Source organism: Pseudoxanthomonas putridarboris, from assembly GCF_038321125.1.
Taxonomy (GTDB): domain Bacteria; phylum Pseudomonadota; class Gammaproteobacteria; order Xanthomonadales; family Xanthomonadaceae; genus Pseudoxanthomonas_A; species Pseudoxanthomonas_A putridarboris.
The window spans coordinates 109,365-218,798 of record NZ_JBBWWT010000005.1 but is presented as its reverse complement, the minus strand read 5'-3'; the positions used below and the strand labels follow the sequence as shown (position 1 = coordinate 218,798).

General features: G+C 67.3%; 112 protein-coding genes and 4 pseudogenes (2 of these 116 running past the window's edge). 34 read left to right on the top strand and 82 right to left on the bottom strand.

Features of this window, described 5'->3' with window-relative positions; genetic code table 11:
• On the bottom strand, positions 1-170 hold the 5' end (the start) of the coding sequence (locus AAD027_RS12765; RefSeq protein WP_341726393.1) for a response regulator transcription factor. Its footprint begins 274 nt before the window's first position; only the first 170 of its 444 coding nucleotides appear in the window; the start codon lies at positions 168-170; its stop codon lies off the left edge, out of view.
• A 137-nt stretch (positions 171-307) separates the two neighbouring features.
• On the opposite strand from AAD027_RS12765, the gene AAD027_RS12760 reads away from it, so the two are divergent.
• Together AAD027_RS12760 and AAD027_RS12755 are read left to right on the top strand one after the other, a co-directional pair.
• Positions 308-529, top strand: coding sequence for an AbrB/MazE/SpoVT family DNA-binding domain-containing protein (locus AAD027_RS12760; RefSeq protein WP_341726392.1), 222 nt, complete (start codon positions 308-310; stop codon positions 527-529).
• A 7-nt stretch (positions 530-536) separates the two neighbouring features.
• Positions 537-1,004, top strand: a complete 468-nt coding sequence (locus AAD027_RS12755; protein WP_341726391.1) for a type II toxin-antitoxin system death-on-curing family toxin — start codon at positions 537-539, stop codon at positions 1,002-1,004.
• A gap of 81 nt (positions 1,005-1,085) precedes the next feature.
• Here AAD027_RS12755 and AAD027_RS12750 read toward each other — a convergent pair whose 3' ends face one another.
• From AAD027_RS12750 to miaA, 12 genes are all read right to left on the bottom strand, one after another.
• Positions 1,086-1,466, bottom strand: a complete 381-nt coding sequence (locus AAD027_RS12750; RefSeq protein ID WP_341726390.1) for a hypothetical protein — start codon at positions 1,464-1,466, stop codon at positions 1,086-1,088.
• Positions 1,467-2,134: 668 nt separating this feature from the next.
• Positions 2,135-2,827 carry a hypothetical protein gene (locus AAD027_RS12745; protein WP_341726389.1) on the bottom strand — a complete coding sequence of 231 codons (693 nt, stop codon included), beginning with the start codon at positions 2,825-2,827 and terminating at the stop codon, positions 2,135-2,137.
• On the bottom strand, positions 2,814-3,347 hold the full coding sequence (locus AAD027_RS12740) for a MarR family transcriptional regulator (RefSeq protein WP_341726388.1): 534 nt from the start codon (positions 3,345-3,347) through the stop codon (positions 2,814-2,816). The genes AAD027_RS12745 and AAD027_RS12740 overlap by 14 nt, the downstream gene beginning before the upstream one ends.
• Before the next feature lie 201 nt (positions 3,348-3,548).
• Entirely contained in the window at positions 3,549-4,235 is a 687-nt protein-coding gene (locus AAD027_RS12735; protein WP_341726387.1) for a class I SAM-dependent methyltransferase, read from the bottom strand.
• Positions 4,236-4,598: 363 nt separating this feature from the next.
• Positions 4,599-4,913, bottom strand: coding sequence for a hypothetical protein (locus AAD027_RS12730; protein WP_341726386.1), 315 nt, complete (start codon positions 4,911-4,913; stop codon positions 4,599-4,601).
• Positions 4,914-5,115: 202 nt separating this feature from the next.
• Positions 5,116-6,408 (bottom strand): adenylosuccinate synthase, encoded by a 1,293-nt coding sequence (locus AAD027_RS12725; RefSeq protein ID WP_341726385.1) that lies wholly within the window; start codon positions 6,406-6,408, stop codon positions 5,116-5,118.
• A 349-nt stretch (positions 6,409-6,757) separates the two neighbouring features.
• Positions 6,758-6,943, bottom strand: coding sequence for a DUF2065 domain-containing protein (locus tag AAD027_RS12720; protein ID WP_341726384.1), 186 nt, complete (start codon positions 6,941-6,943; stop codon positions 6,758-6,760).
• 306 nt (positions 6,944-7,249) lie between these two features.
• A complete protein-coding gene (hflC, locus tag AAD027_RS12715; protein ID WP_341726383.1) occupies positions 7,250-8,113 on the bottom strand; it encodes a protease modulator HflC in 864 nt (287 codons plus the stop codon).
• Complete coding sequence (hflK, locus tag AAD027_RS12710) at positions 8,110-9,225, bottom strand: FtsH protease activity modulator HflK (RefSeq protein WP_341726382.1); 1,116 nt, start codon at positions 9,223-9,225, stop codon at positions 8,110-8,112. The genes hflC and hflK overlap by 4 nt, the downstream gene beginning before the upstream one ends.
• Before the next feature lie 191 nt (positions 9,226-9,416).
• Positions 9,417-10,757: a ribosome rescue GTPase HflX gene (gene hflX / locus AAD027_RS12705; protein WP_341726381.1), complete on the bottom strand. Its 1,341-nt coding sequence runs from the start codon at positions 10,755-10,757 to the stop codon at positions 9,417-9,419.
• 35 nt (positions 10,758-10,792) lie between these two features.
• Positions 10,793-11,071 (bottom strand): RNA chaperone Hfq, encoded by a 279-nt coding sequence (hfq, locus tag AAD027_RS12700; protein WP_341726380.1) that lies wholly within the window; start codon positions 11,069-11,071, stop codon positions 10,793-10,795.
• Positions 11,072-11,186: 115 nt separating this feature from the next.
• Positions 11,187-12,143, bottom strand: coding sequence for a tRNA (adenosine(37)-N6)-dimethylallyltransferase MiaA (miaA, locus tag AAD027_RS12695; RefSeq protein ID WP_341726379.1), 957 nt, complete (start codon positions 12,141-12,143; stop codon positions 11,187-11,189).
• Between the two features lie 822 nt (positions 12,144-12,965).
• Between miaA and AAD027_RS12690 the strand changes: the two genes are divergently transcribed.
• On the top strand, positions 12,966-15,410 hold the full coding sequence (locus AAD027_RS12690; protein WP_341726378.1) for an HzsA-related protein: 2,445 nt from the start codon (positions 12,966-12,968) through the stop codon (positions 15,408-15,410).
• A gap of 306 nt (positions 15,411-15,716) precedes the next feature.
• Here AAD027_RS12690 and folP read toward each other — a convergent pair whose 3' ends face one another.
• The 4 genes from folP to rlmE all read right to left on the bottom strand — a co-directional run bounded on the left by folP (position 15,717) and on the right by rlmE (position 19,684).
• The gene (gene folP, locus AAD027_RS12685; RefSeq protein WP_341726377.1) at positions 15,717-16,619 is read right to left on the bottom strand and encodes a dihydropteroate synthase; all 903 of its coding nucleotides are present in this window, start codon (positions 16,617-16,619) and stop codon (positions 15,717-15,719) included.
• A gap of 231 nt (positions 16,620-16,850) precedes the next feature.
• A complete protein-coding gene (locus AAD027_RS12680) occupies positions 16,851-17,039 on the bottom strand; it encodes a hypothetical protein (protein ID WP_341726376.1) in 189 nt (62 codons plus the stop codon).
• A gap of 34 nt (positions 17,040-17,073) precedes the next feature.
• Positions 17,074-19,002, bottom strand: coding sequence for an ATP-dependent zinc metalloprotease FtsH (ftsH, locus tag AAD027_RS12675; protein ID WP_341726375.1), 1,929 nt, complete (start codon positions 19,000-19,002; stop codon positions 17,074-17,076).
• Between the two features lie 49 nt (positions 19,003-19,051).
• Entirely contained in the window at positions 19,052-19,684 is a 633-nt protein-coding gene (gene rlmE, locus AAD027_RS12670; RefSeq protein WP_341726486.1) for a 23S rRNA (uridine(2552)-2'-O)-methyltransferase RlmE, read from the bottom strand.
• A gap of 104 nt (positions 19,685-19,788) precedes the next feature.
• On the opposite strand from rlmE, the gene yhbY reads away from it, so the two are divergent.
• Both yhbY and AAD027_RS12660 read left to right on the top strand, forming a co-directional pair.
• The gene (gene yhbY, locus AAD027_RS12665) at positions 19,789-20,094 is read left to right on the top strand and encodes a ribosome assembly RNA-binding protein YhbY (RefSeq protein ID WP_341726374.1); all 306 of its coding nucleotides are present in this window, start codon (positions 19,789-19,791) and stop codon (positions 20,092-20,094) included.
• 85 nt (positions 20,095-20,179) lie between these two features.
• The gene (locus AAD027_RS12660; RefSeq protein ID WP_341726373.1) at positions 20,180-20,554 is read left to right on the top strand and encodes an Mth938-like domain-containing protein; all 375 of its coding nucleotides are present in this window, start codon (positions 20,180-20,182) and stop codon (positions 20,552-20,554) included.
• A 380-nt stretch (positions 20,555-20,934) separates the two neighbouring features.
• Here the strand turns inward: AAD027_RS12660 and AAD027_RS12655 are convergent, their stop codons facing one another.
• From AAD027_RS12655 to surE, 4 genes are read right to left on the bottom strand one after another with little or no spacing between them, the layout of a single operon-like run.
• Positions 20,935-21,723, bottom strand: a complete 789-nt coding sequence (locus AAD027_RS12655) for a peptidoglycan DD-metalloendopeptidase family protein (RefSeq protein WP_341726372.1) — start codon at positions 21,721-21,723, stop codon at positions 20,935-20,937.
• A gap of 41 nt (positions 21,724-21,764) precedes the next feature.
• Entirely contained in the window at positions 21,765-22,427 is a 663-nt protein-coding gene (locus tag AAD027_RS12650; protein WP_341726371.1) for an exopolysaccharide biosynthesis protein, read from the bottom strand.
• A 5-nt stretch (positions 22,428-22,432) separates the two neighbouring features.
• On the bottom strand, positions 22,433-23,110 hold the full coding sequence (locus AAD027_RS12645; protein WP_341726370.1) for a protein-L-isoaspartate(D-aspartate) O-methyltransferase: 678 nt from the start codon (positions 23,108-23,110) through the stop codon (positions 22,433-22,435).
• On the bottom strand, positions 23,107-23,886 hold the full coding sequence (gene surE / locus AAD027_RS12640; protein WP_341726369.1) for a 5'/3'-nucleotidase SurE: 780 nt from the start codon (positions 23,884-23,886) through the stop codon (positions 23,107-23,109). Before surE ends, AAD027_RS12645 begins: the two co-directional genes overlap by 4 nt.
• 90 nt (positions 23,887-23,976) lie before the next feature.
• On the opposite strand from surE, the gene AAD027_RS12635 reads away from it, so the two are divergent.
• A complete protein-coding gene (locus AAD027_RS12635) occupies positions 23,977-24,525 on the top strand; it encodes a Smr/MutS family protein (RefSeq protein WP_341726368.1) in 549 nt (182 codons plus the stop codon).
• A 74-nt stretch (positions 24,526-24,599) separates the two neighbouring features.
• On the opposite strand, the gene AAD027_RS12630 is transcribed toward AAD027_RS12635, so the two are convergent.
• From AAD027_RS12630 to AAD027_RS12585, 10 genes are all read right to left on the bottom strand, one after another.
• Complete coding sequence (locus AAD027_RS12630) at positions 24,600-24,818, bottom strand: hypothetical protein (protein WP_341726367.1); 219 nt, start codon at positions 24,816-24,818, stop codon at positions 24,600-24,602.
• 114 nt (positions 24,819-24,932) lie between these two features.
• Complete coding sequence (truD, locus tag AAD027_RS12625; protein ID WP_341726366.1) at positions 24,933-25,991, bottom strand: tRNA pseudouridine(13) synthase TruD; 1,059 nt, start codon at positions 25,989-25,991, stop codon at positions 24,933-24,935.
• Positions 25,988-26,479, bottom strand: a complete 492-nt coding sequence (gene ispF, locus AAD027_RS12620; RefSeq protein WP_341726365.1) for a 2-C-methyl-D-erythritol 2,4-cyclodiphosphate synthase — start codon at positions 26,477-26,479, stop codon at positions 25,988-25,990. The genes truD and ispF overlap by 4 nt, the downstream gene beginning before the upstream one ends.
• 109 nt (positions 26,480-26,588) lie before the next feature.
• Positions 26,589-27,284, bottom strand: a complete 696-nt coding sequence (ispD, locus tag AAD027_RS12615; RefSeq protein WP_425605456.1) for a 2-C-methyl-D-erythritol 4-phosphate cytidylyltransferase — start codon at positions 27,282-27,284, stop codon at positions 26,589-26,591.
• A complete protein-coding gene (gene ftsB / locus AAD027_RS12610) occupies positions 27,284-27,631 on the bottom strand; it encodes a cell division protein FtsB (RefSeq protein ID WP_341726364.1) in 348 nt (115 codons plus the stop codon). The genes ispD and ftsB overlap by 1 nt, the downstream gene beginning before the upstream one ends.
• 3 nt (positions 27,632-27,634) lie before the next feature.
• Positions 27,635-28,927: a phosphopyruvate hydratase gene (eno, locus tag AAD027_RS12605; RefSeq protein ID WP_341726363.1), complete on the bottom strand. Its 1,293-nt coding sequence runs from the start codon at positions 28,925-28,927 to the stop codon at positions 27,635-27,637.
• Positions 28,928-29,028: 101 nt separating this feature from the next.
• On the bottom strand, positions 29,029-29,517 hold the full coding sequence (locus AAD027_RS12600; protein WP_341726362.1) for a hypothetical protein: 489 nt from the start codon (positions 29,515-29,517) through the stop codon (positions 29,029-29,031).
• Between the two features lie 37 nt (positions 29,518-29,554).
• Positions 29,555-30,388 carry a 3-deoxy-8-phosphooctulonate synthase gene (kdsA, locus tag AAD027_RS12595; protein WP_341726361.1) on the bottom strand — a complete coding sequence of 278 codons (834 nt, stop codon included), beginning with the start codon at positions 30,386-30,388 and terminating at the stop codon, positions 29,555-29,557.
• A 152-nt stretch (positions 30,389-30,540) separates the two neighbouring features.
• On the bottom strand, positions 30,541-32,202 hold the full coding sequence (pyrG, locus tag AAD027_RS12590) for a CTP synthase (RefSeq protein WP_341726360.1): 1,662 nt from the start codon (positions 32,200-32,202) through the stop codon (positions 30,541-30,543).
• 130 nt (positions 32,203-32,332) lie between these two features.
• Entirely contained in the window at positions 32,333-32,593 is a 261-nt protein-coding gene (locus AAD027_RS12585; RefSeq protein ID WP_341726359.1) for a hypothetical protein, read from the bottom strand.
• A gap of 306 nt (positions 32,594-32,899) precedes the next feature.
• Here AAD027_RS12585 and parE point away from each other — a divergent pair, with 306 nt between their 5' ends.
• Complete coding sequence (gene parE, locus AAD027_RS12580) at positions 32,900-34,789, top strand: DNA topoisomerase IV subunit B (RefSeq protein ID WP_341726358.1); 1,890 nt, start codon at positions 32,900-32,902, stop codon at positions 34,787-34,789.
• A gap of 246 nt (positions 34,790-35,035) precedes the next feature.
• Entirely contained in the window at positions 35,036-36,160 is a 1,125-nt protein-coding gene (locus AAD027_RS12575; protein ID WP_341726357.1) for a carboxylate-amine ligase, read from the top strand.
• A gap of 18 nt (positions 36,161-36,178) precedes the next feature.
• Here the strand turns inward: AAD027_RS12575 and mdtD are convergent, their stop codons facing one another.
• From mdtD to AAD027_RS12540, 7 genes are all read right to left on the bottom strand, one after another.
• Positions 36,179-37,594, bottom strand: a complete 1,416-nt coding sequence (mdtD, locus tag AAD027_RS12570) for a multidrug transporter subunit MdtD (protein WP_425605455.1) — start codon at positions 37,592-37,594, stop codon at positions 36,179-36,181.
• Between the two features lie 129 nt (positions 37,595-37,723).
• On the bottom strand, positions 37,724-38,698 hold the full coding sequence (locus AAD027_RS12565) for a DMT family transporter (RefSeq protein ID WP_341726356.1): 975 nt from the start codon (positions 38,696-38,698) through the stop codon (positions 37,724-37,726).
• A 10-nt stretch (positions 38,699-38,708) separates the two neighbouring features.
• On the bottom strand, positions 38,709-39,485 hold the full coding sequence (gene hutG, locus AAD027_RS12560; protein WP_341726355.1) for an N-formylglutamate deformylase: 777 nt from the start codon (positions 39,483-39,485) through the stop codon (positions 38,709-38,711).
• Between the two features lie 31 nt (positions 39,486-39,516).
• Positions 39,517-40,872 (bottom strand): glutathione-disulfide reductase, encoded by a 1,356-nt coding sequence (gene gorA / locus AAD027_RS12555; protein WP_341726354.1) that lies wholly within the window; start codon positions 40,870-40,872, stop codon positions 39,517-39,519.
• Positions 40,869-42,119, bottom strand: coding sequence for an NAD(P)/FAD-dependent oxidoreductase (locus AAD027_RS12550; protein ID WP_341726353.1), 1,251 nt, complete (start codon positions 42,117-42,119; stop codon positions 40,869-40,871). Before AAD027_RS12550 ends, gorA begins: the two co-directional genes overlap by 4 nt.
• A gap of 9 nt (positions 42,120-42,128) precedes the next feature.
• Positions 42,129-43,376 (bottom strand): DUF418 domain-containing protein, encoded by a 1,248-nt coding sequence (locus tag AAD027_RS12545; RefSeq protein WP_341726352.1) that lies wholly within the window; start codon positions 43,374-43,376, stop codon positions 42,129-42,131.
• A 105-nt stretch (positions 43,377-43,481) separates the two neighbouring features.
• On the bottom strand, positions 43,482-43,961 hold the full coding sequence (locus AAD027_RS12540) for an FKBP-type peptidyl-prolyl cis-trans isomerase (protein WP_341726351.1): 480 nt from the start codon (positions 43,959-43,961) through the stop codon (positions 43,482-43,484).
• A 112-nt stretch (positions 43,962-44,073) separates the two neighbouring features.
• On the opposite strand from AAD027_RS12540, the gene AAD027_RS12535 reads away from it, so the two are divergent.
• The 3 genes from AAD027_RS12535 to AAD027_RS12525 all read left to right on the top strand — a co-directional run bounded on the left by AAD027_RS12535 (position 44,074) and on the right by AAD027_RS12525 (position 46,615).
• Positions 44,074-44,601, top strand: coding sequence for a C40 family peptidase (locus tag AAD027_RS12535; RefSeq protein WP_341726350.1), 528 nt, complete (start codon positions 44,074-44,076; stop codon positions 44,599-44,601).
• Between the two features lie 119 nt (positions 44,602-44,720).
• Positions 44,721-45,503, top strand: coding sequence for a C40 family peptidase (locus AAD027_RS12530; protein ID WP_425605454.1), 783 nt, complete (start codon positions 44,721-44,723; stop codon positions 45,501-45,503).
• A 254-nt stretch (positions 45,504-45,757) separates the two neighbouring features.
• Positions 45,758-46,615: a bile acid:sodium symporter family protein gene (locus tag AAD027_RS12525; RefSeq protein WP_341726349.1), complete on the top strand. Its 858-nt coding sequence runs from the start codon at positions 45,758-45,760 to the stop codon at positions 46,613-46,615.
• A gap of 105 nt (positions 46,616-46,720) precedes the next feature.
• Here the strand turns inward: AAD027_RS12525 and AAD027_RS12520 are convergent, their stop codons facing one another.
• Positions 46,721-47,995: a dicarboxylate/amino acid:cation symporter gene (locus tag AAD027_RS12520; protein WP_341726348.1), complete on the bottom strand. Its 1,275-nt coding sequence runs from the start codon at positions 47,993-47,995 to the stop codon at positions 46,721-46,723.
• Positions 47,996-48,136: 141 nt separating this feature from the next.
• Between AAD027_RS12520 and AAD027_RS12515 the strand changes: the two genes are divergently transcribed.
• On the top strand, positions 48,137-49,837 hold the full coding sequence (locus AAD027_RS12515; protein ID WP_341726347.1) for an alkaline phosphatase family protein: 1,701 nt from the start codon (positions 48,137-48,139) through the stop codon (positions 49,835-49,837).
• 209 nt (positions 49,838-50,046) lie between these two features.
• Here the strand turns inward: AAD027_RS12515 and AAD027_RS12510 are convergent, their stop codons facing one another.
• The 7 genes and pseudogenes from AAD027_RS12510 to AAD027_RS12480 form a co-directional block, all read right to left on the bottom strand.
• Positions 50,047-52,149 (bottom strand): peptidase domain-containing ABC transporter, encoded by a 2,103-nt coding sequence (locus AAD027_RS12510; RefSeq protein WP_341726346.1) that lies wholly within the window; start codon positions 52,147-52,149, stop codon positions 50,047-50,049.
• Between the two features lie 160 nt (positions 52,150-52,309).
• The gene (locus AAD027_RS12505) at positions 52,310-53,026 is read right to left on the bottom strand and encodes a hypothetical protein (protein WP_341726345.1); all 717 of its coding nucleotides are present in this window, start codon (positions 53,024-53,026) and stop codon (positions 52,310-52,312) included.
• Between the two features lie 88 nt (positions 53,027-53,114).
• Complete coding sequence (locus tag AAD027_RS12500; protein WP_341726344.1) at positions 53,115-53,267, bottom strand: class IIb bacteriocin, lactobin A/cerein 7B family; 153 nt, start codon at positions 53,265-53,267, stop codon at positions 53,115-53,117.
• Positions 53,268-53,348: 81 nt separating this feature from the next.
• Positions 53,349-53,873 (bottom strand): annotated as a pseudogene (locus AAD027_RS12495) (beta-barrel domain-containing protein); the annotation flags it as partial.
• Positions 53,874-53,980: 107 nt separating this feature from the next.
• Positions 53,981-54,607, bottom strand: a complete 627-nt coding sequence (locus tag AAD027_RS12490; protein ID WP_341726343.1) for a CPBP family glutamic-type intramembrane protease — start codon at positions 54,605-54,607, stop codon at positions 53,981-53,983.
• A 58-nt stretch (positions 54,608-54,665) separates the two neighbouring features.
• Positions 54,666-54,866 carry a hypothetical protein gene (locus AAD027_RS12485; protein ID WP_341726342.1) on the bottom strand — a complete coding sequence of 67 codons (201 nt, stop codon included), beginning with the start codon at positions 54,864-54,866 and terminating at the stop codon, positions 54,666-54,668.
• A gap of 94 nt (positions 54,867-54,960) precedes the next feature.
• The gene (locus AAD027_RS12480; RefSeq protein ID WP_341726341.1) at positions 54,961-56,226 is read right to left on the bottom strand and encodes an HlyD family secretion protein; all 1,266 of its coding nucleotides are present in this window, start codon (positions 56,224-56,226) and stop codon (positions 54,961-54,963) included.
• Between the two features lie 319 nt (positions 56,227-56,545).
• On the opposite strand from AAD027_RS12480, the gene AAD027_RS12475 reads away from it, so the two are divergent.
• A complete protein-coding gene (locus tag AAD027_RS12475; RefSeq protein WP_341726340.1) occupies positions 56,546-56,926 on the top strand; it encodes a helix-turn-helix transcriptional regulator in 381 nt (126 codons plus the stop codon).
• A 326-nt stretch (positions 56,927-57,252) separates the two neighbouring features.
• Here AAD027_RS12475 and AAD027_RS12470 read toward each other — a convergent pair whose 3' ends face one another.
• Positions 57,253-57,684, bottom strand: a complete 432-nt coding sequence (locus AAD027_RS12470) for a CopD family protein (RefSeq protein ID WP_341726339.1) — start codon at positions 57,682-57,684, stop codon at positions 57,253-57,255.
• Positions 57,685-57,834: 150 nt separating this feature from the next.
• Between AAD027_RS12470 and AAD027_RS12465 the strand changes: the two genes are divergently transcribed.
• A complete protein-coding gene (locus AAD027_RS12465; RefSeq protein ID WP_341726338.1) occupies positions 57,835-58,428 on the top strand; it encodes a class I SAM-dependent DNA methyltransferase in 594 nt (197 codons plus the stop codon).
• Between the two features lie 104 nt (positions 58,429-58,532).
• Positions 58,533-59,780, top strand: a complete 1,248-nt coding sequence (locus tag AAD027_RS12460) for a polyhydroxyalkanoate depolymerase (protein WP_341726337.1) — start codon at positions 58,533-58,535, stop codon at positions 59,778-59,780.
• Between the two features lie 131 nt (positions 59,781-59,911).
• On the opposite strand, the gene AAD027_RS12455 is transcribed toward AAD027_RS12460, so the two are convergent.
• From AAD027_RS12455 to AAD027_RS12425, 7 genes are all read right to left on the bottom strand, one after another.
• Entirely contained in the window at positions 59,912-60,838 is a 927-nt protein-coding gene (locus AAD027_RS12455; RefSeq protein ID WP_341726336.1) for a sensor domain-containing protein, read from the bottom strand.
• Positions 60,835-61,200: a PadR family transcriptional regulator gene (locus AAD027_RS12450; protein WP_341726335.1), complete on the bottom strand. Its 366-nt coding sequence runs from the start codon at positions 61,198-61,200 to the stop codon at positions 60,835-60,837. Before AAD027_RS12450 ends, AAD027_RS12455 begins: the two co-directional genes overlap by 4 nt.
• A 104-nt stretch (positions 61,201-61,304) precedes the next feature.
• On the bottom strand, positions 61,305-62,546 hold the full coding sequence (locus AAD027_RS12445; protein ID WP_341726334.1) for an MBL fold metallo-hydrolase: 1,242 nt from the start codon (positions 62,544-62,546) through the stop codon (positions 61,305-61,307).
• Entirely contained in the window at positions 62,539-63,210 is a 672-nt protein-coding gene (locus AAD027_RS12440) for an NAD(P)H-binding protein (RefSeq protein ID WP_341726333.1), read from the bottom strand. The genes AAD027_RS12445 and AAD027_RS12440 overlap by 8 nt, the downstream gene beginning before the upstream one ends.
• A complete protein-coding gene (locus AAD027_RS12435; RefSeq protein WP_341726332.1) occupies positions 63,207-64,166 on the bottom strand; it encodes an SDR family oxidoreductase in 960 nt (319 codons plus the stop codon). The genes AAD027_RS12440 and AAD027_RS12435 overlap by 4 nt, the downstream gene beginning before the upstream one ends.
• Positions 64,163-65,038: an SDR family NAD(P)-dependent oxidoreductase gene (locus AAD027_RS12430; protein ID WP_341726331.1), complete on the bottom strand. Its 876-nt coding sequence runs from the start codon at positions 65,036-65,038 to the stop codon at positions 64,163-64,165. The genes AAD027_RS12435 and AAD027_RS12430 overlap by 4 nt, the downstream gene beginning before the upstream one ends.
• A gap of 77 nt (positions 65,039-65,115) precedes the next feature.
• On the bottom strand, positions 65,116-65,682 hold the full coding sequence (locus AAD027_RS12425) for a TetR/AcrR family transcriptional regulator (protein ID WP_341726330.1): 567 nt from the start codon (positions 65,680-65,682) through the stop codon (positions 65,116-65,118).
• Between the two features lie 128 nt (positions 65,683-65,810).
• On the opposite strand from AAD027_RS12425, the gene AAD027_RS12420 reads away from it, so the two are divergent.
• Entirely contained in the window at positions 65,811-66,728 is a 918-nt protein-coding gene (locus AAD027_RS12420) for a peptidylprolyl isomerase (RefSeq protein WP_425605453.1), read from the top strand.
• Between the two features lie 196 nt (positions 66,729-66,924).
• Here AAD027_RS12420 and AAD027_RS12415 read toward each other — a convergent pair whose 3' ends face one another.
• Positions 66,925-67,137: a cyclase gene (locus tag AAD027_RS12415; RefSeq protein ID WP_341726329.1), complete on the bottom strand. Its 213-nt coding sequence runs from the start codon at positions 67,135-67,137 to the stop codon at positions 66,925-66,927.
• A 189-nt stretch (positions 67,138-67,326) separates the two neighbouring features.
• A complete protein-coding gene (locus AAD027_RS12410) occupies positions 67,327-68,205 on the bottom strand; it encodes a DMT family transporter (protein WP_341726481.1) in 879 nt (292 codons plus the stop codon).
• A 129-nt stretch (positions 68,206-68,334) separates the two neighbouring features.
• Between AAD027_RS12410 and AAD027_RS12405 the strand changes: the two genes are divergently transcribed.
• From AAD027_RS12405 to AAD027_RS12395, 3 genes are all read left to right on the top strand, one after another.
• Positions 68,335-69,312: a LysR substrate-binding domain-containing protein gene (locus AAD027_RS12405; RefSeq protein ID WP_341726328.1), complete on the top strand. Its 978-nt coding sequence runs from the start codon at positions 68,335-68,337 to the stop codon at positions 69,310-69,312.
• 160 nt (positions 69,313-69,472) lie between these two features.
• Entirely contained in the window at positions 69,473-70,210 is a 738-nt protein-coding gene (locus AAD027_RS12400; RefSeq protein ID WP_341726327.1) for a metallophosphoesterase family protein, read from the top strand.
• Position 70,211: 1 nt separating this feature from the next.
• Positions 70,212-71,639, top strand: a complete 1,428-nt coding sequence (locus AAD027_RS12395) for a serine/threonine protein kinase (protein ID WP_341726326.1) — start codon at positions 70,212-70,214, stop codon at positions 71,637-71,639.
• On the opposite strand, the gene AAD027_RS12390 is transcribed toward AAD027_RS12395, so the two are convergent.
• Genes AAD027_RS12390 through AAD027_RS12380 form a run of 3 tightly spaced genes read right to left on the bottom strand, consistent with a single transcriptional unit; the run spans position 71,623 to position 73,647 of the window.
• Positions 71,623-72,507 (bottom strand): DUF2785 domain-containing protein, encoded by an 885-nt coding sequence (locus AAD027_RS12390; protein WP_341726325.1) that lies wholly within the window; start codon positions 72,505-72,507, stop codon positions 71,623-71,625. The two genes, AAD027_RS12395 and AAD027_RS12390, sit on opposite strands and share 17 nt — an antisense overlap.
• Positions 72,508-72,517: 10 nt before the next feature.
• Positions 72,518-73,300 (bottom strand): DUF4349 domain-containing protein, encoded by a 783-nt coding sequence (locus tag AAD027_RS12385; RefSeq protein WP_341726324.1) that lies wholly within the window; start codon positions 73,298-73,300, stop codon positions 72,518-72,520.
• Positions 73,297-73,647: a GFA family protein gene (locus AAD027_RS12380; protein ID WP_341726323.1), complete on the bottom strand. Its 351-nt coding sequence runs from the start codon at positions 73,645-73,647 to the stop codon at positions 73,297-73,299. The genes AAD027_RS12385 and AAD027_RS12380 overlap by 4 nt, the downstream gene beginning before the upstream one ends.
• Positions 73,648-73,759: 112 nt before the next feature.
• Here AAD027_RS12380 and AAD027_RS12375 point away from each other — a divergent pair, with 112 nt between their 5' ends.
• A complete protein-coding gene (locus AAD027_RS12375; protein ID WP_341726322.1) occupies positions 73,760-75,571 on the top strand; it encodes a DUF885 domain-containing protein in 1,812 nt (603 codons plus the stop codon).
• Positions 75,572-75,691: 120 nt separating this feature from the next.
• Here the strand turns inward: AAD027_RS12375 and rraA are convergent, their stop codons facing one another.
• Entirely contained in the window at positions 75,692-76,168 is a 477-nt protein-coding gene (rraA, locus tag AAD027_RS12370; protein WP_341726321.1) for a ribonuclease E activity regulator RraA, read from the bottom strand.
• Positions 76,169-76,263: 95 nt separating this feature from the next.
• Between rraA and AAD027_RS12365 the strand changes: the two genes are divergently transcribed.
• A complete protein-coding gene (locus AAD027_RS12365; protein WP_341726320.1) occupies positions 76,264-77,085 on the top strand; it encodes a DUF72 domain-containing protein in 822 nt (273 codons plus the stop codon).
• Positions 77,086-77,231: 146 nt separating this feature from the next.
• Here the strand turns inward: AAD027_RS12365 and AAD027_RS12360 are convergent, their stop codons facing one another.
• Together AAD027_RS12360 and AAD027_RS12355 are read right to left on the bottom strand one after the other, a co-directional pair.
• Positions 77,232-77,885: a Pr6Pr family membrane protein gene (locus AAD027_RS12360; RefSeq protein WP_341726319.1), complete on the bottom strand. Its 654-nt coding sequence runs from the start codon at positions 77,883-77,885 to the stop codon at positions 77,232-77,234.
• Positions 77,886-77,954: 69 nt separating this feature from the next.
• Entirely contained in the window at positions 77,955-78,311 is a 357-nt protein-coding gene (locus tag AAD027_RS12355; protein ID WP_341726318.1) for a TfoX/Sxy family protein, read from the bottom strand.
• Between the two features lie 50 nt (positions 78,312-78,361).
• On the opposite strand from AAD027_RS12355, the gene AAD027_RS12350 reads away from it, so the two are divergent.
• The gene (locus AAD027_RS12350) at positions 78,362-79,321 is read left to right on the top strand and encodes a DMT family transporter (protein ID WP_341726317.1); all 960 of its coding nucleotides are present in this window, start codon (positions 78,362-78,364) and stop codon (positions 79,319-79,321) included.
• Between the two features lie 70 nt (positions 79,322-79,391).
• Here the strand turns inward: AAD027_RS12350 and AAD027_RS12345 are convergent, their stop codons facing one another.
• The 5 genes and pseudogenes from AAD027_RS12345 to AAD027_RS12325 form a co-directional block, all read right to left on the bottom strand.
• Positions 79,392-79,814 carry a universal stress protein gene (locus AAD027_RS12345; protein ID WP_341726316.1) on the bottom strand — a complete coding sequence of 141 codons (423 nt, stop codon included), beginning with the start codon at positions 79,812-79,814 and terminating at the stop codon, positions 79,392-79,394.
• 164 nt (positions 79,815-79,978) lie between these two features.
• Positions 79,979-80,698: a pseudouridine synthase gene (locus tag AAD027_RS12340; RefSeq protein WP_341726315.1), complete on the bottom strand. Its 720-nt coding sequence runs from the start codon at positions 80,696-80,698 to the stop codon at positions 79,979-79,981.
• A 147-nt stretch (positions 80,699-80,845) separates the two neighbouring features.
• Positions 80,846-80,941: pseudogene (locus tag AAD027_RS12335) on the bottom strand (ArsR family transcriptional regulator); the annotation flags it as partial.
• A gap of 58 nt (positions 80,942-80,999) precedes the next feature.
• A complete protein-coding gene (locus tag AAD027_RS12330) occupies positions 81,000-82,889 on the bottom strand; it encodes a DEAD/DEAH box helicase (protein ID WP_341726314.1) in 1,890 nt (629 codons plus the stop codon).
• Between the two features lie 147 nt (positions 82,890-83,036).
• Positions 83,037-84,065 (bottom strand): fatty acid desaturase, encoded by a 1,029-nt coding sequence (locus tag AAD027_RS12325; protein ID WP_341726313.1) that lies wholly within the window; start codon positions 84,063-84,065, stop codon positions 83,037-83,039.
• A gap of 164 nt (positions 84,066-84,229) precedes the next feature.
• Here AAD027_RS12325 and AAD027_RS12320 point away from each other — a divergent pair, with 164 nt between their 5' ends.
• From AAD027_RS12320 to AAD027_RS12310, 3 genes are read left to right on the top strand one after another with little or no spacing between them, the layout of a single operon-like run.
• Entirely contained in the window at positions 84,230-84,757 is a 528-nt protein-coding gene (locus AAD027_RS12320) for an RNA polymerase sigma factor (RefSeq protein WP_425605452.1), read from the top strand.
• A 23-nt stretch (positions 84,758-84,780) separates the two neighbouring features.
• Positions 84,781-85,431, top strand: a complete 651-nt coding sequence (locus AAD027_RS12315; protein WP_341726312.1) for a hypothetical protein — start codon at positions 84,781-84,783, stop codon at positions 85,429-85,431.
• Positions 85,432-85,456: 25 nt separating this feature from the next.
• Positions 85,457-85,678: an RNA-binding S4 domain-containing protein gene (locus AAD027_RS12310; RefSeq protein ID WP_341726311.1), complete on the top strand. Its 222-nt coding sequence runs from the start codon at positions 85,457-85,459 to the stop codon at positions 85,676-85,678.
• Between the two features lie 3 nt (positions 85,679-85,681).
• Here the strand turns inward: AAD027_RS12310 and AAD027_RS12305 are convergent, their stop codons facing one another.
• From AAD027_RS12305 to AAD027_RS12290, 4 genes are all read right to left on the bottom strand, one after another.
• Positions 85,682-86,755, bottom strand: a complete 1,074-nt coding sequence (locus tag AAD027_RS12305; protein WP_341726310.1) for a hypothetical protein — start codon at positions 86,753-86,755, stop codon at positions 85,682-85,684.
• 315 nt (positions 86,756-87,070) lie between these two features.
• A complete protein-coding gene (locus AAD027_RS12300; RefSeq protein WP_341726309.1) occupies positions 87,071-87,460 on the bottom strand; it encodes an MAPEG family protein in 390 nt (129 codons plus the stop codon).
• A 241-nt stretch (positions 87,461-87,701) separates the two neighbouring features.
• The gene (locus tag AAD027_RS12295; protein ID WP_341726308.1) at positions 87,702-88,274 is read right to left on the bottom strand and encodes an OmpA family protein; all 573 of its coding nucleotides are present in this window, start codon (positions 88,272-88,274) and stop codon (positions 87,702-87,704) included.
• 144 nt (positions 88,275-88,418) lie between these two features.
• Positions 88,419-88,664, bottom strand: coding sequence for a hypothetical protein (locus tag AAD027_RS12290; RefSeq protein ID WP_341726307.1), 246 nt, complete (start codon positions 88,662-88,664; stop codon positions 88,419-88,421).
• A gap of 293 nt (positions 88,665-88,957) precedes the next feature.
• On the opposite strand from AAD027_RS12290, the gene AAD027_RS12285 reads away from it, so the two are divergent.
• The 4 genes from AAD027_RS12285 to AAD027_RS12270 all read left to right on the top strand — a co-directional run bounded on the left by AAD027_RS12285 (position 88,958) and on the right by AAD027_RS12270 (position 95,837).
• The gene (locus AAD027_RS12285) at positions 88,958-89,788 is read left to right on the top strand and encodes an alpha/beta fold hydrolase (protein ID WP_341726479.1); all 831 of its coding nucleotides are present in this window, start codon (positions 88,958-88,960) and stop codon (positions 89,786-89,788) included.
• Positions 89,789-90,033: 245 nt separating this feature from the next.
• The gene (locus tag AAD027_RS12280; protein ID WP_341726306.1) at positions 90,034-93,237 is read left to right on the top strand and encodes a putative bifunctional diguanylate cyclase/phosphodiesterase; all 3,204 of its coding nucleotides are present in this window, start codon (positions 90,034-90,036) and stop codon (positions 93,235-93,237) included.
• A 344-nt stretch (positions 93,238-93,581) separates the two neighbouring features.
• Complete coding sequence (locus tag AAD027_RS12275; RefSeq protein ID WP_341726305.1) at positions 93,582-94,103, top strand: hypothetical protein; 522 nt, start codon at positions 93,582-93,584, stop codon at positions 94,101-94,103.
• A gap of 216 nt (positions 94,104-94,319) precedes the next feature.
• On the top strand, positions 94,320-95,837 hold the full coding sequence (locus AAD027_RS12270) for an amidohydrolase family protein (RefSeq protein ID WP_341726304.1): 1,518 nt from the start codon (positions 94,320-94,322) through the stop codon (positions 95,835-95,837).
• A 71-nt stretch (positions 95,838-95,908) separates the two neighbouring features.
• Here the strand turns inward: AAD027_RS12270 and AAD027_RS12265 are convergent, their stop codons facing one another.
• Together AAD027_RS12265 and AAD027_RS12260 are read right to left on the bottom strand one after the other, a co-directional pair.
• Positions 95,909-96,820 (bottom strand): hypothetical protein, encoded by a 912-nt coding sequence (locus tag AAD027_RS12265; RefSeq protein WP_341726303.1) that lies wholly within the window; start codon positions 96,818-96,820, stop codon positions 95,909-95,911.
• Between the two features lie 34 nt (positions 96,821-96,854).
• Positions 96,855-97,529, bottom strand: a complete 675-nt coding sequence (locus AAD027_RS12260) for a GNAT family N-acetyltransferase (protein ID WP_341726302.1) — start codon at positions 97,527-97,529, stop codon at positions 96,855-96,857.
• 95 nt (positions 97,530-97,624) lie between these two features.
• On the opposite strand from AAD027_RS12260, the pseudogene AAD027_RS12255 reads away from it, so the two are divergent.
• The 3 genes and pseudogenes from AAD027_RS12255 (at position 97,625) to AAD027_RS12245 (ending at position 99,591) form a co-directional block, all read left to right on the top strand.
• Positions 97,625-98,733 (top strand): annotated as a pseudogene (locus AAD027_RS12255) (DUF1615 domain-containing protein).
• 120 nt (positions 98,734-98,853) lie between these two features.
• A pseudogene (locus AAD027_RS12250) lies at positions 98,854-99,216 on the top strand (DUF1428 domain-containing protein); the annotation flags it as partial.
• On the top strand, positions 99,202-99,591 hold the full coding sequence (locus AAD027_RS12245) for a DUF1428 domain-containing protein (RefSeq protein ID WP_341726478.1): 390 nt from the start codon (positions 99,202-99,204) through the stop codon (positions 99,589-99,591). The pseudogene AAD027_RS12250 and the gene AAD027_RS12245, both read left to right, overlap by 15 nt.
• A gap of 40 nt (positions 99,592-99,631) precedes the next feature.
• Here AAD027_RS12245 and AAD027_RS12240 read toward each other — a convergent pair whose 3' ends face one another.
• Positions 99,632-100,558: a LysR substrate-binding domain-containing protein gene (locus tag AAD027_RS12240; RefSeq protein ID WP_341726301.1), complete on the bottom strand. Its 927-nt coding sequence runs from the start codon at positions 100,556-100,558 to the stop codon at positions 99,632-99,634.
• A 116-nt stretch (positions 100,559-100,674) separates the two neighbouring features.
• Between AAD027_RS12240 and AAD027_RS12235 the strand changes: the two genes are divergently transcribed.
• The gene (locus AAD027_RS12235; RefSeq protein ID WP_341726300.1) at positions 100,675-101,082 is read left to right on the top strand and encodes a RidA family protein; all 408 of its coding nucleotides are present in this window, start codon (positions 100,675-100,677) and stop codon (positions 101,080-101,082) included.
• Positions 101,083-101,133: 51 nt separating this feature from the next.
• On the opposite strand, the gene AAD027_RS12230 is transcribed toward AAD027_RS12235, so the two are convergent.
• From AAD027_RS12230 to AAD027_RS19080, 3 genes are all read right to left on the bottom strand, one after another.
• Positions 101,134-101,973 (bottom strand): TolB family protein, encoded by an 840-nt coding sequence (locus tag AAD027_RS12230; protein WP_341726299.1) that lies wholly within the window; start codon positions 101,971-101,973, stop codon positions 101,134-101,136.
• Positions 101,974-102,164: 191 nt separating this feature from the next.
• Entirely contained in the window at positions 102,165-104,006 is a 1,842-nt protein-coding gene (locus tag AAD027_RS12225; protein ID WP_341726298.1) for a glycoside hydrolase family 2 protein, read from the bottom strand.
• 372 nt (positions 104,007-104,378) lie between these two features.
• Complete coding sequence (locus AAD027_RS19080) at positions 104,379-104,633, bottom strand: hypothetical protein (RefSeq protein ID WP_425605451.1); 255 nt, start codon at positions 104,631-104,633, stop codon at positions 104,379-104,381.
• A 150-nt stretch (positions 104,634-104,783) separates the two neighbouring features.
• On the opposite strand from AAD027_RS19080, the gene AAD027_RS12215 reads away from it, so the two are divergent.
• A complete protein-coding gene (locus tag AAD027_RS12215) occupies positions 104,784-105,713 on the top strand; it encodes an AraC family transcriptional regulator (RefSeq protein WP_341726297.1) in 930 nt (309 codons plus the stop codon).
• Between the two features lie 60 nt (positions 105,714-105,773).
• Here the strand turns inward: AAD027_RS12215 and AAD027_RS12210 are convergent, their stop codons facing one another.
• From AAD027_RS12210 to AAD027_RS12190, 5 genes are all read right to left on the bottom strand, one after another.
• The gene (locus AAD027_RS12210) at positions 105,774-106,781 is read right to left on the bottom strand and encodes a zinc-dependent alcohol dehydrogenase family protein (protein ID WP_341726296.1); all 1,008 of its coding nucleotides are present in this window, start codon (positions 106,779-106,781) and stop codon (positions 105,774-105,776) included.
• A gap of 61 nt (positions 106,782-106,842) precedes the next feature.
• A complete protein-coding gene (locus AAD027_RS12205) occupies positions 106,843-107,976 on the bottom strand; it encodes an NADH:flavin oxidoreductase/NADH oxidase (protein WP_341726295.1) in 1,134 nt (377 codons plus the stop codon).
• A gap of 38 nt (positions 107,977-108,014) precedes the next feature.
• The gene (locus tag AAD027_RS12200) at positions 108,015-108,359 is read right to left on the bottom strand and encodes a putative quinol monooxygenase (RefSeq protein ID WP_341726294.1); all 345 of its coding nucleotides are present in this window, start codon (positions 108,357-108,359) and stop codon (positions 108,015-108,017) included.
• Between the two features lie 124 nt (positions 108,360-108,483).
• A complete protein-coding gene (locus AAD027_RS12195; protein WP_341726293.1) occupies positions 108,484-108,951 on the bottom strand; it encodes a putative quinol monooxygenase in 468 nt (155 codons plus the stop codon).
• Positions 108,952-109,057: 106 nt separating this feature from the next.
• Positions 109,058-109,434 carry the 3' portion of an SDR family NAD(P)-dependent oxidoreductase gene (locus AAD027_RS12190; RefSeq protein ID WP_341726292.1) on the bottom strand. It continues 397 nt past the right edge of the window, so 377 of the gene's 774 nt are visible here — the last part of the coding sequence; its start codon lies off the right edge, out of view; its stop codon occupies positions 109,058-109,060.

Below are 109,434 nucleotides of genomic sequence, written 5' to 3'. Positions count from 1 at the left end.
ACCCCCAGCGCCAGGAAGCCCCCTGCCAGCAGCAAGTCGTAGATCTGCCCCGCATGGCTGCGCGCGATGCGCTGGTAGTCCAGCCATTGCAGCAGCAGCGTGCCCAGCGCCAGCACGGCGCCGTAGAAGGCGGCTCGTTTCCAGATGGCGGGAATGCGGACCGGGGCCATGCCGCCATCGTAATGGCCCCGCAGGTGGGTTGCAGCCGTGGCGGCTGGTCATGGAAATCCTTCCCTGCCAGCGATTTGACTATGGCACTGGATGCGCGCAATAGAACATTCGTTATAACAAAGCACGCGAGGCCATCATGAAACTCAAGATCACCACGATCGGCAATTCAGCCGGGGTCATCCTGCCCAAGGAGTTGATGGCCCGCCTGCGCCTGGATAAGGGCGACGAGCTGTACGCGCTGGAAACGCCGGACGGCATCCGGCTGACCGTCTACGACCCCACGCTGGCCGAACAGATGGACGTGGCCGAGGGGATCATGCGCGAGGACCGTCAGGTCCTGCACAAGCTGGCGCAATGAGGGTCCGATGATCGTCTGGATCGGCCGGACGCTGGCCCTGGCCATCCACGACCGGCAACTGGCCGAACACGGCGGCGGCGGCGGGGTACGCGACGATGGATTGCTGGATTCCGCCCTCGCCCGCCCACAGCAACTCGGCTCAGGCCCCCTCCCCCGCTTGCGGGGGAGGGTTGGGGTGGGGGCAAGCGCTGAGATGGGCGGTCTTGCGGACCTGGCCGCCAGCCTCGCTTTCGGGCTGGCACGCAACCATCCTTTCGTCGATGGCAACAAGCGGACCGCACACGTGGCCTATCGCGTTTTCATCGCACTCAATGGCGGCGAACTGGTAGCGAGCGATGAAGAGAAGTACGTCGCCATGCTCGGCCTGGCCGAAGGTTCCCTCGGCGAAACCGAGTTCGCCGACTGGCTGCGCCCGCGCATCAAGGCCAAGCACAGTGGACAGGTGCAGGAGAAGCGGGCCGCGTATCGGCGTTGAAGCGGTTCAACAACCGTCCTTGACGACGCGGCACAGAACAGGGGGGGAAACGCCTGCTTCCAGCGTCGCAAACGTCTAGCCCTAAGCCTCCAGCGGGGCGGCTGGCGCGGCTGCGCGCTTGGCGTGTTCCAGTGCCTGCCTGAGCCTCACGTTTTCATCCGCCAATCGACCGTAGGCCCTGAACAAGGCATACGTGCCCCAGACGCCCAGCACGATGGCGTGCGCCAGCGGCAGGAAGGACAGCAGCATCAGCCCGGCCAGCGCTCCTTCCGGCATGGGCCGCACGTACGGCACCGCCAGCAACAGGCTGTCGGCGATGGCGAATACCGTGGATACGGCCAGCAGCAGGAAGCTGACGTGCCGGAACCGCCGCCAGGCCCAGCCCTGCAGGCCCAGGAAGATCACCTGGGTCAGCAGCGAGACGATGACCATGATGATGCTGAGCGTGAGATAGGACGGCATGTTTCCCCCTGGATTGTCCCCGACGGAAGTGTAGCGTCGCTACGCCGCGCCTGCGTTCCCACGTAGTACGACCCGACTGCATGCGCAGGCGGGGGCGTCGGGAAGCTCGAAACCGCTGACAGCCGACGAGCGTATTCTCCTCGAGGGTGTTGTATCAGCCGCCCTCCTGATGCGGAACACTGGCGCCGGCCGTGTCCCGAAACATGCAGGCCCAAGGAAACCACCCGAGGTGGGTGTTGCCTTGTATGGAGTCTTGAAGCTCCCTGATAGGTGGGCCGGAATGGTCGAGCAATCGCCGCGATCAATATCCGACGCAACCTGCTTCCGGCCAGAAGCGGGCTTCGATGCAACCGGATAGAGGCAACAAGCGAACTAACCCGGCATGAAGCCGCGACTGGCCTTCTTCCCGGTTTTCTCCGCTCGCTTTTCCTTCATCGTCTTCGCAGGCTTCTTCTTCTGCTCTTTTTTCTTGTCCAGGCCCTTGGCCATTGCCGCACCCTCCCATGGTCGTTGTAATCGCCGAGAGCATGACACATCCGGGACCAGCGAAGGCGGCATCGCCTATAAATGTCCTCTTCCGGCTGCGGATTCAATCGATCGACGCACCAGACAGCCGATATCGTTCGGCCGGTGTTTCCCGGTGTCCTTCCCGAAAAATTCCTTTTTGCTCAGGCCAAATGCGCCAGCTGACGTATTCGCCTGAGCACCACCCCTGCACGATCAGCATCGGCAATGAGTCCGGGCAGGCAATTGACAAAATCAGGATGCTCCAAGAGGCGTGCCAGGACTTCCGCAACAGCACTACGCAACTCGGCAGGAGCGTCCCGCAGTTCGTCCACCAGTTCGATTCGACCGTCTATCACGGTCAGGACATCCTCCAGATCGTGGCTCGCCAGGAAGTCGCCTTTACCCCGGTCGATAAAAGCCTCCAGCTTCGTCGCGACGAAGGCAGGCGCCGCCGCCACACGAATCTCGATATCGTCCGCGATTCGCATCGCATGAGCGCTTCTAACGGCTTCTTCATACCATCGATTTGAAAAACCCAGCACCGTTGCATCTACCGGCATCAGGTCGAATATCCCACTGGAAGGCAGGTGTTTCCATCGGCATATCACCCCACTGTCGGCGTCGCGTACAAAGCCTCGATCGGCAAGTGCCGTCTCGATCCGATAGAAGTGCATCAGACTGTCGGCCTGGACGATCGCATCCACGTCCATGGTCGGCCTCACACCTTCTGCCAACGGATCCGTCAGTAAAAGGCCGGCAGCGGAACCACCCACGAACACGATCTGTTCGCGCAAGCCGCCCAGCGCCCGCGCGATAGCCAGCAATTGCGGAAGGTTGGGATCAAATCGCGGCATTTATCACGCCCAACTCCTTGGCCATACAGCGTGCCGCTATATCGCGCTCACGAGCACGCCCCAGGCGTAGCGCGTCCAAAAGAGCCAACAGGCGATGCAAGGCCGGGTCGGACAATGCTGCTTGCGGGACGGTCCGATAGATTGGCGACAGGCTGGGGCCCTTGTGCAGCCCCTCCGGGTATGCCCAGACAGGTACTTCCTCTTGGCCTGCGGACAGCTGGCTCGCCAAAGGCTCCACCCCAAAGCTTGTGGCGACCCCCCGTTTGATCGGCCCCAACGTGGCCGGAAACGCATAGCGCACGCCATGCTGCAGGAATTCAAACAGTGCCGGCCTGATCGGCGACCAATGGCCACGCCCCCGTGATACCGCCAAGCCAGCGTTTACCGCGCGCTTCACGCTGGCGTGGACTTCCGCAGAACTCATGGACAGTTCTTTTGCCAGGGCGGCGTATGTAAATCGTCGCTCGGGGTGAGCGATGGCCTTCAGCAGGATCAGAAGTTCCTGAGGCTTGAGTTCCATGCAACTCACCATTCGCTATTCGCAAATAGCGAATATCCATGTTTTCCAAGCACTTTACAAGAGACGGGAATGACGAAGCCCGCATTGAATAGGCCTTCTTACCGCGATATCAGCCACGCCTGGAAGCAAATGGACCCGGAAGGGTCACTTGGCTTGGTCACGGCCCATCCCCGCGACCGCCAACGGGCAACCCCACCGTTCTCACTCCGGCAACGATACTGCCGAGCCATTGGGCGAACCCCGCCGATAGCTCAGCAACCTCCCCCGGAACGGCTCCGTGTCCTTTTCGTCGAAACGGCTGCGCTGTTCGGTGACCTCGTAGCCCTGCAGGGCCATGGCGCGGGTGAAGGGGCCGCTGTTGCCGCGGCCGGGGTCGGTGATCAGCAGTTCGGCCGCCGGCTGGGCGTGGCGCTGCATCATGGCGGCGATCTGCGTGGCGTGGTCGCGTTCGTACAGGATGTCGCTGCCGATGATCAGGTCGAACCTGCCCAGCGTCTCGTCCGGCACGGCCCACGGCAGGTCGCGGTAGGTCACCGCCGGCAGGTCGTTCAAGCCGGCGTTGTAGGCAAGGAACGACTCCGCCAGCGGATGATGGTCGCTGGCCACCACGTCGGCGCCGCGGTCCGCCAGCACCAAGCTGGACAGGCCCAGGCCGCAGCCCAGTTCCAGGATGCGCTTGCCTTCCACGTCGAAATTGCTCATCGCCTCGGCCAACACCTTGCCGGACGGCCAGACTTGGCCGAACAAGCTCCACAGCGACGACGAAATGCCCGCCCGCTGCGCCTGGCCGGTGGGATCGGCGAACTGCTGCAGGTCGCTCAGCGCGCGGATGCGGTAATTGCGGCCGCCCAGGCGAACCGTCAACAGACGGGTGGTGTAGCCCGGCATGGGCGCTCCAGAAAGAAGTCGCGAAGGTCTGGTCCCGGCAGCGGGAAGACGGACGCAGGAAGGGAGCGCAGCGGGCGACGAAGGAAAGGCCGGGCGAGACGCACGAAACAGCGTGGGACAAGGGTCATCCTACGCTATCGGCGAAGCGGGGCTGTTCACGGCGCCGGGGCATGGCGCGTGTCGAGGCTTTCGCGCGTCGCCGGGTCCCGGCTTGATCCGCCATTCGGCTGTTGAAAGCCGTCGGGATGACGGGTGGCATGGATGCGTACGGCGGACCGCGATGCGGCGCGCGCCCCTTATCCACCCCGTCAGGTACCGCGCTGGCTCTTCTCCCCACCTTGTGGGGGGAAGGAGAAGGGTGCGTCAGCCGCGCAGCTTGAGCGTCGGGTTTTCGTTGAGGGTGCCGTCTTCCTCGATCACCACGTAGCGCGTGTTTTCACGGTCGAACAGCACCGGGATGGGTGTGCTGAACAGTGGGCGACGGACGAAGGCCAGGCGCCACTTGAAGATTTCCAGCGCCTCCAGCGTGATCAGTTGCGGCGGCGTCAGGCCGGCACGCAGAGCTTCCGGGTCCTGCACGGGCGCGCGCTTGCGCCGCTCGGGCGTGCGCGGAGCCGCGGCCACGGAGGATTGCCAGGGGCCGGTGATGACGGCCGAACGGGATTGATTGCGGTACATCGGATGACACTCCACCAGAATGGCCGTGGGGGCCGGACATCCCCGGGCGCGATCATGCTGGAACAGCGACGCACCGAGGTTGCCCGGCGTGATGCAAGGCTTGTGCCGGAACGGGTGTACTGGCGGAATTGATATGGAAAAGCCCCGCATCGGCGGGGCTTTTCGCAAGTCGCCGGGTCCCGGCCTGCGCCGGGATGACGACTCAGGCGAACGGATCCTGCAGGACCATGGTGTGGTCGCGGTCGGGACCCGTGGAGACGATGGCGAGCGGGCAGCCGGCCAGTTCTTCCAGTGCGCGCAGGTAGGCGCGGGCGGCGGGCGGCAGTTTGTCCCAGTCGGTGACGCCATGGGTGTTCTCTTCCCAGCCGGGGAACTCGAGGTACACCGGCGTGCACTCGTCCCAGCCCTGCGCGTCGAGCGGTGCGTATTCGGTACGCTTGCCGCGGTACTCGTAGGCGATGCACATCTTCAGCGTGTCCATTCCGTCGAGCACGTCGAGCTTGGTGATGCACAGGCCGCTGATGCCGTTGATGGCGACGGCGCGCTTGAGCGCGACGATGTCGATCCAGCCGCAGCGGCGCGGCCGGCCGGTGGTGGCGCCGTATTCCTGGCCGCGGTCGCGGATGCCCTGCCCCACTTCGTCGTCGAGTTCGGTCGGGAACGGGCCGCCGCCGACGCGCGTGGCGTAGGCCTTGCAGATCCCGAGCACGTAGTCGATGGCGTCCGCGCCCACGCCGGTGCCGGCGAGCGCGCCGCCGACGGTGGTGTTGGAACTGGTGACGTAGGGATAGGTGCCGTGGTCGATGTCGAGCAATGAGCCTTGGGCGCCTTCGAACAGCACGCGCTTGCCCTGCTTGCGCAGGTCGTGGAGGATGCCGGCCACGTCGGACTTCATCGGCTGCACGTACTCGCCGAATTCCAGCGCTTCGTCGAGCATCTTCTGGTAATCGACCGCGTCCGCGTTGAGGTATTTCGTCAGCACGAAGTTGTGGTAATCGAGCGCCGTGCGCAGCAACTCGCCAAGTTGCTGCGGGTAGTGCAGGTCGGCCACGCGGATGCCTCGGCGCGCCACCTTGTCCTCGTACGCCGGGCCGATGCCGCGGCCGGTGGTGCCGATGGCCTTGCCGCCGGCGGCCTTCTCGCGGGCCTGATCCAAGGCGATGTGGTACGGCATGATCAGCGGGGTGGCCGGGGATATCTTCAGGCGCGAACGCACTTCCACGCCGGCGCTTTCCAGTTCGGCGATTTCCTTCATCAGCGCGGCCGGCGACAGCACCACGCCATTGCCGATCAGGCACAGCGCGTCGGGGCGCAGGATGCCGGAGGGGATCAGGTGCAGGACGGTCTTCTTGCCGCCGATGACCAGCGTGTGGCCGGCGTTGTGGCCGCCCTGGAAGCGGACCACCGCCCCGATTTCCTCGGTGAGCAGATCGACGATCTTGCCCTTGCCTTCATCGCCCCACTGGGCACCGAGAACGACGACTGACTGACCCATTGCACTGACTCCGAGAAGCGGGGGTGTAGGAGCGCCCCTTGGGCGCGATGCTTTCCGCCATGGCGTCATCGCGCCCAAGGGGCGCTCCTACGGATCCTGGACATGGAAAAAGCCGGGCGGGGTTGGCTCTTCAGAGCGCCCGTCCGGCTTTTGTGCATTATCCGGGTTTTCGGGGGCGGGGGCTACCCCGGCGGGACGCCATTCGCGCCTTCCTAGGCCGCGGGGAGGCGATCACCCGGACTCCGACCGCCCCTCATCCGCTGTCTAGGCACCCTGTATCAAGTGCGGGACAGGCTCTTCTTCCCGCAAATCAGGAAGAAGGGATAAAGCAGGAGCCTTCGCGGTAGATCTAATGGCGCAGCCACCACAGGGCCAGCAGGCCGGTGACGAGGACCAGGCCGCCGAAGGCGCGCAGTTGGCGGTCGGTCATGTGCAGCAGTTGCACGGCGGCGCGCTTCCAGCCGCCGGGCGCGACGAACAGCACCAGCCCTTCGAGGATGGCGACCAGGCAGAGGGCGGACCAGAGTTCGGACATGGCGAGCCAAGGAAGGCGGGAGGAAGGAATGGGGTGCCGGCGGCGGGGTGCACTCCGGGCAAGCGAAGCGCACTTGGGGTGTATCCGGTGCCTTGCATCGTTCGGATGCGGCCGCTGGTCTTGCCTGGGTACTGCCCCGTGGGAGCGACGTCAGTCGCGATGCTTTTGGATGGGCCGTCGATGCCCTGTCGCGACTGACGTCGCTCCCACAGGGCCCCAGATCCAGGGAAGTCGTTGGGCACCACGGATGCCCAACGCTGCGCTGGGAACGGAGCGTTCATTGCCCCGCTCCCTCATCACGCCGACTCAGCGGTCGCTGCGCATGTACTGCAGGAACGGATCGCCCTTGTCCAGCACGATCACGCCGTTGCCGTCGGCGAAGGAGACGCGGTAGGCCTCCAGGCTGCGCTGGAAGGCATAGAAGCTCGGATCGCGGTTGGCGGCCTGGCCGTAGATGCGGACGGCTTCGGCGTCGCCTTCGCCGCGCAGCTTCTGCGCGTCGCGCTCGGCTTCGGCCAGCAGCACGGTCTGCTCGCGGTCGGCCTGGGCGCGGACGATGCGGGCCTGTTCCTCGCCCTCGGCGCGCAGCTGGCTGGCCACCTGGCGGCGTTCGGCGCGCATGCGGTCGTAGACCTGGCCGATGACCTCGCTGTCGGTGGGCAGGTCGATCTGCTTGAAGCGGATGTCGACGATCTGCATGCCCAGTGTCTTGGCGCCGGCGTTGATGCCGGGCAACTGCTTCTCGATCAGCTCCTGACGGTTGCCGGACACCAGTTGGGTCAGCGTGCGCGAGTTGATCTCGTTGCGCAGCGATTCCTTGATGATCGGCGCCAGGCGGTCGGTGGCCACTTCGGGGATGCCGCCGGTGGCGCGGTAGAAGTCGGCCGCGTTGACGATGAAGCCGATGGCGATGAAGTCGACGCTGACGTCCTTGCGTTCGGAGGTCAGCGAGCGCTCGGGCGGGAACTCGTTGGCGGTGAAGCGGCGGTCGAACACGCGCGCGGTTTCCACCAGCGGCACCTTGAAGTGCAGGCCGGGGCCGATCTCGCTGCGCGCCACGCGGCCAAGGTTGAGCACCAGGCCCACCTGCCCTTCGCGCACCACGTATACCGAGCCCATCAGGCCCAGCAGCACGGCCACGATGATGCCGACGATCAATGAATTCCTCATGGCTGTGCCTCCTCGCGGCCGGTCGGTCGGGGCGTGCGTGCGCCGCTACGCGGATTGGATGACGGCGTGCTTTCCACCGACGGCATCACGATGTCGGCCGGCAGCGGCGCCGAGGTCGGCTGGGCCGGAGCGCCGCCCATGGGCACGTAGATCAGCTGGCGGCTGTCGCCGCCGATCACCTTGCGGTTGTCCGCCAGCACCTGCTGCACGGTTTCCAGCCACAGGCGCTTGCGGGTGACTTCCGGGGCGTTGCGGTATTCGTCCAGCAGCAGCGAGAAGCGGGTGGCGTCGCCGGTGGCGCGGGCGATGGAGGCGGTCTTGTAGCCTTCGGCCACGGTGCGCACGCGCTGCGCCTGGCCGCGGGCCTCGGGCACGATCTTGGCGGCGTAGGCGCGCGCTTCGTTGACCAGGCGCTCGTTCATCTGCTGCGCGCTGTTGACTTCGTCGAACGCGGGCTTGACCTCTTCCGGCGGGCGCGCGTCCTGCAGGCTCAGTTCGGTGACCACCAGGCCGGTGCGGTAGGCCTCCAGCGAGGCCTGCAGCGCGGTGGACGCGGCGGCCGACAGCGGGCCGCGCGCGTTCAGCGCGGCGTCCAGGTTGGAGCGGCCGATGACTTCGCGCACGGCGCTCTGCGCGGTCTGCTCGAGCACGCGCACGGCGTCGGTGGTGCCGAACAGGAACTTCTCCGGGTCGCCCACGCGGTACTGCACGTTGAAGGAGACGGTGATGATGTTCTCGTCGCGGGTCAGCACCGGCAGGCTGTTGCTGAAGGTGCGCACTTCGGTGGCGTTGACCTTGGTGACGCTTTCGATCGGCCAGGGCCACTTGAAGTTGGGGCCGGGCTGCATGGTGCGGCTGTACTGGCCGAAGCGCAGTACGACGCCGCGCTGCTGTTCGCCGATCAGCTGGAAGCTGCTGAAAAGGACCAGGATGCCCAGGCCGATGGCCACCCAGCGCAGCGGATTGCCGGCGCCGCCACCACCGTCGAACAGGCCGCGCAGGCGTTCGACCACGTCGCCGATGCCGCCGCCGCTACCGCCGCCACGCGGCTTCCAGGGGTTCCTGTTGCCGTTGTTGCCAGATCCGCCGCTTCCAGGGGTGTTCCAGGCCATGCCCACTCCGAAGTGAAAAGTTCGCGCGGGCCGATGACCGGCGCGGTTCCGATTCTACAAGATTGGGCCAACCCGGCCGGGAGGCAACCCCGGAAGGTCATGGAAATGCGCAGATCCTGTAGGAGCGGCTTCAGCCGCGACAGGCGGCCATGGAAACGCGTCGCGGCTGAAGCCGCTCCTACAGGGGGTCGTCAGCGCCAGTCTTCCGCCGCCGCCGCGGGCAGCAGGGTTTCCAGCGGGTGCCCGCCGGCCTGCGAAGCCAGGCGCTGGGCATCGGCCAGGGCCAGGTCCACGGTGAGGTGCCAGCCGTGCTCGTCGTGGTCCTCGGCCAGTACCGCGCCCAGCGAGTGCAGGCGCGCGCGCAGGCGGGCCGAATGCGCGGGCAGGTCCAGCCGCCCGCGCACGCGCTGGAAGCCGAGCCGCTGCGCCAGCGCGCCTTTCAGCAGGTCGATGCCCTGCCCGTCTCGCGCGGAGATCCACACGCGCTCGCGGCCCATGCCGGCGCTGGGCGCCTCGCCTTCGGCCACGCCCGGGTCGGGTTGGTCGTGGCGCGGTTGCGCGCCTTCGATGCGGTCGATCTTGTTGAACACCAGCATCTGCGGCAGGTCGCCGGCGCCGATTTCCTGCAGCACTTCGTCCACCTGCGCGATGCGTTCCTCGCGCAGCGGGTCGGCGGCGTCGATGACGTGCAGCAGCAGGTCGGCCTCGCGCGCTTCGGCCAGGGTGGAACGGAACGCGGCGACCAGTTCGTGCGGCAGGTCGCGCACGAAGCCGACGGTATCGGCCAGCACCACGCCGCCGCCGGGCAGTTCCACGCGGCGCACGGTGGGGTCCAGCGTGGCGAACAACTGGTCGGCCGCGTAGGCCTCGGCGCCGGTCAGCACGTTGAAGAGCGTCGATTTCCCGGCGTTGGTGTAGCCTACCAGCGCCACCCGCGGCAGTTCGCTGCGCACGCGGGCGCGGCGCATCTGGGTGCGTTGCACTTCGACTTTCTGCAGCCGTTTCTGCAACTGCTCCACGCGCTTCTGCAGCAGGCGGCGGTCCGTTTCCAGTTGGGTTTCGCCGGGGCCGCGCAGGCCGATGGAGCCGCCGCGCTGGCGCTCCAGGTGGGTCCAGCCGCGCACCAGCCGCGTGGCCATGTGCCTGAGCTGGGCCAGTTCCACCTGCAGCTTGCCTTCGTGGCTGCGCGCGCGCTGGGCGAAGATGTCCAGGATCAGCCCGGTGCGGTCCAGCACGCGGCGCTGCAGGAACTTCTCCAGGTTGCGTTCCTGGCCGGGCGACAGCGGGAAGTTGACCAGCACCAGGTCGGCGCCGGTGGCGTCGGCCGCGGCCTTCACTTCCTCCAGCTTGCCGCTGCCGATCAGCGTGGACGGGCTGGGCCGGTCGATGCGCGCAGTGAGCAGCGCCGCGACCGTGGCGCCAGCGGAGCGGGCCAGGTCGGCGAACTCTTCGGTGGCGCCATCGTCCGGCGGACCGCCGGCATGCGGCTGGACCAGCAACGCATGCTCGCCCTTGCGGGATCGTTCAAACACTCGGGGTCATGCCTCTTTCGACGAGGCAGGCATTATCACGCGGTTTCGTCTTCGCCGCCTTCGCCGCCGTCCTCGCCCTGCTGCACATAGCCGCCGCCCGGCCCCACGCGCACGTTGCGCGCCGGCACCACGGTGGAAATGGCGTGCTTGTAGACCATCTGGCTGACCGTGTTGCGCAACAGGACGACGAACTGGTCGAACGATTCGATAGTGCCCTGCAGCTTGATGCCGTTGACCAGGTAGACCGAAACCGGCACGCGCTCGCGCCGCAATGCATTCAGGAAAGGATCCTGCAGGGATTGCCCCTTGGACATGTCGTACTCCCGCCTTGCGTTCTTATAGTTAGGTATGTGGTGCTTTCCCGGACCGGCGTACGGCTCCCCAGCCGTCCGGAGCCCCGATGTTACACAACATCGGGCGCTTGGCTAGCTACCAACTGCCCAGAAACAGCGAAAGGGCCTGCCGCAGGCGTTCCCGGTCGACGGCCGGGTCGAACCAGCGGGCATCCAGTTCGCCCCGCAGCCAGGTCAGTTGGCGCTTGGCCAACTGGCGGGTGGCGAAGATGGCGCGGTCGCGGAACTCGGCGGCGCTGCCCTGCCCGTCCAGGTACTCCCAGGCTTGCCGATAGCCCACCGCACGCACGGCGGGCAGGTCCAGCGGCGCGGCGACCGCCTGCATCGCGGGCAAGGCGCGCAGGCGGCGGACTTCGTCCAGGAAGCCCTGCTCCAGCATCAGGTCTAAGCGGCGCGCGATGCGTTCGTGCAGCACGGTGCGCTCGGCGGGCGCCAGGATCAGCTTCAGCACACGGTAGGGAAGCCTTTGCGCGCGCGCCTCGCGCTGCCATTGGCTGATCGGTTTGCCGCTCAGGCGGAAGACCTCCAGCGCCCGCTGGATGCGCTGCGGGTCGGTGGCGTGGATGCGCGCGGCCGCGATGGGGTCGATGGCGGCCAGTTCAGCATGCAGCGCGGGCCAGCCGCGGGCCTGCGCCTGCGCGGCGATCCGCGCCCGCAGCCCGGGATCGGCCGGCGGCATGGCCGCCAGTCCTTCCAGCAGCGCCTGGAAGTACAGCCCGGTGCCGCCCACCAGGACGGGCAGCCTGCCGCGTGCGGCGATGCCGTCCAGCGCGCGGCGCGCGTCCTGTGCGAACTCGGCCGCCGAATAGGCCTGCCACGGGTCGCGCACATCCAGCAGGTGGTGCGGCGCGCGCGCGCGCTCCTCGGCCGTCGGCTTGGCCGCGCCGATGTCCAGCCCGCGATAGACCAGCGCGGAATCGACGCTGACGATTTCGCCGCCGAAGCGCTCGGCCACCTCCAGCGAGAACGCCGTCTTGCCCGAGGCGGTGGGCCCCATGATGGCGATGGCGAGCGGGCGCGGATCGGAGATCATCGGGCGGCAAGGCTGCGGAATGGCATCAGCAAGGGGCGCCCAGCTTAGCGTGCCGGGCGGCCCGCGCTTCCGGTCCGGGCACGGGTCGGGCCGGATGCCTCGGGACCCTGATACCGGCCGCGGGGGGAATCGGTTGGTTCGCCAAGCGTACCGATGCCGGCCGACAGGAATATGCGCTGGATTCGCATCGGGGCCCGACCCGCTCCCTTCTGCGTTATGTCGCCTTTTCGATGCACGATAATCGGGTCACATAATCGTTGCGACGAACGCCTTTCCGCATGTGGACCTGCGCACTATTCTCCACGCGCTGTTGAAGGCGACCCATGCGTCACGTTCCTGTCATCCTTGCTCTCCGACGGCGTCTCGACTCCGGCATGAAACGACCGGGAAAACAGCACCATTCCAGCCTCCCGTCCCGGATGAAGACCGCGTGAAGGAGCGCGTCCGATAAAGTCCGCGCCGGTTGCATCCGCAACCTTAATCCACGATGACTTCCGGTTTATCGCAGCGCGCCGCATTCGAAGCGAAATAATTTTCGCTCAATATTGTGCTTCAGTACTCGATATTGAATTTTGTGGCTGGCGATTATCCGGAGCCACTGTATTCTTCCATCGCGAGTCATGGGTTGGCCGGGATCACCACTCAACCAGTCCATGCGGATCCGACGGGGGCGCCCACTCGACCTGGGTGCGTGACGGTTCGCAGCTTGCCTTGGCTCCACCGCGTCGCGTCATGCGCCGACGGTTCCCAGCCCACCGGGAACTGGCCAGCGCAGGGCCTTGCGCGTGCCCACGAAACCCCCTGAACTTCACGAGCAGCATGATGCATATCGCCCCAGGCGCCCTTTCCCGCAGGATCCTGCCCACGCTAGCCCTGGGCCTGACCGCCCTTCTTGCCTCCTGCAGCGGCGAGCAGAACATCCCCGCCGCCACGACCGATGCCGAAGCGCAGGCCGTGCCGACCGGCGATGCCCCCAGCCGGGTGACCGCCTCGGCCGTGGCCGCCGCCGCGCCGGTGGTGACGACCGCCGTGCAGACCCCGATCCTGTTCGTGACGCAGATCCCCACGGCCGGCGGCGACCGCTTCGCCAGCCGCCTGTCCTCGTTCGCCAACCACCTGACCGACCTGGGTTCGGTGCCGCGCGGCGGCGACCTGATGATCCGCTACCCCAACGGCGCGCTGCGCAACCTGACCAAGGAAGCGGGCTTCGGCATGGAAGGCCTGCAAGGCAGCAACGCCATCGCCGTGCGCGAGCCGACCGTGCACTGGGACGGCAAGAAGGCGGTCTTCAGCATGCTGGTGGGCGCGCCCGCCCAGCAATACGCCAGCGTCAACGCCAAATGGCAGATCTACGAAGTCACCAACCTGACCCAGGGCCAGACCGCGGTGATCACCAAGGTCGCCGGCCAGCCGGCCAACTACAACAACGTATCGCCGCTCTACACCAGCGACGACCGCATCCTGTTCACCTCCGACCGTCCGCGTGGCGGCGAATCGCACCTGTACCCGCAACTGGACGAGTACGAAAGCACGCCCACGATCACCGGCATCTACAGCCTGACGCCGTCCACGGGCGAACTGCGCCTGCTCAACCACACGCCCAGCGGCGCGTTCTCGCCGACCATCGACAGCTACGGCCGCGTGATATTCACCCGCTGGGATCACCTGCAGCGCGACCAGCAGGCCGATGCGGGCAGCTACGGCGATTTCAACTACGCCAGCGAGGCCGCCGGCGCGGCCAACATCGGCCGGCAGGCCGAGATCTTCCCCGAGTCGCGCAACGGGATGGACTCCAGCTACGGGCGGGTGAACCCGTTCACCTACAACCTGTTCACACCGTGGCAGATGAACCAGGACGGCACCGAGGAGCTGACCCTCAACCACATCGGTCGCCACGAGCTGTCGTTCGGTTACCTGACCCGCAGTTTCAGCACCGATTCTGCGCTTTCGGACTACACCAACACTGCGATCATCGCCAACAAGAAGAACATCCGCATGGACGGCGGCGTGTTCCAGGTGCGCGAGGATCCCCGCACACGCGGCACCTACTACGGCATCTATGCGCGCGAGTTCGGCTCGCTGACCAGCGACCAGATCGTGCGCTTCACCGGCGCGCCGACGCTCAACGCCGAACAGATGGTGTTCGAGGATGCCTCACCGGCCGGAAATGGGAACAGCCTGTCCGGCGGGCGCTTCCGCAACCCGCTGCCGATGAGCACCGGCCAGATGGTGGCCACCTATACGCCCAGCGCGACCGTGCAGTCGGGCGTGCAGTTCCGGCTCTACCAGTTGAAGACGGATGCGGCGGGCATGCTGATCGCGGGCAGCCCGCTGACCTCGGGCATCAGCAAGTCGATCTCCTGGTGGAGCCCGGACAGTCGGGTGACGTTCAACGGGACCCTGTGGGAACTGGAGGCGGTGGAAGTGGTGGCGCGCCCGCGTCCGGGCAACAACAGCTTCAAGCTGGAGGCGCCGGAAAGCGCGGTTCTGGCCGAGGAACAGGTAAGCGAGACCGCGCTGCGCAACTGGATGAAGGCCAACAACCTGTCGCTGATCGTGACCCGCAACCAGACCAGCCGCGACCAGGCCGACGTGCAGCAGCCGTTCAACCTGCAGGTGCCGGGCGGCGTGAAAACGTCCAAGGGCAGCGGCAAGGTCTACAACATCGCCCACTACCAGATCCTGCAGGGCAACCAGATCCGCGCCTACAGCAACTTCAAGTCGGGCCGCCGCGTGATCGCGCAGCCCACGACGAGCCAGTACAACCCCGCCAATTCGGGCGGTCCGGCCGGCAGCGTGAAGATCGCCGCCGACGGCTCAACCGCCGCGTTCGTGCCCGCCAACCGCGCGCTGACCTGGCAGACCACCGATGCCGCCGGTACGCCGGTGGTGCGCGAGCGCGTCTGGGTCACCACCCAGCCCGGCGAGATCCGCACCTGCGCCGGCTGCCATGGCGAGAACAGCAGGAACCAGGCGGGCGCGGCGGAAGCGACCAACAAGCCCGAAGCGCTGCGCCAGCTGCTGCGCCACTGGAAGCAGACCAGCGGTGGCGGCAGCAGCGCCCCGATCCTGGTGAACGGCTCGCAGCCGCTGACGCCCACGCGCGGCACGACCTCCTCGTCGCAGCCCGCGCCGGCCGCTTCGCAGCCATCTCCGTCGTCATCGCTGACCACGGCCGTGATCGACGCGACCCAGGCGGCGCCGAAAGCGCGCCGCGTGCTGGAGGAGATGCCCCGCCCGACGGCACCGGGCACGCAGGTCCGCTGATTCCTGCGCGATCCTTGCCACCGATGGCATTCCGGCGATGCGATTGCCGGAATGCCTGGCGCACACGCCGCCGCTGCTCGCACGCGCACGACCTGTAGCCGTCACCGCGAATGGGTCCAGCTGAACTCCTTGTTCCCCCTGGGACACGTCCCCACCGCCCGCCGGGCCATGGCAATCACCGGCATCCTAATCGCGCCACCATGCGCAGGCCCTCAACGGGCCTTTCGGCACCGCAACTGATGACATGTCGCGGTCCCGGATAAGGCCGGACAGGACCGACGCGGACTGCCGGCCGTATCGATCAGTTCACTCGTCGTCCGGCCAACGGATCGCGGGGGCGGCGGGCGACGCCGTGCGCGGCTGCGGTACGGTAGCGACGGCATTCCATACCTTCAGCGCATCCACGGTGGCGGTCACGTCATGCGCGCGCACGATGCGGGCGCCGCGCTGCGCGGCGATGAGGTGCGCGGCCACGGAGCCGAAGACCCGTTCGGCCGGCGCGTCGCGGCCGGTCAGCTCGCCGATGCTGCGCTTGCGCGAGAGCCCCGCCAGCACCGGCACTCCCAACTCGACGAAACGCTCCAGTCGCGCCAGCAACTGCAGGTTGTGCGTGGTGTCCTTGCCGAAGCCGAAGCCCGGGTCGATGACAATGTGTTTCTTCGCGATGCCGGCCATCTCGGCGGCGAAGATGCGTTCGGCCAGGAAACGATGCACGTCGCCGACCACGTCGTCGTACTGCGGCGCGGCCTGCATCGAGCGCGGCTCGCCCTGCATGTGCATCAGCACCACCGGCACGCCCAGCGACGAGGCTGCGTCCAGCGCGCCTTCGCGGCGCAGTGCGTAGACGTCGTTGATCATGCCGGCGCCCGCCTGCACGGCGGCACGCATCACCTCAGGCTTGGAGGTGTCGATGCTGATCGGCAGCGCGGTCTCCTTCGCCAGCCGTTCGATGACGGGGATGACGCGGCGCAGTTCCTCCTCCGCCGGCACCTCGTCGGCGCCCGGTCGCGTGGATTCGCCGCCGATATCGAGGATGTCCGCCCCCTCTTCCGCCAGTTTCAGCCCATGCGCGATGGCGGCCTCCAGCGTGTCGTGCGCCCCGCCGTCGGAGAACGAATCCGGGGTGACGTTGACGATGCCCATCACCTGCGGGCGATCGAGCCTGAGGATGCGTCCGGCGCAGTCCAGTTGCGGCGTGGTATCGAACATGGCCTCGCTCCCATATCGGCAGCGCGCATTGTAGAGCGGAGGCCCCGTGGGAGCGACGTCAGTCGCGACGGGGAATGCAAAACCAGTTCGCCACGGATTACGCGGATGCAACGCGGACAAGGCTTGAACAGGCTTCATCCGTGTTCATCGGCGCGATCCTTGGCCTGCGTTTTCTTTGCATTCCCCGTCGCGACTGACGTCGCTCCCACAACACAGGCCGCGGAGGCTGAGCTATGAGGCGCGGCGGCGGGCGTACAGGCCGTAGGCCATCGCGCCGGCGGCCAGCAGCACGGCCACGACGACGGCGGGCAGGGAGAGCAGACCCAGGGCGAAACCCACCGCGGTCAGTGTCACCAGCGTGGAGGCGACGATGAAAGCGACGGAGGCCTGGCGTAGCCAGGCCTCCGGGGTGCGTTGCATGTTGCGTGGATCGGTCACGCCAACCGCGCCGGCATCAGGTCTGCGCGGCGGGACCGCCGATCGGCGGCAGCGGACGCGAATCGCCCTTGTCGCCATCCTTGCCGGCCTTGTCCCAGCCCATCGGCGGCGGCGGATCGCGGCCTTCCATGATGGCGTCGATCTGCGGCACGTCGATGGTTTCGTATTCCAGCAACAGCTTGGCCATCACGTGCAGCTTGTCGATGTTCTCGGTCAGGATGGTCTTGGCGCGGTTGTAGGCGCTGTCCAGGATGTCGTGCACCACGTCGTCGATCTTGCGCGCGGTTTCGTCCGAGACGCTCTTGTGCTGGGTCACCGAGCGGCCCAGGAACACCTCGTCCTCTTCCTCGCCGTAGGCGATCGGGCCCAGCTCTTCCGACAGGCCCCACTTGGTGACCATGTTGCGGGCCATCTTGGTGGCGCGCTCGATGTCGTTGGAGGCGCCGGTGGTGACCTTGTCCGCGCCGAAGATCAGCTCTTCCGCCACGCGGCCGCCGTAAAGCGTGGCCAGGCGGCTGTGCAGGCTCTCGCGGGTGGAACTGTAGCGGTCGCCTTCCGGCAGGAACTGGGTCACGCCCAACGCACGACCACGCGGGATGATGGTGACCTTGTAGACCGGGTCGTGGTCGGGCACCAGCCGGCCGATGATGGCGTGGCCGGCCTCGTGGTAGGCCGTATTGGTCTTCTCTTCCTCGCTCATCGCCATCGAGCGGCGCTCGGCGCCCATCAGGATCTTGTCGCGCGCGCGGTCGAAGTGGTCCATGCGCACTTCCTTGGCGTTCTCGCGCGCGGCGAACAGCGCCGCCTCGTTGGCCAGGTTGGCCAGGTCGGCGCCGCTGAAGCCGGGCGTGCCGCGGGCGATCACCAGCGGCTCCACGTCGTCGGCCAGCGGCAGCTTGCGCATGTGCACGCGCAGGATCTGCTCGCGGCCCTTCACGTCGGGAAGGCCCACGACGACCTGGCGGTCGAAGCGGCCCGGGCGCAGCAGCGCCGGGTCGAGCACGTCGGGGCGGTTGGTGGCGGCGATCACGATGACGCCTTCGCCGCCCTCGAAACCGTCCATCTCCACCAGCAACTGGTTGAGGGTCTGCTCGCGCTCGTCGTGGCCGCCGCCCAGGCCGGCGCCGCGATGGCGGCCCACCGCGTCGATTTCGTCGATGAAGATGATGCACGGCGCATGCTTCTTGGCCTGCTCGAACATGTCGCGCACGCGGGAAGCGCCGACGCCGACGAACATCTCGACGAAGTCGGAGCCGGAGATGCTGAAGAACGGCACCTTGGCCTCGCCGGCGATGGCCTTGGCCAGCAGCGTCTTGCCGGTGCCGGGCGGGCCGACCATCAGCACGCCGCGGGGGATCTTGCCGCCCAGCTTCTGGAACTTGCCCGGGTCGCGCAGGAATTCGACCAGTTCGCCGACCTCCTCCTTCGCTTCGTCGCAACCGGCGACGTCGGCGAAGGTTACCTTCACCTGGTCCTCGCCCTGCAGCTTGGCGCGCGACTTGCCGAAGGACATCGCGCCCTTCGCGCCGCCGCCGCCGCCCTGCATCTGCCGCATGATGAAGATCCAGAAGCCGATGATCAGCAGCACCGGCAGGAAGTTCAGCAGGATCATGCCCAGCGAGATGCCGCTTTCGGGCTTGTCGCGGGTGATGGTGACGCTCTTGCGCACCAGCTCGTTGACCAGGCTCTGGTCCTGCGGGCCGTACACGGTGCCGCTGGAGCCGTCCTTGCGCCTGTAGGTGATGGCGTTGGTCACCAGGTTGCTTTCGTTGGTGAACTGCACCGAGGCCACCCGGCCGGCGTCCACTTCCTGCAGGAACTCGGAATAGGTGATCTCGCCGCCGCCAGCACCGGCGCCCAGCTTGGGGGAGAAGCTCTGGAAGACGACCATCAGCACGACGGCCACGACTACCCACAGCAGCAGATTCTTGGTCAAGTCGTTCATCCTCATCGGCTCCGGCGTTCCTCTTTCACGATAACCACGTTACGTCACCTTACTTGATCTGGGTGCGCTTGCCCTGGCCCAGCGCGTAGACCTCGGGCGACCGCTTGCGCGAGGCGTCCGGTTTGCGGATCGCCACCTTGTCATATCGGCGGCGAATCTCGCGGATGTAGTCGTCGAAGCCGGTGCCCTGGAACAGCTTGATCAGGAACGCGCCGCCCGGCTTCAGGTGCCGGTCGGCGAAATCCATGGCCAACTCAGCCAGGTACATCGCCCGCGGCTGGTCCACCGCATCCACACCACTCTTATTGGGGGCCATATCCGACAGCACAAGGTCCACGGGCTGCCCGTCCAGCATGGCTTCCAACCGTGATAGGACCGCATCTTCCCTGAAATCCCCATGAAGGAATTCCACGCCCGCCAGCGGCGGCATCTCCAGGATGTCCATCGCCACCACCCGGCCATGGTCGCCCAGGGCCTGGCGGACGAACTGCGACCAGCCGCCCGGGGCCGCGCCCAGGTCCACCACCACCATGCCCGGCTTGAGCAGGCGGTCGCGTTCCAGCAGCTCTTCCAGCTTGTAGGCCGCGCGCGAACGCAGGCCCTCGGCCTGCGCCTTCTTCACGTAGGGGTCGGAGAAGTGTTCCTTCAGCCAGCGCTGGCTGCTTTTGCTGCGGGTGGCCATGGGCGCGGGAAGGTCTCCGGGCAACCTGCGACGGGTGCCGCCGGAGCCGATCAGGGGAAGCGCCATGATACCCTGAACCTCCTTCCCTACCCGTACCGTACCGCATGCCCCTTGTGCTGACTTCCGCCCAGAACCGCTTCCTGCGCGGCCAGGCCCACGACCTGAAGGCCCTGCTGCAGATCGGCGGGAAGGGCGTGACGCCGGCCTTCGTGGCCGAGCTGGATGGCGTGCTGGAGCACCACGAGCTGGTCAAGGTGAAGGTGGCGGGCGAAGACCGCGACGCGCGCGACGCGATGATCGCCGAGCTCGTCGCCCGGACCGACGCCACCCTGGTGCAGCGCATCGGCCACACCGCCGTGCTCTACCGCCCCAGCAAGGAGCGCCGGCAGATCGTGCTGCCCAGAGGGTGAATGGAGGATCGGGAATGGAGAATGCGAAAAGCCGGGGGCGCCCTTGTCCCATTCCCTGTTCCCCATGCCTGATTCCCGTTGTTCCATGCAACTGAACCACGAGCTCCCCGACTACGCCTTCTCCCTGCGCGGCGCCGACGGCCAAAGCGCGCGGGTCAACGACCGCGTGCTGACCGCAAATTTCATCCTGTCGCCGCAGCAGTTGCAGGAGCACTGGCCGGTGCGCGACAGCACCGCCCTGGTCCCGGCCGACCTGGATGCCCTGCTCGCGTTGCAGCCGGAAGTGATCCTGCTGGGCACGGGCGAGCGCCAGGTCTTCCCGCCCGCCGCCGTGATGGCGGCCTGCCTGACGCGGGGCGTGGGGCTGGAAGTGATGACCAACGCCGCCGCCGCCCGCACCTTCAACGTGCTGGCCGGCGAAGCGCGTCGCGTCGTGGCGGGGTTCTTGCTGGGCAGCTAGTGCGCTGCGTGGGAGCGACGTCAGTCGCCACTGAATCGCTCCCATGTCTTGAGCGTGGCGCGTCGGCCGGTCAGCGCTTGGGCAGGTACAGCAGCGGATCGACCGGCTTGCCGTTGTAGTGGGCGAGCAAGCCCGCGCTTGCGGTCCACTGGACCGCCGGGCTTGCGAGCGCCCGGCGCGCTGCGCCGGGCCGGGGATCCGCCAGTGACGTGCCGGGAAGGCCCGTTACCGCTTCGGAAGATAGATGAGAGGATCGACCGGCTTGCCGTTGTAGTGGGCGAGCAAGTCCGCGCTTGCGGTCCACTGGACCGCCGGGCTTGCGAGCGCCCGGCGCGCTGCGCCGGGCCGGGGATCCGCCAGTGACGTGCCGGGAAGGCCCGTCACCGCTTCGGAAGATAGATGAGAGGATCGACTGGCTTGCCGTTGTAGCGGATCTCGAAGTGCAGCATCTCGCGCGCCGCGCCGGTGTTGCCCATTTCGGCGATCTGCTGGCCGGCCTTCACGTTCTGGCCCTCGTTGACCAGGCGCTTGCGGTTGTGGCCGTAGGCCGACAGCCAGGCTTCGCTGTGCTTGACGATGATCAGTTCGCCGTAGCCCACCAGGCCCGCGCCGGAGTAGACCACGACCCCGTCGGCGGCGGCGCGTACCGCCTGGCCGCTGCTGCCGGCGATGTCGATGCCCTGCTTGGTGGCGTCGCCGGACGAGAAGCGTCCGATCACGTGGCCTTCCGCGGGCCAGCGCCAGGAAAAGCCGCTGCTGGCGGGCGTCGGCGCGGCCGGTGGCGGCGCCGTGGTCGCAGGCGGCTGGGCGGGACGGGGGGTGGTCGTGGTCGCCGGCGGCTTTGCCGTCCCGGCCGTGGCGGGCGCGCGGCCATCCGATGGATACAGCCTGAGGACCTGCCCCGGGTAGATGGTGTAGGGCGAGCCGATGCCGTTCCAGCGCGCCATGTCGCGGAAATCCACGCCGTTGCGGAACGCGATGCCGTACAGCGTGTCGCCACGCTGCACGCGCACGGTCTGCCCGTACTTGGGTTGCGATGCGGGCCTGGACGCGCTGGACGGGGTTTCCCGCACCACGGTGCTGGAGCAGGCCGCCAGCACCAGCAGCGCGGTGCCCACGGCAAGAAGACGGGGCAAGGCTCGTGTTCCGGAACGGAGGATCGTGGTCATGCGCTTCGTCGTGTTCTCCAGGTCAATCGTGCACGCACCGCTCAACCGCCAAGCCGCTGGAACAATTCGTGTGCGGCGACACCGCCACCGCCGATCAGGATACCGAAGTAGATGATCGTGCCGATGTTGGCCAGGTGGCCCAGGAGCACCGCCCCCCCATCGCGCTGGATGAAGCCGATCGCATACAGCAGCAACGCCAAGGCTGGCAGGGTATTGCTGAACGGCACGAATCCGAAGGGCGCCATCAGCAGCAACGCGGCCAGGATGAAGGCAAGGTTGTTGATCGCGTCCGGCACGCGCCCATCGACCAGCACGCGCAGGCGATGGGGACGGCTGATCCTTTCCAGCCGCCGCACCCACGTCATGCCCGCCCGCAGCCCGGGCCGCAATCTATCGGCTGGCAACGCCTTGTCTTTCAGCCGGGTCGGCAGCCACAGCGGCCGGCCGATCAGGCGGCTGACGCCGACCAGCAGGATGGCCGCGCCGAACACGGTACTGACGCCCGGGATCGACACCGGGATCAGGAACACCAGCGTCAGCAGGATGGTGAGCAGCAGCAGCCCCTCGTCGCTGAAGGCGTCCAGCAGTTCGCCCAGGCTGAGCTTGTCTTCCGGCAGGCGCTCGATGATGCCGGCCAGTTGTTCGCCCAATGCGGCGGACGCGGGGCCGGTGGTTTCTTCGGGGGAATAATGGGGGGATGTCATGCGATTCAGTCGATCAGGCCCGACAGCAGCGGTACGAACACCACTGGCGCCAGGGTGGTTTCGTCGATGCTGCCGTCCTCGCGCTTGACCAGCCGCACCAGCGACTGCGAACCGCCGCCACCCACGGGGGCGACGAGTTGGCCGCCCACCGCGAGCTGTTCGACCAGTGCCTGCACCAGCGCGGGCGCGGCGGCGGTGACGATGATGCCGTCGTAGGGGCCATGCTCGGCCCAGCCGATGCGGCCGTCGTCGTGCTTGCTGCGCACGTTCATGCCCAACTGGCGAAGGCGCTTGCGGGCCTGCCGCAACAGGTCGCCGATGCGTTCCACCGTGTAGACCTCCAGGCCCAGCGCGGCGAGCACGGCGGCCTGGTAGCCGGAACCGGTGCCGATCTCCAGCACCTTCTTCGGCGAATTCTCCAGCAACACTTCGGTCATCCGCGCGACCACCCACGGTTGCGAGATGGTCTGGCTGTGGCCGATGGGCAGCGCGGTATCCTCGTAGGCGCGCGTGGCCAGTGCCTCGTCGACGAACAGATGCCGCGGCAGCATGCGGATGGCGTTGAGGACGCGCTCGTCCTGGATGCCCGATTCGCGCAGGCGCTCGACCAGCCGGTCGCGCACGCGCTGCGAGGTCATGCCCATGCCGACGGCTTCGGGTTGCAGGCGCAGCCGTGGCGTCACGCCGGGACCTCCAGCAATGCGGTCAGGCCACCGACCCAACTGGCGACCTTCTCCAGCGCCTGGTAGCGGGTCAGGTCCACGTGGATGGGCGTGATCGAAATATGGCCGGTGCGCACGGCATGGAAGTCGGTGCCGGGGCCGGCGTCCTGCTCGCGGCCGGCCGGGCCGATCCAGTAGACGGTGCGGCCGCGCGGGTCCGGCTGCGGCACGCACGGCTCGGAACGGTGCCGGTTGCCCAGGCGGGTCACTTCGAAGCCCCTCAGGTCGGACCACGCCAGGTCCGGCACGTTGACGTTGAGGATGGTGTCGGCCGGCAACGGGTCGGACTTCAGTCGCGCCACGATCTCCACCGCGGCGCGCGCGGCGGTCCCGAAATGCCTGGGCTCGTGGTTGTGGGTGACCAGCGACATCGCCACCGCGGGCAGGCCCAGGAAGCGCCCCTCCATCGCCGCGGACACGGTGCCGGAATAGATCACGTCGTCGCCCAGGTTGGCCGAGTTGTTGATGCCCGACACCACGATGTCCGGCTCGAACTCCAGCATGCCGGTCAGCGCCAGGTGCACGCAGTCGGTCGGCGTGCCGGCGATGCTGCAGGTGTAGTGGTCGATGCGCTTGAGGCGGATCGGCAGGTCCAGCGTCAGCGAATTGCTGGCGCCGGAACGATCGCGGTCAGGGGCCACCACATACACTTCGTGGCCGGCGGCACGCAGGCCCTCTGCCAGGATTCGGATGCCGGGGGCGTCGACGCCGTCGTCGTTACTGACCAATACGCGCATGGGGTTCCTCGGAAACGGTCCCATGATACCGGAACGCTGCGACCGGGTCCCGCGCTTGCGTCACGGGGCAATGCCGCTACGCTGTAGCGCATGTCCCGCCCCGACGCCCCGGATGACGATGACGCCGCGCTGTTCCGGGAAGCGATCGGTCCCGTGCGCCGGATCGAGGACGCATCGCCGCCACCGAGCAAACCGCGACCGCGACCGGCGGCGCGCATGGCCGAGCGCGACGAACAGGATGCGCGCAGCGAGTTCCGGCGCGGTCTGGATGAACTGGACCCGGTGGCCGCGGGCGATGTGCTGAGCCATCGCCGCGACACCTTGCCCGCACGTTCATTCCAACGGTTGAAGCGCGGACAGTTCTCGGTGCAGGACGAACTGGACCTGCACGGCGCCACGGCATTGCAGGCGGAAGGCCTGCTGCGCCAGTTCCTGCTCGAGGCGCACGACCATGACTACGGCTGCGTGCGCATCATCCATGGCAAGGGCCAACGCTCCGACCGCGATGCGCCGGTATTGAAGAACACGGTGGACCGCCTGCTGCGCCTGCGCGCCGATGTGCTGGCCTTCCACTCCGCGCCCCCTGCGCAGGGGGGCACGGGGGCGGTGCTGGTGCTGTTGGCGCGTTCGCGCAAGTAGGGCAGTCCTACGTTCGCAGAGGGCGACGACTGCCCATGAAGGGTCTGGCCAAGCCAGCGAAAGACAATGACCGCTTACTTCCGATCATCCTTGGGAAAGCGGGGTGCATTCACCCAGGTCACCTGAATTCCTCGACGCTTGGCAACGTTCTCGACATGCGCCATGTAGAGTTGCTGTTCCGTCAACGGCTGTTGTGTCGCCGGTTGGGTGGATGTCAATTCGTGGGTACTGGCGCAGCCTGCCAGCAAGGCCAGTGCGAACGTGGCGACGGCAAGACGAAGCAGGGTTTTCATGGCGATCCCTCCGGCGTTGGTCTGGTTCAACCCGATCCCGGCCTGCGCTCCGTGGAAACCAGCACTGGCCCTCGCCTCCGCTTATACGCCGGCCATGAAAGGCTTCCAGTGCCGTCAAATGTTTTCCGACGAGCGGTCGCCCGCGGCAGGGCCATCGTCCACGTCTCCCAGTTCGTGCAACACGGCGGTGGCGTAACTGCCGGGCGGCAGGGCGAACTCGAGTTGCAGGCATCCGGGCGCGGGCCAGCGCCAGGCCAGGCCCTGCGGACGCAATCGCAGCGAACGACGCTCCTGCCGCAGGCCCTCCTTTTCCAGTCCGGCGCGCAGGGCGAGCGCGTCCGGCGCCTGCAACGCCGCCTGCTCCACTTCCGCCGCCAGCGCTTGGCTGCGCAGTTCCCCTGCTCCCCACAACGGGCCACTGGGATGGATGTCGAACTCGGCCAATCGCTGCGCCAACGTGTCGTTCCACGGCTCGGGACCGAACACGCTGCGGCTGCCGGCCAGCATCCAGACTTCGCCCTCGAGGCCGCGGTTCCAACTGCCGTCCGCCAACCTGGCCGCCAGGACACGATTGAAAAGTTCCGAACGTGCCGCGGACATCAGCAACGAGCGCTGTTCCCGGCGCACGCGACGACCGGCGAACATCGCCAGCGCAGCAGCCACGTTGCCGCCATCCCTGCCGAAACGCTGTTCGCCGAACCAGTTGGGCAAGCCATGCGCCACGATCTGCCGCAACCGCGATTCGATCGTCGTCGCATCGCCAACGACGTCGCGCAGTGTCAACACGAAGCGGTTGCCGGCCAGCGCTCCGCGCGGCAGCTTGCGGTTGTGCCAGGTCGACTCCAGCACCTTCATGTCATCGGACTGCAACGCGGCCAGGTCCGGGGCCACGCGCTTGGGCAAGTGCACGCTGAAACGCTGGCGGGTGACCGCGTGGCGGTCCTTGAGGCCGGCGTAGCCCACGCCCACTTCCGCGATACCCGCCCATTCCGCGATGCGCCTGGCGGCGAACGCCGTGTTCATGCCGCATTTCTCGACGGTCAACAGCAGATGTTCGCCCTCGCCCGTCGGCGCGAAGCCGGCGATCTCTTCGACGAAGAAGTCCTCCGGCGTGGCGCGGATGCGCGCCCGCAGCACCGGCGCGCCGAACGCGCGCGGCAGGCCTTCGCTCATGCCTTCACCAGCAACACGACCGCCTGTGCGGCGATGCCCTCGCCGCGCCCGGTGAAGCCCAGTTTCTCGCTGGTGGTGGCCTTGATGCTGACGGCGTCCGGCTCGATGCCAAGGTCGTCGCGGACGAGTTCGCGCATCCGATCGGCATGCGGCCCGACCTTGGGACGTTCGCAGATCACGGTGATGTCGGCATTGCCGACCTTCCAACCGCGTTCGCCGATCAACGCGTTGCAATGACGCAGGAAGGCGCGGCTGTCGGCGCCCTTCCATTGCGGATCGGAGGGGGGGAAGTGCTTGCCGATATCGCCCAGCGCCAGCGCGCCCAGCATCGCATCGCACAGGGCGTGCAACACCACGTCGCCATCGCTGTGCGCCAGCACGCCACGGTCGTGCGGCACGCGCACGCCGCCGAGCATGACGTGGTCGCCGTCGCCAAAGGCGTGGACGTCGAAGCCCTGGCCGATGCGGATGGAAGGAGTTTGCGGCATGAAGATTCGTTTCCTGCTTGTCGGTCCGACCCTGTAGGAGGGGCTTCAGCCCCGACCGTTGGCTTTGGAGAAGAGCGGTCGGGGCTGAAGCCCCTCCTACAGGGCCGGATCAATCATTGCGCTGCGACAGTATGAACTCGAACCGCGCCAGGTCCGCCGGTGTGGTGATCTTGAAATTGCTCTCGGCGCCTTCCACCAGCAACGGGCGCAGGCCCAAACGCTCCATCGCCATCGCTTCGTCGGTCACTTCAACGCCGTTCCCGGTGGCCACTTCCAATGCGCGGGTCAATTGCAAACGGCGGAACAATTGCGGGGTGAACGCACGCCACAGCCGCTCGCGCGGTTCGGTGCCGTCGATGCCGCCATCGTCGCCGGCGCGCTTCAGGGTGTCGCGCACGGGGGCGGCCAGGATGGCGCCGACCGGATCGTTGCGTCCGCGCTCGAGCAACTGCGACAGATCGGCCAGGGAAAGATTCGGGCGCGCGGCGTCGTGCACCAGCACAAAATCGTCCGCGCGCACGCTGTCTGGCAATGCGTGCAGGCCGGCCAGTACTGAGGCCGCCCGGTTGGCGCCGCCGACGCAGGCCCGCACCGGCTTGCCGACGAATTCCGTCCAGCCCGGCCAGTCCGGATCGTTCTCGGACACCGGCACCACGGCACCCTCCACCGCGTCGTGGGCGAACAGCGCCGCCAGCGCATGCGCGATCAGCGGCCGGCCATCGACGACGAGATACTGCTTGGGAATTTCGCCGCCGAACCGCGCACCGCGCCCGGCGGCCGGAACCACGGCCCACACGCGCGCCATCAGGGTGCAGGCTCCGCGTCGTTGCTGCCGTCGCCGTCCGCGTCCACCGGGGACGGAACCGGCGTCACCGGCTCCACCACGCGGTAGAACTTCTCGCCCGGCTTGATCATGCCCAGTTCGCTGCGTGCGCGCTCCTCGACCGCCGATTCGCCGGACTTCAGGTCCTCGACTTCGGCGGCCAGCGCGTCGTTGCGCTCCTGCAGGCCGGCGTTCTCGCGTTTCTGCACTTCCACCTGCGCTTCCAGCGCGACCACCTGCCCGGAGCTGCCCACGCCGAACCAGAACTTGTACTGCAACCATCCCAGCAGCAGGACCAGTACCAGCAGCAGCCAGGGCGCTCCGCGCATCGCTTACTTCTTCAGCGACACGAAGGCGTTGCGGCCGGCGTAACGCGCCTTGCTTCCCAGCGCTTCCTCGATGCGCAGCAACTGGTTGTACTTGGCCACGCGGTCGCTGCGGCACAGCGAGCCGGTCTTGATCTGGGTGGCGGTGGTGGCCACGGCGATGTCGGCGATGGTGGTGTCCTCGGTCTCGCCGGAGCGGTGCGAGACGATCGCCGCGTAGTTGGCGTGGTGCGCCATCGCGATGGCCTCCAGCGTCTCGCTGAGCGTGCCGATCTGGTTGACCTTGATCAGGATGGCGTTGGCGGTGCCCGACTCGATGCCTTCCTTGAAGATCTTGGGATTGGTGACGAACAGGTCGTCGCCGACCAGTTGCACCTTCTTGCCGATGCGGTCGGTCAGCAGCTTCCAGCCCGCCCAGTCGTCCTCGGCCAGACCGTCTTCGATGGTGATGATCGGGTACTGCACCGACCAGTCGGCCAGGAAATCGACGAACTGCTCGCTGGTCAGACGCTTGCCCTCGCCCACCAGGTGGTACTTGCCATTGTCGTGGAACTCGCTGGAGGCCACGTCCAGGCCCAGCAGCACGTCCTCGCCCGCCGTGTAGCCGGCCTTGCCGATGGCTTCCAGGATGGTGTCCAGCGCTTCCACGTTGCTGCGGAAGTCCGGGGCGAAACCGCCTTCGTCTCCCACCGCCGTGCTCAGGCCATGGCCCTTCAGCACCGACTTCAGCGAGTGGAAGATTTCGGTGCCGGCGCGCAGCGATTCGGCGAACGAGTCGAAGCCGACCGGCAGCACCATGAATTCCTGGAAATCGACGTTGTTGTCGGCGTGCGCGCCGCCGTTGATGATGTTCATCATCGGCACCGGCAGCGACACGTCCGATTCGGCGATGTCGGACAGGTACTGCCACAGCGGCTTCCCGAAGGAAGCGGCCACCGCGTGCGCGTTGGCCAGCGAGACGCCGAGCAGCGCGTTGGCGCCCAGGCGGCCCTTGTTCTCGGTGCCGTCCAGGTCGATCAGGCGGCGGTCCAGTCCTTCCTGATCGGCGCCGTCGAAGCCCTTCAGCGCGGACGCGATCGTCGTGTTGACGTTCTCCACCGCCTTGCGCACGCCCTTGCCCAGGTAGCGGGTCTTGTCGCCGTCGCGCAGCTCCACGGCTTCCTTGGTGCCGGTGGACGCGCCGGACGGCACCATGGCGCGACCGAAGGAACCGTCTTCCAGCGTGACCTCGGCTTCGAGGGTGGGATTGCCGCGGCTGTCGAGGATTTCGCGGGCGTGGATCTTGGCGATGTTGGTCATGGAGGAAAGCCCAGGGGTCAGGTCAGGTCGAAGATGGTGGGAATCGTCGAAAGATTACAAGTTTCCGGCTGGCGGCGCGCAGGAGACCGGCTGCCGCACGCTCATGGTGCCGTCTCCCCTGCCTGCAAGCTCAGCTTGCGCACGATGGCCAGGACTTCGTCGGCTCCCGTGCCCGACACGTCGATCCGCCGTGAATAAGGATGAACGTCCAGGCCCCCGGCGTTGTCGTCGGTCCAGCGATGGGCCAGCACCAGGGCCGTGTGCCCCACGCTGCCGGCATGGACCACCCAGGGGCCGCAGGCCGGGCCGGGGGCGTGTCCCGGCAACGGCGAATAGGGATCCGCTTCCACCAGCACGCCATGCGCCTGTGGGTGGCCCTTCAAGGTTTCGACCAGTTCGTAGTCCGACTGCACCAGCATGTATTCGCCGCCGGGCCCGGGCGGCACCTTGCGATACGAGGTCAGGCGGGCGACGAAGACCTCGTCGACGGCCTGGAAGGCATGCGCCAGATCGTCTTCCAGCACCCCCGATCCCAGCGAGCATGCCCGCGCGGCATCCACGCCCGTGAACCCGGCAAGCAGGACCAGCAACAGTGAGAACCTTCGATGCAAGCCCGTTGGCACCACGTCAGACCTGCTGTTCCAGGAACCCGTTCTTCTTGGTGATCGAATCCAGCGCCAGCAGGGTCTCCAGCAGCGCTTCCATCTTGTCCAGCGGCCAGGCGTTGGGGCCATCGGACAGGGCCTTGGCCGGGTCCGGGTGGGTTTCGGCGAACAGGCCGGACACGCCCACGGCCACCGCGGCGCGCGCCAACACCGGCACGAACTCGCGCTGGCCGCCGGAACTGGTGCCCTGCCCGCCCGGCAATTGCACCGAGTGGGTGGCATCGAACACGACCGGGCAGCCGGTATCGCGCATCACGCTGAGGCTGCGCATGTCGCTGACCAGGTTGTTGTAGCCGAAGCTGGCGCCGCGCTCGCAGACCAGGATGTCGTTGTTGCCGGTGGACTTGGCCTTCTCGACCACGGGCTTCATGTCCCACGGCGACAGGAACTGGCCCTTCTTGATGTTGACCGGCCGGCCGGCCGAGCAGACCTTCCTGATGAAATCGGTCTGCCGCACCAGGAACGCCGGCGTCTGCAGCACGTCCACCACGGCGGCCACTTCGTCCATCGGCGTGTATTCGTGCACGTCGGTCAGCACCGGCACGCCGAGCTGTTTCTTCACCGCGTCCAGCACCTTGAGGCCTTCCTCCATGCCGGGGCCGCGGAAGCTGGTGCCGGAAGTGCGGTTGGCCTTGTCGAAGCTGGACTTGAAGATGAAGTTCATCCCCAGCTTGCCGGTGATTTCCTTCAGGCGGCCGGCTACGTCGATCTGCAACTGCATCGACTCGATCACGCACGGGCCGGCGATCAGGAACAGGGGCTGGTCCAGGCCGACGTCGAATCCGCAAAGCTTCATTCAATCACCTTCTTGTTCAAGCCCCTCTCCCCCGGGAGAGGGGTTGGGGTGAGGGTCCGGCGGAATCCGGATGCCGCGAGCAACATGGGCTTCGCCGCACCCTCATCCGCCCCTTCGGGGCACCTTCTCCCGGAGGGAGAAGGGAAAAGCGATCACGCCCGCGCTTCCTTCAGCAGCTTGCCGCCCGCCTTCTTCTCGCGCGCGGCGCGGATGAAGCCCACGAACAGCGGATGGCCGTCGCGCGGAGTGGACAGGAATTCCGGGTGCGCCTGGCAGGCCAGGAACCACGGATGCACCGTGCGCGGCAGTTCGATCATCTCCACCAGCAGGTCGTCCATCGACTTGGCGGAAATCACCAGGCCGGCGTCCTCCAACTGCGTGCGGTAGCGGTTGTTGAATTCGTAGCGGTGGCGGTGGCGCTCGGCCACCACGTCCTTGCCGTACAGCTCGCGCGCCAGCGTACCCGGCTTGAGCCGCGCTTCCTGCAGGCCCAGGCGCATGGTGCCGCCCAGGTCGGAGCGCTCGTCGCGCTTCTCGACTTCGCCGGTGGCGGTGCGCCACTCGGTGATCAGGCCGATCACCGGATGCGGCGACTGCTTGTCGTTCTCGGTGCTGTTGGCGCCTTCCAGCCCGGCCACGTGGCGGGCGTGGTCCACCACCGCCGCCTGCATGCCGTAGCAGATGCCGAAGTACGGCACCCGGTGCTCGCGCGCATAGCGCGAGGTCAGCACCTTGCCCTCGAAGCCCCGGTCGCCGAAGCCGCCGGGCACCAGGATGCCATCCACGCCGGACAGCAGCGACATGTCGCTGTCTTCCAGTTCCTGGGCCTCGATCCACTTCAGCGTCACGCGGGTGCGCTGGCGCAGGCCGCCGTGCTTGAGCGCCTCGCCGACGGACTTGTAGGCATCCTGGTGGTCGACGTACTTGCCGACCACGGCGATGGTCACCTCGTCCAGCGGGTTGAGCGTGGCGTCCACCGCCGCTTCCCATTCCGACAGATCGGCCGGCCCGGCGGATTCCAGGCGCAACTGGCGCATGGCGATCTCGTCCAGGCCCTGCGCGTGCAGGCTCAGCGGGATCTTGTACAGCACGTCCACGTCCGGGACGCTGATGACGGCGCGCTCGGGCACGTTGGTGAACAGCGAGATCTTGCGGCGCTCGGAATCGGGGATGACCTGTTCGGAACGGCACAGCAGCACGTCGGGCTGGATGCCGATGGAGCGCAGTTCCTTCACCGAGTGCTGGGTGGGCTTGGTCTTGAGCTCGCCGGCGGCGGCCACGTAGGGCACCAGCGTCAGGTGCATGAACAATGCCTTCTCCGGGCCGCGCTCGGTGCGGATCTGGCGGATGGCTTCCAGGAAAGGCAGCGATTCGATGTCGCCGACGGTGCCGCCGATCTCCACCAGCGCCACGTCGAAGCCCTCGGTGGCCTCGTCGATGCAGCGGCGGATCTCGTCGGTGATGTGCGGGATCACCTGCACGGTGGCGCCCAGGTAGTCGCCGCGGCGTTCCTTGCGGATCACGTTCTCGTAGATCCGGCCGGTGGTGATGGAGTTCTTGCGGCTCAGGCGCGTGCGCACGAAGCGCTCGTAATGGCCCAGGTCCAGGTCGGTCTCGGCGCCGTCGTCGGTGACGTACACCTCGCCGTGCTGGAACGGGCTCATGGTGCCCGGATCGACGTTGATGTAGGGGTCCAGCTTCATCATCGTGACGTTCAGGCCACGCGCCTCGAGGATGGACGCAAGCGAAGCGGCGGCGATGCCCTTGCCTAGCGAGGACACAACGCCGCCGGTAACGAAAATCAGGGGAGTCATGGGCGGGGCTCCGGAAAGCCATAGTCTACAGGCAACGCCTGGCTTCTAAAAGCGCGACGCCCCGCGGATGCGGGGCGCCGACGACCTGCGCGCATGGCGGAAAGCCTTGCGCGGCAAGGGTTTCGAGGGATCAGGGCTTGCGCTCTTCTTCCTCGTCCTCGCGCCCGGCCTTCTTGCCCCGCGCCTCGTCGGCCTTGCGCTGCTTGGCGGCGGCCTCGTTGGCGGCGCGGCGCTGCGCCTTGCGCTCCGGATCGGACGGATTGCTGGACTGGGATTGGTCCTGGTCGCGCTTGCCGGCATCGTCGCCGGTGCGGGACTGGGCGAATGCGCCCACCACGGCCACGGAAAAAGCGACGGCGGCGGTCAGCAGCAAAAGATGGCGCGGTTTCATGGCAGGGTCTCCTGGATGCGACATGATTCACATGGAGGCGGCGGCGGCCGATTCCAAGCGGGCGACCGCACACTAGTGGGTGGGGGCTGAACGTGCAAAAAACCCGTCCACCCGGCAAACTCCGGCGGCTGCGTCCATCACCCGACCGGGAACCGCCCTTCCATGCGTGCCGCCTACCTCTGCGAGCCTATCGTTCAGGATCCGGCCATGGAGAGCGATTTCCCCGGGGATCGCCCCTGACCTCCACCATCGGCGCGCCATCGATCCGCGCCGCCGCCGTCATCCATTGGAAGAAACCCGTATCTCATGAGCAGTCGCTACAACGCCGCCGACATCGAAGTCCTCTCCGGCCTGGACCCGGTCAAGCGCCGGCCGGGCATGTATACCGACACCACCCGCCCCAATCATCTTGCCCAGGAAGTCATCGACAACGCGGTGGACGAGGCGCTGGCCGGCCACGCCGGCGAGATCGAGGTGACCCTGTTCAAGGACGGCAGCTGCGAAGTCAGCGACGACGGCCGCGGCATGCCGGTGGACATCCACCCCGAAGAGAAGATTCCCGGCGTCGAACTGATCCTCACCCGCCTGCATGCCGGCGGCAAGTTCAGCAACCGCAACTACACCTTCAGCGGCGGCCTGCATGGCGTCGGCGTCAGCGTGGTCAACGCGCTGTCGAAGAAGGTCGAACTGTTCATCAAGCGCGACGGCAACGAGTACCGCATGGAGTTCCACGATGGCGACGCCGCCAGCAAGCTGGAAACCGTCGGCACCGTCGGCAAGAAGAACACCGGCACCCGCCTGCGCTTCTGGGCCGATCCCAAGTATTTCGACACGCCCAAGTTCAACGTGCGCGCCTTGCGCCACCTGCTGCGCGCCAAGGCCGTGCTGTGCCCCGGCCTGACCGTCACCCTGTTCGACGAGGCCACCGGCGAACGCGACCGCTGGCACTACGAGGACGGCCTACGGGATTACCTGAAGGGCGAGATGACCGGCCGCGAACTGCTGCCGCCGGACCTGTTCGTCGGCAATCTGAAGAAGGACAACGAGATCGTCGACTGGGCGGTGGCCTGGGTGCCGGAAGGCGAACTGGTGCAGGAAAGCTACGTCAACCTGATCCCCACCGCGCAGCACGGCACCCACGTCAACGGCCTGCGCAGCGGCCTGACCGACGCGCTGCGCGAGTTCTGCGACTTCCGCAACCTGCTGCCGCGCGGCGTGAAACTGGCGCCGGAGGACGTGTGGGATCGCGTGGCGTTCGTGCTTTCGCTGAAGATGACCGACCCGCAGTTCAGCGGCCAGACCAAGGAACGCCTGTCCTCGCGCCAGGCCGCCGGCTTCATCGAAGGCGCGGCGCACGATGCGTTCAGCCTGTGGCTCAACCAGCACACCGATTTCGGCGAGAGGATCGCGCAGATCGCCATCGAGCGCGCCAGCGCGCGCCTGAAGACCGAGAAGCAGATCGTCCGCAAGAAGGTCACCCAGGGCCCCGCCCTGCCCGGCAAGCTGGCCGACTGCATCAGCCAGGACCTGTCGCGCACCGAGCTGTTCCTGGTGGAGGGCGACTCGGCCGGCGGCAGCGCCAAGCAGGCGCGCGACAAGGACTTCCAGGCGATCCTGCCGCTGCGCGGCAAGATCCTCAACACCTGGGAAGTCGCCTCCGGCAGCGTGCTGGCCTCGCAGGAAGTGCACGACCTGGCCGTGGCGATCGGCTGCGACCCGGGCAAGGACGACATCACCGGGCTGCGCTACGGCAAGGTGGTGATCCTGGCCGACGCCGACTCCGACGGCCTGCACATCGCCACGCTGCTGACCGCGTTGTTCCTGCGCCACTTCCCGGCGCTGGTGCAGGCCGGGCACGTGTTCGTCGCGATGCCGCCACTGTTCCGCGTGGACGTGGGCAAGCAGGTGTTCTACGCGCTGGACGAGGAAGAGAAGCGCCTTCTGCTGGAGAAGATCGAGCGCGAAAAGATCCGCGGCGCGGTCAATGTCACCCGCTTCAAGGGCTTGGGCGAAATGAACCCGGCGCAGCTGCGCGAATCCACCATCCACCCCGATACGCGCAGGCTGGTGCAGCTGACCGTGGACGACGCGGTCGAAACCCGCGGCCTGATGGACATGCTGCTGGCCAAGAAGCGGGCGGGCGACCGCAAGCAGTGGCTGGAGACCAAGGGCGACATGGCTTCATTGGAAGTCTGATCGGCTATTCGCCATCGCCTGCCGTGGCGACGGCCCGGGCATCGCCGTATCGGATACTGCTCTGCGGCGTGGCCTCGCTGGAAGTCTGATCGGCTATTCGCCGTCGCCTGCCGCAGCGACGGCGCATGCCTTCCTGCGACGGAATGCGTCGCGCGGCGCAGGAGGCATGAAGCGCGCGATCCGCTGAACATGTCGTTCACCCGCCCGATGCGATAAGCGGGAACGGACAGCGACGATGGGCGGCGGATGCAAGACCATCCCTACACTTTCGGCATCGAGGAAGAGTATTTCCTGGTCCGCCGCAACGGACGGCGGCTGCGGCACATGCCGCGCGCGTTCTTCCAGGAATGCCAGCACGCGCTGGGCGAGCGTTTCGGCAGCGAGATGCTGCAGACCCAGGTGGAAGTGCAGACCGTCGTCCACCACGCGCCCGCCGAAGCGCAGGCCGACCTCACCTGCCTGCGCGGCGACCTGGGGCGGATCGCCGAACGCCATGGCCTGGACATCGTCGCCGCCGGCACCCACCCGCTGGGGCTGTGGCGCGGCCAGCGCAGCACCGACAAGCCGCATTACGACAAGGTCATGGACGAGTTGCAGATGCTCGGCCAGCGCAACCTGCTGTGCGGGCTGCACGTGCACGTACAGCCCGCGCGGCAGCAGGGGCGCATCGACCTGCTGGGCCGGTTGCAGCCGTTCCTGCCGCTGCTGCTGGCGCTCAGCACCTCCTCGCCGTTCTGGATGGGGCATCCCACCGGGCTGATGAGCTATCGCCAGACCGCCTACCAGGAAATCCCGCGCACCGGCCTGCCGCCGCTGTTCCAGGACCAGGCCGAATACGACCAGTACGTGCAACGCCTGACCGATGGCGGCGCCATCAAGGACGCCAGCTTCCTGTGGTGGGCGCTGCGTCCTTCGCTGGCCTTCCCGACCCTGGAACTGCGCGTGACCGACTGCTGCACCGACGTGCGCGATGCGTTGGCGATCGCGCAGTTCTTCCGCTGTCTGGTGCGCCACCTGGAACACCATCCGCACCTGCACCAATCGTTGGACGCGGGCGACCAGGCGGTGATCGCGGAAAACCTGTGGCGCGCGCGGCGCTACGGTTTCGATGCCGGGCTGATCGACCTGGGCAGCAGCCAGCTGGTTTCCATGCGCGAGATGATGCGCAACACGCTGGGCGCACTGGCGGAGGACATCGGTGCCTTCGGCTGCCAGGCGCAGATCGAACGGTTGTGGACCATCATGGCCGAAGGCAGCAGCGCGCACCGGCAGATCGCCCTGTATCGCGATCAGCGCCTGCAGGGCCGCAACCGCACCGAGGCCCTGCAGGCGGTGATCGACTGGCTGGCCGAGGCCAGCGTCGCGGTGTGAACGCCGGGCGGCGCCCACTCAACCCGGATCGGCGCGTTTCACTGCGGAGGCGCGTATGCGGCGCGTGGGTTCCAGCTGCGCGAAGATCGCGGCCGAGGCCAGCGTGATCAGCCCCACGCCGACGAAGCACCAGCGGAAAGCGGAAAGCGTCTGTCCCTGCCCCGGATGCGTGGCCTCGCCGCCGAACGCGCCCAGCAACCCGCCGGCGACGGCCACGCCCAGGCTCATCGCCAGCATCATCGTCATCGACAACAGGCTGTTACCGCTGCTGGCCAGTTCGCCATCCAGGTCGCGCAGCGCCAGCGTGTTCATGGCGGTGAACTGCAGCGAATTCACCGCGCCGAAACAGGCGAACTGCACCAGGTGCAGCCATATCGGCTGTCCCGGCCCCACCAGCGCGAAGCTGGCCATCGTCAGGCCCACCAGCACCGTATTGCCCACCAGCACCCGCCGGTAGCCCAGCCGCTGCACCAGCGGCACCACGATGCGCTTGGAGAACATCCCGGCCGCCGCGGCCGGGATCATCATCAAGCCCGCCGACATCGGCGAATAGCCCAGGCCCACCTGCATCATCAACGGAATGAGGAACGGCATGCCGCCGCTGCCGATCCGCGAGAACAGGTTGCCGAGCACCCCGATGCTGAAGCTGTGCACCTTGAACAAGGCCAGCGGGAACAGCGGGCGCGGCGTCCGCGCCGCGTGCAGCCAATAGGCGACCAGGCTCGCCAGGCCGAATACCAGCAGCACCACGAGCATGGCCCGCCGCGGGGCATGGTCCGACAGTCCGTCCAGCGACAACGAGACCGCCACCATGCCGAAGGCCAGCAACGCATAGCCCGGCGCATCGAAGCGCCACACAGGCGCACGCACATCCGGCATCCACCGCAGCGCCGCCAGCGTGCCCAGCACGCCCAGCGGCAGGTTGATCAGGAAGATCCAGTGCCAGGAAGCCACTTCCACCAGCCAGCCGCCCAGGGTCGGTCCCACCAGCGGACCGATCAGGCCGGGCACGGTGACGAAGCTCATCGCCGCCAGGAAATCCTTGCGCGGCACCGCGCGCAGCACTGCCAGCCGCCCCACCGGCAGCAGCATCGCACCGCCGATCCCCTGCAGCACCCGCGCCAGGACCAGTTGGTCGAGGCTCCGCGAAAGCGCGCACGCCAGCGACCCCAGCGTGAACAGCGCGATCGCGGCCACGAATACGCGGCGCGTGCCCAGGCGGTCGGACAGCCAGCCCGAGGCGGGGATCAGCATGGCGACGGTCAGCGCGTAGGCCACCACCACCGCCTGCATCCGCAACGGCGACTGGCCCAGGTCGCGGGCCATCGCCGGCAGCGCCGTATTGACGATGGTGGTGTCCAGCATCTGCATGAAGACCGCCACCGCCACCAGCCAGAGCAGTGGACGCAGCGAGGGGGAGGGGGAGGCCGACATGCCGCGCATCATCGCCCAGAACCCTGCCGTTTGCCCCCCCGTGCGCGGGAGGTCGCGCCGACGGGTTCCCTTGCCGCATCGCGGCCCTGCGATCACCGGCGCCCGCGGCAACCGCACATCGGGCGCACGCTACGGCTTCTGCCGCGACACCACGAACACACCGGCCATCACCAGCACGGTGCCGGCCACCTGCCAGGGGCCCATCGGCTCGTCCAGCAGCAGCATGCTGAGCACGATGGTGGAGACCGGGCCGATCATGCCCACCTGCGACGCCAGCGACGAACCGATCCGCGCCACCGCCATCATCACCGCCAGCACCGGCAACACCGTGCAGACGGTGCCGTTCAACAGCGACAGCGCGTATACCTCGGCGGGCAACACGAGCGCATCCAGCGGGCGCAGCAGCGCGAACTGCAGCAGGCACAGCACGCTGGCCACGCTGCTGGCGTAGGCGGTCAACCGCACCGCGCCCACGCGATTGACCAGCTCGCCGCTGCCGACCAGGTAGAGCGCATAGGCCAGCGCACTGCCGAACACCAGCGCGCTGCCCAGCGCGATGTTGCCGCCGCCCAGTTGCAGGTCGTGGCCGAACGCCAGCGCCACGCCGACATAGCTGACCAGCAGGGCCACCAGCTGTCGTCGCGTGATGCGGCGACGGAACGCCAGCAGGCCGATCAACGCCACCAGCGTGGGGGTCAGGTACAGGATCAACCGCTCCAGCGTGGCGGTGATGTAGGCCAGCCCGGCGAAGTCGAGGAAGCTGGCCAGGTAATACCCCAGGAAACCCAGCAGCACGATCCTCCAGCGGTCCGCCGTGGCCAGCGGCGCGGCGCGACGGGCGGCCCATGCGCCCATCAGCGCGAACACCGGGAACGCCACCAGCATGCGCAATGCCAGCAGCGTGACCGCATCGGCGCCGTAGCGATAGCCCAGCTTGACGATGATGGCCTTGCCGGAGAACGCGATGGCGCCCAGCGCCGCCAGCAGCAGGCCGCTCCGGCTGGCCACGCGCAGGGGCGAATGCGCCGGCGGACTCTCGGGCGCCGCGGTCGGCGCCACGTCCAGCGCCTGCGCCAGCTCGTCGTCCTGGTCGGCGCGCGTCATCGCGCGGCGGTCACGCCAGCGTGCATTCGAGCAACCGCCGGATCAGCGCCTGGGTCCGCACCGCACGCTCGGGCAGATAGGCGAAACTGTCCTCGTCCATGTAGTTCAGCTGGGCCAGTTCCAGTTGCACGGCCTGCACGCCGTTCGGCACGTCGCTGTAGTGGCGCGTGATGTAGCCGCCGCGGAATCGTCCGTTGGCGACGAAACTGAAATCCCGCTGCGATTCCAGCACGTCGACCAGCGCCTGCTGCAAGGCCGGCGTGCAACTCGCGCCGCCGGCCGTGCCCAGGTTGAAGTCCGGCAATCGGCCGTCGAACAGGAACGGCACCACGCTGCGGATCGAGTGTCCTTCCCACAACACGACGCGGCCGTGTTCTGCGCGGATGCGTTCGATCTCTTCCCGCAAGGCCCGATGGTAGGGGCGCCAGTAGCGGTCCACGCGCGCGGCGATGTCTTCCGGCGCGGGTTCCTGCCCGGGCAGGTACACGGGCTGGCCGCTGAACTGCACGATGGGACACAGGCCGGTGGTGTTCTGGCCGGGATACAGCGACACGTCGTCCTCCGGCCGGTTCAGGTCCACCGCGTAGCGCGAATACACCGGCACGATGATCGAGGCGCCGATGTCGCGGGCGAAGGCGTAAAGCCGCTCGACGTGCCAGTCGGTGTCCGGCACCCGCTGCGCGTCGGGCGCCATGCGCGCGGCGAGTTCCGCCGGAAGCCGCGTGCCGTTGTGCGGCAGGCTGATGAACAACGGAGCGGTGCCGCGATGGAGCGTGTAGGTTTCCATGCCCGCCATTCTATCGTCGGTGCGCCCCGCATCAGCGCATCAGCACCAGTTCCTCGGCGCTGGTCGGGTGGATGGCGACGGTGTCGTGCAGGTCGGCCAGGGTGATGCCCTTCTTCAACGCCACCGCGAATCCCTGCAGGATCTCGTCGGCGCCCTCGCCCAGCAGGTGGATGCCGACCACGCGGTCGTCCTTGCCCGTGCAGACCAGCTTGAACAGGCTGCGCTGCGGCGAATCCGCCAGCGCATGCAGCATGGGACGGAAGTGGGCGGTCAGCACTTTCACGCCGTCGCCATGGCGTTCGCGCGCCTGCTGTTCGGTCAGTCCGACCGTCCCGATCGGCGGATGCGAAAAGACCACGGTCGCGATGTCGTCGTAGTCCAGCTTCGCGCCACGCTGGCCGCCGAACACCCGATCCATCAGCCGGCGCGCCGCCGCGATCGCCACCGGCGTCAGCGCGGCGCGGCCGGTCACGTCGCCTACCGCATAGACCTGGGCGGCGGTGGTGTTCTGGTACTCGTCCACGCGGACGTGTCCACCGTGGTCCACTTCGACGCCCGCCGCCTCCAGGCCGATTCCCGCCGTGTTCGGATGCCTGCCGGTGGCGAAGATCAGCGCGTCGAAGCGCTCGCTGCGCGAACCATCGCCGGCGACCAGGACCACGCCGTCGCCGGATGCCTTTTCCACCGCGGCAAGATCGTGGCCGAAATGGACGTGCACGCCATGCTGCCGCATGTCCGCCAACAGTTCGTCGGTCAACTCCGCATCGAAGCTGGACAGCAGGCACTGGCCGCGCACGAACAGTTCAACCTGGCTTCCCAGTCCCTGCAGGACGCCGGCCAGTTCCACGGCGACGTAGCCGCCGCCGACGATGGCCACGCGCTCTGGCGCGGAGCACAGGTTGAAGAAATCGTCGGAGACCAGCCCCAGCTCCGCGCCCGGGATCTCCGGCCGATGCGGATGCCCGCCCGTGGCGACCAGGATGTGCCGGCCCTGCAACTCCACGCCATCGGCATTGACCACGGTATGCGCATCCAGCAGCCGGCCATGGCACGGCATCAGCACCACGCCGCTTTCATCCAGCCTGCGCCGGTAGCTGGCATGGATGCCGGCGATGTAGCGCTGGCGATGCACGACGAATTCGGGCCAGTCCAGCACGGGCGCGATGCTGTTGAAGCCCAGTTGCGCCGACAGCACGATCTTCTGCGACAGGTCCGCCGCCAGCCACATCGCCTTCTTCGGCACGCAACCGACATTCACGCAGGTGCCGCCGAGTTCCTTCGGTTCCAGCAGCGCCACCTTTGCGCCGTGCGCGGACGCGCGGAACGCGCCCGCCAGGCCCCCCGAACCACCGCCAATGACGATCAAGTCGAATTCCTGCGCTTTCATGAGAATCGCTCCGGTCGGTAAGGCGTGGGGTCGAACGCGGGCTTGCGGTCGGTGATCAGGTCGGCCATCAGCTGGCCGGTGGCCGCGCTCATGCTGATGCCCAGCATGCCGTGGCCCGCCGCCAGCCAGACATGGCGATGGCCCGGCGCGCGGCCCAGCAGCGGCAGGTCGTCCCAGGTCATCGGGCGCCAGCCGTACCAGCGCTCGTGCGCCTGCGGGCCGACGGGTTCGCGCAGGTACTCGCGCGCGCCGCGTTCCAGCGCCGCCAGCCGCGTCGGATTGAGCGTGCCGTCGTGGCCGGAGAACTCCATCGTGCTGCCCAGCCGGAAACCGCTGTCCCACACGGTCACGCAGACCGAGCGATCCTTCAGCACCATCGCATGGCGCGGCACCACCGACGGACGCGAATAGGTGATCGAATAGCCCTTGCCCGGCTGGATCGGCACGCGCAGGTCCAGGCTGCGGACGAAGGCGGGCGTCCAGGCACCCAGCGCGATGACCACATCGCGCCCGCGACGCTGGCCGTTCGCGGTTTCCACAAGCACTCCGTCGGGGAGCGATCGGATGCCCTCCACGCGGCACTGCTCCTCGATCCTGCCGCCTTTTCCGCGCACCACGCGCGCCAGTTCGGCCACGTAACGGTCGGGGCGCAGGCGCGCGTCGCCGGGAAAGCGGATCGCGCCGGCCATGCCCGGGAGCACCGCCGGCTCTTCCCGTTCGTAGGCGCTCCCGTCGAACACCTGGCTATCGATGCCGAACTCGCGCAGCGCCGCGCACTCGTCCACGTAATGCCGGAACCTGCGCGCATCGCGGAACACGTAGTCCAGCCCCTCCTCGACGAACTCGCAGTCCAGGGCATGCCGCTGCACCCATTCGGCCAGCCGTGCGCGCGAGTCCTCCAGCAGCACCGAACGCGCCTGCGTGCTCTGCCTCCAGCTGCGCAGGTTGCAGCGCGCGGCGAAGTGCAGCAGCCACCGCCACAGCGCGGGATCGAAGCGGGGTTTCAGGTACAGCGGCGCATCCGGCGTGAACATCCAGCGCAGCGCCTGCGCGACCACGCCGGGCGCGGCCAGCGGCGGCGCGTGGCTGGGCGTGATGGTGCCGCAGTTGCCGTGCGAGGCTCCGCCGCCGACGGCCGCGCTTTCCAGCACGCGGACGCCGCGGCCGGCCTCTAGCAGGGCCAGCGCGGTCGCCAGGCCGATGGCGCCGCCGCCGATGACCAGCACGTCGTCGTGGGGGAAGTTCACCCCCGGAGTTTAAACCGCGCGCAAGCGCATCGGTTGCGGCTTGAGGTAGGTCAGCGAGCGCCACGCCCATTCCATCGGGCCGAAACGGAAGCGCGACAGCCACGCATGGCTCGCCAGCACCTGCACCACGAACACCGCCAACACGAACGGGACCTGCCAGGCACGCGGCAACTGCTCGAAGTACCCCAGCCCATAGCCGTAGAACACCCAGGTGCAGATCAGCGACTGCATCAGGTAGTTGGTCAACGCCATCCTGCCGGCCTGCGCCAGCCAGCCAAGGGGCCGGCGCCACCACGACGATTGCAGCGCGCGCATGATCCACGCCACGTATCCCAGGCACATCAGCAGGTTGGCCAGCATCTGCAGCGCGAACGCGGTGGACAGGCGCATGTTGAACGTCGCCATGTCCATGGCCGGCGCCAACGCCACCGAACCCAGCATCGCCGCCAAGCCCAGCGGCCACGCGAACCAGCGCAGCCCCCGGTAAAGGCGCGCGAACTCGCCGGGCCGCGCGATGGCGCCGCTGCGCACGAACCAGGCCCCCAGCAGGAACATGCCGAAGACGATGAAACCGAACATCGTGATGTTGCTGAGCGCCAGCCCGGTGTCCTTCACGCGCTGCCATGTCGCTTCGGCATAGGTGCCGGTGCCGTAGGCGATGCGCTCGCTCTCGACGATGCCCTGCAGTTGCGTGCCCATCTCGGCCATGGTCCTTTCCCAGTCCGCAGAGCCGGCAAGCAGCGAACCCAGCGCCCCCATCATGAACATGAAACCGACCGGCAGCGCATACGAACCCAGCCCCAGGCCCACGAAGAAGCGGGCAGGCAACGGCCGGAAGGCCAGCAGCAGGAACGAACACAGCGCATACGTCACCAGCACGTCGCCGGCCCACACGAAGATGGCGTGCACCAGGCCGATCGCCATCAGCACCAGCCCGCGCCGCCAGTACACGCCGGCGAACGGACGCCCGGCCTGCTCGGCGCGCTGCGACATCACCGCGAAGCCCATGCCGAACAACAACGAGAACAGCGTGTAGAACTTGCCCTGAACCAGCACGTAGACCAGCGCATCGACGGCGCGGTCGGCGCCGGTCAACGCCGGGTCGATGCCCGTCGCGGACGCCAGCAAGGGGCCGACGAAGCCTTCGATGTTCATCAGCAGGATGCCCAGCAGCGCGAAGCCGCGCAGCACGTCCATGGCCTCGATGCGCTCGCCGGGTGCGACGGGCGCCAGGTTTTCCGTAGCCGGTGCGGTCATTCCATTCCCCTGGGGTGTCGGCCGGATTAGAACATGCACGGGCCGACGCCTGAAACGGAACGACCCGCCGAGGCGGGCCGTCGCGGAAGCACCGGGCCGGACGGATCAGTGGTGATGGTCGCCGTCGCCGTGCACGTGGCCGTGCTCGATTTCCTCGGCGCTGGCTTCGCGCACTTCCACGATCTCCACGTCGAAATGCAGGTCCTTGCCGGCCATCGGGTGGTTGAGGTCCACGTCCACCACGCTCATGCCGATCTTCTGGATGGTCACCGCGCGCGGGCCGAAGTTGGTCTGCAGCACCACCTGCTGGCCCGGCACCAGGCGCTGGTTGCCGAAGTGCTTCTTGGGCACGCGCTGGCTGAGGCCGTCGCGACGCTCGCCGTACGCATCCGCCGCCGCCACGTCCACACCGAAGCTGTCGCCGGCCTCGCGGTCCTGCATGGCGTTCTCCAGGCCCGGGATGATGTTGCCGTGGCCGATCAGGATGGCCAGGGGATCACGGTCCTTGGAACTTTCGATGGGCTCCTGGCCCACTTCGGAGACGGTGTAATGGAAACGGACGACGCTGTCTTTTGCGATTTTCATGCGGGACTCTGGGCGGGGCCTGCCGGTCGGCGGGCGGGAGCGGCTTGTCGGCCGCCGGGGAATGCGGCGAAGATGCGCCGCAATGAAGGCCCGACATTATCCCGGCTTGCCCATGCCGACGCCACCACGCCGCCTGGCCCTGGTCCTGCTTTGCGCGGGCATGCTGATGCTCTCCGCCTGCGGCGGCGGCAAGCAGGCCCGCAAATCCGCTCCCCCGCCCGTGCAGGGCCGCGAATGGCCCCGCGTGGAATCCGCCGACCCGGTCGCCGCCAATGCCGTGCTGATGCGGGCCATCGGGCTGGTGGGCACGCCCTACCGCTACGGCGGCAACACGCCCGACTCCGGTTTCGACTGCAGCGGCCTGGTGGCCTACGTGTACCGGGACATGCTGGACCTGCGCCTGCCGCGCACCTCGCGGGAGCTGTCGCAGGTGCAGGGGCCGCGCATCGAACCGCGCCGGCTGGCCCCGGCCGACCTGGTCTTCTTCGGCAGCAAGGGCAACGTGACCCACGTGGGAATCTACGTGGGCGAAGGCCGCTTCGTCCACGCCCCCAGCACCGGTGGCACGGTGCGGCTGGACCATCTGGATGGCGCCTACTGGCGGGACCATTACACCGGCGCGAAACGCGTGCTTCGTTAGGAATCGGTCAAGTCTGTGACACGGGACGTTCATTCTTAACGAATAAATAACGATTTTTGAACCTAATCACATCGATCTGACGGCATTATCGCTCCTTCAGCCGTTTACCTTGCCCGCGCGTGACGACCGACGACGACCTGCCCACAGGCCTGCCAGCCGCCACCTGCCGCCCATCGCGGGGGGCAACCCGCCTTCTCCTCAGCCTGAGCCTGTGCGCCGCCAGCGCGGGTGCGTGGGCGCAGGTCACGCCTGACGAACCGGTCCTGGAACCCTTGGTCGCCGCCAGTGCGGATGCCATCGTGGTGCCGGCCGCCGTCGCCAGGCCCGCGGCTCCCAGCGTCCGCGACAAGGCCGCCGAAGCCGCCGCCACCACCCTTTCCGCCCTGCTGCCCCGCCTGGCTGCCAGCGACAGCCTGCCGCTGGTGGACCGTTCGGCCATGGTGGCCGGCGACATCAGCCGCCTGCTGGCCGCCTACGACCTGAGCAGGAACGGCGTGGTGGCGCAGGAAGAGGAAGTCGGCAAGGTGCAGTCGGTCCTGCAGCGCGCGCTGGCCCTGATGGGAACCCCGTACCGCTGGGGCGGCACCTCGCCGGACAGCGGCTTCGACTGCAGCGGCCTGGTCGGCTACGTGTTCCGCACCGCGCTGGGCATCGAACTGCCGCGCGTCTCCCGCGAGATGGCCGCCAAGGCCGACGCCGAACTGGTCAAGAACCGCGAGGAACTGCGCCAGGGCGATCTGGTGTTCTTCGGCCTGAAGGGCCGCGTCAACCACGTGGGCATCTACGTGGGCGAAGGCCGCTTCCTGCATTCCCCCAGCCGCGGCAAGGACGTGCGCGTGGACAGCCTGGTCACCGGCTATTGGGCCAACCGCTACATGCAGGCGCGCCGCATCCCGATGTAAGGGCGCGCCCGCTGCCGCAATCCGACAGCCGAAGGCCGCTCGCCCAGCGGCCTTCGTCGCAAGTGGCGTCCCGCCAACGCGCCACCGTTCCCCCGATGTCCCGGTCCATGGCGCTCGGCGCGTACTCGGCCAGGCGCCAGCTTGCATGCCCGTGGTGTTGCGGCCATGCTGCGGCGGCGGTCGGCGACGACGATGACCGCGCTTCCATGTTTCTTCGCGCCGAAGGGGAGTCGTACGCGATGCAGGCATCAGTGTTGACCAATCTTCTACTGCCGCTGGCCCTGGGCATCATCATGCTGGGGCTGGGGCTGGGACTGACCACCGATGATTTCCGTCGCGTCGCGCGCTACCCGCGGGCGGTGCTGATCGGCCTGGGCCTGCAGACGCTGGTGCTGCCGTGGGCGGCCTTCGGGCTGGCGCTGGGCTTCGGGCTGCCGGCCGAACTCGCCGTCGGCCTGATGCTGCTGGCCGCCTCGCCCGGCGGCGCCACCGCCAACATCTACAGCCACCTTGCCCGCGGCGACGTGGCGTTGAACATCACCCTGACCGCGATCAACAGCCTGCTGTGCCTGCTGACGCTGCCGGTGATCCTTAACCTGTCGCTGGAATACTTCCTGGGCGCCGGCCAGTACGTCCCGCCACCGACGAAAAAAGTCGTGGAAGTGGCCGTCATCATCCTGCTGCCTGTGGCGCTGGGCATGGTGCTGCGCGCCAAGGCGCCCGCGTTCTCCGCCCGCATGGAGAAACCCATCCGGCTGCTGTCGGTGCTGGTGCTGGCCTTGCTGGTGATCGCGGCGGTGGCGCAGGAATGGAAGACGCTGACGGCCTACTTCGCCGTCGTCGGCCTGGCCTGCCTGTTGTTCAACCTGGCCAGCATGGGCGCGGGCTACGCAGCGCCGCTGGCGTTGCGCCTGCCGAAGAAGCAGGCCATCGCCATCGCGATGGAGATCGGCATCCACAACGGCACGCTGGCCATCTTCATCGCGCTCAACGTACTGAACAACCCCACCGTCGCGGTGCCGGCGGCGGTCTACAGCCTGCTGATGTTCGTCACCGCCGCCGTGTTCGCATGGTGGGTGTCGCGCGGACAAGCGCAAGCAGCAGCAAACTGACCGAATCCATCGGGGTGGGAGCGGCCTCCGGCCGCGAGCCTTGCTTGCATCCGCATGAAAAGCTCGCGGCCGGAGGCCGCTCCCACAGGACTCACTCCCACCGGGCTATCGCGCCCCGCTGTCGGTTTCCAGTCCCACGTTGGTGGACGCCGCTTCGTAGACCTCCCTGTCGAGCAGGCCGGTCTCCTTGGCCACCAGCACCGGCACCAGCATCTGTCCGGTCACGTTGGTCATGGTGCGCATCATGTCGAGGATGCGGTCGATGGCGACCAGCAGGCCGATGCCTTCCAGCGGCAGGTTGGCCGCGCTGAGCACCAACGTGACCATGACGATGGCGGTGCCCGGCACGCCGGCGGTGCCGAAGCTGCCCAGTACCGAGGCCAGCAGGATGACGAAGTACTGGTTCACCGACAGGTCCAGCCCGAAGTACTGCGCCACGAAGATCGACGTCAGTGCCGGAAAGATCGCGCCGCAGCCATCCATCTTGATGCTGGCGCCCAACGGCACGGCGAACGCGGCATAGTCCTTGTCCACCCCCAGGTTATGGGTGACGCTGCGGATGGCGACGGGCATCGAGGCGAAGCTGGAGGAACTGACGAACGCCACCTGCATGCCCGGCGCGGCGCCGCGGAAGAACTTCCAAGGGTTCAACCCATGCGCCAGCAGCAGGCCGCCGTAGACGAACAGGATGTGCAGCGCGCAGGCCAGATACAGCGCGCCGACGAAGCTGCCCAGCGGCAGCAGCTTCTCGAAACCGTACGTGCCCACCAGGGAACCGATCAGGCCGAACGTGCCCAGCGGGGTCATCTCCAGCACGAAGCGGGTGACCTGCACCATGGTGTCGCTGGCCTCGCCCGCCAGCTTGCGCAACCCGGCGCTGCGTTCGCCCAGCTTGACCAGCGCGAAGCCGAGCAGGCCGGCGAAGAAGATCACCTGCAGGATCTTGCCGTCGGTCAACGCCTTGAACGGATTGGCCGGCACGATGTCCAGCAGCACCTGCACCGGCGTGGGCACCTCGCGCACCTGGTAGTCCGGCGCCATCATCAACCCGGTCAGGCCCTTGCCCGGCTGCACCACCCAGCCCACGGCCAACCCCACGCAGACCGCCAGCGCGGCCGTGGCGGCGAACCACAGGAACGTGCGCCCGCCCAGCGCGGCGAGGGACTTCTGCCCGTGCAGGCTGGACACCGCGTTGACCACGGCGAAGAACACCAGCGGCACCGCGATCATCTTGATCAGGGTGACGTACAGGTCGCCCAGCGGTTTCAGCCAGGTCCCCGCCGCCGGACCCAGCATCCAACCGGCCAGCGCACCCAGCACGAAGCCGGCCGCCACGCGTTGCCAGAACGGGATCTTCAACCAGGCGGACACCAGCTTCATGCATCGACGGCTCGGAAAATGGGGCCCGGCACCTTAGCTCATGCCGCCGGGCCATGCGACGGCGCGGCTGGAATGCCGGGTGTCATGAGCAGGACACTGTACGCGCGGCATAATGAGCGGCCTGCCTCGAATGGGTCCCTTATGCTCCTGCGCCCCCTTGCCCTGCCTTTCGCCAGCCTGACCCTGATCACCGTACTGGCCGGTTGCGCCAGCGCCGCCGGCCCGCGCACCGCCTCCTCGTCCACCGTCGTCGACGTACCCGCGATCGCCCACCCGGACGGGGAAACCCCGCAATGGTGGTACCGCAGCGGTGCCGCGCGCGCGGCCGCCAATGGCGCCATGCGGGGACGCGCGAAGAACGTCATCGTGTTCCTGGGCGACGGCATGAGCCTGACCACCGTGGCCGCCGCGCGCATCCTGGAAGGCCAGCGCAAGGGCGACCCCGGCGAAGAGAACCTGCTGTCGTGGGAGCGCTTCCCGCATACCGCCTTCAGCAAGACCTACAACACCGATTCGCAGACACCCGATTCGGCCGGCACCATGACCGCCATCGCCAGCGGCGTGAAGACGCACATGGGCGCGATCGGCGTGTCCGCCGGACACAAGGAAGACTGTGCCGACAGCCTGTCCAAGCACGTGCTCAGCTGGCTGGAACTGGCCGACAGCGCCGGCCTGGCCACCGGCGTCGTCACCACCGCCCGCCTGACCCATGCCACGCCCGCGGCGACCTATGCGCACGTGCCGCACCGCGACTGGGAAAACGACACCGACCTGCCGCCGGAAGCCCTCGCGGCGGGCTGCCGCGACATCGCCCACCAACTGCTGGCCTCCGCGCGTTTCGGCCGCGGCCCCACCGTCGCATTGGGCGGCGGGCGCGGCAAGTTCATGCCCGTCGAGGAACGCGACCCCGAATACGACGACCTGGTCGGCCAGCGCCTGGACGGCCGCAACCTGCCCGCCGAATGGCAGCAGGCGAACCCGCAGGGCGCCTACGTGTGGAATACCGACCAGCTGCGCGCCGCCGCCGATGCGCCGCAACTGCTGGGCCTGTTCGAATACGACCACATGCAGTTCGAACACGACCGCCCGAACGACCGCGCCGGCGAGCCCTCGCTGGCCGAGCTGACCCGCGCCGCCATCCATACGCTGTCGCGCAACCCGGAAGGCTTCGTGCTGCTGGTGGAAGGCGCGCGCATCGACCACGCCAACCACTATGGCAACGCCTATCGCGCACTGGACGAAACCATCGCCATGTCGGACGCGGTGCAGGCCGCGCTGGACAGCACCTCGCGCGGGGACACGCTGATACTGGTGACCGCCGATCATTCGCATACGCTCAACTTCGTCGGCTACCCCGTGCGCGGCAACGCCATCCTGGGCAAGGTGCGTGGCCAGGGCAGCGAGGACGACACGCCCGGCGACCTGGCCCGCGACCAGACCGGCCTGACCTTCACCACGCTCAGCTACGCCAACGGTCCCGGCTACACCGGCGCCAGCAACCGCCAGCCCGCCGGCCCGAAGCAGTTCCTGCACGCGCCCAGCAGCGTGGAGGCCGCCGAAGGGCGCCCCGACCTGAGCCACGTGGATACCGAACACCCAGACTACCTGCAGGAATCCCTGGTGCCGCTGAAATCGGAATCGCACGGCGGCGAGGACGTCGGCATCTGGGCCATCGGCCCCGGCAGCGACGCGGTGCGCGGCACGCTGGAACAGAACGTGATCTACCACCTCATCGTGCAGGCCACGCCCAAGCTGCGCCAGCGCCTGTGCGCCGCCAACACCTGCAACACCGACGGCGTGCCGGTGGAACTGCCGAAGCTGACGGATTTCGAGAAGAAGTGACGCCGCGCCGCGCGTCGTGCGAACGGCACGCATCGATCATTCCGTAGGGTGCGCCCCGGCGCACCGCTTCAACCCCGTCGATCGACACGGATGATCGCGATGGTGCGCCAGGGCGCACCCTACGCACGCCCTTGTAGGAGCGGGCCATGCCCGCGATGCTCTGCCGGATGGTAAGGCAGAGCATCGCGCCCATGGGGCGCTCCTACAGATCATGCCGGTACGGCAACGGCTTCCGGCGACGACCGCTGGTTCCTGATGTCCTGCACGATCCTCCCCTGCTCCATCACCAGCACACGGTCGGCACTGGCAATGGTTTCCGGGCGATGTGCCACGATGACCTTGGTCACGTTGAGTTGCCGCACGGCGGCATTGACCAACTGTTCGTTGGCCACATCCAGGTGACTGGTGGCTTCATCCAGGAACAGCAACCGGGGGTTGCGATACAGCGCCCGCGCCAGGATCACGCGCTGCTTCTGTCCCCCCGACAGCGAACTGCCCATGTCGCCGATCAGGCTGTGGTAGCCCATCGGCATCGCGGCGATCTCGTCATGCACGGCAGCCAGCCTGGCAGCCGCTTCGATGCGGGCCTGATCCATTTCAGGATCGAAGAAACTGATGTTGTCGGCCACGCTGCCGGCGAACAGTTGGTCGTCCTGCATCACCGCGCCGACGATGGTGCGGACGTTGCGCGGCCCGATCCTGTGCAGGTCATGACCACCGATGCGGATCATGCCTTCGCTGGGCGGCAACAGCCCCAACAGCAGCTTGACCAGCGTCGTCTTGCCGCAACCTGATGCACCGATGATGGCAATCGCCTCGCCGGGCTCGATGGTGAAGCTGCAATCCTTCAACACCCACGGCTCACCGTCGGCGTAGCGGAACGAGAGGCCCTCCACCTCGATGCGGGTATCGGTCGGCGGTGGTGCTTCGGGCCTGGCGTCCTGCTCCTCCGGCGGCGTCAGCACGATATCGGCCAGTCGCTCACCGTGCAGGCGCAGTACGCGGAACTCCACCCACTTGTCGATCAGCGCGGCCATCCGGCCGGCGAACTGATCCTTGTAGGCCAGATAGGCGATCAGCATGCCCACTGAGAACACGTTCTGCATCGCCAGCACCGCGCCGATCCAGATCACCGCGATACGCTCGACGCCGAACACCAGTTGGCTGGCGCTGTTGAAACCCAGCCCCATACGCGCCAGCCGCACTTCCTGATTGACGGTGTCGTGCATCAGGTTGTCGTAGGTGCTGCGGCGCTGGGATTCCTCGCCAGCCACCTTCAGGCTTTGCATGCCGCGCAGGGACTCCAGCAGATGGGTCTGCTGTTTGGCCCCGGCGACGAGCTGCTGCTCGGTGCGGTCGCGCACCGGACGGTAGGCGATGGCGCGGATGCCCAGGTACAGAACCACGGCCAGCAGGGTGACCAGGGCCAACTTCCAACTGTAGAACAGCATCAGGCCCAGGGTGACCACCGCCATCAAGCCATCGATGAGGGCTTCGACGAAACTGGTGGTCAGCGTGCGCTGGATGGCCTGCACCGACGACATGCGCGACGTGATGTCGCCAAGATGGCGCTTCTCGAAGTAGTCCAGCGGCAGCTTGAGCAGATGGGCGAACACATTGCCCATCCATTGCAGGCCCAGCCGGGACGACAGGTAGACCACCGACCAGCCGCGCAGCAGACTGATGCCGATCTGCAGCAGCAGCGCCAGGCCAAAGCCCAGACCCAGCACGGTCAGCAGGTCGCGGTCGGCGGACACCAGCACCTGGTCCACCACCCACTGCATGTAGAACGGCGCCAGCACCACGAAGACCTGCAAGGCCACTGACAGCAGCAGGATCTGTGCCAGCGCCCGCCACAGACCGAGCACTGGCCCGGTCAGTTGCCGTGCGGTGACGGCAGGCGCGGCTTTTTGAGGTTTGAATTCGGCAGTGGGCGTCAGTTCCAGCGCCACACCGGTGAAATGGTCTGAGACTTCCCTGTAGGAGAGCCTCCGTTCTCCAACCGCGGGGTCAAGAATCGTGACCTTGGATTTGCCGGCCTTGACCAGTACCACAAAGTGGTTGAGGTCCCAGTGCAGGATACAGGGGAGCTTGAGCTTGCCCAGATCTTCCATGTCCAAGCGTAGGGGGCGGACAGAAAATCCCAGCCGTTGGGCGACACCAATCAATTGATTGAGCCTCACCCCCTTGAGTGATTGCGGAAATCGGCGGCGCAGCTCAGACAACCCAATGCGCATTCCATGCGCATTGGCCACCATTGCCAACGAGGCCAGACCACACTCGGCAGCCTCAGATTGCTTGATAACCCTCATACTACCAAATCCTGATCACCGGTGCGTCACCGGCCAGTATCCGCACGCACTCCTGCGCTTCAATCTGCCTAGTTCCGTAGGCATCGGTGTAGCACCAAGCTGGTATCAACACGATGCCGCATTCTTCGACCTCGCCCCTAATGATCGCGATCATTCGGTACTATCCAACGGAGCGCCCCCTGATTCGGCCTGCCCAAAAGACGCACCAAACCCACTGAAGCAACAGCGCTATTGCCAACAGCATCAAGGGCACGAACAGCCGCGAGATCGGCACACTTCCAAACCATTCCAAAGCAAGATAGGTGCGATAGGCAAACACAGCCAAGATTGCCGGAGCGATGCCGCTGACAAACAACGGCGGATCGATCTTACCCGCCAGAATAGCCCCCCAACCACGCCCGGATATTCCCAACATCTTGGTAGCGATGGGTCTACCATCGTCTCTAGCAATTTCGACTTTGTACCACTCGAGCCTGGCCACAAAGTTCATCCAGACAAAGCAGCAGATGGCTACCAGTAAGACTTGGGCAAGGACGCCAATTGCGACGACCGAGCTTGCGTTCAAACCACTCGCAAGCAAAGTTCTCGCTACCGGGTTCGCTTCGCGCGAAAGGTCAGGAGAGTGAATAAGCGTCGCGCAAACATCGAATCCTGCTCCGCCGACAATCACTAGCAGCCCACCCAGCAGGAGCCACGGACGTCCGGGCTTGCTACCGCGCACGACGAACCCAAGTGCGAACCATGCCGCCATGATGAGCCCGATCAAACCCAAAATGTAGAGCAGGAGCTTCAGCCTGTTGTCGAAACCCAACATCGCCAGTAGGCCTAAGCACGCCGACGCCAACGCCGTCCAATAGAATCCCTTGTACTTATCCAATCAAATACTCCCCGAGATCCATGCATCAACAGGCGGACCGGCACCTGCAAGGAGTGCCGGTCCGCCGTCAGTGACTGAGTTACTGTTTCTACTCGTCACCCACTACTTCGCTGCGGTCCTCTTCATTTCGTTCAGGCGTGGTAGCGCACCCACCCAGCAGCGCGGCAGCGGCAACAACGATCAGCACAGGGATAATTCCACCTTCAACTTGCTCGATTTCGGCAACAGCGAGATTACGCATGCAACTACTCCTTGGTTGTTGACGCAGCTTCCCTGCGTCGCGGATGCCGAGGATACTCCCGGCAATTCAGTTGTCTTCTCCTCAATCCTGAGCGAGCTTTCCGCCAATCGAATACAACGGCTCGAAAATCCACTCGATCAGCCGGCGCCTCTCACCCAGAATGTCCGCATCCAGCAACATTCCCGGCTTCAATGCTTCCGGCCGCCCATACGCCGTGATGGCCTGCCGCGCCAGCGACACAGTCACCCGATAGAACGGTTCGCCCTGCTGTGCGTTGCCGATCAGCGCACCTAGTTCGCCGCCGCTCAACGCACTGCGACTGATGCGCTCCACACGTCCTTCCTGATGGCCGAACTTCTGGTACGGATAGGCTTGATAGCGCAACAACACCTTGTCACCTGGTTCGATGAAACCAATGGCACGACTGGGTACCAACAGTTCCGCTTCCAGACGGCCATCGCCCGGCAACAAGCTCAGCAGCGGCTGACCGGCCTGTACCGCCTGTCCCGGCTTGACCACCTGCGTGGCCACCACGCCACTCACTGGAGCGTTGACCACCAGCGCACCGCTGGCCTGGGTCTGCACACGCTCCTGTTCCAGTTGCGCCAACTCACCTTGATAGCTCGCGTCCATGATCTACTACTGATCCGGTAGCACCGTATGACCTGCTGCAGCTGCGCGATCAACAAAAGAACGGAACGCATGCTTCAACATTACCTAATTCCGTAGGCATTGGTGTAGTACCAAGCCGCTATCAAGAGATTGCATACCCCATGACTAATCGCCCTTTGCGCGCTTGTCATCTTTAAGCATAAAGCCGAAAAGCAGAGCAGCATTGATGCTAAAAAAGCCCAAATTACCGAACCCACATGCACTAACGCAAACACACATGAAACGAGCAGTGAAGCCACAATTGCGTGCAGCTTCCCCAGCCCTTCGAGGAGCAAGTGACGAACTACTTTCTCCTCAAATAGCGGGGCCGTAATGAAGGAGGCCGAGAAGCCATACAGCAAAGTAGAAAAAGAAAAATCCGCTAAGCTCCTGAACTCAGTACTATCCAATTTCGGATAACCGAAAAGAACAATCCATGTCAGACCAAGGAAAATTCCAATCATCAGAGATAAAAATAACGATGATATCCCCCACGACTTCCTATCTCGTTCTGGAAAGTAAAACACAAGTATTGCGAACAAGGTCAATTCAACTACTGGCTTCGAAAATTCCGCCCCCAAGGATCTCCCCACCGCTATCAATATCCCTGCCAGCACGGTAGCAACGATGCCCGCAATAAGCATCGCCGACCTCTCATCTATACCTTTTTTTCTCAGATATTCTTTCACTGAGTACGCCATCCCAAGCGAGCTAGACATCCCAGCCCGCCTGGGACTTAGCGCCTATTTAGCCGAGCACCCTGATAGCCAAACCAATCAAACCAATACCACTAAGTGGAGCCACCTTGGAGTACTTAACGGCAGCATCTGCATAGTCAGATAGAAAACCCTCAACTTTAACTGGGGTTCCATCTCCAAGCGTAATCTTAATATCCCCAGCTCCGCCACCACAGACAAAGCCAATTTCATTCGAACTCAATATTTTCATTTCACAGCACTCCTTTTGCTTACACTACATTGACGCAACCCCTGCGCCCTGGGGCCGGATCATCCCGGCAATGCTTCCGGCAAAGTAGTGAACTTCACCCACTACCCACCTTCCCCTTCAGCGAATACAAAGGCTCGAAAATCCACTCGATCAGCCGTCGCTTCTCACCCAGAATGTCCGCATCCAGCAACATTCCCGGTTTCAATGCTTCCGGCCGCCCATACGCCATGATGGCCTGCCGCGCCAAGGACACGGTCACGCGATAGAATGGCTCGCCCTGCTGTGCGTTGCCGATCAGCGCACCTAGTTCGCCGCCACTCAACGCACTGCGACTGATGCGCTCCACACGTCCTTCCTGATGGCCGAACTTCTGGTACGGATAGGCTTGATAGCGCAACAACACCTTGTCACCTGGTTCGATGAAACCAATGGCACGACTGGGTACCAACAGTTCCGCTTCCAGACGGCCATCGCCCGGCAACAAGCTCAGCAGCGGCTGACCGGCCTGTACCGCCTGTCCCGGCTTGACCACCTGCGTGGCCACCACGCCACTCACTGGAGCGTTGACCACCAGCGCCCCGCTGGCCTGGGTCTGCACCCGTTCCTGTTCCAGTTGCGCCAACTCGCCTTGGTAGCTCGCGTCCGTGGCTTGCTGCTGTCCCGGCAACTCCTGCATGGCCTGCTGCAGTTGCGCGATCAGCCGGCGTGTGCCGATGGCCTGCCGTTGCAGCGACTGCATCTGCCCGGTGTAGTCGAGCACGCCGGCTTCCTGCTGTTTGATCTGCAACACGCTGACGTACTGCCCGTCTTCCAGCCTGCGCAGGCGTTCCAGCGTTTCGTTGGCGATGCGGATCTGGTCCTGGCGCGTGGCGACTTCCGATTCGATCTGTGCCAGTTCACGCCGTGCCACCGCCAGTTGCGCGGCCACACCATGTGCCTGCGCCTGCAATTGCCTTTGTTGCGCCTGTTGCACGTTCTGCAAGCCATCCTGCCGCTGCTGCAGGCGCTGCTCCAGGGCCGCCAGGGTGTCGCCACTGGCTACCGTGGCGCGCGGCACCGTCACCAGCACCAACGATGCACCGGCCGCCACCTGCCCGCCTTCCGGTACATCCAGCCTTTCGACCACGCCCGTCGCCGGCGCCAGCACCGTAGCCAACCCCCGCGTGGGAACCAGTTGCCCGGTCACTGTGGAACGACGGGTGTAGGTGCCCAACGTGACGAACAGGACGATTGCGCTGGCGGCAGCCATCGCCACCAGCGTCAACACCCACAGCCGCACCGGTTGTGCCAGCGAAATGCCGCCCAACCAGTTGCCACGCTTGGCATCGAGGACTTCCTGACGAAACAACGACTGCGACATCCGGACTGCGATTCCTTGCTGGGCAGAACCCTGAGCCTCCAAGCTCGCGGGTGCCGAAAACCGATCTGCGCAACAGGGCATTGCCCTGTCTGTTGTCGATCCTTGCCCATGGACCGGGACAGCCGCAAGGGGCGTCGCTTCACAGCGCGCAGGTTTTGCTTGCAATCACATTAACAAGCGCCTTTCGCTTCAATCGCTTGCGATCGTGTGCAAGCGATTCTGTACGGATTGATGCCAATATTGCTTGCATACAAATGTGACTTGCCTTGCAGGTCTTCCGTCGCTAGTTTTGTCATCCGTTCTCATCGGATGAGCCTGCATGAAACTAGCGTTGCGCATCCGCATTGCACGCCAGCAGGTACGACTGTCGCAGGAACAGCTGGCGCTCGAACTCGGCGTGACGCGCGGCGCCGTGGCCAACTGGGAGTGTACGGACGGTGCGTTGCCGGCTTCTTCCCGGCTCGCGAAACTGGCCGAGGTGACCGGTGTTACCTACGAGTGGCTGGCGACCGGACGTGGGCCCATGCTGTCGTCGGCCAAGGACCAGGAAGATATTCCCGCCGTGGAGGCGGAGATGGTCCACGATGCCGATGAGCGCCGCCTGCTGGCGGCTTTCCGGCGAATGTCTGCCGCAAGACGGCAACGCTTCGTCTTGCAACTCGAGGCAGACCTGATGACCCGTCATAAGGCGAGCCGCTGAAACGCGCACAAAGGTTCACGATGGACGCATGCGACCACGCTGCACGGCGTGCCGGTGGAACTGCCGAAGCTGGTGGATTTCGAGAAGGAATGACCGCACGCACCGCGTGCCGTGCGCAGCGCGTCACTTCGTAGGGTGCGCCCCGGCGCACCACCACGCTCGACCAACTCATCATGGTCGACCGGCGGAAGAGGAGCGGTGCGCCAGGGCGCACCCTACGCATGCGTTTGTAGGAGCGGGCCATGCCCGCGATGCCTTTGATCGTCGAACGGCCAGCGAAGAGCATCGCGCCCAAGGGCGCTCCTGCAGGCAGGGTGGTCTGGATTTCAGAACGGCTTGGCCAGCACCAGCCACACCACGGCGATCAGCAGGAACACCGGCGCTTCATTGAACACGCGCAGCTTGAATGAGGACGGCAGCGGCCTGCCCTTCTCCACGCCCTTCAGCCAGCGCCCGGCGATGATGAAGTGCGCCAGCATCAGCACCACCAGCGTCAGCTTGGCGTGCAGCCAGCCGCCGGCGATGCCGAAGTACAACCACAGCACCACGCCCAGGATCATCGCGATGCCGAACATGTTGTGGCCGAAGCGGTACAGCTTGCGTCCCATCAGCACCAGCCGCAGTTGCACGTCGGCCTGGCCCTGGGTCTCGGCCAGGTTGACCAGGATGCGCGGCAGGTAGAACACCGTTGCCATCCATGCGATAACGAACACGAGGTGGAAGGTCTTGACCCAGGGATAGAGACTGGCTTTGTCCATGCTGGCGATCCGCGACGGAGAAGATGCGTACAGGATACCCGGGGACGGCTTGCCCCTCATCCGCCCTTCGGGCACCTTCTCCCGGCGTGCGGGAGAAGGAGTTCCGCGAATGCACCTCCATTCCTCTCCCAATCGATTTCTCCTACACCCATGAACAAGCACTACGATGCCGCCTATTTCCAACGTTGGTACCGCCGTGGCGACATCGGCGGCGCAGCGCGGCTGGCGCGCAAGATGGCGCTGGCGGTGGCGGTGGCCGAATACCACCTGGAGCGCCCCGTCCGCACCGTCCTGGACATCGGCTGCGGCGAAGGCGCGTGGCGTGCGCCGCTGTTGAAGCTGCGGCCCAGGCTGCACTACCTGGGCTTCGACAGCAGCGAATATGCGATCAAGCGCTACGGCCGCACGCGCAACCTGCACTACGCGCGCTTCGAGGATTTCCAGTACCTGCGCCCGTGCGCGCCGGTCGACCTGCTGGTGTGCGCGGACGTGCTGCACTACCTGCCCACGCGCGAGCTGCGCCGGGGGCTGCCGGGGCTGGCGGAACTGTGCGGTGGCGTCGCGTTCCTGGAAACCTTCACGAAGGAAGACGAATTCGAGGGCGACCAGGCTGGCTTCCAGTCCCGTTCGTCGGCATGGTACCGGCGGCAATTCCAGGGCCATGGCCTGCAACCAATAGGCGACCATTGCTGGCTGGGCCCTGTCCTGGCGGGCGATACGGCCGCGCTGGAGTCGTTCGATTGATCCCGTCCGCCTTGTCCGCTAACTGAACAGGCACACGCGGCCATCACGCCTTTGCGGTATGCTGCGCCGCAGCACCATGCACCAAAAGTGGGATCAGACCGGCCATGACCTTGTACCAACTGCACGAACTCGGACGCGCTTGGATGGCGCCGCTGGCCTACATGGCCGAAGCGAACGCGCGCATCTTCTCCACGCCCAGCAGTTGGCTGTCCAACGTGCCCGGCGCCGAGCGCATCGCCGCCGGCAACGAGCTGATCTACCGCATCGGCAAGGACTACGAAAAACCGGCGTGGGAGATCCACGAAGTGCAGACCAACGGCCACACCGTGCCGGTGGTCGAACAGGAAGTGCTGAAGAAACCGTTCTGCCGCCTGCTGCGCTTCAAGCGCTACACCGACGACGCCGAAAGCATCGCTGCGTTGAAGGACGACCCGGTCGTGCTGGTGGTCGCGCCGCTGTCCGGCCACCATGCCACGCTGCTGCGCGACACCGTGCGCACCCTGCTCGTCGACCACAAGGTGTACGTCACCGACTGGGTGGACGCGCGCATGGTGCCGACCTCCGAGGGCGTCTTCGGCCTGGACGACTACGTGGCCTACGTGGAGGAGTTCATCCGCCACATCGGCGCCGAGAAACTGCACGTCATCAGTGTCTGCCAGCCGACCGTGCCGGTGCTGGCCGCCGTCTCGCTGATGGCCGCGCGCGGCGAAGCCACGCCGCGTTCGCTGGTGATGATGGGCGGGCCGATCGATGCGCGCCGCAGCCCCACCGAGGTCAACAGCCTGGCCACGCGTAACCCGCTGTCGTGGTTCGAGAACAACGTGATCCACACCGTGCCGCAGTCCTACCCGGGCGAGGGCCGCAAGGTGTATCCGGGCTTCCTGCAGCACGCCGGCTTCATCGCCATGAACCCCAGCCGCCACTTCATGTCGCACTGGGATTTCTACGCCGACCTGGTGAAGGGCGACCTTCAGGACGCCGAATCGCACCGCAAGTTCTACGACGAATACAACGCCGTGCTGGACATGCCGGCGGAGTACTACCTGGACACCATCCACACCGTATTCCAGGAATTCCTGCTGCCGCGCGGCAAGTGGAAGATCGACGGCGAACTGGTGCAGCCGGCCGCGATCAAGAAGACCGCCCTGCTCTCCATCGAGGGCGAGCTGGACGACATCTCCGGCCTGGGCCAGACTGCCGCCGCGCACGACCTGTGCACCGGCATCGCCAAGGCGCACCACAAGCACATCACCGTGGAAGGCGCCGGCCACTACGGCATCTTCAGCGGCCGCCGCTGGCGCGAGAAAGTCTATCCGCAGGTGCGCGACTTCATCGCCAGGTACGCGGGCTGACCCATCGCACTTGTGGGAGCGACGTCAGTCGCGACGATGACACATGTCATGTGCCAACCTCATCACCACGAAGAAGCCGCCCGATGGGCGGCTTCTTCGTTCGCGACTCACGTCGCTCCCACAGCATGGCGTCACACCACCGGGGTGCGCACCAGCAGATGCTTGGCCAGCCAACCATGGAACCGGCCGACGGCGCGGGCCAGGTGCAGGGTGGCGAACAGCAGCACGACGCCAAGCGCCGCCAGCAGCGGGAACAACCACCATGCGTTGCCCGCGCCCATATCCACGCCGTCGATGTACAGGCTGTAGCCGGGATACTGGAACAGGCCGGCCAGCGGAACGAAGACCAGCGACAGGGAAATGGCCAGCAAGGTCACCACGACCGTGAAGTAGGCGATGCCCAATGGCATCAGCAGCAGCATGTAGCCCATCGCCGTCCAGGTGCGGCCATCGGTGAACAGTTCCTTGAGCCGCGTCAGCCAGGGCTTGTCGCGCTGCGTGTACAGCGGACGGCGCGGCATGCGCTCGCCCAGCAGCACTTCCACGATGCGGCCTTCCACCAGCGACAGTACGCGCACCGACATCAGGAACAGCAACAGCAGCGGGATGCCGATGATCAGGATCAGCAAGCCGGCCGACAGGCTGGCGCCGGTCACCACCCAGGTGAAATAGAACATGCCGGTGGCCAGCGACAACAGCATGTAGAACAGCGCACCGTAGGTATACGGATCCGCGGCCACGCCGAAGAAACGACCCGCCAGCGATTTGCGTTTCGGCGGTGCCGGCGCGCGCAACGCGCGGTTCACCGTCACCTCGGTTTCGCGGTAGATCCCGGCCACTTCTTCCGGCGCGCCATAACTGCCGGCGACCGAGGCGATGACCTCGGCCTCGCTTTTGCCCGCCTGTTCGGCCAGTTCGGCGCGCAGGTATTCCTCCGCGTCGTACAGGGCGTCCTGGATCATCGCCTTGTCCGCGCCGCTCAGCGCCGCGCGCAACTGCTCCAGGTACTCGGGGATGGTGGTGGGCAGGCGCCAGCCGGTGGATGTGGTGGTGTTCATGCGGGTATCCCCTCCAAGACGGAATCAACGGAATCGCGGGTGGCGCGCCAGGCGGCGGCCCAGGTCTGCAGGGTCTGCCGACCCATCTGCGTGATGCGGTAGTAGCGCCGAGGCGGCCCGGCGACGGAAGGCTCGACGAAGCTGTCCAGCAACCCGCCGCCTTCCAGGTTGCGCAGTACCGGATACAGGGCGCTCTGCTTGCCGCTCAGCACGCCCTCGCCCACGCGCTCCAGTTGCTTGGCGATCAGGTAGCCGTACAGCGGCTCCCCGGCGCGCGCCAGCACGGCCAGCAGCGCCAGCGACACGGTGCCGGCACTGAGTTCCTTCTGGAACTTCTTCAATTGTGCGTCGAAATCGCTCATGGCTCCTCCCGTGCGGGTCTACCGCTAGGTTGGAGACGATGCTATTGCGAAGTTTGATATAGCGAATGTGCCAGTAGTCACCCCCCGTCCGCACCTCCGGCGAATCATCCCGCCGGACGTGCCACCAGTCGGCAGTCCGGTATCCCGACCCGCTGCGCTGGATCACCGGCGAGCGTCGCCACCACGGAATGCTCGGCGGCGGATTGCCACGGCATGTCGGGCCACCAGCGCGTGGTCCGCTCCCGCGCGGGCTCGATGCTCTGGCCGGGCCGCGGTATGCGGGTATCCACGCCCCGGCAGGCCGCCGCGGCCAGCACGCGCTCGGCCGGCTCCGTCCAGCCGTGGTGCGCCAGCTTGAACAGTGCCCAGTGCACGGGAACCATCACCTCGCCCCGCACGCGGCGATGCGCTTCCACCGCCAGTTCCGGACCCAGGTGCCAGTCCGGCCAGTCGGCGTCGTATTGCCCCGCCTCGATCAGGGTCAGGTCGAACGGACCGAGCCGTTCGCCGATTCGGTCCAGGCTGGAATGGAAGCCGGTGTCGCCGGAGTACCACGCGCGATGCACCGGGCCGGCGATCGCGAAGCCCGCCCATAGCGTGGCGTTGCTTTCCGGGTTGATGCGCCCGGAGGCATGCCGGGCCGGCGTGGCGGTGATGTCGAGCGCGCCGATGCGGACCGACTCCCACCAATCGAGTTCGTGGATGCGCGCGGCCGGGATGCCCCAGGCGCGCAGGTGCGCGCCGACGCCCAGGGGCACGACGAAGCGCACGCGTCGCGCATCCAGCGCTTCCACCGTTTCCCGGTCCAGATGGTCGTAGTGATCGTGCGAGATCAGCACCGCGTCGATCGCGGGCAGGTCTTCCAGCGCCAGCGGCGGCGCGTACCAGCGCGCCGGTCCCAGCCATGCGACCGGCGATGGACGACGGCTCCAGACCGGGTCGATCAACACGCGGGCGCCATCGACTTCCAGCAGCATCGAGGAGTGGCCGAACCAGGTGAAGCGCAGTCCGCTCGCCGGCGGCGTGGCGAAGACCCGGCCATCATGGGCCACCACCGGCACCGGCGTGTCGGGCGCGCTGCCCGGCGTGGACGCGAACGAACGCCGCAAGGCGCTGCCGGTGTCGTTCCATATCGGCTCCGCGTTGTGGAAACGGCCATCGTGCCATTGCGGCGAATCCTCGATGCGCGCCTGTTGCGCGGCATCGGGCTTGCCGCCGAACGAAGCGCAACTGCCCAGCAACGTGGCCACGATGCCCGCGACGGCCAGCGCGACGATCAGCACGGCGCCACGCCGCACCCATCGCCGGCCGGCATTGCGGGAAACGGGACCGCGTGGATCATCCATGGCGTGAGGCCTCTTCGATGTCGCGGGCCGCCAGAACGGATTCCGGCCAGCCGTGCCGCGCCAGCGCCAGCATCGCCTTCCCCATCGTCTCGGTGGTGGCCAGGCTGTGCGGGAACCAGCGCCGCAGCAGCGGCAGGACTGGCGCCATCGCCGTGTAGAGCCAGCGATAGGCGCGCGTGCTGGAGCGCGCACCGTGCAGCGGCTGGATCGCACCGGGCCGCAGCAGGTAAACCGCCTTGAACGGCAATCGCTTCAATGCGTTCTCGGTGCGGCCTTTCACCCGCGCCCACATCGCGCGACCGCGTTCGCTGTCGTCGGTGCCCGCGCCGGACACGTAGACGAAGGTCATCGCCGGGTTGAGCCGCACCAGCACGTGGGCGGCGGACAACGTCAGGTCATGGGTGATGCGGGTGTAGCCCGCCTCGTCCATGCCGCCCGCCGACACGCCCAGGGTGAAGAAGCAGGCGTCGTAGTCGCGCAGTTGTTCCTCCACCGCGCCGTACTCGAACAGGTCCGCCTGCACGATCTCGCGCAGCTTGGGATGGTTGACGCCGGAAGGCGTGCGGCCGACCACCAGCACCTGCGCCACGTCGTCGGCCAGCAGGCACTCGCGCAACACGCCCTGGCCGACCATGCCGGTGGCGCCGAACAGGATCACCCTCACGGCTGCGCCTCCTTGTCCAGGGGCCAGCGCACGCCGGCCAGTTCTGCGGAAACCTTCCACAGCCGCGCGGCGACTTCCTCGTCCCGCGCACGGCGGCCGATCGTGGCCTCGCCTACGGGCCCTTTCATCTCGAACATCCGTTGCGGGCCGTAGTAACCGGCCGGTTTCGCCTGCGGCGAGGTCGCGGCGAACAGCGTCGGCAGCGCGCCCTCGGCCGCCGACTGCGACGCCCAGGGCGCCATCCACCGGGTCATCCGCTCGTTGAGGGTGGTGCGGTCGCCGATGCGTCCGAGGTCCGCGCCGGCGCTCTGCAGACCGGTGCGCGCGAAACCCGGATGCGCGGCGTTGCTCAGCAGCCCCCAGCCGTAGCGGTCGCCACGCCGCTGCAGTTCGAACGCGAACAGCAGCATCGCCAGTTTCGACTGCGCGTACGCGGGCCACGGCATGTAACCGCGCTGCCATTGCAGGTCCTCGAAATGGATCGCCGCCTGCAGGCGATGGGCGCCGCTGGCGACGCTGACCACGCGCGGCCGCGAGCCGTTGCGCAACAACGGCAGCAGCCGCGCGGTCAGGGCGAAGTGCGCCAGGTAGTTGCTGCCGAACTGGAGTTCGAAGCCGTCTTCCGTTTCCTGCCGCGTCGGCGGCGTCATCACGCCGGCGTTGTTGACCAGCAGGTCGAGGCGTCCATGCGCATCGGCGAAGCGTTCGGCGAAGGCGCGCACCGATGCCAGGCTGCACAGGTCCAGGTGCATGTACCGGACCTGCGCGCGCGGGTGGCGTGCAAGGATGCCGCGCAGCGCCACGTCGCCCTTCGCATCGCTGCGGCCGGCCAGCACCACCTCCGCGCCCGCGCCGGCCAGGGCCAGCGCGGTCTCGTAGCCGATCCCGCCGGTCGCGCCGGTGACGACCGCCAGGCGGCCGCGCTGGTCGGGAATATCCGAGGCATTCCAGCTCATTTCAGCCCCTTCAGGGCATCCAGGCCCTGCGGAAGCTGCGCACCGGGGAAATGCGTGGACAGCGTGGCGTCGCGCCATGCCTCGCGTTCGGCGTCGCGCTGCGCCTCGGACTGCGTGCACACGTACAGCGCATCGCCGCCCAGCAGCAGGCGCAGCGGCAGGTCGTCGCGATCGGACAGCTCCACGATCAGGTCGGCGATGCGCATGGGATCGCCGATCTCGTGGCCGACGTAGGCGCCGAGCAATTCCAGCGTCCGGCCGACCGAAGGCTCGTAGTCCGGCATCAGGTCGGCCAGGCCGCGTCGCGCCTCGTGTCCCCATTCGGTCCTCATGCCGCCCGGCTCCAGCGTGCAGACGCGGATGCCCAAGTGCGCCACTTCCTTGGCCAGCACGTCGCTGAAGCCGCCCACCGCCCACTTCGCCGCCTGGTAGGCCGACAGGCCGGGCGTGGACGTGCGCCCGCCCACCGACGATACCTGGAAGACGTGGCCGCCGCGCTGCGCGCGCAGGTGCGGCAGCACGGCGCGGGTCACGTTCACCACGCCCAGGAAATTGGTGCGGAACTGCGCGTCGAAATCCTCCGGCGCCATCTGTTCGAACGGTGCGGTGTGTCCATAGCCGGCGTTGTTCACCAGCACGTCCAGGCGGCCGAACGCCGCCAGGGTTTCGTCCACCGCGCGCACGGCGGCGCCGGGGTCGTCCACGTCCAGCGCGATCGCGCGCACGGCGGTGCCGTAGCGCGCCACCACGTCGGACAACGCGCCCGGATCGCGCGCAGTGGCGGCCACGCGGTGTCCGCGCGCCAGTGCCGCCAGCGCGATGCGGCGCCCCAGGCCACGGGAGGCGCCGGTGATCAGCCAGGTCTTGCTCATGGGAATGCTCCTTTGCATGTGGAAACACCCTTTTTTATTGAGCGATCAATCACTCATTAAAAAGGAGAAAAAAAAACTCAACCGGAGTGCAGCGTCCGCCAGAAGGCGGCGAAGCCGGTATCGCTGAAGGACCTGCGCTTGCGCGGATGCGCGGCGATGAAATCCATCGTGGCCTCGGCCATCGCGCCCAGCAGCGATGCCTTGAACGCGAGCGTCTCCTCGCTGTCGGTGCCGGCTATTTCATGCAGCAGCGCATTGACCTCGACGAACGTCGCCGTGACGGCGGCGCGCGTCTCCGGGGCGATGCGCTCGGAGACGCCCAGTTGCCGCATCGCCAGCCGGTCCTGCGGATGCGCGACGCCCCAGGCCACATAGCGCGCCCAGACATGGTGCGCCCGCGCCTTCGCGTCGGCGCCGCGCGGATAGTCTTCCAGCATGGCCAGGCCCAGGCTGCCCTTCAGTTCGCGGTAGAGCTGGTTCAGCAGTTCGTCCTTGTCGCCGAAGTAGGTGAACAGCGTCCCTTCGGCCACGCCGGCCTCCCTGGCGATCCGCGCCGTCGGCGCGCTGGTGCCCTGCTCCGCGATCACTTTCGTGGCGGCGGCCAGGATGGCGTTGCGCTTGTCTTCGCTGCGGGGACGCGCCACGGCGGGGCCTCAATAATGAGTGATTGCTCAATCATAATTATGCCGCGACGGATTGCAAGACCGTTCGTCGGTTTGTCTGCGCGCCCCGGGTCGGCAAGAATCGGGTTCCCTTTCCCGGATGCCGAACGATGCGCCTCAGCCACCTGCTGTCCGCCTGCCTGCTGGTCACCCCTCTTGCGTCCGCCATGGCGGAGGAACCGCCCAGGCACCCCAGCGCCAAGGAAATCCTGGACGCCTCCCCGGCCGCCGACTGGCGCACGCTGGATCCGGCCAACACGCTGTACATGGATCTGCAGGCCGGCCGCGTGGTGATCGAACTGGCGCCCGGCTTCGCCCCGGAGCACGTGGCCAACATCCGTACGCTGGCGCGCGAGGGCTTCTGGGACGGCCTGGGCATCTATCGCTCGCAGGACAACTTCGTGGTGCAGTTCGGCGATGCCGATGCCGATGCCGAGGACGCCGCCAAGGCCAAATCGCTGGGCAGCGCGAAGACCGAGCTGCCGGCGGAATTCGCCCGCAAGGCCGACGGGCCGGCCTTCACCCGCCTGCCGGACGTCGATGGCTGGGCGCCGGAGGTCGGCTTCGTGGACGGCTTCCCCGCCGCGCGCGACCCCGCCACCGGCGAAGCCTGGCTGGCGCACTGCTACGGCGCGCTCGGCGCCGGCCGCGGCGGCCCGCCCGACAGCAGCAACGGCAGCGAGCTGTACGTGGTCACCGGCCAGTCGCCACGCCAACTGGACCGCAACATCACCCTGGTCGGCCGCGTGGTGAAGGGCATGGAACTACTGAGCGCCATCCCGCGCGGGCCGGAGCCGATGGGTTTCTACGAGAAACCGGAAGAGCGCACGCCGATCATCGCCATCCGCCTGGCCAGCGAAGTCCCGGAAAGCGAACGCACGCCGCTGCAGGTCCTGCGCACGGACTCCAGGACCTTCGCCGACGCCACCGAAGCGCGCCGCAACCGTCGCGACGATTGGTATGTGCGGCCCGCCGGCCACATCGACCTGTGCAACGTGCCGCTGCCGGTGCGCGAAGCGAAGCACTGACAGCACACGTTGTAGGAGCGACGTCAGTCGCGACCGCGGAAACAAAGAACCATTGGCCACGGATCACGCGGATCAACACGGATAGGGCTTGATGGCGGCATCCGCGTTCATCCGCGCGATCCGCGGCAGAAGCCATCCGATGCGCCACGGTCGCGACTGACGTCGCTCCTACAGCGTGGCTAGTAGGCCACTCTCATCACCGCTTGTGCGCTTCCGCGATGATGCGCTTGTTGCGTATGCGCACGCTGCCCACCATCAGCAGGCGCATGTCGTGGACGATGTAGTCCGCCAGCGCCTCGTCGCCGATGTCGTCGCCATCGATGTCCAGGCGGAAATCCTGGCCCTGCAGGCCGCCGCCGTTGCTGAAGTCGATCTCGAAATCGAACACCACGCGCTTCTGCATCGTCACCTCGAAAACTCTCCTGTAGGAGCGGCTTCAGCCGCGACCGCGGAAAAAGAAAGAACCTTTGCCACGGATCGCACGGATAAACGCGGATAAAACCTGTAAAGAAGCTTTATCGGCGTATATCCGTTTGATCCGCATTGCAATGACTGCCCGTAACCGCGGTCGCGGCTGAAGCCGCTCCTACGGCAGCCATCACGCCGCGCGCTGGCTGACCGCCACGCTGCCCAGGATCAGCACGCCAGCGGCCAGCATCGCCGGCGTGACCGGTTCGCCCAGGAACAGCCAGGCAAAGCCTGCGCCGAACAACGGCACCAGGTAGGTCACCGTGGATGCACGGGCGGCACCGACACGATGGATCAGGCGATAGAACAACAGGAAGGCATAGCCGGTGCACAGCACGCCGATGGCGATGGCGCTGGCCCATGCGCCCGCGCCGATGGCGGCGGCCGGCCAGTGCGTGGCCGCGAACGGCAATACCAGCAACGCCGCGCAACTCAAGGTGGCGGCGGCCGCCGCCGCGGGCGGGATGCCACCCAGGTGCTTGCGCACCAGGTTCACGCCGACGCCGTAGAGCAATGCCGCGGTGGAACCGGCCAGCACCGCGCCGCCCAGGCTCAATCCGCCCGCCTTGCTGGTCGCCAGCACCACCACGCCGACGAAGCCCACGAGCAAGGCCAACGAGCGGCGCAGGCCGATCTTCTGACCGAAGAACAGGAAGCCCACCAGCGCGGCGAACAGCACCGTCATCGCGTTGCAGATCGCGCCGATGGCCGCGGGCGAACGCTGCGCCGCCCACGCGAACAGCAGGAACGGGATGGCCGAATTGATCGCGCCGATGACGGCCAGCCTGGGCCACATGCCGGCGCGGAAATGCGCACGCTCGCGCCACAGGAACGGCAGCAGGATCAGCGCGCCCAGCGCGAGCCGCACTTCCACCAGCGCGAACGGACCGAACGGATTGGCGGCGATGCGCATGAACAGGAACGAGCTGCCCCAGATCGCGCCCAGCGCCAGCAGTTCCAACGGGGTGCGCCAGTCGCGCCCGGCCGCCTGCGGCAGCGCCTCCGCCATCGTGCCCGTTTCTCCCGCCATGCCACCGCTCCCGTTCGCGTCTGGGTCCATTTTCCCTGCCCTCGCCGGCTGCACAAGCGCATACAATCGTCGCAAGCCACAAATCTGGCTTGTGACTGAGCGAGCGACATGAACCTGCGCCCTGCCCTGCTGCCCGCCCTGGGCGTGTTCGCCGCCGCCGCGCGGCACCAGAATTTCGCCCACGCGGCGGAAGAATTGCACCTCACCGCCAGCGCCGTCAGCCACCACGTGCGGCGGTTGGAATCGCTGCTGGGCGTGGTGTTGTTCCAGCGCCATGCGCGCGGCGTGAAGCTCACTGCCGAAGGCCGGCAACTGGCCGACGCGGCCAACGCCGCGCTGGGCGACATCGAAGCGGTCGCCACCCACCTGCGGCATGCGGGGGGCAGGATCATGGCGCTGCGCATCACCACCCTGCACTCGCTGGCCTACTGCTGGCTGCTGCCGCGCCTGCCGCGCTTCTGCGCGCGCCATCCGCACGTCCGCCTGCACGTCGATACCGGCATCGCGCTGACGCGCTTCGACGACGACGGTCCCGAACTGGGCATCCGCCACGGTCCGGGCCACTGGCCGGGCCTGACCGCGCACCACCTGATGGACGACGAACTCTTCCCGGTCGCCTCGCCGGCCCTGCCCGGCATCGATGCCGTGCAGGAACCGCGCCAGATCGCGCAGCTGCCGCTGGTCACCGACCTGGCGTTGCAGGGCTGGCGCGACTGGTTCCGCGCCGCCGGCGTGCGCGGGCTGCGCCTGCCGCAGATGCACAGCTTCAACGACAGCACCGACGCGATGCGCGCGGCCGTCTACGGCGTGGGCGCGGCGCTGGCCCGCAAGCTGGTGGCGCAACCCTACCTGCAACGCTACGAACTGGTGCGCCTGCCCGGACCGGCGCTGAAGGCGCGCTTCTCCTACTACGCCGTGCACCCGGCGCATCGTCCGCCCAGCGCCGCCGCGCAGGTATTCATCGACTGGCTGAAGGAAGAGGCGCGCGACGAACGCACGCCGCTGCCGAACGACCTGCCGGGCCGGGCCGGGAGCGAGAACGGGAAACCGGTCGCCTCCGGCAAGCGGCGCGCATCGCGCGGGTGAAACACTCACAAACTCTATCCATGCCCACCTGCAGGTCAGCCAAGGCGCACGGTCGCGACTGACGTCGCTCCCATGTGGATTTCCTACGCCGCCCGCGCACGACTTTGGCCCAATGGCATGCTCGTACCACCCCGCCTAGCATGGCGGCGGGAGGAGGCACATGCGGATCGGACTGCTGGCGGACCTGCACGCGAACCGGGAGGCGGTGGAAGCCTGCCTGTCCGCGTTGGTGCGCGCGGACTGCACGCACTGGGTATTCCTCGGCGACCTGGTGGGCTATGGCGCCGATCCGGGCTGGGTGGTGGATATCGTGCGAACGCATGTCCGCGACGGCGCGGTCGCGGTGCTGGGCAACCACGACCAGGCCATCGCCCACCCTGGCGACCGCATGCACGAGCAGGCCCTGGCCGCCATCGATTGGACGCGCACGCAGCTGGACGCCTCGCAACAGGCCTTCCTGGCAGCCCTACCGTTGCAGGTCGAGGAAGAGGACCGCCTCTACGTGCATGCCAATGCCTGGGATCCGGCAGGCTGGAGCTACGTCGCCAGCCGGCTGGCCGCCACGCACAGCCTGTCGGCCACGACGGCCTGGCTGACCTTCTGCGGCCACGTGCACGACCCCGCCCTGTATTTCTCGCAACCGGGCGACGCGGCCTTGTTCCAGCCGCAACCCGGCGTGCCCATCCCGCTGGCGACCAGCCGCCGCTGGCTGGCGATCCCCGGCGCCTGCGGCCAACCGCGCGATGGCAATCCCGCCGCCGCGTGCGCGTGGCTGGATACCGCCAACGGCCAGCTCTGTTTCCTGCGCGTGCCCTACGACCACGAACGCGCCGCCGCGAAGATCCGCGCGGCCAGCCTGCCCGACGCCTTCGCGCAACGCCTGCTGACGGGGACATGACATGCCGGTGAAACTGCATGCGGGACTGGCGATCGACGGCTTCACCCTGGAGGAACCGCTGCACGAGGGCGGCATGGCCACGCTGTGGCGCGTCCGCCATCCCGACCATGCCCTGCCGATGCTGATGAAGCTGCCGCGCATCCAGTACGGCGAGGCGGTCAGCCAGATCGTCGGCTTCGAAGTGGAACGCATGCTGCTGCCGGTGCTGCGTGGCCCGCACGTGCCGCGCTACATCGCCACCGGCGACTACGAGGACCAACCCTACCTGGTGATGGAACACGTCTCCGGCGACACGCTGCGCCCGCTGCTGGACCGGACGCCGTTGCCCGCGGACCGCGTCGCCCATCTGGGCGCGCTGTCGGCGCTGGCACTGGAAGACCTGCACCGGCAGCACGTGGTGCACCTGGACATCAAGCCGAGCAACCTGCTGCTGCACGCCGACGCGAACGGCGAGCGCATCGTCCTGATCGACTTCGGCCTGTCGCGCCATTCGCAGCTCCCGGACCTGCTGGCCGAACAGTTCCACATCCCGATGGGCACCGCGCCCTACATCGCGCCGGAACAGGTGCTGGGCATCCGCAGCGACCCGCGCAGCGACCTGTTCGCGCTGGGCGTCACCCTGTACCACCTGGCGACGGGACAACGCCCGTTCGGCTTTCCGTCCAGCCAGCGTGGATTGAAACGGCGCTTCTACCAGGACCCCGCGCCGCCGCGCAGCCTGGTGCCCGACCTGCCGCGCTGGCTGCAGGAAATCATCCTGCGCTGCCTGGAAGTCGATGCGGACGCGCGCCATCCCACGGCCGCGCAGTTGGCGTTCGACCTGCAACATCCCGAGCAGGTGGTGCTGACCGAACGCGGCGAGCGCATGCAGCGCAGCGGCGCCCTGGCCACCACGCGGCGCTGGTGGCGCTTCGTGGGCCACGACATCGCGCAGAAGACGAACGTGGCCGATGCCGCGCGCGCACCGCTGATCATGGTCGCCGTGGATCTGAAGCACCACGATCTCGGCCTGAACGACGCGCTGCGCGACACCGTCCAGCGCATCGTGCAGACCTCGCCCGGCGCTCGGCTGGCCTGCATCACCGTGATGCGCACCGCACGCATCGGCCTGGACAGCAACCTCGATGCCGACGGCCGCAACCGCCACGTCAAACGCCTGGTCGGCCTGCGCGACTGGGCGCGCCCGCTGGAGCTGCCGCACCACCGCATCACCTTCCACGTGCTGGAATCCAGCGATGTCGCCGACGCGCTGGTCGACTACGCACGCAACAACGTCATCGATCACCTGATCATGGGCGCGCGCGGCGTCACCGGCGTGCGCCGCATTCTGGGCAGCGTGTCCGCCCGCGTGGTGGCCGAGGCCAACTGCACCACCACCGTGGTGCGCAGCCGCGCGGACGGGGCGGCGGAGGCTACGGCACCGCCTTGAGCGCGTTCACCACCGCCGGCTTCAACGCGCGGATGTTGGCGTCGGCGGACTGGTCCGCTTCCAGGTAGACGCTCATCAGGAACGCCATCAGGTCATGCCGGCGCGCCAGCCAGGCGCTGTCGGCATAGGCGCTCTTCGCTTCGCCCAGGCGCGGCGGCAAGGCGGAGAACCACACCGTCCATTCCACCTCGGTCAGCAAGCCGCGCCTGGCCGCATGGATCACCGGCCGCGCCAGCCGGCCCGGCTCCCCGAACACATAGGCGTGCGCGCTTTCCGGCACCGCCTGGCTGGCGACGGCGGCCAGCATCGCATCCGCCTGCTTGCGCTCCACCTGCTCGTTGAGCGTGAGTTGCAGCAGCCAGTCGGCGCCATGGGCCACGCCGTGCCGCCATCCCTCCGTATCGTCGTAGCCGCGGTAATCGCGCACGGCGGACAGATAGGCCGATGCGCGCTTCACCATATCATTCCGCTCGCGCGCCGACATCCACGGCTCGATGCGGTCGGTGCGCGCGATCTCCGACAGCACCAGTGCGGCGAACGGCGTGCGGAATCCATCGGCATCGGGTTCTTCCAGCATCGCGTAGAGCCGGTCGCGCATCGCGCGCCGTTGTCCGGCATTCAGCTGGTCGGCGCGCAACCAGGCGGAGAGGCCTTCGTAGGCAACGCCGTCGCGCAATGCCGGATCCGGGTTGTCCAGGCAATCCAGCAGCTCCGTCGCCAGGGTGGCGCGAGTGTCGTCCGGCACCGCGAATTTCTGTTCCCGCAGCAATTGCAGCGAACTGGCATCGGTACCTTCCGGCGGACAGGCCGCGTGGGCCATCGGCACCAGCCCACACAGGCAACACAGCCACCATGACGCGATACGCATGCTCGTTTCCTCAGGTTTTGCGTCGCCGCAGGCGGCGCCACAGGGAGAACAGGATGGCCAGCGCCACCAGCACCGGGATCAGGAACGCCACCGCGCGGATCGTCCACGCCGTGCCGGTCGCCAGCGTGGCGAAGAAATCGCGCACCGCCTGGCGGATCTCGCCTCGCCCGCTCTGACCACCCGGCGGCTGGAAGCGCAAGGTCAGCTTCTGCGTCTGGATGCGGCGCTGGTGCTGGGCGGCTTCCTGCTCGGCCAGTTGCAGTTTGGCTTCCACCTGCGACAGCTGTTGCGACAACGCGATCATGTCGGCCACGGACAGGTCGCGGCGTTGCTGGAATTCCAGCAGGCGCGCCTGTTCCTTCTGCAACCGCGTGCGGGCCAGCGTGTTGTCGCGCACCGCCTCGGCCAGGTCCTCGGCGTGGGTGCTGCGGTCGCCGACCTCGCCGCCAGCACTGGCCGACGCGATCATCGGCTCCACGCCCGCCGGCACGATCCGCACCGTCAGCACGCCGCGCGGGTGATCTCCGCCCTGCTGACTGACGTGCAGCACCACGCAGTCGCCGAACGCCTTGCGCTGGCAACTCGCCTGCGCGGCCTTCAGCGCGGCCGGAATCCGCTCCCCGGCCAGCGCCACCTCCACGTCGTGCTCATAGGCCAGGAACTCGCCCTGCGGCGCATTCAGGACCAGGGACGCGCTGGGCAGCCTGGCCGATTCCTGCTTGGCGCATGCCGCCAGCGCGAAGACCGCCAACAGCACCAGCGGCGACGCACGGATACGCTTGCAACCCGTCACAGGCTGGCCCCGTCGAAGGCATTGACCTTCAGGGCGGCCAGATCCACACCGGGCAGGCAGCGCACGTTGACCGCGACCATCTGCGCGCCGGTGGCCGGATGCGCCGCTTCGCCGAACACGGCGATGCCGCAGTCGGCGCAGAAGCGATGCTGGATGTGGTGCTTGTTGAAGGTATAGGTGGACAGGTGGGCCTCGGGCGTCTTCAGCACCAGCGCCTCGCGCGGGCCGAACCACAGCAGGCCGCCGCGCCGCCGGCACAGCGAGCAGTTGCAGTCGGTGACCTCGTTGATCTCGCCCTCCACCTCGAATGCGATCCTGCCGCAATGGCAGCTACCTTCGTGCTTCATGCCCTTCCTCCCGTCGTGAAGGGGCAAGGGTAATCCAAATGGCAGGTGCCACGATGTGCGCGAATCTCTATGCTTGTGGCTCCGTCCATGCCGCAACGCACCAGGAGTCCCGATGCGCCATACCCTGCTCGCCGCCGCCCTGATCGCCGCCCTGGCCGCCTGCCAGAAGTCCGAGGCGCCGACCGTTCCCGCCAACGCGGGCGCCGCGGCCACGGCCGCCGACACCGCGCAGGCCGATGCCGCCTTCGCCGACCTGTCCCGGCGCGCCCTGGAGGGCTGGCTGCGGCTGTCGCCGGTCAGCGCCACCCAGATCGGCGAGCACAAATACGACGGCGAACTGGACGACCTGAGCGCCGCCGGCCGGCAGCAGGGCCTGGACTTCGGCAAGCGGATATTGGCCGAACTGGATGCCCTGGACGTGGCCGCGCTGTCGCGCGAAAACCAGGTGGACGCCGCGATCCTGCGCAACCAGTTGCAGTACGACCTCTGGACCAGCGAATCGCTGCAAAGCTGGGCCTGGGACCCGCAGGTCTACAGCGGCCTGGCCGGCAGCGCGCTGTACGGGCTGATGGCGCGCGAATTCGCCCCGCTGCCCGAGCGCCTGAAGTCCGCCACCGCGCGCATGCAGAAGCTGCCCGCGCTGCTGGCGCAGGCGCGCGAGAATCTCGATCCGGCGCGCGTACCCAAGGTACATGCCGAAACCGTGGCCAAGCAGAACGCGGGCATCCTCAGCATCGTCGACGGCTTCATCGCACCGCACCTGACGGAACTGGCGGACGCCGACCGCCAGCAGGCGGAAGCAGCCATCGAAACACTGAAGCAGGCCGTGGCCGAACACCAGGCGTGGCTGGACAAGACGCTGGTGCCCAACGCCAGGGGCGACTTCCGCGTGGGCGCGGAGATCTACGACCAGAAGTTGCAGTTCGCGCTGCTGTCTTCGCTGTCCCGGGCCGACATCAAGCAGCGCGCCGAAGGCGAGCTCAAGCGCGTGCGCGAGGAGATGTACGGCATCGCGCGCACCGTGCTGAAGGACAAGCCAAACGCCCCCGCGATGCCCGACACACCCACCGCCGATGAACAGCAGAAGGCCATCGAAGCGGCGCTGGAACTGGCCTACGCCGAGCGCCCCGCGCGCGACAAAGTGGTCGCCGATGCCGAAGCCGCACTGGCCCAGGCCACCGAATTCGTCCGCAACAAGGACCTGGTGACGCTGGCCGACGCGCCGGTGGACATCATCCTGATGCCGGAATTCCAGCGCGGCGTGGCGGTGGCGTACTGCGATTCGCCCGGCCCGCTCGACAAGGGCCTGAAGACGTTCTACGCGGTGTCGCCGATCCCGGACGACTGGAACCAGCAGCAGGTCGATTCGTTCCTGCGCGAATACAACAGCCGCATGATCCACCTGCTGAGCATCCACGAGGGCACGCCGGGCCACTACCTGGAAGGCTGGCACTCGGCCAAGTTCCCGTCCACACTGCGCGCGGTGCTGCGCTCGGGCATGTTCGCCGAAGGCTGGGCCGTCTACACCGAACGGATGATGGCCGACGCCGGCTACCTGGACAACGATCCGCTGTTCCGCCTGGTGCAGCTGAAGTTCTACCTGCGCAGCATCGGCAACGCGATCCTCGACCAGGGCGTGCACGTGGACGGCTGGACGCGCGAGCAGGCGATGGACCTGATGGTGCGCCAGACCTTCCAGCAGGAACGCGAAGCGGCCGGCAAGTGGACGCGCGCGCAACTGACCTCGGCGCAACTGCCCACGTACTTCGTCGGTGCGCAGGAGCACTTCGACCTGCGCAAGGCGGTGGAAGCGCGCCAGGGCGCGCAGTTCGACCTGAAGGCCTACCACGACCAGGTGCTGTCCTACGGTGCGCCGCCGGTGCGCTTCGTGCGCCAGCTGATACTGGACGAACCGATCCGGTAAGGCTCGGGCCGGCGGCCGCTCGCGCCTATCCCTTGTAGGAGCGGGCCATGCCCGCGATGCTTTTCATGCGGCCACGGAAAGGCATCGCGCCCATGGGGCGCTCCTACAAGGGCGCTGTGTTCACTCCAGCTTCGCGTTCGCGACAACCACGCCATTGCCGTCGGCATAGATCCAGTCGCCGGGCGCGATCGGCACGCCGGCGAACCGCACTTCGACCTCCACCTCGCCCAGCCCGCGTTTCTCGGTTTTCATCGGATGCGCGGCCAGCGCCTGCACGCCCAGCGGCAACTGCGCCAGCGCTTCGACATCGCGCACGCAGCCGAAGATCAGGAAACCGGCCCAACCGTTCTTCACCGCGTTGGCCGCGATCTGGTCGCCCAGCAGCGCGCGCCGCAGCGAGCCGCCGCCATCGACCACCATCACCCGGCCTTCGCCGGGCGTGCCGGCGAGTTCTCGAACGCGCGAGTTGTCCTCGAAGCAACGCACGGTGGCCGCCCGCCCGCAAAAAGCGGTACGACCGCCGTAGTGGCGGAACACCGGTTCGGGCACGCGCACATCCGGGAACCGGTCGCAGAGGTCGGGCGTGGTCCAGGACATGGCGGATTCCGGGAAGGACGGTGACACGATGGTAACGCGCATGTCCGCGGGCCGGGCTATCCTGCCGCGGCAGTCTTCCCCTCGATGATCCCCGCATGGACGACCTGTTCGCCGCACCTCCGCCTTCCGCGCCCCATGGCATCCGCGTGGGCATCGGAGGCTGGACTTTCGCGCCCTGGCGCAACAATTTCTATCCCGCCGGCCTGCCGCAGCGGCGCGAACTGGAATTCGCCAGCCGCCGGCTGACCGCCATCGAGATCAACGGCACCTACTACGGCACGCAGAAGCCCGCCACCTACGCGAAGTGGCGCGACGAAGCGCCGGATGGCTTCGTGTTCTCGGCCAAGGCGCCCAAGCGCATCATGCAGTCGCGTTCGCTGGCCTCGGCGCGGGCGCAGGTCGAGGATTTCGTCGGTGGCATCGGCGAACTGGGCGCAAAACTGGGACCGCTGGTCTGGCAGTTCGAGAAGGGCCGCCGCGTCGAAGCCGGCGAACTGGACGAGCTCCTCGGCCTGCTGCCGCGTGCGCTCAACGGCCGCCCTCTGCGCCATGCGCTGGAAATCCGCGACCCGGCGGCGGTCGGCGACGAACTGATCGGACTGGCGCGGAAACACCGGGTCGCCACCGTGTTCACCGACTCCCCCGAACACCCTTCCTTCGCCGACCTGACCGCGGATTTCGCCTATGCGCGGCTGATGCGCTCCCAGCCCATCGAGACCGGTTACCCGCCGGCCGAACTGATGCAGTGGGCCACGCGCGCGCAGGCCTGGGCCCGCGGGGAGGACATCGCCGAATTGCCGCATGCGGCCGGTCCGGCGCCCGCGCTGCCGCGACGCGATGTGTTCGTGTTCTTCATCAGCAGCACCAAGGAACGCAATCCGGCCGCGGCGATGGCGCTGATCCGCTTGCTGCCGTGACGAAGCGCCCGCAGGAACGCCCTCGGGCGCGACGCTTTCTGCGTCGATAACGCAGTGCCGCTTCAACAGCATATGCAGTGCCACGCCAACGCCGGCCGCATCAGAAACAGTGGTACGAAAACGATAGTCGCGACGCGGATCGCGACTCACGTCGCGGCTGCCGCCTGCCGACGCGCCAGCAGACGGTCCAGCGCCACCAGCGCCAGGCCCACGACCAGGAACAGCAGCAACAGGCAGAAAGCGTTGACCAGCACCTGCTGCCAACCGAGCTGCGCCACGTCGATGAACGGATAGGGATATTCGCCCAGCCATTCCCCCCGCAGGAATATCCACGCCACGTAGACGGCCGGGAACAGCAGCCAGCCCGCTACCTGGCGCCACGCCAGCGCGCCGCGCGGCGCCAGCCACAGCCACCACGCCAGGTAAAGCGCGGGAACGGCATAGTGCAGGCCCGCGTCCGACCACCACATCGCGCCTTCCGGGTTCCAGGTATGGCGCAGGATGACGGCATAGACGAGGCCGGTGATGCCGATGTAGAGCGCGACGGCGGCGCGCACCGATGGGCGCGTGAAGAATCCCGTGCGCGCGAACACCACATGCAGCGCGACCAGCGATACCGCCAGGTTGCTCAGGATGGTGAAGTAACTGAAGAACCGCACGGTACCCAGCATGGGACCGATGTTATCGCGGGTCAGCAGCAGGATCAGCGCGTACTGCAGGGCGAGCGACGCCAGCGCGACCCCACCGGTCGCGGCGACGCCCAGGCGGCTGGCGGGAGAGAAAAGGGATCCGGCGGGCATGGCGGGTTCCTGGCGTCTGCCCACAGCATGCCATGACGGGAGGGACGAACGTCGGTGCAGCCGCGTCCGCTATTTCCGACGCGTCCTGGCGGCGGGCTTGCGCACCGCAGTGCGCAGCGCGGCCGCGTGGGCCAGCCTGGCCCATGGCAGCATTTCCGTCGCGGATTCCATCGCCTCGGCCGGCACGGACCAGTAACTCATCGCAACGGTCCGCTGGCGGGAGACGTAGACGAATGGCTCGCCCCCTGCTGCTGCGAATATCGGCTGCGTCTGCGCATCGGTCTTCAGGTATACCTCGCCGTCGACCACGATGCCGATGATGATGCCGTCGTGGTACAGCCCGTGTCCGCCGAACATCGCCCGCAACGCCACCGGCCCCAGCAGCGCAAACAGGTCCGCGAGAAAGGTGCGTTCCGCATCGTCCATCGGCATCTCCCGGCATCGCCAGCCCATACGGCTTCCCGCACAATAGCGGGATGCCCATGCTTCCCACCACCAAAGCCCAGCTACAGATCCATTTCTGCGTCCTGCTCTGGGGTTTCACGCCCATCCTGGGGAAACTGATCAGCCTGACCGCCCTGCCGCTGGTGTGGTGGCGCATGCTGCTGGTGGTGGCCGCGCTGGCGCTGGTGCCGCGTGTCTGGCGCGGACTGCGCGCGATGCCGGCGAAGCTGGTGCTGGCGTACTGCGGCATCGGCGTGGTGGTCGCCCTGCACTGGCTGACCTTCTATGGCGCCATCAAGCTGTCCAACGCCTCGGTGGCGGTCACCTGCATCGCCTTGGCGCCGGCCTTCACCTCGGTCATCGAACCCTGGCTCACGCGCCGCCCTTTTTCCGTGCGCGAACTGCTGTTCGGCCTGGCCGTGTTGCCCGGCGTGGCGCTGGTGGTCGGCGGCATCCCCGACGGCATGCGCCTGGGCGTGGTGGTCGGCGCGATCTCGGCGCTGCTGGTGGCGATCTTCGGCCCGTTGAACAAGCGCCTGATCGAGCATGGCGAACCGCTCACCATCACCGGGCTGGAACTGGGCGCGGGCACGCTGCTGCTGACCTTGCTTGCACCGCTGATGCCGGCGATCTTCCCCTCGTTCGCCGGCGACCTGTTCGTCCTGCCCAGCCTGAAAGACGGCATGCTGCTGCTGGTGCTGTCGCTGCTGTGCACGCTGCTGCCGTTCGCGCTGTCGCTGGTGGCGCTGCGCCATCTCAGCGCCTACGGCGTGCAGCTGGTCACCAACCTGGAACCGATCTACGCCATCCTGCTGGCCATCGTGCTGCTGGGCGAACAGCGCGAACTGACGCCACTGTTCTACCTGGGCGTGGCGATCATCCTGGCGGCGGTGTTCCTGCATCCGCTGCTGGGCGACAGGAAATCCCGGCAGGAAGAAATCCACCACCCGGAAGTGCTGGGCACGTCCGAAGCGAAGGGCCTGGTGGACTGAACCGCGAGCGGCCGCGCTTTTCAAGCGCGTCGAGGGGACGCCCGACCCGGGAGCGCCCCTCTCGCACGGTTCAACGGGCGACCAGCACCGGCACGGGACTGGTCGCGATGACCTTCAGCGCCACCGAGCCGACCAGCAGTTGCTTCAATGCGCCACGGCCATGCGTGCCCATCGCCACCAGGTCGGCTTTCTCGGCCTTGGCCTGCTTGACGATGGAGTCGGCCGGCTCGCCCACCACCACCTTCTCCACGAACGGCAGCTTGGCGCGCTTCAAGGCGGCGCGCGCCTTCTTCAGCGCGTAGGCGCCGTTCTCGGCGTGGTAGCTCTGCACGCCATCGTTGCCCAGTTCCAGCGCCACCGAGCGCAGCAGCGGCGGGTCGGCATACAGCAATGTCACCGTGGGCGGTTCGGCCAGCGCCTTGGCCAGTTCCACCACCTGGTGCACGGCGGTCAAACCGATCTGGCTCCCATCCACGGCCAACAGGATCTTCATGGGCTTTCTCCGGTGCCTGGCGAAGTCCCGATGCTCCGCCCTGGCCTTGAGGATGCCCGAGCCAGGGGCGGGCGGCATTGATTTTGATCAAACGGCCCGATCAGCGGTAACCGTCTTGCGAGGCTTGGTCATGGGGCCATGTCCGCGCGCAAGGCGTGCGTCGCTCACCACACCTGCTGTTGCGGCAGCAGGCCCTGCAGTTCCTGGTCGGTCAGGTTGCGCCAGCGTCCCGGCTTCAGGTCGCCCAGCTTGATGTTGTCGATGCGCACGCGGCGCAACTGGGTCACGCGGTAGTCGAAGGCCGCCGCCATCAGGCGGATCTGCCGGTTCAGGCCCTGCGTCAGCGTGATGCGGAAACCGAACTTGGCGATGCGGCTGGCGCGGCACGGCAGCGTCGTCTGCCCGTGCACGCGCACGCCGCGCGCCATGCCACGCAGGAACTCGTCGGTGACCGGCTTGTTGACGGCGACCAGGTATTCCTTCTCGTGGCGGTTCTCCGCGCGCAGGATCTGGTTGACGATGTCGCCGTTGCTGGTCAGCAGGATCAGTCCCTCCGAATCCTTGTCGAGCCGGCCGATCGGGAAGATGCGCTGCTCGTGGCCGACGAATTCGACGATGTTGCCCTTCACCGACGATTCGGTGGTGCAGGTGATGCCGACCGGCTTGTTCAGCACGATGTAGACATGCTTGCGCTTGCCGGCCCTGGCCGCACGCGCCTTCAGCGGCTGTCCGTCCACGCGCACTTCGTCGCCCTCGCCCACCACCGCGCCGACGCCCGCGGCGATGCCGTTCACGGTGACGCGACGTTCGGCGATCAACCGGTCCGCTTCGCGGCGGGAACAGAAGCCGGTCTCGGCGATGTGTTTGTTCAGGCGCTGGGTCATCCTGGCATTATCGGCGATCGCCGGCGCGGGTGCAGCGGGAAAGTCTTCGCGGAACTTCCCCTGTGGGAGCGACGTCAGTCGCGACGTGGATATTTCCGGTCGCGACTGATGTCGCTCCCACAATCCAAGCCGAAGCCGCGGCTTGGCTCAACCGGCGGCTTTCTTCGCCTTGCGCGATTCGCGCTTCAGCGGACCGCCCACCGGGCATATCTCGAAAGCGAACTGGCTGAGGGTGTTGACCAGAACGCGGTCATCCAGCGGCAGGATCCGACGGTCCGGCATGGCGCGGACCCCGCGTGAGTCACTCGCCGCTGGAGCGCGGCGGGCCCTTGCGGTGCGGTTTGCCGGCATGCGGCTTGAAACCCGGCTTGCCGCCACCCGGTTTGCCGGTGCCGGGCTTGCCGAAACGGCGGGGCGGCGCGTCGCCCGCCTCTTCGCCGGCCTTGTGGATGCGCAATTGTTGGCCGGACACCCAGACCTTCTTCAGGTGGGTCAGCACTTCGCGCGGCATGCCTTCGGGCAGATCCAGCACGGTGTAGTCGTCGTGGATGTCGATGCGGCCGATGTAGCGGCTTTCCAGCCCGGCCTCGTTGGCGATGGCGCCGACGATGTTGGCCGGCTTCACGCCGTGGGCGTGGCCCACTTCGATGCGGTAGCTCTCCATGCCCACTTCCGGCGCGCCGCGCGGCGGCTTGTCGGCGCGCGGTCGGTCGAAGTCGGGGCGTTCGATGCGCGGGCGCTCGGGCTTGTCGAAGCGCGCGCTTCTCGTGGGAGGGGCTTCAGCCCCGACGTTCCCACTGCGCCCGTATTTGCCGGTCGGGGCCGAAGCCCCTCCCACAGGGCGCTCGCGCGGTGCGCGGTCCTGCGACAGCAGCAGCGGGGTATCGCCCTGCACCAGTTGCGCCAGCGCCGCGGCGATATCCACCGCCGGCACGTTCTGTTCGCGCTCGTAGCGTTCGATCAGCGCGCGGAACTCGCCCGCCTTGCCGGCCGCCAGCGTGTCGGTGATGCGCGACAGGAACCTCTCCACCCGGCGGTCGTTCACCGCTTCCACGCTGGGCAGCTGCATTTCCTCGATCGGCTGGCGGGTGGCGCGCTCGATCGCGCGCAGCATGCCCTTCTCGCGCGGGGTGACGAACAGGATCGCCTCGCCGCTGCGTCCGGCGCGGCCGGTGCGGCCGATGCGATGCACATAGCTTTCGGTGTCGTACGGGATGTCGTAGTTCAGCACATGGCTGACGCGCTCCACGTCCAGCCCGCGCGCGGCCACGTCGGTGGCCACCAGGATGTCCAGCTTGCCGTCCTTGAGCTGCTGGATGGTCTTCTCGCGCGCGGCCTGCTGCATGTCGCCGTTGATGGCGGCGGCGGCCAGGCCACGCGCCTGCAGCTTGTCGGCCAGTTCCTCGGTCGCCGCCTTGGTGCGGGCGAACACGATCATGCCGTCGAAGGGCTCCACTTCCAGGATGCGGGTCAACGCATCCAGCTTGTGCATGCCGCTGACCCACCAGTAACGCTGGCGGATGTTGGCCGAGGTGGTGGTCTTGGAGGCGATGTTCACCTCGACCGGGTCTTTCAGGTAGGTCTGCGCGATGCGGCGGATCGCCGGCGGCATGGTCGCGGAGAACAACGCCACCTGACGCGTTTCCGGGGTCTTCTTCAGCACCGTCTCGACGTCGTCGATGAAGCCCATGCGCAGCATCTCATCGGCTTCGTCCAGTACCAGGGTGGTCAGGCCGGACAGGTCCAGCGAACCGCGCTCCAGGTGGTCGATGACGCGGCCGGGCGTGCCCACCACCACGTGCACGCCGCGCTTCAGCGCGTGCAGCTGCGGGTGGTAGCTCTGGCCGCCGTAGATGGGCAGCACGTGGAAGCCGGGGATCTTGCCGGCGTACTTCTGGAACGCCTCGGCCACCTGGATGGCCAGCTCGCGCGTGGGCGCCAGCACCAGCGCCTGCGGCTTGCCGGCCTGCATGTCGATGTTGGCCAGCACCGGCAGCGCGAACGCGGCGGTCTTGCCGGTGCCGGTCTGGGCGGTGCCCAGCACGTCGCGGCCGGCCAGCATGGCCGGAATGGTGGCCGCCTGGATCGGCGACGGGGTCTCGTAACCCACCTCGGCGATCGCGGCCATGACCGTGGCGGGCAGGTTCAGGTCGGCGAACAGCAGGGGGGAGGCGGGGGATTCGGTGGACATGCGGCTACTCCGGAGGCGTCGCGGAGTCGCACGCCAGCCGCATATTGTGCGCCTTCGGGCCCTGCCCTGTCGCCCCGGACGGGTCCGCGGGCCATCGGGTTAGCCTGCCGAGGGCCGCCACCGGCGGCCCGGAGCCGGCCGAAACTGTCAGTCGGCGCTGCGGCGCATCCGGCGGCCGAAGCCCACCATGCGGCGCGTCTGTTCGTCCCACAGCTTCAGGCGGGCGCATTTCAGGCTGCTCCACAGGGTCAGCCGCGGCGCCATGCGCAGCAACTCGCTGGACTCGAACGCCTCGCGCAGCCGGTAGTTGGGGATCCGCGAGGCCAGGTGGTGGATGTGGTGGTAGCCGATGTTGCCGGTGAACCAGTGCAGCACCTGCGGCAGGTCCAGGAAGGAACTGCCCACCATGGCGGCCTGCCCGGCATCCCAGTCTTCGCGGCGCGACCAGTAGGCCTCCTCGAAGGTGTGCTGCACGTAGAACAGCCACACGCCCACCGCGCCGGCGATCAGCACGATGGGCAGGTGCACCAGCAGCACCGTGTGCCAGCCGATCACGAAGCCCAGCCCCAGCACGGTCAAAGCCAGCGCCAGGTTGTTGGTCATCACGCTGGCCCACTCCTTCTTCCAGCTGAAAGGCAGGTCGAACGGGAAGCGGTGCTTGATGACGAACTGGTACAGCGGCCCCACGCCCAGCAGCACCGGCGTGCTGCGGTACAGGCGGTAGCCCAGGCGCCTGATCCACGGCAGCGCTTCGTACTCGGCCACGGTCAGGGTTTCGATGTCGCCCATCTCGCGGCGGTCCAGGTTGCCGGAAGTGCCATGGTGGATGGCGTGGGTCTTCTTCCAGTAGCCGTAGGGGAACAGGGTGATCACGCCCAGGCAGCCGCCGACGATGTCGTTGGCGCGGCGGCTGGCGAAGAACGAACCATGGCCGCAGTCGTGCTGGATGATGAAAAGCCGCACGTACAGCCCGGCCGCCGGAACCGCCATCAGCAGCGTCCAGCCGTAGCCCCAGCCATCGACCACGCTCCAGGCCATCAGCGCCCACAGCACCAGCAACGGCGGCAATGTGTTGAGCAGTTGCCATACGGCGCGGCCGATCTTCGGCTTGGCGAAGGGCGCGCACAGGGTGCGCAGCTGCGCGGCGGGGTTGGACAACGTGGCGGCAGCGCTCAAGGGATTCTCCAAGGGTCGGCCTGATTGTCCGCTCAATACGTGCCGTCCGCTAGCGTACGGCGCCAGTCCTTCATGTGGCGTGCACGAATCCGTGACGGCTGTGATTTTTCCGCCCTCCCCGCGAATCACCCTCCAGACCCGCACAATCGGCAAAGGCAATGGGGATGGCATCGACCACCGCACAGATGGACACCCGCACCGACGAAGCGACCGCCCAACGGTTCCAGGCCTTGCTGCTGCAGCATCGCGGCATCGTGGTGAAGGTGGCGGGCACCTACGCCTGGCACCCCGACGACCGCGACGACCTGGCGCAGGAGATCGCCGCGCAACTCTGGCGATCGTTCCCCGGCTACGACCCCGCGCGCCCGTTCGCTACATGGATGTACCGCATCGCCCTGAACGTGGCCATTTCCCATGTCCGCCAGCGGACACGCGGGCCGCAACAGGCCGAATCCTGGGACGACGCGCGCCACGACACCGCCGATCCGCGCGCGCACGACCACGAGGCGCAACAGCAGGTCGACCTGCTGTACCGCTTCATCCGCCAGCAGCCGGCGCTGGACCGCGCCCTGCTGCTGCTCTACCTGGAAGACCACAGCTACCGGGACATCGCCGATGTCCTGGGCATCAGCGAAACCAACGTGGCGACCAAGATCGGCCGCCTCAAGCAACGCATCCGCGACGAACTCTGAACGCACACGCGAGGAAAACAATCATGGAACCGGACGATCTGAAAGCGGCCTGGCGAGCGCTGGGGCAACGACTCGAACGCCAGGAAGAGATCCAGTGGCAACTCCTGCGCGACCGCAAGCTGGACAAGGTGCGCAGCAGCCTGCGCCCGCTGTTCTGGGGCCAGGCCCTGCAGGCCGTCCTGGGCCTGTGCATCCTGCTGCTGGGCGTCGCCTGCTGGACGCGCAACACCGACGTGCCCGGGCTGTTCGCCACCGGCATCCTGCTGCACGCCTTCGGCGTTGTGACCATCGTGATGGCCAGCATCACCATGAGCCTGATCGCCAGCGTCGACTATGCCGCGCCGGTGATGAAGATCCAGAAGAAGTTCGCCCTGCTGCGGCGCTTCTACGCCATCAACGCCAACGTCTGCGGACTTCCCTGGTGGATCATGTGGGTGCTGGTGGTGGTGGGCTTCGCCGGACTGGGCGAAGTGGATCCCTCGGCCGGCACGCCCGTCTGGATCAGCGCCAGCCTCGCGATCGGCGTGGTCGGGTGGCTGGCCACGATGGCGGCGATGTATTGGCAACACCGCCGCCGCGCCGTCCAGGGCCGGCAAGAGAGCTTGGACGAAAGCCAGAGCATCCGCCGCGGCCGCCGGCTGCTCGACGAAGTCGCGCGCTTCGAACGGGAGTGAACCCGGCCTGCCTTACACTGCCCGCATGCGACGCATCGATTTCGAACTGGACCGCGACCACGTGGAACTCAACCAACTGCTCAAGCTGGTGGGCATCGCGGACAGTGGCGGACAGGGCAAGGCCATCGTCGCCAGCGGCGCGGTCACCGTCGATGGCATGGTGGAATTGCGCAAAACCGCCAAGATCCGCGCCGGCCACGTGGTGCGGATCGACGATGTCGAGATACGCGTCGCCGCCGCGGCCTGACGGTCACGGCGCGGCGCTGGCTTCCTCGGTGCGGTCGAACTCGGAAAATGGACTGTCGGCCGGGCACTTGCCGTCGGGGAACTGGTAGCGCTCGCGCAGCGCCAGTCCGCACGCCTGCATCGCATCCAGGTCGGCGTTCGGCGCCTTGCAGTCGATGTCGAAACGCCGCATGAAGGCATCGCGCCGCTGCACGAAATCCTCGCCGCAGCGACGCATCAACTGCAGCCGGTCCAGGTCGTCCTGCGCGGCGTTGGTGCCGTCCAGGCCGTATTCCTGCAGTTCGTTCTTGCTCAGCAGGCGCAGGCGGCGGTTGGGCACGGTCATCATCAGGTCGGCCACGGCGACGGCCACGCCGTTGCGCTCCAGGTAGTCCTTCACCCGCGTGTAGACGCCACGCAGTTCCTGGTTCAACTCGCTGCGCGTGGTGGCGGTGGAACTCATGCGGATGATGCGGTGCACGCCCACCCTGCCGGAAATCATGCGGTTGTCGCCCGCGCCCAGCACGAACACGCATGCGCTGTGGCAGACCGAGTCCTCGCGCACCCAGATGGTCCAGCGGGTGGCGCCGATGGCGTCGCCGGCCTTGATGGCGTCCTCGACCTGGCCGCCAGCGGAGTCGATGTCCAGGATGCGTTTCTCGATGCCCATGCGCGCGGCGATGTCGGACACGCGCACGACCAGGTCGGTGAAGTCCGAGGCGATCTTGCCTTCGTAGCGGAGCCGCAGCACGCCGCCCTTCTGGCACGGCGACAACGCATCCACCACGCTGAAGAAGGCCAGCGATTCCAGCGGCTCGCCGTCGCCCTGCTCGGTGTTGTAGTCGGCCTGGCAACTGATCCTCGCCGTGCCGGAGCTGACCTTGGCCAGCGGCCAGTCGGTCGGCAGGCCGCTGTCGGGCGCGGTCGGGGCCATCGGCTCGGTCGAGATCGCGCCACTGGTCGGATCCTCGGCCGGGGGCTTGCCCGGGTCCGATCCGGCGGGCGGCTCGGACCCGGGCGCCTGCGCCTGCGCATCGGGGGCGCTGTCGCCCGGCGGCGACGAGGGCTGGCAGGCGCTCAACGCCAGGATGGCGGCCAACGGCCAGAGGGCTCGCGATGTGGGCAGGTACCGGGACAACATCCGCTGTGCTGAGGGGTTCCATCGCGGCCGGGCGGGCCGTGACGTGGTGGGGTGATGCCTAGTCTAGTGTCAAACCGCGTTGCCAACCCCACCCCTCGATGAACCCGGCAGCGGCCACTCCGCGGCCAGAAGCCGCTGGGAATGGGAAAGGGGAAAGTCGGCGGCTTCGCCGCCTGCAAGCAAGAGCAAAAGCGCCCACTCTTACCCTTTGCAGGCGGCGCGGCCGCCGGCCTGCAGTGCGCAAAGCGCACGACTTCCCTCCTCCCCTTCCGCCTAGAGCAGCGCCCACAGCAGTTGCAGGATGCCCCATAGCGATACCGCCCATGCCAGCGTGCGCAGGTAGGGAATCCCCGCCGCATACAGCGGCACGTACACCAGCCGCGCCCAGAAATAAGCCTGCGCCGCCAATGCGGTGGCGGCGTCGCCCCGCTCCAGCAGCGCCACGGCCAGGGCCGCGGCCACGAAGAAGGGAAATGTCTCCAGGAAGTTGCGCAGGGCACGGTCGACCCGGGCGGCCACGCCCTGCAACGGCGGCAGTACGGCATCGCGCGCCCCGACGTTCCATTTCAACCCGCGCTGGCGGGTGGCCAGCGCCGCCCCCACCAGCACATGCAGCAACCCCAAGGCGATGGACCAGGCCAGCATCTTCAGTTCGATCGGCATGTCGGACTCCCGCGGCGAATGGCAGTGACGCGACTCTAGCGCACCGGCCGGGAGCGGAGCGGCCACCCTCGGTCGGCGAACGGATTTCAGCGAATGGCCGGCGTGTGGTCGGGAATGGCATGAACCAGCGTCGGCACGCCCGCTGGCAAGCGTCCCAGGTCATGCGGCGGAGTCCGCCCGGCACACCCCCGCCTCCCCGCCCGGCGCGGGCGGGGAAACGCGGAACCCGCCTGGCCGGCGGTCACATGGCCGCGGTGCGCGGCGCCCCGGCGTAGTCGATCACCAGCGCGACGCGGCGGTTGTCGCGGCCCGCCTCGCCCACCGCACCATCCCGCACCTGGCGGTTGCGATCCTCGCCATAGCTCACCGCGCGCACCTGCGCGGCGTTCAGGCCGCTGCCGACCAGGTAATCGCGCACGGCCTCGGCGCGACGCTGGCCCAGGCGCTTGTTGTACGCGGCCGAACCGGACGGGTCGGCGAAACCTTCGACGGTGACGATGGCATCGGCGTGGCTCTCGCGGATCACCCGGGCGAAGTCGTCCAGCAGCGGCTTGTCCTGTTCGCCGAGGGTGGCGTCGTTGGTGGCGAAATGCGCGCCGGTTTCCACGCGGGTGCGGCCGGCCAGTCGGGTGACCAGCGCGTCGTGCTTCTGCGACAGCGCGTCGATCTGCGACTGCAGGCGCTGGTCGGTGGCGCGCAGGTCGGCAATGGTGCTGTCGAACTCGTCGCGCTTGATGTAGTTGGAGCAGCCGCCAAGGGCGACCGTCAGCAGGCTGACGGCGAGTAGGGCGTTGCGGGACGTTCCGCTTGCCATGAAGGGATCTCCTTGCATCGGGAACCCGGCACGGCAGCGCGCGTGCGGTGGGTGCCCCTGTCGATTGTCGATAGCAGGAATGGCGCTGCCGCGCGAATTTCATTCATGCGCTTCATGCGTGGCGTGAAGATCGTAAACACATGTTCAGACAATCCGCATGATGGAACCGTGCGCATGTTTTTCACGAAACGAAACGCGATGGTGAATCCCTTTCGCATCAACGCTCTTGCGAGTTCCCCCGGTCGCGTGAACACGTCGTATCGATGGCGTGAACGTGGCGGCACGGATTGCCCACGGGACCTTGACGCCCATCACGATAGAGTCGAAGCAAATTCTGCCCGCGGCGACAGCCTGTCGATCGCAGCCAGGGCCATCGGAGGCGATCACCATCCCCCATCCGCCCACCACTGCGACAGTCGCCCCGGCGAATCCGCGCACGCCGATGCAATCGGCAGGACACCGCCGATGGAAAAGTGTCGCGGACGACTCGCCCCTGCCGGAAACCCGACATGCCCGACCAGGAAATCCCCCGCGCCATCGACCTGCGGCGGCGCCAGTTGATGCTGGCGGGCGCCGCGCTGACCGCCGGCGCCATCGTGCCGCTGTCGTCGTGCTCGCCCTCGACGCCGCCTGACACCAGCGCGACCGCCGCTTCCCTTCCCCCACCTGCAGAGAGAAAGACCATGGGCCTGTTCGCCACCCGAGACGATGTGCAGCTCTACTACAAGGACTGGGGCCCGAAGGACGGCCCGGTCGTGACGCTGAGCCATGGCTGGCCGCTGTCGTCGGACAGCTGGGAGTCGCAGATGTACCACCTGGCCGACAACGGCTTCCGCGTGATCGCGCACGACCGTCGCGGCCATGGGCGCTCGAGCCAGCCGTGGGACGGCAACGACATGGACCACTACGCCGACGACCTGGCGCAGTTGTTGGATCACCTGGACGTCAAGGACATCACCATGTTCGGTTTCTCCACCGGCGGCGGCGAGGTGGCGCGCTACATCGGCCGCCATGGCACCAAGCGGGTGAAGAAGGCCGGCCTGGTCTCCGCCGTGCCGCCGCTGATGGTCAAGACCGAGGCCAATCCCGGCGGCTTGCCCATCGACGTGTTCGACGGTATCCGCGCCGGCCTGCTGGCCAACCGCGCGCAATTGTTCAAGGACATCCCCAGCGGTCCGTTCTTCGGCTACAACCGTCCGGGCGCCAAGCCCTCGCAGGGCGTGATCGATGCCTGGTGGCTGCAGGGTATGCAGGGCGGACACAAGAACACCTACGACTCGATCAAGGCGTTCTCGGAAACCGACTTCACCGAGGACCTGAAGAAGTTCGACGTGCCCACGCTGATCGTGCACGGCGACGACGACCAGATCGTGCCTATCGACGCCGCCGCGCGCGCCTCGGCCAAGCTGGTCAAGGACAGCCAGCTGATCGTCTACGCGGGCGCGCCGCACGGCATCACCGATACGCACAAGGACAAGCTCAACGCCGACATGCTGGCGTTCGCGAAAGGCTGACCCCGGCACCGCGCGTCGCTCCGACGCCCCGTCCGGCCGCGTGCCGGACGGGGCGTCGTGGTGTGTGCGGCCCGGCATCCGCGCGGAGTCGGTGCATCCTGTCGTTATCGGACCCATGCGGCGACACTTGAGTACCCGATGGCGGAAGTGGGCAGCCCGTCCACGCAACCGTGCGACGGCGCTTGCGGCCCGGCGGCGATTTGGGTATCACAGTGCCGGGGTTGTCGGCCCCGCAGGGGAACGCATTGGCGATACACCAGGACCTACGCCGGCCCGTCCAGTGGGCCCAGCGCTTTTCGGCCGCCCTGGCCTGGTTGCTGGCGGCTGGCTTTACCGCGCTGAACGCGAATGCCGACACCCTGCTGGACGACAGCCTGCCCCTGGTCGGCGTGCTGCTGGTCATCGCCAGCTGGCGCAGCGAGAACCTGCGCATACGGCAGGTGATCGCGGTATCGGTGACGGCGCTGTTCCTGATCCACATGAAGCAGTCGGGGCAGTTGGCGGGTTGTTGCGTGCTGTTCGCCGCGGCCGGCATCGTCTGGGCGCGCCTGCGACGCGATGCACTGGGCGAATTCCTGCTGCGGCTGTTCGCCGCCGTGCTGCTGTTGCTGGCGGTGCAGCCCTTGCTGGCGGCGCTGCAACCCGGCGGCGCACCGGCCGAGATTGGCTGGTCGCTGGCGCTGTCGGCCCTGGCCCTGTTCCTGCTGGTGAACACACCGGCGCTGCGCGCAGGCCGCGCGCTGGATATTTCCGCGGAACTGGTCGCCTTCGCGCTGGCCTTCACCCTGCTGGCGTTGCTGGGCTGGCATGCCGATGGCAGCCTGATCGGCCGGCTGGGCGTGGACTACCCGCCCATGCGGCCGCTGTCCACGCTGAGCGTGGCGCTGCTGGCGCTTGCCCTGCTCTGCCGGCAGGCCGGCAAGGGCAAGGCATCGGGCGTGCTGCTGGCGCTGGTGCTGGTGCCGCTGGCACTCACCCTGCTGCAGACCCTGGGCGGCATCACCACGCCATTGAATGCCCTGCTGCACCAATGGGGCTGGCTGCCGCGCGCGACCACGCCATTGATCGGCGGCTACACCGACTACGGCGTGCTGACCGCATGGGCGGCGGTGGCGCTGGTGCCGCTGGCCGGGCAACGCTGGGCCTCCCTGCGCTGGGGGCTGGTGCGCGGGCTGGGCATCGCGATGGCCTCGGTGGCGGGCATGGCGACGCTGGGCCTGGTGATGCAGTTGCCCCACCATCGCGAAGGGCTGGCGATCTACCAGGTATCGCTGGCCGCTTCCGCGCAACTGGTGGTGCTGGGCCTGGCGCTGGCGGTGGCCGGCGAAAGCTCGTTGCGCGACCGCATCTTCGGCATGCTGCCGATGGCCGCCGCGCTGCTGCTCGGCGGACTGTACTGGATGGCCGCCACCGCCGACCGCGACACGATGGCGCGGCGCGTGATGCGGACGCAGATGGAGAACGCGGAGCCCACGTTCCTGCGCGGCGTGGAACTGCGGCGCGGTGCCTTGCGCCAACTCTCGACCGCGCTGGCCAGCGCGCGCGAAGACCGCGCCGAAGCCCTTTTCCACGAGCATGTGGACGACATGGTGCGCGCCTACGCGGGATTCCGCGTGGTGCGCAGCAGCGGGACCGACAACGAGTTCCGCTGGGTGATGCCCGGCTTCGACGCGCCGGCCGCGCCCTCGCCGCCCATGCCGGTGGCGCGCGACGGGCACGTGCAGACCGTGCCGGGCGGCTGGTGGCTGACGGTGGACAACGCCGGCCGGCGCACGCAGGGTTTCATCGCGCTGGAAGACTTCATCAAGACCCTCAGCAAGGCCGTGCTGTCGGACCGCCCCGTGCGCGCGACCTCGCCCGGCATGCCGGTGGTGGAACAGGGGCGTCCGCTGGGACCGCCGCTGTCGATCCAGTCGCTGTCCCTGGCCGGCCACCAGGTGCGGCTGGAGATCTGGTCGCCGCCGGCGGTGACCTCGTTCGCCCTGCCGCGGGCGCTGGTGGTGGGCGGACTGAGCAGCGGCCTGTTGATTTCGTTCGTGCTGTTCCTGTTCGACATTTCGCGCCGGCGCGCGCGCGAGGCGGCCGAATCGGCGCAATCGCTGCTGCTGGAAACCGAACGCCGCCTGGATGCGCAGCGCCGCCTCAACGATGCCGCGGCGATGGACAGCGCCACCGGCCTGCCGCGCTTCTCCGCGCAGGCCGTCGCCATCGCCGAACGCATCGGCGCCACCGGCGCGCGCGGGGATGGCCTGGCCATGGTGGACCTGGACGGCTTCGGCATGGTCAACGATTCCTTCGGCCACGACGGCGGCGACGAAGTGCTGCGCCGCATGGGCCAGCGCATCACCGGTGCCTGCATCGACCAGGCCCGGGTCTATCGCTACGGCGGCGAAGGCTTCCTGATCCACTACCCGGACGCCGACATCGACCAGCTCACCCGATTGGCCGAGGATGTCAGGCGCGCGGTGGGCCAGCCCATCGCGCTGTATTCCACCCATCCTTCGTTCACCGTCACCGCCAGCATCGGCCTGGCGCACGCGCCGGAACACGGCAACGACATGCAGAGCCTGCTGCGCAGCGCGGACGACGCGCGCCACCTGGCCAAGCGCGCCGGGCGCAACCAGGTGCGGCTGCCGTCGCCCGGCAACCAGCAGCAGACCAGCGACCGCCTGAGCCGCGTCACCGCGATGCGCGAAGCGGTGGCGCGCGGCCAGTTGCGGCTCGCCTTCCAGCCGGTGGTGGCCGGCGACACCTTGCAGCTCACCGGCTTCGAGGCGCTGGCGCGCTGGCGCCATCCGGCCTGGGGCGAAGTGCCGCCATCGCTGTTCATTCCGCTGGCGGAAAGCGCGGGGCTGATGGAGGACATCGGCCATTTCGTGCTGGAACAGGCCTGCCAGCAGCTGGCGCAATGGCGGGCGATGGGACTGCGCGGCCTGAAGATGGCGGTCAACCTGTCGCCCAGCCAGCTGGGCCAGCCCACGCTGGCTCCCTGGATCGCCGACTGCCTGCAGCGCCATGCCCTGCCCGCCGATGCACTGACGCTGGAACTGACCGAAAGCGTGCTGGTGGAGGACATGGGCGCCGCGTTGCACATGCTGCAGGCATTGAGCGCGCTGGGCGTGCAACTGGCGCTGGACGACTTCGGCACCGGCTATTCCAGCCTGGCCTACCTGCAACGGCTGCCGTTGGACATCCTCAAGATCGACCGCAGCTTCGTGGACGGCATCGCCGTCGAAGGCACCGACCGCGCCATCGCCCGCACCATCGTCGTGCTGGCCCGCGAGATGGGCCTGCGCGTGATCGCCGAGGGCGTGGAGACGCAGGAGCAACTGGATACCCTGCGGCAGATGGGCTGCGACGAGATGCAGGGCTACTTCTTCGGCCGGCCGATGGAGGTGGATGAAGCCACCGCATTGGCGCGGGGCGAGTTGCGCAACATGGCGGACTGAAGGCGCACCGCGCTGCGGTGGGACAACGTCGGGCCTGCGCAACACGCCGGGGGTGGCGGCATCCAACCCATGCATCGCCGATCGCGATGGATGTTGTCCCGATATGACGCGCAACGCCGGCCCTGGGTCGGCGTTCGTGTTTGCATGCCCTAGAGACGCAAGGCACGCGCGTACAAGCCACCCCGGCAACGGCATGCCAGCGTGTCGGCTGCGTCCTGCCGGAAGAGGCGAATGATGCGCCCCACGGCACGGACCACGCGACATGCTGGAACCTGATGCCCTTCGACTCGCCCCCGTTCCACCCGCCAAAGCCCCCGTTCCTGTCATCCCCTGAGGACCGCGCCATGTTGGGTATCACTCCGTTCGGTTGGTTCCATACCGCCATCAGCCTCGTCTCGCTGTTCGGGGGCCTGTACGGCCTGCTGCGCTACCACGAGATCCGCTACGCCACGCCGCTGGGCAAGACCTACACCTGGTTCACCCTCGCCACCTGCGTCACCAGTTTCTTCCTGATGCGCACCGGCAAGTTCAGCGATGCGCATGGGCTCACCGTGCTCACGCTGATCGTGCTGGCGGCGGCCTGGCTGCTGGGCCGCAATGCGGTGGCGGGAACGTGGCGGCACGTGGCGTCGGCGCTGGCGTTCACGCTGACGGTCTACTTCCACTTCATTCCCGGCTTCACCGAAACGCTGACCCGCGTGCCGGTGGACGCGCCGCTGGTGTCCGGACCGCAGGATCCACTGCTGCAAGCGCTGGTGGGCGGCGCATTGCTGGTGTTCCTCGTCGTGATGGCGCTGCAGGTCCGGGCGATCCGCCGTGGACGCCGGGCCCCGGTGGTCGACGCGCCTTTCGCCAGCGGCCGTTAAGTACGCGCGATTGGCGCCGGTGCCGACCGTGCTGCCGATGCTTGACGCCATCCTGCGCACCCGCACGTAAGCGATCGGCGCGGATTCCACAGGCTACGCGCAGGCTGGACCGACGCGACACGCGGTCCGGATCGGGTCGTGCCGCACGACGCATCCAAACCCTTCGCCTTCACCACGCATCTCCTATCATTCGCAAGAATGCCTGGGAGGAAACACATGCCGTGGGTGAATACGATGCGCCTTGCCTGCGCCGCGCTGTTGCTGGCGTCGGCACCGATACAGGCCCTTGCACAGACCGGGGCCGGGCACGGCGATCGCTGGGCCATCACCGGCGTGACCGTGATCCCCCTTGATACGGACCAGGTGCTGGCCGACCAGACCGTACTGCTGCGCGACGGCCGCATCGAGCGCATCGCGCCTGCCGCGAGGCTGCGCGTACCGAAGGATTTCACCCGCATCGACGGGCGCGGGAAGTACCTGCTGCCGGGCTTCGTCGACGCCCATGCCCACCTGTCCAATGCCGGCGCATTGCGCGCGAGTTCGGACGCCAACCTCGCCGCGCTGCCGCTGGGCGAAGGCGACGATTACGACCGGCTGGTCCTGCTGGGCTATCTGCGCGCGGGCGTGACCGGCGTGGCCAATCTGGGCGGCAGTGCGGCCAGCGACGAGCACCTGCTGGCATTGCGCGACGCCATCGCGGCCGGTCGCGTGGCCGGCCCGCGCCTGTACGTGGCCAAGCGCATCAACGGCCCCCGCGCCGCCGTTGCGACGAAGCCGGAACAACCCGTTCCCCCTTCGCGCATCGACGCCCCCACCACCGCCGCCGACGGCATCGCCGCCGTGCGCCAGGCCAAGACACGCGGCTACGACCTGATCAAGCCCTACCAGTTCCTCAACCGCGAGACCTACCGGGCCGTGGTGGAGGAATCGCATCGCCAAGGCTTCGTCACCAGCGGCCATCTGCCGGAACTGGGCTGTGCCGACTGCGCCGATCGCGCGTTCGCGTTCGCCCACCCGATGGACAACATCGCGCACAGCGAGGAACTGGCGCGCTACGGCCGTCAGACCGATTTCGCCCCGGCCGACATCGACGCGCTGGCGGACCTGGTCTCGCGGCGCGGCATCGCCGTCACGCCCACGCTCATCACCTTGAAGACCATCGTGCAGATGTACGTGCAGCGCACGGTGCCGCCGTTGCCGCCGGAATGGGACGCGCGCGTGGACCCGGTCACCCGCCACGACTGGCAGGCCCCGCGCAATCGCTACCTGAGCGAGGCGTTCCGGCAGCAGGACGGGGCGGCGCAGTTCTCCGCCGGCTACGACTTCGCCCGCATGCTGACGCGCGAACTGTGGAAGCGTGGCGTGCCGCTCACCGTGGGCACCGACTCGGCATTGCCCGGCCTGGCGTTCGGCCACGGCGTGCAACAGGAAATGATCGAACTGCGCGAGATCGGCCTGTCTCCGCTGGACGTACTCCGCGCCGCCAGCCTCAATGCCCATCGCCTGCTGGACCCGCAGGCCGGCAGCGGCGCCGTGCGCGAGGGCCAGGCCGCCAACCTGGTGCTGCTGGACGCCGATCCGCTGGCCGACATCCAGCACATCGATGAAGTCGCCGGCATCTTCGCGCAGGGGCGCTGGCTGTCCAGCGCCCGGATGGAGGACGAATACGCGCGCCTGGCCCCGCTGCGCACGCGGTTGCAAGAGCATCTCGACGGCCCCGCAGATGCGCACTGAACACCTGCCCGGCCGGCCATGACGGCGGCGTCACGGTGCCGCAGATCGGTCCCCGAGACAGACGGCGGCCGTCAGTGGAATGCGATGCCCGGCCTCAATATCCACTGGAACACCACCAGCAATGCCAGCGTGGCGAGCAGCAGCCCCGCCAGCGGCCAGCGACCGCGCACCGAAGGCATCGCCTCCTTCGCGCGCCACGCCCCCGCCTGCATCCAGGCGATGCCGGGCACCGTCACCAGCACCGGCAAGAGCACCACTTCGAGCCATTCGCGCGGCACGCGGAACGGCAGGATCGCCACGACCGCCAGCAACGCCGGCAAGGTGACCAGCATGAAGATCCGTTTCGCGCCTGTGGCAGGGGTGGCGGACGACGACACGTCTTCAGCGACCTCCAGCACCGGAGGCCGCAACGACAGCGCCACCCACGGGATCGCCGCCAGCGCGATGCCCGCGGCCAACGTCTTGGCGGGAAGGGACAGGCCCAGGTAATCCATCGCCATGCCCACGTCGCTGGCGCCGCTCAATGCGCCGATCACCACCTGTGGCAACGCCATCAGCAGGCCGCAGTAGGCCATCCAGACCAGCGCCATCCGCCGTGCCGGCGTGCGGCCGGCGCCGCGACGCGCCGCCCACAGGCACAGCAGGCCCACCACGAAGGTCGCCAATGCGCCCGTTCCCTGGAACAGCGCGGCCAGCGGATGCTCGCCTTCCCAGCCGTGGTTGTTGTGGTACAGCGTGGGTTGCAGCCCCGGCGTGAGGGCCTTCGGCACCACGAGGAACAGTTCCTGCACGAAGAACGTCAGGTTGAACGCCAGTACGTACAGCAGCATCGAGCCCAGCACGGCCTTCCATTGCCATGTCGTCGTGGACGCCGCTTGCGGGGCATGCCGGCGTGAACGCAACCATTCCACCATCCCCCAGGCCAGCGGGGCGATCAGCGCCACCAGCAACGATACCGCCAGCACCCATGTCGTTCGTGTCACGCCCTCTCCTTCATGTCGTCGTTCGCTTCGCCGCTCACGCCCGGCGCAACGACCAGAAGCCGATGTCGCGGCGGATGCGGTAACCCATCTGTTCGTACAGCGCCTTGGCGCGCGTGTTTTCGTGGCTGACGTGCAGGAAAGGCTGCACGCCGCGCGCCAGCGTGTCGTTGCTCAGCCATGCCGTCAGCCGGCGCGCATGGCCCCGGCCATTGAAATCCGGATGCGTGCAGATGGCGCTCATTTCCCGGCATCCGTCCGCGCCCAAGCGCTCGCCGATCATAGCCGCCAGCCGGCCGTCCTGATAGATGCCGAAGTACCGGCCCAGCGCCATCGTGCGTTCGCGGAAGTAGTGCGGGTACACCAGCGCGGTCAGCGCCAGCACGTCGGCGCGATGCGCCTCGGTCAGCGGGACGATCCCGGGCCCGTCGGCCACTTCCATCGGCACGTCGCAGACCATCTGCGCCAGCGGGCGGAAAGCCTGCAACGTCCACCCTGGAGGGATCTCGGGGGCCACGCCCAACAGGTAGACCGATTCGCCCGGCGCGACCAGCGCCTCGAACGCTCCGGCGGCCTCCACGCCGGCGGAGGCCACGCCCAGGAACGGCGCATGGTCCGCCGGATAGCGCGCCACGTCGCCCGCCTCCACCGCGACATGGCGGTGGATCGTCCGCAGCGCCGACCAGAACGGATTGTCCAGTGCGTGTTCCATCATCGTGTCGTGGCCCTCATGCCGCGATTATCCATGACGGCGCGTCGCCGGCGAACCGGCGTGCAGACCGCCGTGCCGCTTCGTATGCTGCGCGCATGACGCATCCGCTGACGGTTCCGCGCCTGCCCGCACGCCTTGCCGCCTTCGCAACGGCCTGCGTGCTGCTGGCCGGCTGCGCCACCGAGCCGCCCATGCCCACGCGTCCGCCATCGGACGTGCGCAACGAGATCGTTCGGCGGATGCCGGCGCACGTGGCCGACCGCGAAGGCTGGGCCGCCGATATCCAGGCCGCCTTCGCGGCGCAGCGCATCGAACCCGGCAGCGAGAACATCTGCGCCGTGCTGGCGGTCATCGAGCAGGAATCCGGCTACGTCGCCAACCCGGAAGTCGCCAACCTGCCGAAGATCGCCCGTGGCGAGATAGACCGCCGCGCCGCCACGCTGCGCATACCGAAGTTCATGGTCGACGCCGCGCTGGCGATCCGCTCGCCCGACGGCCGCAGCTACAACGAGCGCCTGCGACGCGTGCGCACCGAGCGCGAACTCAGCGACATCTACGAAGACCTGATCGGCAGCGTGCCGCTGGGCAAACGCCTGTTCGCCGACTTCAATCCGGTGCAGACCGGCGGGCCGATGCAGGTGGGCATCCCGTTCGCCGAATCGAAGGCCGGGGGCTACCCGTACGCCATCGCCGGCAGCATCCGCGACGAAGTGTTCACCCGCCGTGGCGGCCTGCATTTCGGCATCGCCCACCTGCTGGGCTACCGGACGCCGTACACGCGCAAGGTGCACCGCTTCGCCGACTACAACGCCGGTTGGTACGCCAGCCGCAACGCCGCCTTCCAGAACGCGGTCGGCACCGCCACCGGCCTGCCGCTGGCGCTGGATGGCGATCTGCTGGCACCGGGCGCGCCGCTGGACAGGCCCGGCCGACCGAACGCGCCGTGCGCACGCTGGCCGGCGACCTGCGCATGGACGACCGCGCCATCCGCGACGCCCTGCAACGCGGCGGCCGGCTGGATTTCGACGACACCGGGCTGTACGCCCGCGTCTACGCTCTGGCCGAAGCGCGCGCCGGCAAGCCGCTGCCGCGCGCGATGATCCCCGGCATCACCCTGGAAAGCCCCAAGATCACCCGCAAGTTGACCACCGCCTGGTTCGCCACCCGCGTGGACGAACGCTATCGGCGCTGCCTGCAACGCTGAACGGGCCGCCTGAACGGCGACGCGTCGCATGGCCTTGTCGATTTTCACCCGGCGTGTTCGTCGCCTGGAGGAAGGTGTCGTTTCCCGACCCCATCCACCCGACCCAACCAGGAGGTTCCCATGCCGTACATCGATGGCTTCGTGGCCGCCGTGCCCACCGCCAACCAGCAGAAATTCATCGAACACGCCAACGCCGGCGACGCGGTATTCCTCGACCACGGCGCCACCCGCGTGCTGGAATGCTGGGGCGACGACGTGCCCCATGGCGAAGTGACGGACTTCTTCCGCGCCGTGCAGGCCAAGGACGACGAGACCGTGGTGTTCTCGTGGATCGAATGGCCGGACAAGGCCACCCGCGACGCCGGCATGGCCGCCGCCATGAAGGACCCGCGCCTGGCCCCGGGGAACAACCCCATGCCGTTCGACGGCGAGCGCCTGATCTACGGCGGCTTCGCGCCCACGCTGGAACTGGGCGACGCCTCCACGCCCACGTCGTACGTCGACGGCTTCATCCTGGCGGCGCCGACCGCCGGCAAGCAGGCGTTCACCGACTATGCGAACACCTTCGACACGATCTTCATGGGTTACGGCGCCACCCGCATCATCGAAGGCTGGGGCGACGACGTGCCGCGCGGCGAACGGACCGATTTCTTCCGCGCCGTGCAGACCGCCGACGGCGAGAACGTCGCATTCTCCTGGGTGGAATGGCCCGACAAGGCGGCCCGCGACGCCGGCATGCAGAAGATGATGGAAGACCCGCGCATGGACCCGGCCAATCCCGACAACCCGCCGATGCCCTTCGACGGCAAGCGCATGGTCTACGGCGGCTTCACGCCGGTGGTGATGCTGAAGAAATAACCTCCCCCGTACGCAAGGCCTGCGAAACCGGCTCGGTTCTCTACGCCGTCGCCGCAGCCTGGAGAGCGATCCAGTCCTGGACGCGGCGCAGCACCGGTTCCCGCTCGCGCCCGCGCGCGATGGCCACGTAGTAGCGACCCGTGTCCAGCACGGGTCCGAACGGCTGCCGCAGGGCGCCTGTTTCCAGTTCGGTGGCCAGCAGCGTAACGCTGAGCAGTGCCACGCCGTGCCCCGCCAGCGTGGCCGAGATGGCATGGGACTCATCCGAGAACGACAGTCCGCTGCGGGTGTCCCGTCCGCTGGCATCGGCAAGCCCTGCCGCACGGAACCAGCGCGGCCACGACGCCGGCGAATGCGCGCCGGGCTGCCAGTCGAAATGGATCAGCATCGGCGCTTTCAATTCCGACGGACGACGCAACCGGTATCGCGGACTGCACATGGGCGCGTACCGATCCACCAGCAACGGCGCGCTGGTCAGTCCGGGCCAATCGCCCGCGCCGGCGCGTACGGCGATGTCGGCGTCGCCTGACGCCAGGTCGACCAATTGCTCCGTGGCGTGCAGACGCAGCTCGATGTCCGGGCAAGCGCTGCGGAACGCGCCCATGCGCGGCAACAGCCAGCGCGCGATGAAAGCGGTATTGGCCGTCAACGTCACCGCGTTGGCCCATCGTGGTGCCTGCAGCCGCCGCACGCCCTGCTCGATGGCATCGAAGCCCTCGCGCAGTGCCGCCGCCAGTTGTTCCCCTTCCAGCGTCAATGCCACGCGGCGGGTCATGCGGACGAACAACGGTTTGCCCAGCGCGTCCTCCAGCATGCGTACCTGATGGCTGACCGCGGTGGGCGTCACCGACAGCTCGTGCGCGGCGCGCTGGAAACTGGCGTGCGCGGCCGCCGCCTCGAACGCCCGCAGCGCGGCCAGCGATGGCAGCCGGCGCGGCTTGCGGATGGATGAATTGGATTCACTCATGTCGCATGAAATCCTCGTTTGTCAGTCGAATCCACCGGACATAGCCTGACATGGCCAAGCGCATTGATGCGTTAAGCGAGCTCAATTCACCTGTCATATCCCCTCCGGAGAACCGCATGTCCGCGTTCCAGTTGATCAATCCCCCCGGCCTTTACGACCCGGCGCCCAACGGCTATTCCCATCTGGCCCTCGTCGCCCCCGGCACGCGCCTGCTGCTGGTGTCGGGCCAGGGGGGCGAGGATGCGCAGGGCGATCTGCCTGAAGGCTTCGAACCGCAACTCCGGCAAGCACTGGACAACGTGGTCACCGCGCTGCATGCCTGTGGGGCCAAGCCGACCGATGTCGCCCGGCTGCTGGTGCTGGTCGTGGACCACGACGAGGGCAAGCTGGAAGCATTCGGCCGCGCGCTGTCCCGTCATTGGGACGATGCGATGAAACCCGCTTGCACGCTCGTCCCGGTGCCGCGCCTCGCGCTGGACGGCATGCTGATCGAGATCGAAGCGACGGCGGCGATCGCCGCCTAGCAGGCATCCACGACCACCGGCGCTTGCCCGCCGCGCGCCGATGGTCGTGAGTCATGGCGGGCAGGACGGCGGCCAGGCGGAATCGAACCCCGGCTCGAGATCCGCCAGGAACAGTTCACCCGACGCGTCGCCATCGGCCTGCGCGAACAGCAGGCGCTTGCCGTCCGGCGACAGCAGCGGGCCGACCTGGAACACGTCGTCGCGGGCGGCCACGCGGCCGCGTTCGCGCCAACCGTCGTCGTCGGTACGGTCGTACACGTACAGGTGCGAACGCTCGCCGCGGTTGGCCACCACCACCATCACCTTGCCGTCGTGCGAAAGCTCGGCTTCGTATTCGTTGCCTGCCGTGTTGGGTGGCGAAGGCAACGGTTCCACTTGCCAGCGCCCATCGGACAGGGACGTGGCGAAGTAGAGATCGCGCCCGCCCGGGCCGCCGGGACGGTTGGAACCGAACAGCAGCCGACCGTCGGCCAACTCGCGCGGCAGCAGTTCCGTATGCGGACTGTTGACGGGTTCCGGCAGGCGCTGCGGCTCGCCCCATCGCCCGTCGGCGCCACGCTCCACCTTCCAGATATCCAGATCGTCGCCGTTGTACCGGGCGGTACCGTAGTACAGGCGCCGGCCGTCGGGGCTGAAGGCCGGATCGGTTTCCAGCACGCCGGGCGCGGCGGCGAACGGCGGCTCCTGCGGCACGCTCCATTGCCCGCCTTCGCAACGCGAGTGCAGCAGCCGGTAGTTGTCGAACTGGCGGTCGGCACGGAAGAAGAACAACTCGCGCCCATCGGGCGAGAACGTGGGCGAGGATTCGTACTGGTCGGTGGACAGCGCGGGCGGCGTCCAGCGCACGGGCTGGCCGGCGGTGTCCGCCGCGGATGTTGCATGGCAGGCCATGCAGCAAGTGGAGAGCACAGCGGCGGCGCAGCGAAGACGCATGGATGACCCCGGCGATTTCGATGACGGCAGGAAACTAGCCGCCGCCGACGAAGGCCGGTAGCGAGCATTCCGCAAGACAGGCTTGAGCCGTGTTCAACATGGATATCGTCGTGCTCAAGCCGCGAACGCCAGGCAGCGCAACGAGTGCGTCAGCGACCTTCGGCCTTGCGCCGGTAGTAGTCGCGCAACACGAAGAACGCCTTCTTCCTGACGCCCTTCTCCGACATCACGCCCTTGCGGTTGTACTCGTCCTGGATGCCCGTCAGCAGCCGGCGCGGGGAACGGAAATCCGCCAGGATCCAGGGCGAAACGCCCACGTAGCCGTCGATCCTGTCCAGCATCGGCAGGGTCTTGAGGTACAGGTCTTCCTGGTACTCCTCGGTCCAGATCGCGTTGGCGTCGCCGTGGCGGCCCTGGCGGGCATCGCCTCCGAATTCGCTGACGAACACCGGCTTGTCGTACGGGATTTCCCAGCGCACCCGCTCGGCTTTCTCGGGCAGTCCGTCGTACCAGCCGATGTACTGGTTGAAGCTGACCAGGTCCACCATGTCGGCCAATGGGTCCTCCACCACCGCGACATCGGGATTGTCGCTGCGGTAGTGCTTCTCCATGGCGGCGCTGAGCAGGCGGCTGTCGTCCAGCGTGCGGGCCTTGGCGGCCAGCCGCGACAGGAACCGGTTGCGCGCCCCGGAAACGGGGGTTTCGTTGGCCAGCGACCAGATGATGATCGACGCGCGGTTCCTGTCCCGGCCGATCATCGCCGCGAGCTGGTCCTCCGCATTGCGGTAGGTGCCCTCGTTGTTCCAGTCGATGGTCCAGTAGACCGGGATTTCCGACCACACCAGCAGGCCCATCTCGTCGGCCAGGCGCACGATGTGCTCGTTGTGCGGGTAATGGGCCAGGCGGACGAAGTTGCTGCCCAACTCCTTCGCCCACGACAGCAACTGCTTGGCCTCCTGCGCGTTGCGCACCCGCCCGCCGCCTTCGGCGGAGTATTCCTCGTGGATGGAAATGCCGCGCAGGAAAAGCGGTTCGCCGTTGAGCAACAACCGCTTGCCGCGGGTGGCGATGCTGCGCAGGCCGACGCGATCGACCAGCGTGTCGTCGGCCGTGGCGATCACCAGCCGGTACAGGCGCGGGTCCCGCGGCGACCAGAGCTGCGCCTCGGGCACGCGGAAGCGGAAAGCGGCGCGGCCGTCCGCCCCCACCGCCCGGGTTTCGCGGATATTCAGTTCCGGCAGCGACAGCGTGACCGTCTCGCCACCCTTCGCGCCGTCCAGCAGGACACTGCCGGCGACCTCGCGATCCTCCAGCGAGGTCAGCGCCAATTGGTAATCGCGCACGAACACCGCCGGCACCACCACCAGATCGACCGAGCGGGTGATGCCGCCGTAGTTCCACCAGTCGGTGTTCAACGTGGGCACGGCGTCCGCATGGCGCTTGTTGTCCACTTTCAGGATCAGCGAATTGCCCTTGTCCTTCAGCCGGCCGGTGATCTCGAAATGGAACGGCGTGAAGCCGCCTTCGTGCACGCCGAGCTTCTTGCCGTTCAAGTAGACGTCGGCGCGGTAGTTGACCGCGCCGAAGTGGACGAACACCCGGTCCGACGCCCCGTGCGCCGGCGCATCGAACTTCCTGCGGTACCAGACGCTGCCTTCGTAGTAATACAGCTTGGGGTCCTGGCTGTTCCAGTCGCCGGGCACCTGCAGCGAGATGGCCTTGTCGAAGTCGTATTCGATCAGTTCCGAAGGCGTCTTCATCTTCGAGTCGGTGAAGAAGGCGCCCACCGGCGGATCGGGCTGCTGGTCATACGGCTCGTAGCGGTAGTTGTAGTAGCCATTCTCGTAGGGATCCACGATGACCTTCCACTCGCCGTCCAGCGAGTGGTTGGCGCGGGTGTACATCTGCAGGGCCGCTTCGGAGGTGGCGGCATGGGCGCCGGCGGCGCACAGGAACAACAACCAGCAAAGACCCGGCATGCGCGATTTCACGAGACGTACTCCGGCGGATCGGACGTGGAGATGCGGGACGAGCCCGCCGGAGGATACCGCGATATGCCTTAGCAAGAGGAATCCCTGCCGCCGTTGTCGCGATGGGACAATCCGCCGCATGAAGCCCGGCTCGAGGACTTTCACTCCATGCATGCCAGCACAACGGCGTCGGCGTCCGCCGCAAAACGGAGCTGGCCGGTCACGCAGGATGGGTCGTCCGACGCATGCGTTCCTGTTCGACTCATCCCACCCTGCCCTGCTGGTGTCGCTGCTGCCCACGCTGGGGCATGTACGCAGCGTGGCGCGGCCTTCTCTGCTGATCAGGCTGTTGGGGGACGAAACCAGCGAAACAAGCCGGGGGGTGCTGATGGGCTACAGTTCGGCCAGCACGTTCAGCCCCTCCTTCAACCGGTACGTGGAGAAATCGATCCCGCGCAGGATGGCGCCGATGTCGGCTTCACCGTGCTCGACCGCATCCGCGCGGAGATGCTGCGCCCCGTGGGCCTGTCGGACCTGCTGAAGCCGCACGCCGTTGCATGAGCCGTGCATCCGGTCGCGGCCGGATCGCCGGTCCGAGATCGGATGCATCCCAGGCAATCGTCCATCTTCGACACCGGAGCCTTCCATGACTCCCTCCGCTCAGGTCGGAGCGGCATGAGAAACGTATCTACGTTGCTCGCAATTTTATGCACGATCCTCCAAATGCTGGGAGGATGGAGTATCCACATTCGGTAACCAGTAGATAATTCCAATGACACACTCGTTGGCAGGCAGCACATGGAACTCCTAGACAGCGGCGCGCCGGACAGCTCCGTGCAAGAGGCGCTCTCAAGGGAACTGGCGGCGATCGTGGGGCGATTTACGCCCATCGATGGCGAGCATCCCACGGCCATCCCTTCATTGACGTTCCATCGGTACTCCGCGCCGTCGAAAGAAGAGTCCGCCTTCACCAAGGTTGCGCTCATCTTTGCGGCGCAGGGCGCAAAGATCGTCACCGCGGGCAACGCCTCCTACAACTACGACACGAAGCACTGCCTGGTCACGTCAGTCGACATGCCGGTCATCGGCCGCGTTACTCAGGCAAGTCCGGAGAAGCCGTATCTCTGCTTCGCCTTCGAAATCGACATGCGGCAGGTCGCCGATATCGTCGCCTCGCGCGATCTACCGCCTCCCGACGAGGCTCCGACCGGCCTGGGAATCAGCCTGAGCAAGCTGTCCGAGGATCTGCTGGAGGCGGCCTATCGTCTGGCGCGACTGCTCGATACACCCAAGCATATCCCGACGCTGGCCCCTCTGATCGAACAGGAAATCCTCTACCGCCTGCTCATGAGCAGCCAGGGCATGCGGCTGCGCCACGCGCTTGTGGCAGACAGCCGCGCCTTCAAGGTCTCCAAGGCCGTCGAATGGATCAAGGGACACTATGACGCCCCCATGCGCATCGAGGAACTGGCCAGTCATGTGAACATGAGCGTTTCGTCCTTGCATCAGCACTTCAAGGACGCCACCGCGCTGAGCCCGCTGCAATACCAGAAGCGCCTGAGGCTGCTCGAGGCGCGCCGTCTGTTGATAAAGAGGGCGAGCGACGTGGGTGTCGTTGCCTCGGCCGTGGGTTACGACAACCTGTCGCAGTTCCATCGCGAATACAAACGCCTGTTTGGCGCGCCACCGATCCAGGATGCCGTGCGGTTGCGGGCAGACTCGCACTGACTGACCTCGCCAACCTGTCGCGCTGTCAATGTCTTGGAGCCCATCCTGCGCCGGGGCGGTTCACACCCTTATGACGACCTTGCCGAAAGGACCGCGCGATAGGTGATCGAACGCTTCACGCGCCTGCTCGAACGAGTAGACATGATCGATGACGGGACGAATGCGGTGTTCGTCCAGGAACGGATTCATGCGGTCGAACGAAGAGCGCGGTGCGACTGCGATGCCACGCAAGGTGGTCTGGCGGAAGATCAGCGGCATCAGGTTCAACTGCGTCGTCTGCCCGGACAGGAAGCCGATCTGGGCGATGCGACCGGCCGCCTTGGTGGCGGCGATCGATTGGTTGATGCCTTCGCCTCCGGCCACATCGAGGGTGAGGTCCACGCCCTTGCCCTCCGTGATCGCCAACACCTCGTTTTCCCAGTTCGGCGTCTTGCGGTAATTGATGCCGGCAGACGCGCCGAGCTTCATTACGGCCTGCAGGTTTTCGTCCCGGCTGGAGGTGGCGATCACCCTGGCTCCCATGGCGTGAGCGATCTGCACGGCGAAAACCGAAACACCGCCGGTGCCCTGGACCAGTACACTCTGGCCCGCTTCAAGCTGGCCGAAGTCCACCAGCGAGTACCAGGCGGTCAATGCGGCGATCGGCAGCGTCGACGCCTCTTCGTCGGACATCGAATCCGGCGCGCGAACCGCGCCTTGCTCATGGACGACCATGTACTCGGCCAGCCCGCCAGGTAGCGGCGAGCCGAGGCAATAGGCCGGTTCGTCCGGGCCGGGAGCGCCATCGAGCCAGCGCGAGTACAAGTGCGAGTTGACGCGGTCGCCGATCCGGAAGCGCGTCACGCCCTCGCCGACGGCCGCCACGGTGCCGGCAGCGTCGCTGACCGGGATCAGATCCCGGGGGACCAGATGCGGTTCGTAGAAGCCCTCGACGATGGCCTTGTCGCGGAAGTTCAGCGACACCGCGCCCACCTTGACCAGTAGTTCGCCGGCTTTGGGGCGAGGGGTTTCCGCTTCGCCGAGGACGAGGTTATCGAGGCCGAAGCCCTTCAGTTGCCATGCTTTCATTCCTACTGCTCCTGGGGGAAGGCTGGGTTACGCAACGGGTGTAGTGCGATCGAATCGTCGTTCACGACTGTGCACTGAAGGTCCTGACCTGTGCGGCCCGGCCCTGCAGCCACCAGGCGACCTGGGTCGGCCACGACGCGAACGGGGCCTGCGGATCGACGGCGCCGAGTTCGGCTTGCGCATGCAGGGCGAAATTCGGATCGGCCAGCGCCTCACGGCCGATCGCGACCAGGTCCGCCTGGCCATTCGTCACGATAGCCTCGGCCTGGCGGCCATCGACGATCAGGCCGACCGCCGCGGTGCCGATCCCTGCTTCGCTACGCACCTTCTGGGCGTATGGGACCTGGTAGCCATAGCTCGACGGATACTCGTAGCGCGGCGCGATGCCCCCCGACGAGCAATCGACGATATCCACGCCGAGCGCCTTGAGACAGCGGGAAAAGACCACCGTGTCGTCGATCGACATGCCCTCTCGCAGGCCATCGACGGCGGAGACCCGCACGAACAGTGGCTTGCCCTGGGGCCAGGCCGCCCGCACTGCGTGCACGACTTCCAGGGGAAAACGCATCCTGCCTTCGAGATCGCCGCCGTATTCGTCGTTTCGATCGTTGGTCACGGGCGACAGAAAGCTGTTGAGCAGATAGCCGTGGGCGCAATGCACTTCGATCACGTCGAAGCCGGCCGCGTCGGCGCGCAACGCCGCGTCGACGAAAGCCTGTTTCACATTCGCCATCGCTGCGCTCGTCAACGCTGCGGGTTTCAGCCAGCCATCGGCGTAGGGCTTGTCGGAGGCCGAAACCACAGGCCATGGCCGCTCGCCACGCTGGAAATCCCGGTCGTCGAGCGGCCCATTGCCCTGCCAGGGCCGTTGGCTGGCAGCCTTCGGCCCGGCATGCGCGATCTGGATGCCGGCCACCGCTCCGTACATCCTGAGCGCGTCCGTGATGCGCCGCAGGCCGGGGATGTGGTCGTCCGACCAAAGGCCCAGATCGCCATGGGTAATGCGGCCCTCGGGCACGACCGCAGTCGCCTCGACGACGACCAGGCCAAAGCCGCCCATCGCGAATCGGCCGAGATTGATCAAGTGGTGGTCGTTCGCGTAGCCGTCCTGCGCCGAGTATTGGCACATGGGAGAAACCAGCAGGCGGTTGCGCAGCGTGACGTCGCGCAGCGCGACAGGTTCGAAGAGTTTCACGTTGTCGGTCCTTTGAATGACGTTTTCCGTCGCCAGGCCTATGCGGCGACCTTGGTGACCATCGCGCAACGGCGCAGGTCCATTTCGCCTTCCAGCACCTCGGGAAGCGCCGCGACGAATGCTTTCATGTAGGGTTGCTCGAAGTGCGACGCCAGGTCGGCGGCGGCGTGCCAGTTCTCGTACAGCACCCAGACATCCGGGTCGTCGTTCGAGCGGTGCAGGTCGTAGTTGATGTTGCCGGCTTCGGCGCGCGAGGGTTCGACCAGAGTACCGAGGCGGCGTCCCAATTCGTCGCCGCGGCCGGGCTTGGCCCGGATGAAGGCGATCAGCGTGAGTTGTTCGCCATTGGCCGGAGTCGGCGTGGCGGAGGATTGTGCGGTCATGGGTTCGGGTTCCGGATAAGGGGGAGTGCGCTGCGGGCAGTGCTGCTCGTGGCATCCCGCAGCCCTCGGTCGGGGCGGCACGCATGGGCGCATCCAGCACTCCCGTTTGCGCTCGCCCCTGGAATCAACGGCATTCGGCGACGGAGGCAGGGTCCGTTTCCGCGGGCGCCTCGCGCGGAGTCGGATCGAGGTCGGCGACGAAGTGCAGGCCGCCTTCCCCTTCAGAGAGCGGACGCTCCAGGTTTCGCTCGAACATCGCGAAGAGCGCCTTGGTATAGGGACGCGCGAAGTGACTGTCCAGGGCGTCCTTGTCGCGCCAGACTTCATACAGAACGTAACTGCGCTCGGAGCCCAGGACCTTATGGACGTTGAAGATCACGTTGCCGGGTTCCAGACGGGAACAAGTGACCGAGCGATGGAAAACCGTCTCGAATTCGGTTTCCGCGCCGCGCTTCACCTCGAAGTCGACGACGAGGGCCACTTCTCCGGTGGGTCCTGCCTTGATGTCGATCTCGGCCAATGCGCTTTGCGACGAAACGAGGGCTGCCGCGGCGACAAAAGTGCCGATGATGTTTTTCTTGAACTGGTTCATTGGATTTTCCTGAGGTTTATTGACCCATCATCCGGCCGCCCGTCGCCCGGCGACGTTGCATCGGGACAGAGCGCGACCGGAGCTTCTTTTCCAGCGTCGTTTCCGATCAGGCGATCGAATAGCCGGCGTCGACCAACAGGCCGTGTCCCGACACGAACGAAGCGTCGTCGGAAGCAAGGAACGCCACGACGGTCGCGACCTCTTCCGGCGAACCCGCCCGGCCGGGAACGGTCGAGGCCGCGAAAGCGTCCTTCGCTTCGGCGTTCGGCCAGATGCGGTCCTGGAACGGCGTGTCGATGATGCCGGGGTTGACGGCGTTGACGCGTACACCCTGCTTGAACAGTTCTATCGATGCGGTCTTGGTCAGTCCCAACACCGCATGCTTGCTGGCGATGTAGAGACCGGCGTTGGCGAAGCCGATCACGCCGCCCATCGACGCATTGTTGATGATGGTGCCGCCGCCTTGGGCCAGCATGGCCTTCG

What these genes read in the sequence shown, in the direction of transcription:
- AAD027_RS12760 (WP_341726392.1), top strand. Translation starts at nt 308, where the DNA reads ATGAAACTCAAGATCACCACGATCGGCAATTCAGCCGGGGTCATCCTG.
- AAD027_RS12755 (WP_341726391.1), top strand. Translation starts at nt 537, where the DNA reads ATGATCGTCTGGATCGGCCGGACGCTGGCCCTGGCCATCCACGACCGG.
- AAD027_RS12750 (WP_341726390.1), bottom strand. Translation starts at nt 1,466, where the DNA reads ATGCCGTCCTATCTCACGCTCAGCATCATCATGGTCATCGTCTCGCTG.
- AAD027_RS12745 (WP_341726389.1), bottom strand. Translation starts at nt 2,827, where the DNA reads ATGCCGCGATTTGATCCCAACCTTCCGCAATTGCTGGCTATCGCGCGG.
- AAD027_RS12740 (WP_341726388.1), bottom strand. Translation starts at nt 3,347, where the DNA reads ATGGAACTCAAGCCTCAGGAACTTCTGATCCTGCTGAAGGCCATCGCT.
- AAD027_RS12735 (WP_341726387.1), bottom strand. Translation starts at nt 4,235, where the DNA reads ATGCCGGGCTACACCACCCGTCTGTTGACGGTTCGCCTGGGCGGCCGC.
- AAD027_RS12730 (WP_341726386.1), bottom strand. Translation starts at nt 4,913, where the DNA reads ATGTACCGCAATCAATCCCGTTCGGCCGTCATCACCGGCCCCTGGCAA.
- AAD027_RS12725 (WP_341726385.1), bottom strand. Translation starts at nt 6,408, where the DNA reads ATGGGTCAGTCAGTCGTCGTTCTCGGTGCCCAGTGGGGCGATGAAGGC.
- AAD027_RS12720 (WP_341726384.1), bottom strand. Translation starts at nt 6,943, where the DNA reads ATGTCCGAACTCTGGTCCGCCCTCTGCCTGGTCGCCATCCTCGAAGGG.
- hflC (WP_341726383.1), bottom strand. Translation starts at nt 8,113, where the DNA reads ATGAGGAATTCATTGATCGTCGGCATCATCGTGGCCGTGCTGCTGGGC.
- hflK (WP_341726382.1), bottom strand. Translation starts at nt 9,225, where the DNA reads ATGGCCTGGAACACCCCTGGAAGCGGCGGATCTGGCAACAACGGCAAC.
- hfq (WP_341726380.1), bottom strand. Translation starts at nt 11,071, where the DNA reads ATGTCCAAGGGGCAATCCCTGCAGGATCCTTTCCTGAATGCATTGCGG.
- miaA (WP_341726379.1), bottom strand. Translation starts at nt 12,143, where the DNA reads ATGATCTCCGATCCGCGCCCGCTCGCCATCGCCATCATGGGGCCCACC.
- AAD027_RS12690 (WP_341726378.1), top strand. Translation starts at nt 12,966, where the DNA reads ATGCATATCGCCCCAGGCGCCCTTTCCCGCAGGATCCTGCCCACGCTA.
- folP (WP_341726377.1), bottom strand. Translation starts at nt 16,619, where the DNA reads ATGTTCGATACCACGCCGCAACTGGACTGCGCCGGACGCATCCTCAGG.
- AAD027_RS12680 (WP_341726376.1), bottom strand. Translation starts at nt 17,039, where the DNA reads ATGCAACGCACCCCGGAGGCCTGGCTACGCCAGGCCTCCGTCGCTTTC.
- ftsH (WP_341726375.1), bottom strand. Translation starts at nt 19,002, where the DNA reads ATGAACGACTTGACCAAGAATCTGCTGCTGTGGGTAGTCGTGGCCGTC.
- rlmE (WP_341726486.1), bottom strand. Translation starts at nt 19,684, where the DNA reads ATGGCCACCCGCAGCAAAAGCAGCCAGCGCTGGCTGAAGGAACACTTC.
- yhbY (WP_341726374.1), top strand. Translation starts at nt 19,789, where the DNA reads ATGCCCCTTGTGCTGACTTCCGCCCAGAACCGCTTCCTGCGCGGCCAG.
- AAD027_RS12660 (WP_341726373.1), top strand. Translation starts at nt 20,180, where the DNA reads ATGCAACTGAACCACGAGCTCCCCGACTACGCCTTCTCCCTGCGCGGC.
- AAD027_RS12655 (WP_341726372.1), bottom strand. Translation starts at nt 21,723, where the DNA reads ATGACCACGATCCTCCGTTCCGGAACACGAGCCTTGCCCCGTCTTCTT.
- AAD027_RS12650 (WP_341726371.1), bottom strand. Translation starts at nt 22,427, where the DNA reads ATGACATCCCCCCATTATTCCCCCGAAGAAACCACCGGCCCCGCGTCC.
- surE (WP_341726369.1), bottom strand. Translation starts at nt 23,886, where the DNA reads ATGCGCGTATTGGTCAGTAACGACGACGGCGTCGACGCCCCCGGCATC.
- AAD027_RS12635 (WP_341726368.1), top strand. Translation starts at nt 23,977, where the DNA reads ATGTCCCGCCCCGACGCCCCGGATGACGATGACGCCGCGCTGTTCCGG.
- AAD027_RS12630 (WP_341726367.1), bottom strand. Translation starts at nt 24,818, where the DNA reads ATGAAAACCCTGCTTCGTCTTGCCGTCGCCACGTTCGCACTGGCCTTG.
- truD (WP_341726366.1), bottom strand. Translation starts at nt 25,991, where the DNA reads ATGAGCGAAGGCCTGCCGCGCGCGTTCGGCGCGCCGGTGCTGCGGGCG.
- ispF (WP_341726365.1), bottom strand. Translation starts at nt 26,479, where the DNA reads ATGCCGCAAACTCCTTCCATCCGCATCGGCCAGGGCTTCGACGTCCAC.
- ispD (WP_425605456.1), bottom strand. Translation starts at nt 27,284, where the DNA reads ATGGCGCGCGTGTGGGCCGTGGTTCCGGCCGCCGGGCGCGGTGCGCGG.
- ftsB (WP_341726364.1), bottom strand. Translation starts at nt 27,631, where the DNA reads ATGCGCGGAGCGCCCTGGCTGCTGCTGGTACTGGTCCTGCTGCTGGGA.
- eno (WP_341726363.1), bottom strand. Translation starts at nt 28,927, where the DNA reads ATGACCAACATCGCCAAGATCCACGCCCGCGAAATCCTCGACAGCCGC.
- kdsA (WP_341726361.1), bottom strand. Translation starts at nt 30,388, where the DNA reads ATGAAGCTTTGCGGATTCGACGTCGGCCTGGACCAGCCCCTGTTCCTG.
- pyrG (WP_341726360.1), bottom strand. Translation starts at nt 32,202, where the DNA reads ATGACTCCCCTGATTTTCGTTACCGGCGGCGTTGTGTCCTCGCTAGGC.
- AAD027_RS12585 (WP_341726359.1), bottom strand. Translation starts at nt 32,593, where the DNA reads ATGAAACCGCGCCATCTTTTGCTGCTGACCGCCGCCGTCGCTTTTTCC.
- parE (WP_341726358.1), top strand. Translation starts at nt 32,900, where the DNA reads ATGAGCAGTCGCTACAACGCCGCCGACATCGAAGTCCTCTCCGGCCTG.
- AAD027_RS12575 (WP_341726357.1), top strand. Translation starts at nt 35,036, where the DNA reads ATGCAAGACCATCCCTACACTTTCGGCATCGAGGAAGAGTATTTCCTG.
- mdtD (WP_425605455.1), bottom strand. Translation starts at nt 37,594, where the DNA reads ATGTCGGCCTCCCCCTCCCCCTCGCTGCGTCCACTGCTCTGGCTGGTG.
- AAD027_RS12565 (WP_341726356.1), bottom strand. Translation starts at nt 38,698, where the DNA reads ATGACGCGCGCCGACCAGGACGACGAGCTGGCGCAGGCGCTGGACGTG.
- hutG (WP_341726355.1), bottom strand. Translation starts at nt 39,485, where the DNA reads ATGGAAACCTACACGCTCCATCGCGGCACCGCTCCGTTGTTCATCAGC.
- gorA (WP_341726354.1), bottom strand. Translation starts at nt 40,872, where the DNA reads ATGAAAGCGCAGGAATTCGACTTGATCGTCATTGGCGGTGGTTCGGGG.
- AAD027_RS12545 (WP_341726352.1), bottom strand. Translation starts at nt 43,376, where the DNA reads ATGACCGCACCGGCTACGGAAAACCTGGCGCCCGTCGCACCCGGCGAG.
- AAD027_RS12540 (WP_341726351.1), bottom strand. Translation starts at nt 43,961, where the DNA reads ATGAAAATCGCAAAAGACAGCGTCGTCCGTTTCCATTACACCGTCTCC.
- AAD027_RS12535 (WP_341726350.1), top strand. Translation starts at nt 44,074, where the DNA reads ATGCCGACGCCACCACGCCGCCTGGCCCTGGTCCTGCTTTGCGCGGGC.
- AAD027_RS12520 (WP_341726348.1), bottom strand. Translation starts at nt 47,995, where the DNA reads ATGAAGCTGGTGTCCGCCTGGTTGAAGATCCCGTTCTGGCAACGCGTG.
- AAD027_RS12515 (WP_341726347.1), top strand. Translation starts at nt 48,137, where the DNA reads ATGCTCCTGCGCCCCCTTGCCCTGCCTTTCGCCAGCCTGACCCTGATC.
- AAD027_RS12510 (WP_341726346.1), bottom strand. Translation starts at nt 52,149, where the DNA reads ATGAGGGTTATCAAGCAATCTGAGGCTGCCGAGTGTGGTCTGGCCTCG.
- AAD027_RS12500 (WP_341726344.1), bottom strand. Translation starts at nt 53,267, where the DNA reads ATGCGTAATCTCGCTGTTGCCGAAATCGAGCAAGTTGAAGGTGGAATT.
- AAD027_RS12485 (WP_341726342.1), bottom strand. Translation starts at nt 54,866, where the DNA reads ATGAAAATATTGAGTTCGAATGAAATTGGCTTTGTCTGTGGTGGCGGA.
- AAD027_RS12480 (WP_341726341.1), bottom strand. Translation starts at nt 56,226, where the DNA reads ATGTCGCAGTCGTTGTTTCGTCAGGAAGTCCTCGATGCCAAGCGTGGC.
- AAD027_RS12475 (WP_341726340.1), top strand. Translation starts at nt 56,546, where the DNA reads ATGAAACTAGCGTTGCGCATCCGCATTGCACGCCAGCAGGTACGACTG.
- AAD027_RS12470 (WP_341726339.1), bottom strand. Translation starts at nt 57,684, where the DNA reads ATGGACAAAGCCAGTCTCTATCCCTGGGTCAAGACCTTCCACCTCGTG.
- AAD027_RS12465 (WP_341726338.1), top strand. Translation starts at nt 57,835, where the DNA reads ATGAACAAGCACTACGATGCCGCCTATTTCCAACGTTGGTACCGCCGT.
- AAD027_RS12460 (WP_341726337.1), top strand. Translation starts at nt 58,533, where the DNA reads ATGACCTTGTACCAACTGCACGAACTCGGACGCGCTTGGATGGCGCCG.
- AAD027_RS12455 (WP_341726336.1), bottom strand. Translation starts at nt 60,838, where the DNA reads ATGAACACCACCACATCCACCGGCTGGCGCCTGCCCACCACCATCCCC.
- AAD027_RS12450 (WP_341726335.1), bottom strand. Translation starts at nt 61,200, where the DNA reads ATGAGCGATTTCGACGCACAATTGAAGAAGTTCCAGAAGGAACTCAGT.
- AAD027_RS12445 (WP_341726334.1), bottom strand. Translation starts at nt 62,546, where the DNA reads ATGGATGATCCACGCGGTCCCGTTTCCCGCAATGCCGGCCGGCGATGG.
- AAD027_RS12435 (WP_341726332.1), bottom strand. Translation starts at nt 64,166, where the DNA reads ATGAGCTGGAATGCCTCGGATATTCCCGACCAGCGCGGCCGCCTGGCG.
- AAD027_RS12430 (WP_341726331.1), bottom strand. Translation starts at nt 65,038, where the DNA reads ATGAGCAAGACCTGGCTGATCACCGGCGCCTCCCGTGGCCTGGGGCGC.
- AAD027_RS12420 (WP_425605453.1), top strand. Translation starts at nt 65,811, where the DNA reads ATGCGCCTCAGCCACCTGCTGTCCGCCTGCCTGCTGGTCACCCCTCTT.
- AAD027_RS12410 (WP_341726481.1), bottom strand. Translation starts at nt 68,205, where the DNA reads ATGGCGGAGGCGCTGCCGCAGGCGGCCGGGCGCGACTGGCGCACCCCG.
- AAD027_RS12405 (WP_341726328.1), top strand. Translation starts at nt 68,335, where the DNA reads ATGAACCTGCGCCCTGCCCTGCTGCCCGCCCTGGGCGTGTTCGCCGCC.
- AAD027_RS12400 (WP_341726327.1), top strand. Translation starts at nt 69,473, where the DNA reads ATGCGGATCGGACTGCTGGCGGACCTGCACGCGAACCGGGAGGCGGTG.
- AAD027_RS12395 (WP_341726326.1), top strand. Translation starts at nt 70,212, where the DNA reads ATGCCGGTGAAACTGCATGCGGGACTGGCGATCGACGGCTTCACCCTG.
- AAD027_RS12390 (WP_341726325.1), bottom strand. Translation starts at nt 72,507, where the DNA reads ATGCGTATCGCGTCATGGTGGCTGTGTTGCCTGTGTGGGCTGGTGCCG.
- AAD027_RS12380 (WP_341726323.1), bottom strand. Translation starts at nt 73,647, where the DNA reads ATGAAGCACGAAGGTAGCTGCCATTGCGGCAGGATCGCATTCGAGGTG.
- AAD027_RS12375 (WP_341726322.1), top strand. Translation starts at nt 73,760, where the DNA reads ATGCGCCATACCCTGCTCGCCGCCGCCCTGATCGCCGCCCTGGCCGCC.
- rraA (WP_341726321.1), bottom strand. Translation starts at nt 76,168, where the DNA reads ATGTCCTGGACCACGCCCGACCTCTGCGACCGGTTCCCGGATGTGCGC.
- AAD027_RS12365 (WP_341726320.1), top strand. Translation starts at nt 76,264, where the DNA reads ATGGACGACCTGTTCGCCGCACCTCCGCCTTCCGCGCCCCATGGCATC.
- AAD027_RS12360 (WP_341726319.1), bottom strand. Translation starts at nt 77,885, where the DNA reads ATGCCCGCCGGATCCCTTTTCTCTCCCGCCAGCCGCCTGGGCGTCGCC.
- AAD027_RS12355 (WP_341726318.1), bottom strand. Translation starts at nt 78,311, where the DNA reads ATGGACGATGCGGAACGCACCTTTCTCGCGGACCTGTTTGCGCTGCTG.
- AAD027_RS12350 (WP_341726317.1), top strand. Translation starts at nt 78,362, where the DNA reads ATGCCCATGCTTCCCACCACCAAAGCCCAGCTACAGATCCATTTCTGC.
- AAD027_RS12345 (WP_341726316.1), bottom strand. Translation starts at nt 79,814, where the DNA reads ATGAAGATCCTGTTGGCCGTGGATGGGAGCCAGATCGGTTTGACCGCC.
- AAD027_RS12340 (WP_341726315.1), bottom strand. Translation starts at nt 80,698, where the DNA reads ATGACCCAGCGCCTGAACAAACACATCGCCGAGACCGGCTTCTGTTCC.
- AAD027_RS12330 (WP_341726314.1), bottom strand. Translation starts at nt 82,889, where the DNA reads ATGTCCACCGAATCCCCCGCCTCCCCCCTGCTGTTCGCCGACCTGAAC.
- AAD027_RS12320 (WP_425605452.1), top strand. Translation starts at nt 84,230, where the DNA reads ATGGCATCGACCACCGCACAGATGGACACCCGCACCGACGAAGCGACC.
- AAD027_RS12315 (WP_341726312.1), top strand. Translation starts at nt 84,781, where the DNA reads ATGGAACCGGACGATCTGAAAGCGGCCTGGCGAGCGCTGGGGCAACGA.
- AAD027_RS12310 (WP_341726311.1), top strand. Translation starts at nt 85,457, where the DNA reads ATGCGACGCATCGATTTCGAACTGGACCGCGACCACGTGGAACTCAAC.
- AAD027_RS12300 (WP_341726309.1), bottom strand. Translation starts at nt 87,460, where the DNA reads ATGCCGATCGAACTGAAGATGCTGGCCTGGTCCATCGCCTTGGGGTTG.
- AAD027_RS12295 (WP_341726308.1), bottom strand. Translation starts at nt 88,274, where the DNA reads ATGGCAAGCGGAACGTCCCGCAACGCCCTACTCGCCGTCAGCCTGCTG.
- AAD027_RS12290 (WP_341726307.1), bottom strand. Translation starts at nt 88,664, where the DNA reads ATGGTGATCGCCTCCGATGGCCCTGGCTGCGATCGACAGGCTGTCGCC.
- AAD027_RS12285 (WP_341726479.1), top strand. Translation starts at nt 88,958, where the DNA reads ATGGGCCTGTTCGCCACCCGAGACGATGTGCAGCTCTACTACAAGGAC.
- AAD027_RS12275 (WP_341726305.1), top strand. Translation starts at nt 93,582, where the DNA reads ATGTTGGGTATCACTCCGTTCGGTTGGTTCCATACCGCCATCAGCCTC.
- AAD027_RS12270 (WP_341726304.1), top strand. Translation starts at nt 94,320, where the DNA reads ATGCCGTGGGTGAATACGATGCGCCTTGCCTGCGCCGCGCTGTTGCTG.
- AAD027_RS12260 (WP_341726302.1), bottom strand. Translation starts at nt 97,529, where the DNA reads ATGGAACACGCACTGGACAATCCGTTCTGGTCGGCGCTGCGGACGATC.
- AAD027_RS12240 (WP_341726301.1), bottom strand. Translation starts at nt 100,558, where the DNA reads ATGAGTGAATCCAATTCATCCATCCGCAAGCCGCGCCGGCTGCCATCG.
- AAD027_RS12235 (WP_341726300.1), top strand. Translation starts at nt 100,675, where the DNA reads ATGTCCGCGTTCCAGTTGATCAATCCCCCCGGCCTTTACGACCCGGCG.
- AAD027_RS12230 (WP_341726299.1), bottom strand. Translation starts at nt 101,973, where the DNA reads ATGGCCTGCCATGCAACATCCGCGGCGGACACCGCCGGCCAGCCCGTG.
- AAD027_RS19080 (WP_425605451.1), bottom strand. Translation starts at nt 104,633, where the DNA reads ATGGAAGGCTCCGGTGTCGAAGATGGACGATTGCCTGGGATGCATCCG.
- AAD027_RS12215 (WP_341726297.1), top strand. Translation starts at nt 104,784, where the DNA reads ATGGAACTCCTAGACAGCGGCGCGCCGGACAGCTCCGTGCAAGAGGCG.
- AAD027_RS12210 (WP_341726296.1), bottom strand. Translation starts at nt 106,781, where the DNA reads ATGAAAGCATGGCAACTGAAGGGCTTCGGCCTCGATAACCTCGTCCTC.
- AAD027_RS12200 (WP_341726294.1), bottom strand. Translation starts at nt 108,359, where the DNA reads ATGACCGCACAATCCTCCGCCACGCCGACTCCGGCCAATGGCGAACAA.
- AAD027_RS12195 (WP_341726293.1), bottom strand. Translation starts at nt 108,951, where the DNA reads ATGAACCAGTTCAAGAAAAACATCATCGGCACTTTTGTCGCCGCGGCA.